The following is a 110326-nucleotide window of genomic DNA, read 5'->3' on the forward strand; positions in this document are numbered from 1 at the left end:
ACCTGGAACTCCTCCAGGGCGCGGGCGGCCCGCTGGAGGGCCTCCTTGCGGGTGCGGCCGGTCACGATCAGCTTCGCGAGCAGGGAGTCCCAGGCCGGGCCGATCACGGAGCCGGACTCGACGCCCGCGTCCAGACGCACACCCGGACCCGACGGGGCGTCGAACTTGGTGACGGTGCCGGGGGCGGGCAGGAAGCCGCGGCCCGGGTCCTCGCCGTTGATGCGGAACTCGAAGGAGTGGCCGCGCAGGACGGGGTCGCCGTAGCCGAGGGCCTCGCCGTCGGCGATGCGGAACATCTCGCGGACCAGGTCGATGCCGGCGACCTCCTCGGTCACCGGGTGCTCGACCTGCAGGCGGGTGTTGACCTCGAGGAAGGAGATCGTGCCGTCGGCGCCGACGAGGAACTCGACCGTTCCCGCGCCGACGTAGCCGGCCTCCTTCAAGATCGCCTTCGACGCGCTGTACAGCTCGTCGACCTGGGCGTCCGACAGGAACGGGGCGGGGGCCTCCTCGACCAGTTTCTGGTGGCGGCGCTGCAGCGAGCAGTCACGCGTGGAGACGACCACGACGTTGCCGTGGGAGTCGGCCAGGCACTGGGTCTCCACGTGGCGGGGCTTGTCGAGGTACCGCTCGACGAAGCACTCACCGCGGCCGAACGCGGCGACCGCCTCGCGCACCGCGGAGTCGTACAGCTCCGGGACTTCCTCCAGGGTGCGGGCGACCTTCAGGCCGCGACCGCCGCCACCGAACGCGGCCTTGATCGCGATCGGCAGCCCGTTCTCCTGGGCGAAGGCCACGACCTCGTCGGCCCCGGAGACCGGGTCGGGGGTGCCCGCGACGAGCGGGGCACCGGCACGCTGCGCGATGTGACGGGCGGCGACCTTGTCGCCCAGGTCCCGGATCGCGTGCGGCGGCGGACCGATCCAGATCAGCCCGGCGTCCAGGACGGCCTGGGCGAACTCGGCGTTCTCCGACAGGAATCCGTAACCGGGGTGGATCGCGTCCGCGCCGGAGTCCTTGGCGGCCTGCAGCACCTTGGCCATGTCGAGATAGCTGGTGGCCGGGGTGTCACCACCCAGCGCGAAGGCCTCGTCGGCCGCGCGGACGTGCAGAGCGTCCCGGTCCGGATCGGCGTAGACAGCAACGCTCGCGATCCCGGCGTCCCGGCACGCCCGGGCAACGCGGACAGCAATTTCGCCACGGTTGGCGATCAGGACCTTGGTCAGCATGCCTGCTCCAGTACGTCGTGTGCGTGCGGCGCGGGCGTGCCGGCCGTACCCGGCATCGGGTGATGCGGGGGGTTCATGTGATGCGCTCCAGTGAGGAAAAAAGTCGGGTGGGTCTCAGCGCGGCCAGGACGACGTGTGCCACGCGGTCGGCCCCGGCTGGGGCAGACCGTGCGCGGCGGTGCGGCGCGTCGCGCGGACCCATTCGTTCACGGCCGGCGGCCCGTCGGGCACCACCGCGGCGGACGCGGCGGCGCGGGCGCGGACGACGGCGAGGGCGGCGGCGAGTTCTTCGGGGGTCGGGTTGCCCCGTACGACCTTGATCACCATGCTGCGGCTCCTGACGGACGGTCTCGGTAAAAGCGGGCTTCGGACGGCGGTTTTAGAGGGGGATGTTGCCGTGCTTCTTCGGCGGCAGGGACTCCCGCTTGGTCCGCAGCTGCCGCAGCCCCTTCACCACATGCGCCCGCGTGTCCGACGGCATGATCACCGCATCCACGTAGCCCCGCTCGGCGGCCGTGTACGGGTTCAGCAGCGTGTCCTCGTACTCCGCCATCAACTGCGCCCGCGTCGCCTCCACATCGTCCGCCGCAGCCAGCGTCTTACGGTGCAGGATGTTCACCGCGCCCTGCGCACCCATCACCGCGATCTGCGCCGTCGGCCACGCCAGATTCAGATCCGCACCCAGATGCTTGGACCCCATCACGTCGTACGCGCCACCGAACGCCTTCCGCGTGATCACCGTGATCAACGGCACCGTCGCCTCCGCATACGCGTAGATCAGCTTCGCCCCCCGCCGGATGATCCCCGTGTGCTCCTGCTCCACCCCCGGCAGGAACCCCGGCACATCCACGAACGTCAGCACCGGCACATTGAACGCGTCGCAGGTCCGCACGAACCGCGCCGCCTTCTCCGACGCGTCGATGTCCAGACAGCCCGCGAACTGCATCGGCTGGTTCGCCACGATCCCCACCGGACGACCCTCCACCCGCCCGAAGCCCGTCAGGATGTTCGGCGCGAACAACGCCTGCGTCTCGAAGAACTCCGCGTCGTCCACCACATGCTCGATCACCGTGTGCATGTCGTACGGCTGATTCGCACTGTCCGGAATCAGCACATCCAGCTCACGGTCCTCCTCCGACACCTGAAGGTCCGCCTCCTCCGGGAAGGCGGGCGGCTCACTCAGATTGTTCGACGGCAGATACGAGAGCAGCGACTTCACGTACTCGATCGCGTCCTTCTCGTCACCCGCCATGTGATGCGCGACCCCGGAACGACTGTTGTGCGTCCGCGCACCACCCAGCTCCTCGAACCCCACATCCTCACCGGTGACGGTCTTGATGACGTCCGGGCCGGTGATGAACATGTGCGAGGTCTGATCCACCATCACCGTGAAGTCCGTGATCGCCGGGGAGTAGACGGCGCCGCCCGCGCACGGGCCCACCACCAGGCTGATCTGCGGGATCACACCCGAGGCATGGGTGTTGCGGCGGAAGATCTCCCCGTACATCCCGAGGGCCATCACGCCCTCCTGGATACGGGCACCACCCGAGTCGTTGATCCCCACGACCGGGCAGCCCGTCTTCAGCGCGAAGTCCATCACCTTCATGATCTTCTGCCCGAACACCTCGCCCAGCGCGCCGCCGAACACCGTGAAGTCCTGCGAGAACACCGCCACCGGCCGGCCGTCCACCGTCCCGTAACCGGTCACCACACCATCGCCGTACGGCTTGTTCGCCTCCAGACCGAAGTCCGTCGAACGGTGCCGCGCGAACTCGTCCAGCTCCACGAACGAGTCCTCGTCCAACAGCAGCCCGATCCGCTCACGCGCCGTCAGCTTCCCCTTCGCGTGCTGCTTCTCCACCGCACGCGCCGAACCCGCATGCGTCGCCTCGTCGATCCGCCGCCGCAGATCATCGAGCTTCCCGGCGGTGGTGTGGATGTCGATCTCGCTCATGTGTCCCTGCTGTCCCTGGAGTCCTGGCTGTCCCGGCTGTCCCGGCTGTTACCGCTGTACCTGTACCGACCGTGCCGACGCTGTCGACGCGTCGGTCATCCCTTGTCCGTCGTCGTCCCGTCGATCCGGCCCACCACGCGCCACGCCGCCGGGAGCAGCCCGGCCGCGAGGGCGGCCTTGAGCGCGTCACCGACGAGGAAGGGCACCACGCCGGCCGCGATCGCGGCGCTCGCCGACATGCCGGTGCTCAGCGCGAGCCAGCTCGTGCCCGCCGCGTAGACGGCCAGCGTCGCGAGGGCGTACAGCGGCAGCGCGCGCCACGGGGAGCGGTCGGCGCCCAGGCGGGCGCCCTGGCCGACGAGGGCGGCGGCGATCAGGAAGCCGATCAGGTAGCCGCCGGTCGCGCCGAAGACCACGTGAGCGCCGCTCGCGCCGTGCGCGAACACCGGCAGGCCGACGGCGCCGAGCACGAGAAGGAGCGCCTGGCTCGCGACCGCGCGGACCGGGCCGAGGGCGGCCGCGGTGAGCAGTACGGCGAAGGACTGGCCGGTGACCGGCACCGGGGAGCCGGGCACCGGGATCGCGAACTGGCCGGCGAGGGCCGTCAGGCCGGTGCCGAGCGCCACGAGGAGCGTGGTGCGGGCCGCCGCGGATCCGGGCAGCAGCCGGTCGGCGAGCACCGGGTGCCGGTGCGGCTGGGCGAGGGTGAGGGCCATGAGTCGTACTCCAGAGTCAGTGGGTGCCCGGCTCCTGTCGGGGGTGGGGCGGGCCCGGAGCTGAAGGTGTCGGCGGCAGCGCGCCCACCTCTTCGGTACTCGATATCGCCATGACGGTACTCAGTACCATTGTATTGAGCAAGTGGCCCCCACCTGCCGAGACAGGCAGCCCCGAGACAGGAGAGGATGAGCGATCATGAGCAAGCCATCCGCACGGTCCCGCCTCGCCGACGCCGCCTTCGCCCTCTTCGACGAGCGCGGCTACGAGCAGACGACCGTGGACGACATCGCGGAGCGGGCCGGGGTGGGGCGCACGACGTTCTTCCGGCACTACCGGTCCAAGGAAGAGGTCATCTTCCCGGACCACGACCGGCTGCTCGACCTGATCCGGGACCGGCTGAACACGTCGAACAGCGGCACCGCGCTGATCGCGGTCTCCGACGCGGTGCGCCTGGTCCTGCTGCACTATCTGGACGAGGGCGAGCTGGCGCGCCGCCGCTACGGCCTGACCAGCAAGGTGTCGGCGCTGCGCGACCGGGAGATCGCGAGCGTGGCGCGCTATCAGCGGCTGTTCCGCGAGTTCATCGCGGACTGGATGGGCGACCCGACCGAATCGGCCTCGCTGCGGGCCGAGTTGATGGCGGCGAACGTGGTGGCCGCGCACAACCACGTGCTGCGGCGCTGGCTGCGCGGCGAGTCCGCCGACCCCGTCACCGAGATGGACGAGGCGATGCGCGAGGTCCTGGCGCTGTTCCCGGCACCGGTCCCCGGCGCCGGGCCCGGCACGGGCACCACCGTCATCGCCTTCCGGACCGGCCAGGACCTGGACGCACTGCTGCCGGAGCTGCGCCGCCTGGTGGAGGGCGGCAGGCCCTGAGCCGGGCCGCCGCCCTTCTCGGTGCCGCTCAGTCGAAGTCGGTGGGCCGCCCCAGGGGCTCGGCCGCGTCGAGCTCCCGAAGCCGCTCGCCGAACCGCTCCCTGATCCGGTCCACGGCGTTCGCCCCGAGCGGCAGCCGCAGCGGCGGGTCGTCCATGCGCGTGGCGGCGATGACGGCGCGGGCCGCCTTGACCGGGTCGCCGGGCTGGCTTCCGTGGCGGGCGAGGAACGCCTCGCGGGCCGGGTCGAGCACGGGCCGGTAGTCGTCGATCGGCGTGGCGAAGCGCACGGAGCGGCCGGTGAAGTCGGTGCGGAACGGGCCGGGTTCGACGATGAGCACGCGGATCCCGAGATGCGCGACCTCGGCGGCCAGCCCCTCCGAGAGTCCTTCGAGGGCGAACTTGGTCCCCGCGTAGGCGCCGCCGCCGAGGGTGCCGGACACGCCCGCGACGGACGAGATCTGCACGATGTGTCCGCTGCGCCGGGCGCGCATCGACGGCAGGACGGCCCGGGTCACGTCGACCGCGCCGAAGACGTTCGTGTCGAACTGCCGGCGCAGTTCGGCGTCGGAGAGCTCCTCCAGGGCGCCGCGCAGGGCGTATCCGGCGTTGTTCACGAGGACGTCGACGCGGCCGAACTCCTTCAGCGCGGAGTCGACGGCCTGCCGTACCTGCCCGGGGTCGGTCACGTCGAGCGGGAGCGCCCGTACGCGGTCGGGGGCGAGGGCCACCAGGCCCTCGAGGGCGCGCGGGTCGCGGGCGGTGGCGACGAGCCGGTCCCCGTCGGCGACGACCTCCTCGGCCAGGGCCCGGCCGAGCCCGGTACTCGTACCGGTGACGAACCACACGCGGCCGTCTGGGCGTTCGGACTCGACGGACGACATCGGCACTCCTCGCTTCGATTCTCACGGCGCTCTGCCGGTGCCGCAGTCAACAGGAGCGCGGGGCGCCGCTCAAGACGCCCGGGAGGCGCGTGCCGCAGCGGCGCGCACCCCTTCGGCCAACCTCATCCGTCACACCCGTATCAAACGCGGCGATTCGGCCAACTGCCTATGAACCGGGGCTGTTCGGGCGTCGAGGGCGTCGGTGCGGCGGCCCGGGATTGCGCGGTCGCGCGACGTCCGGAATCGAGCGCGTTCGAATCCGCTGCGGGCTCGTTGTCCCGGTCACCGCCGCACCACCCGGGTGCGGCGTGCCTCAGCAGGAGGACCTGGATGACCATGACCCGTACCGCGCCGCCCGAGCCGGACACCCCTCCTCCCCCGCCGCCCGCGACGATCACCTTCGAGGGCAAGTACGGGGAGAACCCGCTGGCCGGGGCCGGTTTCGGCGCGATGTGCCGGCGGCTGCCCGCGGTGCTCACGCACACCGCGCGGATGGCCTGGGCCGTCGACAGGACCGGCGTCGTCCTGCTGCTCCTGTGCCAGCTCCTCACCGGTGGCGCGGCCGCGCTGGTGCTCGCGTCGACGGCCGAGGCGATGCGCCACCTCCTCGGCGCGGGCCTGGTGACCGAACGCCTGCACGCCTCGCTGCCGGCGCTCCTCGCGGTCACGGCGGGCGCCGCCGCGGGCCGGGTCAGCGGCGCGCTCGCCTCGTACGCCGACGGCCGGATCACGCCCCTGCTGATCACCGAGGCCGATGTCGCGCTCGTGGGCGCCGTGTGCCGGGTGGAGTCGGCCGCGTACGGGGAGGACGGGTTCAGCGACCGGCAGGAGGCCGCCGAGGTCGGGGCCACCCGGACCCGGACGATGGTGCAGGACGCGCAGCGCTTCCTCGCGGCGCTGATCCGGATGGCGGCCGCCGCCGGAGTCGTCACCGCCCTGCACTCCGCGATGCTGCCGCTGCTCCTGCTGGCCGTGCTCCCGGCCGGTGTCGGCGCGGTCCTGTCCGCGCGGGTCGACTACGAGACGCACTACCTGAACGTCGGCGACCGCAACGTCCGCTCGATGATGCGCTGGTGGGCCACCTACTCCCGCTACGGCGACGAGGTGCGGGCCAACGGGATGACCGGCTATCTCCTGTACTGGTACCGGGCGCTGTCCGACCGGATCGACCGGCGCACGCTGACGGCCGCGCCCCGCATGCTGCGGATCACCCTGTCCACGGCCGCGCTCGGCGGACTGTTCCTGTGCGTCACCTGGGCCGTCCTCGCCTGGCTCGCGGTGACGGGCCGGGTGGCGCTGCCCGTCGCGGCGACCGCCGTGGTGGCGGTGCAGACGGCGCTCGCCGCGCTGTCGCAGTTCGTGCAGAACGGCGCCGCGATGTTCCACACCTCGCTGTACCTCGCCGACATGCGGTCCTTCCTGGGCCTGGCCGCCGAGCGGGCGCCCCGGCGCGGCACCGCGGCCGTGCCGGAGCGGGTCGACGAGATCCGGCTCGACGAGGCCGTCTACCGCTACCCCGACAAGGACCGGCCGGCCGTCGACGGTGTCTCGCTGACCCTGCGCCGCGGCGAGATCCTCGCGGTCGTCGGGGAGAACGGCTCGGGCAAGAGCACACTGACCCGGCTGCTCACCGGGATCCTGCTGCCCGACAAGGGGCGGGTCCTGTGGGACGGCACGGATCTGGCCTGCGCGGACCCCGACGCCGTGTGGCGGCGCACCGCGCTGGTGCCGCAGAACTTCGCGTGCTGGCCGCTGCGGGTGCGCGAGAACGTGACGCTGGGACAGCCGAGGACATACGACGACGCGGCGGTGTGGGAGGCGGTCGACGCGGTCGGGATGCGCGAGCCCGTCGAGCGGCTGCCGCAGGGGCTCGACACGCTGCTCGCCAAGGAGCTGTGGGGCGGCGCCGAGCTGTCCGGCGGCCAGTGGCAGCGCCTGGCGTGCGCCCGCGCCCTGTACCGCGACACGCCGCTCGTGATCCTCGACGAGCCGACCTCGCAGATGGACCCGCGCGGCGAGCACCAGATCTTCGAGCGGATCCGGCGCGGGGCCGCCGGGCGCATGACGATCGTGGTGACGCACCAGCTGGAGAACACCCGGTGCGCCGACCGCGTCGTGGTGATGGAGCACGGGCGGATCGTCGAGCAGGGCACCTACGAGGAACTCGCTCACGCGGGCGGCCTGTTCGCCGACCTCGTCCGGCTCGCCGGGGACCGGTGACACGCCCCGCCGGGTGATCGTCACCCCCGCCCCGTCCGGCCGCTGCGCGTAGCATCGCAGGGGCCGGACGAGGGTGGACGGGGAGCTCAGATGGGTGATCGCGGGGCGACGGGCGCGACGCCGCCGGCCGAGCTGGTGGCGTGGGCCGGGCGGCAGCTGCCCGGGCTGACCGACGACGTGTGCGCGCGGGTGCGCGAGCGGATCGACCTGTACCGCAGGGACGACGTCGTCCCGGCCGCCGATCTGCACCGCTCCGTCGACGTGAACCTGCGCTTCGTCGTGCGCGGACTCGCCGACCCGGACCACACGCCCGACCTGACGGCGCCCTCGGAGACGGGCCGGCGCCGGGCGCACCAGCGGGCCCCGCTGCCGGAGGTGCTGCGCTGCTACCGGATCGCGTGCGCGATGCTCTGGGACCTGATGCTGGAGCACGTGCGCGCCGAGGGCGACGCGGAGGCGCTGAACGCGCTGGTGGACGCGTCGAGCACGCTGTGGCGGCTGTCCGACGAGCACGCGCTCGCGCTCACGGAGGCGTACCGGGCGGCGACGGCGGAGCTGCTCACCGCGCAGCAGCGGCGCCGTTCGGCGCTGGTGGAGGCGCTGTTCACGGGTCAGCTGGTGCTCGACTCGGGGGCCTGGGAGGTGGGCAAGCTGCTCGGTCTGCCGCTCGACACGGATCTGGTCGTGGTGGCGGCGGAGAACTCGGGGCTCGCCGAGGAGAGCCTGATCGGGGTGGAGCGCCGGCTCGCCGAGATCGGTGTCGTGTCGGCGTGGCAGCTGACGCCGACCCTGCAGACCGGGGTGGTGGCGTTGCGCGCGGAGCAGCACGCGGCGGCCCTGAAGACGCTGCGGGACGCGGCGACGGCCCGCACCGGGGTCAGCCCGGCGTACCGGTCGCTGTCCGACACGCCGCGGGCGCTGCATCTGGCCCGTTCGGCGCTGGCCGGCGTCCCGGTCGGTACCGCGGAGGTGCGCAGTTTCAGCGGCAGTCCGCTGGCCGCGCTGATCGCGTACGACCCGGACGAGGGGCGGCGCCTGGCCCAGGAGGTCCTCGGGCCGGTCCTCGACCTTCCGGCGGAGGACCGCGACCCGTTGCTGCGGACGCTGGAGGTGTTCGTGGAGCAGTCGGGCTCGGCGGACGAGGCGGCGCGGCTGCTGCACTGCCATCCGAACACGGTCCGCTACCGCCTGGGCCGGGTCCGGGAGCTCACGGGCCGCTCGCTGGGCGACCCGCGGGCTCTCGCGGAACTGGTGGCGGCGGTGGACGCGGTGCGGCTCAGCCGGCCCGTTCGACGGTCACCTTGACGTGCTTCATGATCGGCTGGTCGCTCTGGGTGCTGTAGTCGTCCAGGGCGCACAGCACGTTCATCTCGGGCATGTACCCGGCGGCGCAGCCGCGCGGCATGTCGTAGGGGATCGCGAGATAGCCGTTGAGGCTGCGGGTGCTGCCGTCGCGGGCGGTGCTGGTGATGTCGACCGGGTCCATCTCGGCGATGCCGCGTTCGCGCATGTCGTCCTTGTTCATGAAGACGAGGGTGCGCAGGTTCTTGATGCCCCGGTAGCGGTCGTTGTCGGAGTAGATCGTGGTGTTCCACTGGTCGTGGGAGCGCATGGTGCCGAGCGCGAGGGTGCCGGCGGCGGGGACGACGTCGGGCAGCGGGGCGGTGGAGAACTCGGCCTTGCCCGACTCCGTGAGGAAGACCAGCTCGCGCGCGGGCTGCTTGATCCGGAAGCCGAGCGGCAGACGCACCCGCCGGTTGCAGTCCTCGAACCCGTCCAGGACCTGGGCCATGGTGTCCCTGACCCGGTCGTAGTCCTCGATGTACCACTCCCACGGGGTGTCGCTCTCGGGCAGTGAGGCGCGGGCCATGCCGGCGATGATCGCGGGCTCGGAGAGCAGGTGCTTGGACGCGGGGCGCTTCATGCCGACGGACAGGTGCACCATGCTCATCGAGTCCTCGACGGAGGTGCTCTGGACGCCGGCCTTCTGCTGGTCCTTCTCGGTGCGGCCCAGGCAGGGCAGGATGAGCGCCTTGCGGCCGTGGACGACGTGGCTGCGGTTGAGCTTGGTGCTGACCTGCACGGTGAGCTCGCAGGTGCGCAGGGCCGCGTACGTGTACGGGGTGTCGGGCGCGGCGAGCGCGAAGTTGCCGCCCATGCCGACGAAGACCTTCACGTCGCCGGCGCGCATCGCCTTGATGGTGTGCACGGTGTCGAGGCCGTGGGCGCGCGGCGGGTCGATCTTGCAGGCGTCGGCGAGCCGCTGGAGGAACTCCTCGGCGGGCCGGTGGTCGATGCCGCAGGTGCGGTTGCCCTGCACGTTGCTGTGGCCGCGCACGGGGGACGGTCCGGCGCCCTCGCGGCCCAGGTTGCCGCGCAGCAGCAGGACGTTGACGATCTCGCGGACCGTGTCGACGCCGTGCTCGTGCTGGGTGACGCCCAGGCACCAGCTGATGATGCTGCGGTCGGCCTCGCCGTAGACGCGGGCCGCCTTGAGGATCGCCTTCCGCGTCAGGCCCGACTGGCGCTCGATCTCGTCCCACGAGGTGGCCTCGCACAGGGCGCGGTACTCCTCGAAGCCGGTGGTGTGCCGGTCGATGAACTCCTGGTCGAGGGCCTTGGGGTCGGTCCCGGACTGTTCGAGGACGGCCTTGGCGAGGCCGCGCAGGAAGGCCATGTCGCCGCCGATGCGCACCTGGAGGTTCAGGGTGCTGGTCCGCGTCGACTTGTTGAGAGCCATGTCGGTGAAGTCGTGCGGGATGATCGTGCGGGTGGCGGCCGCTTCGACGAGCGGGTTGACGTGCACGATCTGGGCGCCGCGGTCGTGGGCCTCGGCGAGGGCGGTGAGCATGCGCGGCGCGTTCGACGCGGCGTTGACGCCCATGATGAACAGGGCGTCGGTGCTCTCCCAGTCCTTGAGGTCGCAGGTGCCCTTGCCGGTGCCGAGCGCGGCCTGGAGGGCGCGGCCGCTCGCCTCGTGGCACATGTTGGAGCAGTCGGGCAGGTTGTTGGTGCCGAGCTCGCGGGCCCAGAGCTGGTACAGGAACGTGGCCTCGTTGCCGAGCCGGCCGGAGGTGTAGAACGAGGCCTGGTTCGGGTCGTCGAGCTCGCGCAGGGTGCTTCCGACCAGCTCGAAGGCGTCGCGCCAGCTGATGGGCACGTAGTGGTCGGTGTCCGGGTCGTAGACCATCGGCTCGGTCAGCCGGCCCTGGTCCTCGAGCGCGTAGTCGGTCCACTCGGACAGCTCGGTCACGGAGTGCGCGGCGAAGAAGTCGCGCCCGACCCGCTTGGGGGTCATCTCCCAGGTGACGTGCTTGATGCCGTTCTCGCAGATGTCGAGCTTGAGGCCCTTGAGGTCGTCGGGCCAGGCGCAGCCGGGGCAGTCGAAGCCGCCGTTCTCGTGGTTCATCTTGAGGATGGCGCGGGGTCCGTCGACCGCGCGTTCCCGGGCCATGAACCGGGTGACGCTCTTGGCGGCCCCCCAGCCCGCGGCCGGGTGGTGGTACGGGTGGAACTCCGGCTCCCCTTCGGGGACGGGGCCCACGCGGGGCTCCGTCCCCTCCTGGCCGGCCTGGGAGGCGTTCACGACGGTGTTCCTCTCCGCCCCACAGGGGCTTTCTCTTCTGCTGGGCGTTCGGTCGGGTGGGTCAGCGGTCGTAGCGGGACGGCGGGTAGGCGTCGCGCTCCGCGCGCCGGGCGTCGCCCGTGGGCAGCTGCCCGCTCGCCGCCTGGCGGTCGATCTCGGCGTGCGCCTCCTCGTACTGCACGGCGGCCGGCTCGGGCGCGCCGTCGGGCAGGCCGACGGCGCGGCGGTCCCGCTCGGTGCGGCGGTCCAGGCGTTCGCTGTCGGGGCGGCGCGGCAGGCCGCGGCCGTGGTCGCTGTCGCGGTCCGGGTCGCCCCCGACCTCGCGGTTCGGCTTGTGGTGGTGCCCCATCGCTCCTCCTCGGGTGCCTACGCTGCGGGGGAACACGCAGGTCAGGACGTGGTTTCGGAGTCGGCGGCCGCCGTCTCCGGCCCGTCCTCGGGCTGCGGGTCCCCCTTACGAACAGTGCAGTGCAGCGTGTCGTTCCGCACGTCGGCGACGATGGTGTCGCCCGGTTCCGCGTCGCCGCTCAGGAGCAGCGAGGCGATGCGGTTGTCCAGTTCGGCCTGGACGGTGCGGCGCAGCGGCCGGGCGCCGAACTCGGGCTGGTGACCGTGCGCGATCAGGAGCTTGCGGGCCGCTTCGGTGACCTCGAGCTTCAGGCCCTGGGCGTGGACCCGGTGCTCGCTGCTGTCGAGGAGGTGGCCGAGGATCTCGCCGAGGTCGTCCTCGGTGAGGCTGTGGAAGACGATGATGTCGTCGATGCGGTTGAGGAACTCGGGCAGGAAGCGGGTGCGCAGCTCGACCATGAGCTCGTCCTTGAGCTCGGCGGCGTCGCCCTCGTGCGCGAGGATGCGGTGGGCCCCGATGTTGGACGTCATGATCACGACGCAGTGCCGGAAGTCGACGGTGCGGCCCTGGGAGTCGGTGAGCCGGCCGTCGTCGAGGATCTGGAGCAGCGTGTTGAAGACGTCGGGGTGCGCCTTCTCGATCTCGTCGAAGAGGACGACGCTGTAGGGGCGGCGGCGGACCTTCTCGGTGAGCTGGCCGGCCTCGTCGTATCCGATGTATCCGGGCGGGGCGCCGACCAGGCGGGCGACGGTGTGCTTCTCCTGGAACTCGCTCATGTCGAAGCGGACCATGCTGGACTCGTCGCCGAACAGCAACGCGGCGAGCGTCTTGGCGAGTTCGGTCTTGCCGACGCCGGTCGGGCCGAGGAAGAGGAAGGAGCCGACGGGCCGGTTCGGGTCGCCCATGCCCGCGCGGTTGCGGCGGACGGCCTCGGAGACGGCGGTGACGGCCTCGTCCTGGCCGACGACACGGGCGTGCATCTCCTCCTCCAGCTTGAGGAGCTTCTCCTTGTCCGAGGCGGTGAGCTGGGACACGGGGATGCCGGTGCGCCGGGAGACGATGTCCGCGATGTCGGAGGCCGTGACGGAGACGACGCCCTCGCGGCGCTCCTCGATCCCGGCGAGTTCGCCCTCGACCTCGGCGATCTCGCGCTTCAGCTCGGAGGCCCGCTCGAAGTCCTCGGCGGCGATCGCCTGGTCCTTCTCGCGGGTCAGCTTGGCGATCCTGTCCTCGCGGCCGACGATCTCGGTGGAACGGCCGGCGCTGCGCAGCCGGACCCGGGCTCCGGCCTGGTCCATGAGGTCGATGGCCTTGTCGGGCAGGAACCGGTCGCCGATGTAGCGGTCGGAGAGCTCGGCGGCGGCGGCCAGCGCCCCGTCGGCGAAGCGGACCTGGTGGTGGGCCTCGTACGCGTCGCGCAGGCCCTCCAGGATCTGGACGGTCTGCTCCACGGTCGGCTCGGGGATCAGCACGGGCTGGAAGCGGCGCTCGAGCGCGGCGTCCTTCTCGATGTGCTTGCGGTACTCGTCGATCGTGGTGGCGCCGACGACGTGCAGTTCGCCGCGGGCGAGGGCGGGCTTGAGCATGTTGCCCGCGTCCATCGCGCCCTCGCCGCTCGCTCCGGCGCCGACGACGGTGTGGAGTTCGTCGATGAACAGGATGATGTCGCCGCCGGCGTTCTGGACGTCCTCGATGACCTTCTTGAGGCGCTCCTCGAACTGGCCGCGGTACTGCGCGCCGGCCACCATGCCGGACAGGTCGAGCGCGACGACCCGCTTGCCCTTCAGGGTCTCGGGCACCTCGTTCGCGACGATCCGCTGGGCCAGGCCCTCCACGATCGCGGTCTTGCCGACGCCCGGCTCACCGATCAGCACCGGGTTGTTCTTGGAGCGCCGCGACAGGATCTCGACGGTCTGCTCGATCTCCTCGGCCCGGCCCACTACGGGGTCGAGCTTCCCGGCCTTCGCCTCCTCGGTCAGGTCCCGGCCGTACTCGTCCAGGGTCGTGGCCGGCTGACCGGTCCCGGCCGCCGCGCTCTCCCCACGCGGGGGCGCCTGCTCCGTGAGCCCGGAGAGCTTGCCCGGGTCGAGGCCGTCGGCGCGCACCATCTTGGCCGCTCCGGTGTCCGGATCGCCGAGGAGCGCGGCCAGGATGTGCTCGGGCCCGATGTAGGACACACCGGCCTGCTGGGAGCGGGCGTAGGCGTCGGCGAGGGTCCGCTTGGCCGCCGGGGTGAGCCCGGGGTCGGCGGAGGGTTCGCCGGACTCCCCCGGCAGGACCTTGGCGATCTCGGCGGCGAGGGTGTCGGGGTCGACTCCGGCGCGGGCGAGCAGCCGCCGGGACGGGTCGACCTTGGTCGCCGCCCACAGGAGGTGCTCGGTGTCCAGATCGGAGCTGCCGTCCTCGACGGCCTTGCGTGCCGCCAGATTGACGAGCTCCGTGGACGATTCCGTCAGCAGCCGCCCGATGGGGACACGCTGCACGGCGGGTGGGGACGACGCGGGGGACATTCCGAAGAAGCGGTTCAGCATCTCGCTGAACGGATCCGAGGAACCGAAGGGGTCGGAGGAACCGAACGGGTCGGAACCGAATCCGAAGGACGACATCGACATGGCAACTCCCGATGGGCAGTGCGACGTGCCTCTCCAGACAAGCCCGGCCGGTGCCCCGCCGCAACCGGATCGGCTCCCCGTGATCACTCTCCCGGGCCCCCACCGCCCGGTTCTGGCACGGCGCACCACCGGCGTTGTGAAGCCCCACAAAGGACGAGGACGCGCAGGTCCCCGGGCCGCACACGGCGCCGTTCCGTGTCAGGCTCGAAGCATGCTTCCCGCACAGACGACCGGCAGCGGCGGCACGACCCTGTACTACGGCGACACGGGTAACGCGCACCGGCTCCAGGTCTTTCTCGAACTGCGCGACCGGGCCAGCGCGCACCTGGCCGCGAGTCTGCTCGACACGTTCCGCGACGGCGCCGACGCGGGCGATTTCGTCATCGAGTTCCATTTCGCGGCGCTCATGGACGACACGGTCGGCGGAAGCGGCTCCCGGCGGGCGCTCGCGGCGCTGGGCGCGGCCGCGGACGTGGGCGCGGGTCCGTTCATGGACTATCTCGGCGCCCTGTTCGCGGCCCAGCCCTTCCCTCCCGGCGACGACGGGTTCGGCGTACCGGCGAAGCTGCTGTCGGTGGCCGGCACGGTCGAGGGCCTGCGGTCGCCGGACTTCGACGCCAAGGTCGCCCAGGACGTCTACAACACATGGGCCGCCGAGGTGACCGGGGCCTTCGAGTCGTTCGGCCTCCTGGGCACGCCGGCCGTCCGGTACGACGACACCGTGCTCCCGGTCGTGAACGTGGACGGCACCTCGGTCATGACGCCGCGGCAGTTCGCCGAGACGCTCGGGTCCGCCTGAGCGACCGCTCGCGGCCGTCTAGAGTCCGGATCCGTTTCTGGCAAGGAGAACAAGGTCACACTCTGTGTACCTGCTGCTCCCGCGAGGATCTGACCTAGCATCCGAGCATGACGGTCCTGCCTGACGACGGGCTCTCCCTGGCGGCCGAGTTCCCTGACGCGACACATGAACAGTGGCAGCACCTGGTCGCGGGTGTTCTGCGCAAGTCGGGTAAGGAAGTCTCGGCCGCGGAAGCGGAAGAAGCCCTGTCCACCGCGCTGGAGGACGGGTTGCGTGCCCGCCCCCTCTACACCGCGCACGACGACACCCCCGCCTCCGGGCTGCCCGGCTTCGCACCGTTCGTGCGCGGCGGCCGCCCCGAGGGGAACACGCTGAGCGGCTGGGACGTGCGCCAGCCGCACTCCCGCCCCGACTCCGCGGCGGTCCTCGCCGACCTGGAGAACGGGGTCACGTCGCTGTGGCTCACCGTGGGCGGCGAGGCCGGCATCCCGGTCGACGCGCTCCCGGCCACGCTGGAAGGCGTGTACCTGGACCTGGCGCCGGTGGTGCTCGACGCGGGCGCCGAGGTCGAGGCCGCGGCCCGCAAGCTGTTCGACATCTACGCGGCCCGGGGCGTCGCCGCCGACGCGGTGCGCGGCAACCTGGGCGCCGACCCGCTGGGCCACGAGGCCCGCACCGGCGCGTCGTTCGACTTCGCGCCGGTCGCGGCACTGGCGAAGCGCTGCGCCGAGGAGTACCCGGGGCTGCGCGCCCTGACGGTCGACGCGCTGTCGTACCACGAGGCGGGCGGCTCGGCCGCCCAGGAGCTGGCCTGCTCGCTGGCCACCGGTGTCGCCTACCTGCGGGAGCTGACGGCGGTCGGCCTGAGCGTCGAACAGGCCCTCGGCCAGCTGGAGTTCCGCTACGCGGCGAGCGCCGACCAGTTCCTGACGATCGCCAAGTTCCGTGCCGCGCGCCGCCTCTGGGCCCGTGTCGCCGAGGTGTGCGGGGCGCCCGAGGCGGGCGCGCAGGTGCAGCACGCGGTGACGTCGCCTGTGATGATGACGCGCCGCGACCCGTGGGTGAACATGCTGCGCACGACGATCGCGACGCTCGCGGCCGGGGTCGGCGGCGCGGACGCGGTGACGGTGCTCCCGTTCGACCACGCGCTGGGCCTGCCCGACGCGTTCGCGCGCCGTATCGCGCGCAACACGTCGACGATCCTCGTCGAGGAGTCGCACCTGGCCCGGGTCATCGACCCGGCGGGCGGTTCCTGGTACGTGGAGCGGCTGACCGACGAACTGGCGCACGCCGCCTGGGAGTTCTTCCAGGAGATCGAGCGCGGGGGCGGCCAGGCGGCGGCGCTCGGCTCGCGTCTGGTGCACGACCGGATCGCGGCGACGTGGGCGGCGCGCAGCGCGCGGATCGCCGAGCGCCGCGAACCGGTGACGGGTGTCAGCGAGTTCCCGCTCCTGGCCGAGCAGCCGGTGGTCCGCGAGCCGCTGCCCGCGCGGCCGTCCGGTGGTCTGCCCCGGGTGCGCCGCGACGAGGCGTTCGAGGAGCTGCGGGCCCGCTCGGACGCGTACCTCGCGAAGACGGGTGCCCGCCCGAAGGTGTACCTCGCGGCGCTCGGCCCGGCCGCGGCGCACTCGGCGCGGCTCACCTTCGCGGCGAACCTGTTCCAGGCGGGCGGCGTCGAGCCGGTCACCGAGGGCTCGTTCGAGGACAGCGGCACCACCGAGGTGTGCCTGTGCTCCAGCGACGCGCTGTACGCGGAGCAGGCGGACGAGACGGTGGTCGCGCTGCGCGCCGCCGGTGCCGCGCACGTGGCGCTGGCCGGCCGGCCGGGTCCGTACGCGGACGTCGACTCGTACGTCTACACAGGCTGTGACGCCGTGGCCGTGCTGTCCGCCACGCTCGACCGCATGGGAGTGTCCTGATGTCCGTACCCGACTTCTCCGGCGTCGAGCTGGGCACGCCCGGCTCCGGGCCGGGCGCCGACGTGTGGAACGCGGCGGTCAAGCAGGCCGCCGACGGCTCCGACCTCCTGTGGGAGACGCCCGAGGGCATCGGCGTCAAGCCGCTGTACACGGGGCAGGACCTGGAGGGCCTGGACTTCCTGGACACGTTCCCGGGCACGGCCCCGTATCTGCGCGGCCCGTACCCGACGATGTACGTGAACCAGCCGTGGACGATCCGTCAGTACGCGGGTTTCTCCACGGCCGAGGAGTCCAACGCGTTCTACCGGCGCAATCTGGCGGCCGGTCAGAAGGGTCTGTCCGTCGCGTTCGACCTGCCCACGCACCGCGGCTACGACAGCGACCACCCGCGGGTGACGGGTGACGTCGGCATGGCCGGTGTCGCGATCGACTCGATCTACGACATGCGGCAGCTGTTCGACGGCATCCCGCTGGACAAGATGACCGTGTCGATGACGATGAACGGCGCCGTGCTGCCCGTCCTCGCGCTGTACATCGTGGCGGCGGAGGAGCAGGGCGTTCCGCCGGAGAAGCTCGCGGGGACCATCCAGAACGACATCCTCAAGGAGTTCATGGTCCGCAACACGTACATCTATCCGCCGGGCCCGTCGATGCGGATCATCTCCGACATCTTCGCGTACACCTCCCAGCGGATGCCTCGCTACAACTCGATCTCGATCTCGGGCTACCACATCCAGGAAGCGGGTGCGACGGCCGATCTGGAGCTGGCGTACACGCTGGCGGACGGCGTGGAGTACATCCGGGCGGGCCGCGAGGCGGGGCTCGACGTGGACGCGTTCGCGCCGCGGCTCAGCTTCTTCTGGGCGATCGGCATGAACTTCTTCATGGAGGTCGCGAAGCTGCGGGCCGCCCGCCTGCTGTGGGCGAAGCTGGTCAAGCAGTTCGACCCGCAGAACGCCAAGTCGCTTTCGCTGCGCACCCATTCGCAGACCTCGGGCTGGTCGCTGACCGCGCAGGACGTGTTCAACAACGTGACGCGTACGTGCGTCGAGGCGATGGCGGCGACCCAGGGCCACACCCAGTCGCTGCACACGAACGCCCTGGACGAGGCGCTCGCGCTGCCGACGGACTTCTCGGCGCGCATCGCCCGCAACACGCAGCTGCTGATCCAGCAGGAGTCGGGCACGACGCGCACGATCGACCCGTGGGGCGGCAGCGCGTACGTGGAGAAGCTGACGTACGACCTGGCGCGGCGGGCCTGGCAGCACATCCAGGAGGTCGAGCAGGCCGGCGGCATGGCGAAGGCCATCGACGCGGGCATCCCGAAGCTGCGGGTCGAGGAGGCGGCGGCGCGCACGCAGGCGCGCATCGACTCCGGCCGGCAGCCGGTGATCGGCGTCAACAAGTACCGGGTGGACAGCGACGAGCAGATCGAGGTCCTCAAGGTCGACAACTCGTCGGTGCGCGCGCAGCAGATCGCGAAGCTGCGCCGGCTGCGCGAGGAGCGCGACGAGACGGCCTGCCAGGACGCGCTGGCCGCGCTGACCCGGGCCGCCGGTGGTGACGGCAACCTGCTGGAGCTGGCCGTGGTCGCGGCGCGCGCCAAGGCGACGGTCGGGGAGATCTCGGACGCCCTGGAGAAGGTGTACGGGCGGCACGCGGGCCAGATCCGTACGATCTCCGGCGTGTACCGCAACGAGGCAGGAGAGTCCCCGAACGTGGACCGGACCAGGGAACGGGTCGACGCGTTCGCCGAGGCAGAGGGGCGCCGGCCGCGCATCCTGGTCGCGAAGATGGGCCAGGACGGCCATGACCGCGGCCAGAAGGTGATCGCGACGGCCTTCGCCGACCTGGGCTTCGACGTGGACGTCGGCCCGCTGTTCCAGACGCCGGGCGAGGTGGCCCGGCAGGCGGTCGAGGCGGACGTGCACATCGTCGGTGTGTCGTCGCTGGCCGCCGGCCATCTGACGCTGGTGCCCGCGCTGCGCGAGGCCCTGGCCGAGGAGGGCCGCGAGGACATCATGATCGTGGTCGGCGGGGTGATCCCGCCCCAGGACGTGCCGACGCTCCTGGAGATGGGCGCGGCGGCGGTGTTCCCGCCCGGCACGGTCATCCCGGACGCGGCGCACGACCTGATCGATCGGCTCGCCGGCGAGCTCGGGCACGACGCGTAGTCCGATGGCGCCTCTCGATCTCGACACGTACGTCAAGGGTGTCCTCGACGGGAAGCGGGCGCTCGTCGCCCGCGCCGTCACGCTGGTGGAGTCGACGCGGCCGCAGCACCGGGCGCTGGCGCAGGAGTTGCTGACCCGGCTGCTCCCGCACAGCGGCCGCTCGCGGCGCATCGGGATCAGCGGGGTGCCGGGGGTGGGCAAGTCGACGTTCATCGACGCCTTCGGCACCATGCTGACCGGGTTCGGGCACCGGGTGGCGGTGCTCGCCGTCGACCCGTCCTCGACGCGGACCGGCGGTTCGATCCTGGGCGACAAGACGCGCATGGAGCGGCTCGCAGTCGACGAGAACGCCTTCGTGCGGCCCTCCCCCAGCGCGGGCACTCTCGGCGGCGTCGCCAAGGCCACGCGGGAGTCCATGGTGGTCATGGAGGCCGCGGGCTACGACGTGATCCTCGTGGAGACCGTCGGTGTCGGGCAGTCGGAGACCGCGGTCGCCGACATGGTCGACACGTTCCTGCTGCTGAGTCTGGCGCGGACCGGCGACGGTCTCCAGGGCATCAAGAAGGGCGTCCTGGAGCTGGCCGACGTGATCGCCGTGAACAAGGCGGACGGCCCGCACGAGCGGGACGCCCGCGCGGCGGCCCGTGAACTGGCGGGCGCGCTGCGGCTGATGCACGGCAAGGACGCGTTCTGGACGCCGCCCGTGCTGCACTGCAGTGCGCGCGAGTCGACGGGCCTGGACACGGTGTGGGAGCGGCTCGAGCAGCACCGGACCCTGCTCGACTCGACGGGCCGGCTCGCCGAGCGGCGCCGGGACCAGCAGGTCGGCTGGACCTGGGCGATGGTCCGCGACGAGCTCCTCGGCAGGCTCCACGCGGCGCCTGCCGTACGGGCGCTGTCGCCCGAGCTCGAACAGCGGGTCAGGGCGGGCGAGTTGACGGCGACGGTGGCGGCGGAGCGGCTGCTCACCGCGTTCCGCGACGGCGAACGCGCCGCGGACCGGCCGGAGTAGGTCCTAGAGGGCGTCGCGGACGCGGCGTGAGGGCTTGAACGCGTAGAGGTCGAGGATGTCCGGGCAGGGCGCGACGCCCGGCCCGCCGGCCCGCACCCACGCCAGGATGTCCTCGGTCGCCTCCGCATCGTTGACGAGCCCGAACCAGGCCGGGCGGCCTCCGGCGGCGCGGCCCTCCGTCGACGGCTGGACGACGATCACGTTGGCCTGGTCGCACACGTCGAGGCACTTGGAGATCTGCACGGGCGCCCCGTCCCGCAGCCGCGCCCGCTGGGCGGCGTGGTCACCGCTGACCTTGGGGCTGCCGCAGCAGCAGTCGCGGCACACGACGATCCGGCACGGCGCTGCGGACTTCTTCGGCTTTCCCATGCCGATCATGCTATTCGGCACTTCACCGGGCCCCTGAACCGGCCCCACCCACGGGGTGGGGCCGTTCACGAGTTGTTCGGCGCGGCACCCAGCAGGCAGAACGGATGCCCCGCGGGGTCGGCGAACACCCGCCAGCCCCGCGCCGGTTCGCCCGCGTCGAGCAGCTCCGCGCCCAGCTCCAGGACCTGGGCCTGGGCCCGGTCCAGGTCGGGGACGTCCACGTCGAGGTGGAACTGGGCGGGGTGCTCGGGGTCCGGCCAGCGGGGCGGTCGGTGGTCCGCGACCCGCTGGAAGGCGAGCACGAGGCCGCCCTCGGTGTGCAGGGTCGCCCAGTCGTCCCCGACGGCCCAGCGCCGGTCCGGCCGGTTCACCTCGCCGCCCAGCAGTTCCGCGTAGAAACGGGACAGCACCTCGACGTCGGCGCAGTCGAGGACCACGCACTGCAGCTCTCCGATCATGGCGGAAGGGTCTCACGGGATCCGTGCCCCGCAAGGGCCGCGCCCCACTCAGCCCACCCCTGAGGCAGGACGGGTCGCGGCGGCGGAGAATCGGCCTTCTGACGCCCCTGCCGAGGAGAGGGAGGCCATGAACCGCCACCACTACCTGTGCCAAGGCTGTGCCCGGCCGCTGTTCGTGGTGGCGACCACCCAGGCCGGCAAACCCGACCTCCGCTGGGAGATCGACCACCAGGACGAGGGCAACCGCGGCTGCTCGGTGCTGCCGCTGCTCCCCCTCCTCGGCGAGGCGACCCAGCCGGAGGCCCTCGAGTACGCGATGGACGTGCTCACCCCGCTGCGCCGCTGACCCGGCCGGCCCCGGCGGCGCCCGGCGTCCGGCCCGCCCCCGGCGCGCTCCCGGGCGCCGGAAGTCACCCGCCCGCACCCCCTCCCCGTGGCGGCGCGCCCGTGACACGATGCGCCGACACCGCGAGGACGGCCCACCGGGAGGCCCGTGATGTTCGGACGGACGGGCCTGGCGCTGACGGCAGGTGACGGCGGCATCGTGCTGCGCGCCGAGAGCCGGCCGGGCGACGAGGACGAGCGGCGGGTCACGGCGCGGACGGGCACGGGCATCGAGGTCGGCGAGATCCGCTTCCGGGTCTGCGACCGCTGCCGGACCGGGCGCGTGCGGTCCCTGTGGGTCGACGAGATGTGGCGGCGCGAGGGCATCGGGCTCGAACTGGTGCGGGCCGCCGTACGGTCCGGGACCGGCTTCCGCTGGACGACGACGGTGCAGTCGCGCCGGGGCCGGCGCTTCTTCGCCGCGGCCGGGCTCCGGCTGGGCGTGGCGCTGCCCGCCGCCGGACCGTTGTGCCCGCATCTGACGGGCCGGATCGAAGGCTTGTGGCGGCTCAGGCGACCGGTCTGCTGATCCGGTCGACGAGGTCGAGCCAGCCCGCTTCGAGCCGCTCCAGCGGCATCCCGCGCTCCTTCGTCAGGAAGTGGATGACGGCCGGGTCCAGGTAGCCGAGCAGGGCGTGGGCCTGCAGCTCGTGGTCGGCGCCGGGGTCGATCTCACGCAGCAGGATCGTCGCGTGCAGGGTCAGGACACGCTGCGAGGGATGGCCGACGCGGCGGGTGGGCTCGTCCTGTGCGGCGAGGAAGAGCTCCAGCTGCTCGGCGGAGCGACGCAGCACCTCCAGGCCGAAGGCGCGCAGCCGCTCGACGGGCGGGGCGCCGGGGCCGAGCGGCGGGGGGCCGCTCATCAGGTCCGCCTGGAGCCGGGTCGCCGTGTGGTCGAGCAGGGCGGTGAGCAGGCCGACGCGGTCGCCGAAACGGCGGAAGACCGTGCCCTTGCCGACGCAGGCCTCGGCGGCGACCGCCTCCATCGTGACGGCGGCGGCGCCACGCTCCGCGACCAGTCGTGCGGCGGCCTCCAGGAGCCGCGCCCGGTTCCGCGCGGCGTCCGCGCGAAGACAGGGATCTTCGGCGGGCGTGCCGATCTGGAGCGGAAGGCTGCTGGACATGAACTCAGCGTAAAGCATCCCCCAGAAAAGTGGACCCCGGTCCGCTTAGGGTGGTACAAATCTAAACGGACCCCGGTCCGCATTCTCGATCGCTCGGTGACCAGCCTCAGTACCTTGGAGCTCCCCATGTCTGTTCGTATCCTCGCGCTCGTCGGCAGCCTCCGCGCCGGTTCGCACAACCGCCAGCTCGCCGAGGCGGCCGTCAAGCTCGCTCCCCAGGGCTCCGAGGTCGTGCTCTTCGAGGGCCTGGCCGAGATCCCCTTCTACAACGAGGACATCGACGTCGAGGGCAGCGTCCCCGCCGCGGCCGCCGCGCTGCGCGCCGCCGCCGGTGGGGCCGACGGCTTCCTCCTCTTCTCGCCCGAGTACAACGGCACCATCCCGGCCGTCCTGAAGAACGCCATCGACTGGCTGTCCCGTCCCTTCGGTGCGGGCTCCTTCACCGGCAAGCCGGTCGCCGTGGTCGGCACCGCGTACGGCCAGTACGGCGGCGTGTGGGCGCAGGACGAGGCCCGCAAGGCCGTGGGCATCGCCGGCGGCACCGTGCTCGAGGACGTCAAGCTGTCGATCCCGGGCTCGGTGGAGCGCTTCGCCTCGACGCACCCGGTCGACGACGCCGAGGTCGCCGCGCAGCTGACCGAGGTCATCGCCCGCGTGCACGGCCACGCCGCTGAGGCCGTCGCCGCCTGATCGTCACCCTCCGAAAGAGCCCGGCCGCGCGGCCGGGCTCTTTCGTGTGTGCGAGGAGCGTGAGAGTCGAGAACGTACGGCTCAGGCGGCCCGTGCGGCCCCGGACCCGTCGGGGTGCTCGAGCCCCAGGTGGTGCCGGAGCGTCGGCCCCTCGTACTCCGTGCGGAAGACGCCCCGCTCCTGGAGCAGCGGCACGACCCGGTCGGCGAACTCGTCGAGTCCACCGGGCGTCAGGTGCGGTACGAGGATGAATCCGTCGGCGGCGTCGGCCTGGACGAGCGCGTCGATGCTCCGCGCGATCGTCTCCGGCGAGCCGACGAAGTTCTGCCGGTTGCCGGTGTTGATGACGAGGTCGCGGATCGACCAGCCGTGCGCGGCGGCCCGCTCGCGCCACTCGCGGGCGGTGGCCAACGGGTCCCGGTACATGCGGACCTGGGCCCGGCCCTCGGCAATGTGCCCGTCGCCGACCAGCGGGTCGATGTCGGGCAGCGGGCCGTCGGGGTCGTACCCGGACAGGTCCCGGTTCCAGACGAACTCCAGGTGGCGCAGGGCGGTGGCGCCGCTGACCTGCTGCCGGCGCACCTCGCGCGCCAGCTCCTCGGCCTCGGCGTCGGTGTCGCCGAGCACGAAGGTGGCGGCGGGCAGGATCTTGAGCTGCTCGGGGCGGCGGCCGTACCGGGCGAGCCGGCGCTTGACGTCGGCGTAGAAGGCCCGGCCCTCGTCCAGGGTCGCGTACCGGCTGAAGATCGCGTCGGCGTCGGAGGCGGCGAACTCGCGGCCCTCGTCGGAGTCCCCGGCCTGGAAGATCACCGGTCGGCCCTGGGGCGAGCGCGGGACGTCGAACCGGCCCTGGATGTCGAAGTGCTTGCCGGAGTGCACGAACGCGCCGGCCTTCGCGTCGCCCAGGAAGGTCCCGGTCGCCGGGTCGGCGAGGATCTCGTCGCCGCGCCAGGAGTCGAAGAGTTCGTGCGCGGTGGCGAGGAACTCGGCGGCGCGCGTGTACCGCTCCTCCTGCGGCAGGAAGCCGCCGCGCCGGAAGTTCTCGCCGGTGAAGGCGTCCCAGGAGGTGACGACGTTCCAGGCGGCGCGGCCGTCCGTCAGATGGTCGAGGCTGGCGAACTGGCGGGCCACCTCGTACGGCTCGTTGAAGGTGGAGTTGATCGTGCCGGTCAGGCCGAGGTGTTCGGTGACGGCGGCGAGCGCGGCCAGGACGGTGAAGGTGTCGGGGCGGCCGACGACGTCCAGGTCGTAGATCTCCCCCGCGTGTTCGCGCAGCCTCAGGCCCTCGGCGAGGAACAAAAAGTCGAACTTGGCGCGTTCGGCGGTGCGCGCGAAGTGGGTGAAGGAACGGAAGTCGATGTGACTGCCGGCCCGGGGGTCGCTCCACACCGTGGTGTTGTTGACGCCGGGGAAGTGGGCGGCCAGATGGATCTGCTTCTGCGGCTTGCTCATGGCGTGCGGTCTCCGTCCGGCTCAGGCGGCGGTCGTGGCGTAGCGGTTGGCGGGGCGGGCGAGCCCGAGCAGGCCGCGCAGGGTGTCGGCCTCGTAGGCGCGGCGGAAGACGCCGCGGTGCTGGAGCTCGGGCACGAGGCCGCGGGAGATCGCGGGCAGGTCGTGGCCGAGCACGGCGGGCCGCAGCCGGAACCCGGACAGGCCGGCCACCCGCAACTCCTCCAGCCTGTCGGCCAGTTGGGCGGGCGTGCCGGTGAAGACGGGGGCGTCGCTGGTGTACGGGGCTCCGGCGGCGGCGTCCAGCCGGGCCAGCCGGTCGCGGGCCGCGCGCTCCGTCTCGTCCAGGAGCACGACGATGTCGCCGAAGACGTGCAGGGGTTCGCCCGCGCGGCCCGCCGCCTCCTGCTCGGCGCGGATCTCGGCGACGATCGCCCGTGCCTGCCCGGCGTCGTGTGCGGTGACGTAGCCGATGTCGGCCTGGCGGGCGATGAGCCGGTAGGGGACGGTCTGGTGGCCGAGGGCGGTGACGACGGGCTGGCCCTGGGGCGGACGCGGCGTGATGGAGGGGCCGCGCACGCTGAAGCGGCGGCCCTCGAAGTCGATGGGGTGCAGCCGGTCCCGGTCGATGAAGCGGCCGGTGGCGGCGTCCCTGATCTCGGCGCCGTCCTCCCAGCTGTCCCAGAGCCGGCGCAGCACCTCGGTGTAGTCGGCGGCCTCGTCGAAGAGGTCGGTGACGAGGTCCTGGGCGGCCGGGCTGTCGTAGGCGTCGATGGGCTCGATCGTGCGGCGGCCGAAGTGCGCGGCCTCGTGGGGGCGGGCGGTGATCTGCACGCGGACGCCGGCCCGGCCGGAGCTGACGTGGTCGAGGGTGGCGATGGCCTTGGAGAGGTGGAACGGCTCGGTGTGGGTGACCACCGCCGTCGGCACGAGGCCGATGTGCCGGGTGAGCGGGGCGACGCGCGCGGCGGTCAGGACCGCGTCGAGCCGGCCGCGGACCTGGTCGGTGCGGTCGTCGGGCTCCAGGAAGTGGCTGGACTGGAGGCCGAGTCCGTCCTCGATGGTGACGAGGTCGAGCAGCCCGTGCTCGGCCTCGGTGACGAGGTCGGCCCAGTAGCGGGCGGTGAACAGCTCGCGGGGCCGGGCGGCCGGCTCGTGCCAGGACGCGGGGTGCCAGCCGGTGCCGTCGAGCGCGACGGCGAGGTGCAGCGGTGCGGAGGGTGTTGAGGACACGGGTGTGCCTTCCTGAGGTCCGGGAGTTCGGGTTCCGGGTGCGGCTCAGGAAGGACAGAGCGCGGCGGCCACGCGCTGGAGGTCGATGTACGGGCGGGTGTACAGGAGGACGCGCCGGCCGGGATTCACCGTGCGAGGCGCGGGCGCGCTGTCGACGTCGTGTCGCACGCGTCTCCCCCCTCCGCCCCGAACCGGCCTGCCCGTCATGTCTAACAGGACTCGGGGGCGTGGTGCGTTGCGGCAGCGTGAAATCGTTCGGGGCGGCAGCATGAAAAGTCGTTCAGGCCCGCAGCGTCAATTCGTTCAGGCCCGGGCGGCGCCGCCGCTCTCCACCCGTGCGACGAGCCGCTCGTGCAGCGCCGCGAGGCCGTCCGGCGGTACGGGAACCGGGCTGCCGGTCAGCGTGTACCACTCGTCGGCGTCCGTGTACTGGATCTCTACGCGGGCCGTACCGTCCGCCGCCGGGACGGTGGCCAGCGTGACGTCACCGGTGATGACGCCGACCTCGTCCGTCATCGCGCCACCGGGCCCCGCCGCGAGAGTGCTGACGATCCGTCCGTCGTCCGCGGCACCGGCCGTCATGAGCAGGTGTCCAGCATCTCGGTGAGGGTGTTCTTCTCGGCCTCGGTGACGGTGAGCGCGTAGGTCGCCTTCACCGCGGTCCACGAGCGGGCGTACGCGCACCAGTAGGACTTGGCCGGCGGCTGCCACTCGTCGGGGCCCTGGTCGCCCTTGGAGCGGTTCGACGCGGCGGACACCGACAGGAGCTGCGGGTGCGTCAGGTCGTTGGCGAAGGTCCTGCGCTCGTCCTGCGTCCACTTCGAGGCGCCCGAACGCCAGGCGTTGGCGAGCGGCACGGTGTGGTCGATGTCGAGGCCGGACGCCTCCGTGAAGGTCTTGTCGTCGTAGACGCTGACCCAGGTGCCGGACACGGCACGGCACTCGGCGTCCTTCTTGACGTCCTTGCCGTCGCGGGCGAGCACGGTCTCCCGGGTGTTGCAGTCCTCGCCCTGCTCGGCCCAGTGCGGGAACTTGGACCGGCTGTAGCCCGACATCGAGCCGTGCGGGCCGACCTTCAGGGTCGTGAGCAGCTGCCGGGCCCGCTGGGCCGTCGGCATGCCCGGGAGGGTGCCGGTGGCCTCGGGCGCGCCCGCGGCGCCGCTCTCCTGCGGGGCGCTCGCCCCGGCCGCCGGGGTCGCCGACCCGTCCGCGTCGTCCTGCTGCGCCGCGCAGCCGCCCGCCGCGAGCACGGCCAGCAGACCCAATCCGGCACTCCACCACCGCGTCTGACGCCCCATGACCCGCCCTTTTCCTTTTCGCCGCACTCCGTACTCCGCGCACTCTAGGCGGAGAAACGTCTCGGCAGGGGCGTCTCGACGGCAGCTTCACGCGCGGACGGGCGATGTTCACCACCGTTCCGTACGGGCCGAACGCGCGCGCGAGGCGCGGGACGGCCCGTCGTCGGAGCGAAGGTCAGGCGCCGGGCACGAGGTGCTCCGCCACGATGCGGGCGGCGTCGGCGACAAGCTGGTTCTGCGAGGGGCCCTCGGGGGCGTACGTCGTGGACAGGACGGACAGGACGATCGGCGCGCGGCCGGGCGGCCGGACGACGCCCACGTCGTTGGCGACGCCGTAGTCCGAGCCGCCGCCGGTCTTGTCCGCGAGCACCCAGTCGGCGGGCAGACCCGCGCGGAAGCGTGCCTTGTTGGTCGAGTTGGCGACGAGCCAGCCGGTGAGGAGGTCGCGGTCGTCCGGTGCGAGGGCCTTGCCGACGACGAGTCGCGCGTACGTGAGGCCGGCGGCGTGCGGGGTCGTGATGTCGGTACGGCGCCAGGGCTCGGCGGAGTTGAGCTGGGGCTCCCAGCGGTCGAGGCGGGTGATGTCGTCGCCGATCGAACGGCAGAAGCGGGTGACGGCGGTCGGGCCGCCGAGCTCGCGGAGCAGCACGTTGGCGGCGGCGTTGTCGCTCTCGCTGACGGCGGCGGCGCACAGCTCGGCGACGGTGAGGCCGCCCGCGACGTTCTCGGGCCGGCCGGTGACGGGTGCGTAGCCCGCCTTGTCTACGTCGTCCTGCGTGTAGTGCAGGCGCCGGGCGAGGTACGTGCCGTCGTGGTCGAGGTCGCGCAGGACGGCGGCCGCGGCGATGCCCTTGAACACGGAGCAGACGGGAAAGCGTTCGCCGGCGCGGTGACGGACGGTGCGGCCCGTGCCGAGGTCGTGGGCGTAGACGCCGAGCCGGGCCGCGTACCGGCGCTCCAGCGCGCGCAGCCGGCCGGTGACAGAGGCGCCGGGCGGGGTCGTCACCGTCTTCGCGCCCGTCTTCGTGCCCGTCTTCGTGCCCGTCTTCGTGCCCGTCTTCGTGCCGGGGACGGTGGCCGAGGCGGCGCCGCTCGCGCTGAGGGTGGCCGCCAGGGCCGTGCCCGCGCCGAGGGCGAGGATCGCGCGGCGGGAGGGGGACGTGACGGTGGGCTCCAAGGTCGGTCTCCTCTGGGTCGTGCGGTGCGGGGCCGGACCCCCTGGAGTCAACCCGGCGCCGGACGCCCATGTCGAATACGCTGTCACCCTCGTACCGATTCACAACTCATATCGCCGCACGCCACAGGAGTGGAATGCTGACGGAACGGCATCTGGAGATCTTCGTCGCGCTGGCCGAGGAGGAGCATTTCGGTGCCGCCGCGCAGCGGGTGGGGATCACGCAGCCGCCGCTGTCGCAGGGGCTGCGCCGGCTCGAGGCGCTGCTCGGGGTGCGGCTGTTCGACCGCGACCGGGGTGTCGCGCTGACCGACGAGGGCGCGCTGCTGCTGCCGCACGCCCGGCGGGCGCTCGCGGCGCTGGCGCGGCTGCGGGAGATCGGCGCCCGTGAGCAGGCCGACGGGCGGCGGCTGCGGCTCGGTTTCGCGCCCGAGGTGCCGGCCGCGCTCGCGGCGGCGGTGGCTGCGGCGCCCGGGCGGGGCGGGGAACGGCCCCGGCTCGCCGTGTCGACCGCGCCCACGACGACGCTCCTGTCCGAACTCTCCGCAGGCCGGCTCGACGTGGCGGTGGTCCGGCATCCGGCGGTGCTCGACGGTCTGGCGGCCGGCGAGGTGGTGCTGGCACCGACCTGGGTGCTCTCCCCCGAGGAGCCGCGGGGCGGCGGGTCGGCGCTGCGGCTGCCCGTCGCGGTGCGGCCGCGCGAGGACGCGCCCGCGGCGCACGACCTGTTCGTCGACACGCTGGCCAGCCGGGGCCGTGCGGTGGAGACGGTCGTGATCTCCGACGAGCGGGCGGGGCTCGCCCTCGTCGCGGCCGGTCAGGCCGTCCTGGTCACCGCCGACCGGACGCTCGCCGCGGCGGGTGTGGCGCGGCGTCCGGCGGACGATCCGGCGCTGCCGTTGCGGTTGCGGGTGGTGTGGGATCCGCGGGGGCCGGCCGCCGCGGAGACGGCGGCCACGGCGCGGCTGCTCGTGGACGCGCTGGCGCGGGAGGCGGCGCTGTGAGCGCGGGGCGCCGGCACGGCGATGTGACGCGCACGCTGCGGGAGTTGTTCGCGGACGCGGGGGTGCGGGGCTGGCTGCACGTGGCGGACCTGCGCCGGCCCGAGGCGGCCGTGACGCTCGACCCGGACGAGCGGCTGCCGATCGCCTCCGTCTACAAGGTGCCGCTGATGGTGGCGTTCTGCCGGCTCGCCGACGCGGGCACGCTCGATCCGACGGAACGGGTGACGCTGGACCCGGCGCGGCGCGTGGCGGGGCCGACGGGGCTCTCCCTCCTGCGCGACCCGGTGTCCATGTCGCTGCGGGACCTCGTCGTGATGATGATGACGGTGTCCGACAACACGGCGGCCGACGCGGTGCTCCGCGCGGTGGGCCCGGCCGTCGTCGACGAGATCTGCGGCGAACTGGGGCTGCCCGACACCCAGGTGCGCGGCGGCGTCACCAACACCTGGGCCCGGCTGGTGGAGGAGACCGGCGCCGGGTCGCTGAGCGCGGCGATGCGGCGCCTGTCCAGCAACGACGCGACGGTCCCCGAGGACGTCTACGACCCGGCCCGCAAGTCCTCCTCCACACCCGCCGACATCGCGCGCCTCCTCCACGCGATCTGGACGGACCGCGCGGCGTCGCCGGAACGCTGCGCGTTCATGCGCGAGGTGATGGGCCGCCAGGCCTGGCACCACCGGCTCGCCTCCGGATTCCCGTACGACGGTGTACGGGTGGCGGGCAAGACCGGCACGCTCGGCTCCCTGCGCCACGAGGCCGGGGTCGTCGAACTCGACGACGGCACCGCGTACACGGCCGTGATCTTCACGCAGGCAGCACGAGCCGACAGCGTCCTGCCCCGGGCGGACGCGGTGATCGGCGCGGCGGCACGCTTGGCGGTAGAGGCGCTCCGCTCCGCGGAGGGCGTCTGAGGAGCCGGGCGGTGCCGCCACATCTCACCTGGTGCCGCCTACCTGTGCGGGATGCGGGGCTGTACCCGATCAGCGACTCCGTCGCGGGGCGCGACCAACCGGGCCCCTGGGGCGCACGAAGTGTGCCTTCCAGGGGCGCGGGGCTGTACCCGATCAGCGACTCCGCCGCGGGGCGCGACCAACCGGACCCCTGGGGCGCACGAAGTGTGCCTTCCAGGGGCGCGGGGAACTGCGCGAGAAGCCCCACCGGGCGGCACCCGGCGACGATCCCCATCCCCTACGGCGGGGGCCGAACGCGTCACGCCCCCGGAGGGGGCGGCGCTAAATCCCGTCACCCCGCACCACCCGCCCACCCCCCACCGAATCGAGCCGCCCCACCGCCACCCGCCACGCCGCGATCACCGCCTCCCGGGCCCGCTCCGTGCGGGTCACCCGGTCACCGCCGGCCAGGCGAAGCGCGGGCCCCGCGTGGACATGGAGGGCGGGGCGGCGGAGCGGCGCCGTGGCGAGGCCCGCGAGTTGCTTGGCGGCCCCGCCCGAGACGAGGCGCCGCGATCCGGCCTGGCCCAGCGGGACGACCGGCGCACCGGTGCGTTCGGCGAGACGGGACAGGCCACTGCGGAACGCACCCGGTTCCGCCTCCCCCGCGTCGCGGCGCCGCGGCAGCCCGCCCTCGGCGTAGATGAGGACGGAGCGCCCGCTGTCGAGGGCCGCGGCGGCGAGATCGAGGGAGCGGCCCGCGCGGGCGTCTGCGCGGTGCACCGGAATGTGTCCCTCGCGGGTGAGGGCGCCCCCGAGCACCGGTATCCGCCACAGCCCGGCGGCCGCCATCACGGCGGGCTCCGCGCCGAGCCGGTGCAGGGCGGCGAGGACGACGGCAGGGTCGGCGGTCGAGGTGTGGTTGGCGACGAAGATGCTGCCGGGGGCGAACTCGGCGCCGTCGTCGGCGCTCACGGTCAACCGTCCGGCGGCGGGCACCAGGACGTCGGCGAGGCGGCTGAGCATGAGGTCTCCACAGGTCATCGGGCTGGTCGACCCCCATCGTCCGACCCCGAACCCCCCGCCGCCTGAGCCCCCGTACTCAACCCCGCTACTCACCCCGCCGGCCACCTACCAGGCGCTGCCGCCCAGGCGCTTCCGCCCGGGTCACATGCGCCGGACGACCACCATCGCGACGAGCAGCACGGTCGCCCCCGCGCTCATCCCGTGCGCGACGACCGCGGCGAGCGGAAAGTGCCGCTCGGCCGTGCCCGCCTGGGAGTGCCGCCCGGAACTGGGCAGCCAGCGCAGCAGCATCGTGAACCCGAGCGCGGCGACGACCAGGACGACGGCGCAGGCGGCCCAGGCCGAACTGCGCGCGTCGCCTATCAGGAACACCCCCCACGCGACGAGCCCGCCGACGGCGAGCACGACGTGCCCGAGCACGAGCCAGAGCGGCAGCCGGGTCACCCCCGGCGTGCGCTGGCGCAGCCCCCCGTTGCGCACCCACACGGTGGCGAGATAGCTCCCGAGCGCCGCCGTCACCAGCCATGCGCACAGCACGAAGACCCGCATACGCTCCCCCTGGATTTCCCCGGGCGCCCCGATACCGTCCCGAGCGCTCTCGGTCCAGCACAGCGCAGTCCAGGGGGAGCTGACGGACATCCATTCACCAATTCACTCGTTGGCGTGAATGTGCGGGCTTCCCTCGCGCGTCAGCCGCGCACGGGTTCGAACTCCCGCTCCTCCGTGGCGGGTTCGGCCGCGGCCAGGTCCCGGTGCAGCTTCTCGCCCTCGACGTCGACGTTCGGCAGCAGCCGGTCGAGCCACTTGGGGAGCCACCACGCGGACCGGCCGAGCAGCGCCATGACCGCGGGCACGATCGCCATGCGGACCACGAACGCGTCGAAGAGGACGGCCACGGCCAGGCCGAAGCCCATCATCTTGATCATGTCGTCGTTCTCCAGGATGAAGCCGGAGAAGACGCTGATCATGATGATCGCGGCGGCGCCGACGACCCGCCCGCCGTGCCGGAAGCCGGTCACGACCGCCTGCCCGGGCCGCGCCCCGTGGACGTACGCCTCCCGCATCCGGGTCACGAGGAACACCTCGTAGTCCATGGCGAGACCGAAGACCACGCCGATCATGAAGATGGGCATCATCGACATGATCGGGCCGGGCTGGTCGACGCCCACGATGTCCGCGAGCCAGCCCCACTGGAAGACCGCGACGACCGCGCCGAGCGCCGCCGCCACCGAGAGCAGGAAGCCGAGCGCCGCCTTCAGCGGGACCAGGACCGAGCGGAACACGAGCATCAGGAGCAGGAACGCCAGGCCGACGACGAGCAGCAGGTACGGGACGAGGGCGTCGTCGAGGGTCTGCGAGAAGTCGATCGTCATGGCGGTCTGGCCGGTGACGAGCACCTCGGAGGAGGTGTCCGCCGACCAGTCGCCCGCGTCAGCGCGGATCGTCCTGACGAGTTCCTCGGTGGCGTGGTCGCTGGGGCCCGTGGTCGGGACGACGGTGAGGATGGCGGTGTCGCCCGCCTCGTTGACCTGGGCCGGGGTGACGGCGGCGACGCCCTCGACCTTGCCGAGCGAGGTGCTGACGGTCTTCGCCGCGGCGGCCGCGTCGCTGCCGTCGACGGTCACCATCAGCGGGCCGTTGAACCCGGCGCCGAAGGACTCGGACAGCATGTCGTACGCCTTGCGCTGGGTGCTGTCCGGCGCCGAGGAGCCCTCGTCGGGCAGGCCGAGTTCGAGGCTCGCGGCCGGGACGGCGACCGCGCCGAGGCCGAGGACGGCGACGAGGAGCACGGCGAGCGGCCGGCGCAGCACGAACCGGGACCAGCGGGTGCCGAGGTTCGGCCTGCCCTCGCCCGGAACCTGCGCGGGTGCCTTGCGGTCCTTGCGGCGCAGCACCTTGCGGCCGGCGAAGCCGAGCAGCGCGGGGATCATGGTGAGGGCGATGAGGACGGCGATCGCGACGGTGGCGGCCGCGGCCAGGCCCATCTTGGTGAGGATCGGGATGTTGACGACGGACAGGCCCGCGAGGGCGACGATGACGGTGAGTCCGGCGAACACGACGGCGGAGCCGGCCGTGCCGACCGCGCGGCCCGCGGCCTCCTCGCCCTTGCGGCCCTCGGCGAGTTCCGCTCGGTACCGGGAGACGATGAACAGGGCGTAGTCGATACCGACCGCGAGGCCGATCATCATCGCGAGGGTGGACGTCGTGCCGGAGAGGTTGAGGACGCTGCCGAGCGCGGCGATGCCGGAGACGCCGATGCCGACCCCGATGATCGCGGTGAGCAGCGGCATGCCGGCGGCGACGAGCGAGCCGAAGGTGATCAGGAGGACGACGGCGGAGACGGCGATGCCGATCATCTCGGCGCTGCCGCCCATCTCCTGCTCGGCCTGCACGGCGTCACCGCCGGACTCGACCGTGAAGCCGTCGGCGCGGGCCTCGTCGGTGGCCTTGGTCAGGGCGTCGTGCGCGGCGTCGGTCAGCTCGGTCCCGGGGACCTTGTAGGAGACGGACGCGTAGGCGGTCGTGCCGTCCTTGCTGACGGCGTTCGCCTTGAACGGGTCGGCGACGGAGGCGACCTGCGGGCCGGCGCCGAGCGCCTTGACCAGCTGCTGGACCTCGGTCTTCTGCGCGGGGTCGGTGAGCTTCTCGCCCTGCGGGGCGCGGATCACGACGCGGGCCGTCGCACCCTCCGCGGTCGCGGCCGGGAACTTCTCCTCGAGCAGGTCGAAGGCCTTCTGCGACTCGGTCCCCGGCATGGAGAAGGTGTCGGCGGGCGGGGCGGGCGCGGCCGACGAGGCGAAGCCGATCCCGCCGAGCAGCAGCACCCACAGGAGGGCGACGTAACGGCGGCGTCGGAAGGACAGCCGCCCTAGTTTGTACAGGAAGGTAGCCACGGCGAAAGGGACTCCCGTCGGGGATGGAAGAGGCAGGATCGACCGTCCGACGGTGCGTCGTCGCACGTCAGAGTGGTCGGCAGGATCGTGCTTCCATCGTCACCGCTGCCGGGGCCCGATCCGTCAGCCTGCGGGGCGGAGTCCGAGCCCGCGCTCGGCGTAGACACCGGTGGGGTGTGTCATCCCCGGGGAGGAGTCGTGGTGGATACGTGTAGACCCCCCGAATCTGGTACGGGCCCCTCGCCCGCTCCCGTGGGTGTAGCCCTCTTGGCCCGGGCCGGGTCGTCCTGGCAGATTGGGCCCGCCGTGCCCGTACTCGGATCCGACGTCAACTTCAGAGCCCACCGACTTCGCGACCCTTCCGGTCTCGCGCCCCTCCCGACCTCACAGACGTGCCGACTTCACAAAGGTGGACCATGAGCCCGCAGTTCGGTGACTACCAGTTCGAGATCTATCTGAACGGGCTGCGCGGGGTGACGCCCACGCTGCCCATGGACTGGGCCTCCTTGGAGCAGCGGGCGCAGGCCGCGATGCCGGCCTCGATCTGGTCCTACGTGGCTGGTGGCGCCGGCGACGAGCACACCCAGCGGGCCAACGTCCGGGCCTTCGAGCGGTACGGGCTGATGCCCCGGATGCTGGTGGGCGCCGCGCGGCGCGACCTGTCGGTGGACCTGTTCGGGCTGCGCCTGGAGTCGCCGCTGTTCATGGCGCCGGTCGGGGTGATCGGCCTGTGCGCCCAGGACGGGCACGGGGACCTGGCGACGGCGCGGGCGGCGGCCCGTACGGGGGTGCCGATGGTGGCGTCCACGCTGTCGGTCGACCCGATGGAGGACGTGGCCGCGGAGTTCGGCGACACCCCGGGCTTCTTCCAGCTCTACACGCCCACCGACCGGGAGCTCGCCGAGAGCCTCGTGAAGCGGGCCGAGGCCGCCGGGTTCAAGGGCATCGTCGTCACCCTCGACACCTGGGTCACCGGCTGGCGCCCTCGCGACCTGTCGACCTCCAACTTCCCGCAGCTGCGCGGCCATTGCCTGGCCAACTACACGTCCGACCCGCGCTTCAGGGAGCTTCAGCCGTCGACGGCTACGGACGACGTCGTCGGCACCTGGGCCGGCGTCTTCGGCAACCCCCTCACCTGGGACGACCTGCCGTGGCTGCGCTCCCTCACCGATCTGCCGCTGATCCTCAAGGGCCTGTGTCACCCCGAGGACGTGCGCCGGGCCCGGGACGGTGGCGTCGACGGCATCTACTGCTCCAACCACGGCGGCCGCCAGGCCAACGGCGGGCTGCCCGCGCTCGACGCGCTGCCCGGAGTCGTCGAGGCCGCCGACGGGCTGCCGGTGCTCTTCGACTCCGGGGTGCGCTCGGGCGCGGACGTGGTCAAGGCGCTGGCGCTGGGCGCGACCGCGGTGGGCGTCGGCCGCCCGTACGCGTACGGGCTGGCGGTCGGCGGTGAGGACGGGCTCGTGCACGTCCTGCGGTCGCTGCTCGCGGAGGCCGATCTGACGATGGCCGTGGACGGCTACCCGTCGCTCGCCGACCTCACCCCGGAGTCCCTCGTCACCGTCCCACGCGTCTGACCGGGAGCCGTGCGAGGGCGGCGCGGGCCGCGTCCCAGCCGAAGTCGCCCTCGGCGAACCGCACGCCCATGTCGCGCAGCCGCCGCACGCTCGCCTCGTACGCGGGGTGCTTCGCCAGCGGTCCGTTCACGCTGGGCAGGGCGAGGACGGGGACGCCCGCGCCGTACGCCTCGCAGAGCGTCGCCACGGCGAGGGTGTCCGCGATGCCGCCCGCCCACTTGTTGAGGGTGTTGAAGGTCGCGGGGACGACGACCATCGCGTCGGCGGGCGGGAACGGACGCGGGTCGGCCGGGGTGCGCCACTCCGAGCGGACCGGGCGCCCGGTGCGGGCCACGACGTCGTCCACGTCGAAGAACTGGCTGCCGAGGGCGGTGGGCGTCGCGATGACGCCGACCTCCCAGCCGAGGTCCTGCGCGGCGCCGATGAGTCCGCCGACCCCGTCGGCGGCCCCGGCCGCGCACACGACCACGTAGAGAAAGGGCGCGTCCGCCTCAGCCACGCCCCTCCCCCTCCGTCATCTCTGTTGCCATCCCTGTTGCCTCTGCGACGAAGGCGGCGAGCGCGGCGGCGGCCAGGTCCAGGCCGTCGTGCGGGGTGACGGGCTCGTCGAGATAGGTGTCCCGGCGCAACTCCAGCATCAGGGCGCTCACTCTCGGGTCGGTGCGGAAGTGGCGCAGGGGGACGTAGACGCCGGCGAACGGGGTGTCGAGCGCGCTCTCGCCCAGCGGGGCGAAGGCCTTGCGGGCGAGGTCGGTCAGGGCGGCGGGCGTGTGGAAGGGGTCCGTGCCGAGGCACACGGGTGGGCGCGGGTCCGTGCCGTGGAGTTCGTAGGGCAGGGCGCGGCTCGGGTAGGAGTGGACGTCGACGATCACGGCGCGGCCGGTCGCGGCGAGCCGGTCGTCCACGGCGCGGGTCATCGCCTCGGCGTAGGGGGTGAAGTACGTGTCGAGGAGCGCGGCCTCGTCGGCGGGCGGTTCGGGGCGCAGCGGTGCGCGGTGTGTTGTGCGGGTGTAGACGGCGCCCATGCCGACGGCGCGCATCTCCTCGCGTTCGTCGGGGAACCGTTCGGGGTCGACGACGAGGCGCGAGCGTTCGTTGACGAGCATCCACGGGGCCGGGGCCCGGGTCGCTGCCACCGCCCGCTCGGCGAGGGTCGCCGTGTGCGCGTCCGTGATGAGGTCCAACTCCCGTTCCAGCTGCGCGTCATCGAGCAGCAGGCCCCTCCTGACCTGGGGCGGGACGGCGCGGGAGCCGTGCGGGACGTGCAGGATGACCGGCGACTGCGGGCTGCCCGGGACCAGCCGGAACGCGGGCCCGCAGCCGTCGGGCACTGAGGTGTCCATGATTGCCATGCCGGGGAATATGCCCGGCCGGGGCCTGGTTGAGGCGGTCAGGCAAGGAGGAAACAGTGGAGCAGAAGTACTACGAGCACGGATCGGCCGCGGAGCGGTGGGAGCGTGCGCAGATGTTCTTCGACGCGAAGGAGTACACGACCGCGGCGAAGATCCTCGAGGGGCTCGTCGAGGAGGTCCCGGAGCAGTCCGGACCGCGTCTCCTGCTGGCCCGTTCCTACTACCACTCGGCCCAGCTGCGCCGCGCCGAGACGGAGCTGCGCGAGATCGTCGAGCGCGACCCGGTCGAGCACTACGCCCGCCTGATGCTGGGCCGCACGCTCGAGCGCCAGGGCCGCGACGCCGAGGCGGCCCCCCACCTGAAGATGGCGTCGGCCCTCGCGGGCGACTTCCCGGAATCCTGACCCGGCGCCTCCCTCGCCGGCGGGACGCGATCAACATGCCCCCTGGGCAGCACGAAGTGCACCCCAGGGGGCATGTAGCTATGTCCACATCAGCGCTTCCGTCGCGGGGGCGCGGGGCTGTACCCAATCAGCGACTCCATCGCGGGGCGCGACCAGCGGGGCCCCTGGGGCGCACGAAGTGTGCCTTCCAGGGGCGCGGGGAACTGCGCGAGCAACCACGACGACGCGGCACCCGAAGCCGACCCTCGACCCCTACGGCGGCGGCGCCGTAGCCGAGGCCGACCGAATCGCGCACCCGGCACCGCACCGCACCGGCCCACGGCGAATGCCCCCGACGGAGCCGAAGCAGCCCCGCCCCATCAGGCCCGCCCAAGCCAGCGCAGCGCCTCCGTTAGCCTTGCCGGACGATGAACCGCACCGATCAGCCCACCCCCGCCCCCACCCCCGCACTGCCCACCCCCTGGGGCGACCTGGACCTCACCCGCTACCCCGCGGACCCCCGCGACCGCCTCCGCGCCTGGGACGCCGCCGACGCCTATCTGCTCCGGCACCTCGCCGCCGCGGGCACCGACCTGTCGGGCTCCGTGGCCGTCCTCGGCGACCGCTGGGGCGCCCTCGGTACGGCCCTGGCCGGCGCCCCCGACTGCGCACCGGCACTGATCACGGACTCGTACCTGGGCGAGCGCGCCGCGCAGGAGAACCTGCACCGGCACGCCCGGACAGGCGCCCGCCCCCTCACGACCCAGGACGCCCCGCCGGAGCGGATCGACGTGCTGATCGTCCGGGTCCCCAAGAGCCTCGCGCTCCTGGAGGACCAGCTGCACCGGCTGCGTCCCGCCCTGCACGCGGGGAGCGTCGTGGTCGGCACGGGCATGGTCAAGGAGATCCACACCTCGACCCTCCAACTGTTCGAGCGGATCATCGGCCCGACCCGCACCTCGCTCGCCGAGCAGAAGGCCCGGCTGATCTTCACGACGCCCGACCCGACCCTGGAGCCCGGCCCGAACCCGTGGCCGTACCGCTACGCACTACCGGGCGACCTCGGGATCCTCGCGGGCCGCACGGTGGAGAACCACGCCGGGGTGTTCTGCGCGGACCGCCTCGACATCGGCACCCGGTTCTTCCTGAAGCACCTCCCCGAGGGCACGGCCGCGCGCCGCATCGTCGACCTGGGCTGCGGCAACGGCGTGGTGGGCACGGCGGCCGCGCTCACGCACCCGGACGCGGAGGTGCTGTTCACGGACGAGTCGCACCAGGCCCGCGCCTCCGCGGAGGCGACGTACGCGCTGAACGCCGCGGACCGGCCGGGTCCGGCCGAGTTCCGGGTGGGCGACGGGCTCGCCGGTGTGCCCGAGGGCAGCGTGGACCTCGTCCTGAACAATCCGCCGTTCCACTCGCACCAGGCGACGACCGACGCGACGGCGCTGCGCATGTTCGCGCAGGCGCGCGACGCGCTCGCCCCCGGCGGCGAGCTGTGGGTGGTCGGCAACCGCCACCTCGGCTACCACGTGAAGCTGCGCCGCCTGTTCGGCGGCAGCGAACTCGTGGCGAGCGACCCGAAGTTCGTGATCCTCAAGGCGACGAAGCGCGCCCCGCGCAAGGGCCGCGCCTGACCCCAAGGACGCCACGAGGCCGGGCGCGAGGTCAGCCGGCCGGCTCGTCGGTGGGCGCGTAGGCGAAGCGCACGACCATCGAGCGGAACAAGTCCCGCTCCTCGGGCGTGAAGCACGCGGTCACCCGCTCCTCCGTGCGCGTGACCGCCGCCGCGACCTGGTCGTACATCGCCCGGCCCGCGTCCGTCACCACGATGGCGTGGGCCCTGCGGTCCGTCGGGTGCGCTTCGCGGCGCACCAGGCCGCGCGCCTCGAGCGCGTCGAGCGTGCGGACCATCATGGACTTGTCCACCCCCATGCTGTCCACGAGTTGGCGCTGCGTCTGCATCCCGAGCAGGCAGATGTGCAGCAGGATCCCGGCGTGGTGGTTCTCCAGCTCCAACGGCGCCAGCTCCTTTGAGAAGAGGCGCGCCGCCCGGAGGTGGGCGTGACGAAGGGCCAGGCCCAGGGACGGCTGCTGCGAGGCGGGGGTCTCGTTCATCGAATCCAGTATAGGGGTGCGCAAGACAGTCTCATATGAGACTGTCTCTCCTGACACGACATTCGCTCTGGGGGTACGCCATGTCGCTCCAACCTGCCCGCCCGCGTTGGCCGTTGGTCACGCTGCGGGTCACCGCCGCGCTCGTCGCCCTGCTCGCGCTGGCGCAGCCGTTCCTGGCCGGGGGGCTCCTGCAGGGGTTCTACACACTGCTCGACGCGCACGAGATGGCCGCGATGATCCTCGGGACGGTCGTCCTGCTCGCCGTCGCGGCCGCGTTGCTCGTCTGGCGCCTCGGCGGTGGGCCCGGCACGTTCGCCGTCCGCTACACGATCCTGCTCGTCCTGTGCGTGGCGCAGATCGGCCTCGGGTACAGCCGCGTGCTGATCCTGCACGTCCCGCTCGGTGTCGGCATCTTCGTGATGGCCGAGAAGTTCGTCGCCGACGTCTTCCGCCACAAGCCCGGGGCCGAGCCCACCCCCGCGCCCGGCGCCGACGCGGCCCCCTCCACCGAACCGGCCGGAGCCCAGGCATGAGCGGAGCCAACGTCTGGAGCCGGCGCCGGTTCCTCGGCGTGGGCACGGCGGGCCTCCTGGGCGCCGGAGGCGTCGCGGTCGGCCTGCCCGCGCTCGGTGCGCTGATCCCCACCGGACAGCCCGGCCTGCTGCTGCGCAGCCAGGTCCCGCTGCCCGAGCGGTACGCGGCGCGGCTGCCGCTCCCGCCCGTGCTCCGGCCGACCCGCACCGACGGCACCACCGACCACTACGAGATCACCGCCCGTCCGGGGCTGGCCCGGCTGGCGCCGGGCCACGACACCGCGGTCTGGGGCTACGAGGGCCTGTTCCCCGGCCCGACGATCGAGTCGCGCTCGGGACGCCGGACGGTGGTCACCCACCGCAACGAACTGCCGCGCCCGACCGTCGTGCACCTGCACGGCGGCCACACGCCGCAGGCCTCCGACGGCTACCCGACGGACCAGATCGCCCCGCTCGGCGGCGGCGCGGCAGGGCACCACGCGGGCGGGACGCACGGGATGCCGGGCATGGGCCGGCCGAGGCTCCGGCCCGAGCGCGTCTACGACTACCCGATGAACCAGCGGGCCGCGACGCTCTGGTACCACGACCACACGATGGGCTTCACCGGTCCGAACGTGTACCGGGGGCTGGCCGGCTTCCATCTGGTCCGCGACGACGAGGAGGAGGCGCTCGGCCTGCCGCACGGCCCGCGGGAGCTGCCGCTGATGATCGCGGACCGCTCGTTCGCCGCCGACGGCTCCTTCGCCTACCCCGCACCGGGCTCGCACGGGGCCGAACCCGGTGTCGAGGACGCCTGCATGAACGGCGTGCTGGGCGACGTCGTCCTCGTGAACGGCGCACCGTGGCCGGTCGCCCAGGTGGACCGCGCCCGCCACCGGCTGCGCATCCTCAACGCCTCCAACGCGCGCCGCTACCGGCTGGAGCTGGACCCTCAACCTCCCGGCGGCGGGGGGCTGTTGCAGATCGGCTCCGACGGCGGACTGCTGGAGCGCCCGGTCGCGCACGACGCCGTCGAACTGGCCCCGGCCGAACGCTTCGACGTGGTGGTCGACTTCGCCCGCTACCCGGCCGGCAGCAGGGTGCGGCTGGTCAACCGGCTGGGCAGCGGGGGCACGGCCGAGGTCATGCGCTTCGACATCGGCACGGCCCGGGTGCGGGACGACTCCCGGGCGCCCCGCGGCAGGCTGGCCGAGGTGGAGAGGCTGGACCCGACCAAGGCCGTGGCCACCCGGACCTTCGTCTTCCAGAAGTCGGAGAAGAACTGGACGATCAACGGCCAGGACTACCGGCCCGGCCGTTCGCTGGCCGCGCCGAAGCTCGGGAAGGTGGAGATCTGGCGGTTCGTCACCGACTTCCACCACCCGGTCCACCTGCATCTGGACCCGTTCCAGGTGATCAGCCGCGACGGGGCCGCTCCCGGGACGTTCGACGCGGGCTGGAAGGACACCGTCGACGTGCTGCCCGCCCAGGGCGTCGAGGTGGCGGTCCGCTTCACCGACTACGCGGGCCGGTTCCTGCTGCACTGCCACAACCTCGAGCACGAGGACATGGCGATGATGGCGGAGTTCGTCACCGAGCGGTGAGCGGTGAGCAGGGCGAGGCCGGTCGCCGTCATCAATACGTGACGGCGACCGGCCCTGGCGAAAAGGGAAAACCGCGCTAACTCACTGAACTCACCGTGCTCGCATACCGCACCAGATGTCGGTGCAGCCCGAGTTGTACGCCTTGATCAGCGTCTCCGTGAGGGAGGCGCCGGTCTCGTCGGTGACGGTGGTGCGCAGGGACACCTTGGCCGTTCCGGCGGCGGGCACGGTGACCTTCCACCGGTCGCCGTCGCGCCGGGCGTCCGCCGCCCGCCAGGTGGCTCCGTCGTCGGTCGACCAGGAGACCTTGAGCGAGGTCACGTTCCCGGGACGGGTGCCGGCCTGGCTGCCGACGGTGACCGCGTAGCCGAACTCCTCGTCCGGTTCAGCGGTGTTGAGCCGGTCGAGCGGAGTGTCGTAGGCGAGGTCGAGGAGGGGCAGCGGGGACGCATCCCGCTCATGGTGCGAGCGGACACGCCATTCCTCGGTGACGCGGTTGCCGAGGGTCCAGGTGACCTCGTCCCGCGCCTGACGGCGGGCGTCGACGGTGAGCCGGTACCAGCGGTCGTCGCGCGGCAGGTCGAACACCGCGCTGCCCGGCCGGTCGTTGCTGTCGAGGACCTTGCCCCGGTCGTCCGCGAGAACGGTCGAGCCGGTGTCGGCCTCGGGGGTGTACTCCGAGTGGTGCCCGGCCGCGTCGGAGAAGACCGGCAGGTCGACCCGCAGCTTGTCACCGTCCCGGACGACGTTCCGCCCGCTGCCCAGTTCGGCGTTGAACGGCGCGGCCATCCAACTCTCCTTGTAGGTACGGCCCTTGGTGTACGTGGTCGGGTCGGTGACCTGGGTGCCGAGCGGGTACGGGAACTCGCCGACGTCGAACTGGTAGTGGAAGGTGGCCATGGTCCAGGGCACGCCGGGCGACACGTAGACCTGCTGGTCGGCGGGGGCGAGGAAGCGGGTGGTCTGCTGGATCAGGCGGACGCCGCGCCAGGTCGTCCACGCGTACAGGTTCTTGGGGTCGTACGCGTAGCCGTGGGTGTTCTCCCGGGTGTCGACGCGGGCCAGGTCGGCGCGCCGGTCGTACCAGTCGGCGCCCGCGGGCAGCGTGTCGTCCTGGTGGTGGAAGAGGAAGTAGGCGGTCGGTGAGGTGTCGACGCCTTCGACGGTGAGGGTGAGCGGTCCCTCGGCGAGCCGGTCCTCCAGGAGCGGGACGGACTCCTCGTTCAGTTGCGCCAGCGGGGTCGGCTCGTAGACCGACACGCCGTACCCGCGGATCATGATGAGGGCGACACCCGCGTCGGTGAGTCTGCGGTAGATGGCGTTGTTCGTCTCCCAGCTGCCGCTCGACCGCCACAGGACGATCTTGCCGTCGAGGTCCTTGCCCGCGAGGTCCGCGTCGCTCCCGGTGCCGATGTCGACGACCTCGGCGGTGATCTTCCCGGTCCAGCGGTAGATGCTGTACTGGGAGAGCTGGAGGCCCAACTCCTGGGGTGTGCCGCCGGGTTCACGGGCGTCGATCTCGCGCTGCTGCCAGCTGGTACCGGCGAAGAAGCGCATCCCGTCGAAGGTCTCGCCGGTCTTCGTGGGGACGACCTCGACCTTGTACGGGCCGGCGGCGCTGGGGGCGATCAGGCCGGTGGAGGCGCCGTCGGGGGTGGAGGTGCCGATGCCGGTGGCGCCGGTGGTCGTGGTGCGGACCCCGTCGTCGTCGACCCCGATCCGGACGGGCTTCGCGCCGTCGGTGCGGACGGTGGCGGAGGCGTCGTCGTCGAGGGTGACGCGCTGCGCGTAGTGGATCGCGGTGCTCGCGACGGTGGTGCGGCCGACGCGGTCGAACTCCCAGACGCTGCCGAAGAGCCGGTAGGTGCCGCGCGGCAGGCTGACCTTGCGCGCGGTGGTGCCGTTGAGGCTCGTCATGGTGGTGGCGCCGGTCTTCTCGTTCTGCAGGACGACGCCGGTCGAGGTGGCGTCGGTGCCCGGGCGCGGGGCGGGGCCGGTCAGGGTGAGGGTGCGGGCGTCGTCCGGCGCGGTGATCGACACCGGGACGCGGACCGTGCCGCGGCCGGGCGCCTCGGCGGTGACGGCGCCGCCGTAGGAGCGGCCGGCCTCGGCGCGGGCCAGGTCGAGCGTGACGTCGGTGGTGGCGTCCGCGCGGGCCGGGACGGTCACCTTCGCGTCGGGGACGCCGATCAGGTCGCCGTGCGCGCCGACGGTCAGCGTGACGGGCTTGTCGCTCGCGTTGTGCCAGGTGACGGTGCGGGTCACGGCGCTGTCCGTGGCGCGGGCGGCCAGGGTGGCGGGCTCGGCGGTGACCTGGGCGGCGGACGCGGCCGGTACGTCGACGAGGCCGGCGCCGGTCTCGTCGACGGTGGTCCCGGACACGGGTGCGGCGGAGCCGACGAGGGCCGCCTTCAGCCGCTGTCCGCTCAAGTCGGGGTGCTGCTGGCGCAGCAGGGCGGCGGCGCCCGCGACGTGCGGGGTCGCCATCGACGTACCGGACAGGGACGCGTACCGGTCGCTGACCGCGCTGTCCTCGAGGGTTCCGGCGGCGCGGGCGGCGACGATGGCGCTGCCGGGCGCGGATATCTCGGGCTTGACGGCCCAGCGGCCCTGGCGCGGGCCGCGCGAGGAGAACGCGGACAGGCCGCCCTGCTTGGTGACGGAGCCGACGGTGAGGGCGGAGTCGGCGGCGCCGGGCGCGCCGATCGTCCGGTCGCCCGTGTTGCCCGCGGCGATCACGAACAGCGGGCCGTCTCCGGCGGAGAGCCGGTCGACGGCGCTGGACAGGGCGTCGGTGCCGTCGGACGCGCCGGACTTGCCGAGGCTCATGGAGACGATGTCGGCGTCCTGGGCGGCGGCCCATTCCATGCCGGCGAGGATCCACGAGTCGTAGCCGTAGCCGCTGTCATCGAGGACCTTCCCCTCCAGAAGGTCGGCACCGGGGGCGACGCCGGCGTAGCGGCCGCCGGACGCGACGCCGGTGCCGGCGACCGTCGAGGAGACGTGAGTGCCGTGGCCCTGGCGGTCCTGGATGCCGTCGCCGGTGAAGTCGGCCTCGGCGGCGACGCGGCCTTTCAGGTCGGGGTGCCCGGTGTCGTAGCCGGTGTCGAGGACGGCGACCTTGACGCCCTTGCCGTCGACGCCTCGGCGGTGCGCCTCGTCGGCGCCTATCTGCGGCACGGACTCGTCGAGGGTCGCCTTGACGCGTCCGTCGAGCCAGACCTTGCCGATGCCCGCCTCTTCGGCGGCGGACGCGGTGGCGAGCTCCCGCCAGACGTCGCCGGCCCTCTTCTTCGGCACCTTGAGGACGGCCGTCCTGGTCTTCTTGAACTCCTTGGCCAGGGTGGCGTGTTCGGGAGCTTCGGGTCCGCCCGCGACGCGGGACGCGTCGCCGACGACCAGGCGGAGGGTGCCGGAGTCGTCGTCCGCGTATCCGTCCGCGACGAGGGTCGTGACGTCGAACAGGCGGCGGTCGACGCGGCCGTCGGCGATCTGTCCGGCGGCGTCGATCGGCACGGCGTACTCGTGGCCGTCGAGGTGGTAGCGGGTGAAGCCCATGCCGGAGCGGCCGGGGCCCGGCACGATGCGTTCGATGCGCGGCCCGCCGCCCGCCCGATCGCTCGCGTAGTGGACGACGTCTCCCGTGACGAGGGTGACGCGGCGGGTGGCCGCTCCGGACTGCGCGGTGGCCGCGGGATCGCTGAACGTCACTTCCTGGCCCGCGCCTCGGGCGGTTCCGGGCAGGACTCCCCCGAGCACGGCCGCGACGAGCACGGCGGCGCCGGCCGCTCTGCGCCGCACCCCGTTCCCGCCCGCCGCTCTCACTGCCCTGATCGGTCTGATGGGCCTGATGGGTCCGATGGGTCTACTGGGTCTGCTGGGTCTGCTGGGTCTGCTGTTGGGCACGCGGATTCCTCCCCGGTCCGACGCTGAAGACCCAGCGAACGATGACAGGAGGCGGGGCCGAGGGGTCCGCCGAGGACGCGGCGGGAAGGCGCCGTGGCGTCAACCCGCCACGCACCGTGGCTACTTGACGCAGGCGAGGGCCGCCGCGAGCAGGCACACGCCGCCGCAGCCGGCCAGGAACACACCGGCGCCCCAGGCCTCGGAGACCAGCCCTGCGAGGGGGAACAGGAGGGGGCCGAGTCCGAGCGTGCACAGTGACGTGACGGAGGCGACGCGGCCGAGGTAGTCGGGGTCGGTGCCCTGCTGGAGCAGGGCGTGCCCGAGGACCATCGGAATCCCGCTCGCGGCACCGAGCGCGGCGCACAGGGCGACGGCGGCGCCGGGGGCCGGCGCGGTCAGGCCGAGGCTCGTGACGAGCGCGGCGGTGAGCAGGAGGGAGCCGGTGAGTACGACGCGGGGTGCGGGCATTTCTCGTACGGCACTCAGCGCGATGCCCACCGCGGCGCCGGCCGCGCTGAACGCGCCCAGCAACAGGGAGAGTATGCCGGGGCTCCAGCCGCGCTCGCCGGCGAGCAGGACGAGGGCGGTGCCGACGGGACCACTGAAGCACATCTCGCCGAGGCCGATGACGGCGACGAGGCGCAGGAGCGCAGGGCGGCCGCGCAAGTACCGTAGGCCGTCGACGAGTTGGGCCCGCATCGGTGTCCGCTCCGGTGCGGGCCTGCTCGGCCCGCGCACCCGCAGCGCGAGCAGGAGGACGAGCGAGACGGCGAACAGGATGCCGACGGCGGCGAACGCTCCGGGTGCGCCGCCCGCCGCGAGCGCGGCGGCGGCGCCGAGCGGGCCGACGGTGTTCGCCAGGCGCACGGCGAGCGAGCGCAGTCCCTGGACCCGGGTGAGCCGGTCGCGGGTGGTCAGCCGGGCGGGCAGGGCTCCGACGGCGGGCAGGAACAGCGCGTCGGCGATGCCGAAGCAGACGGCGAGCACGCACAGGGGGACGAGTTCGGGACCCCGGACGTAGGTCAGGGCCGCGGCGGCCAGGACGGTCAGGCAGCGCACCAGGTCGCTGCCGACGAGGACGCCGCGGGGCCCGAACCGGTCGGCGAGCACCCCGCCGCCGAGCATCAGGACGGCCCGCGGCACGGCGCCGGCCGCAAGCACGAGCCCGGCGCGGGCCGGTCCGGCGGCTTCGGCGACCGCCCAGGTCAGGGCCGTGAAGTAGACGACATCACCGGTGACCGAGCTGGTGTACGCGCCGAGCCAGCGCAGGACGTCGCGGTCCCGGTGGACGGCCGTGCCGTGCGCGGTGGCGGTCACCTCCCCGCGTCCGGATGCGCGGGGAACGCCTGGAACTGGACGACGGCGGACTCCGCGCCGGGGCTCGGCTCCCGCCGCCGGTACCGGTCGACGACGGCGTACAACTCGTCCTTGAGCGCGGCGAGTTCGTCCGGCGTGACCTGGACCGAGAAATCGCTGAAGGCGGAGACGGCGAACCAGGTGTCGGGCATGGCCGGCACCGTCTGCGCGGCCGCACGGCGCAGCGTCTCGGCGGCGGCCAGCGCCACCGCCTGCGTGTAGGCGCGCCCGTCGGGTCCGCCGCGCCGCGCCGGGTCGTGCTGCGAGGCGGGGTGCAGGGCACGCCACCAGCGGTCGCGCCGGGTGCCGCGCTCGGTGTCCTCCTCGATGAGCCCGCCGGCGGCGAGGCGCCGGAGGTGGTAGCTGGCGGCGCCCGGGTCCAGCTCGAAGTGGCGGGCCAACTGCCGTGCGGTGGACGGGCCTTCGCGACGCAGCCGGTTGAGGAGGGCGAGCCGCATCGGGTGGGCGAGGACGCGCAGGGCCTGGGTGTCGAGCGTGACGTCGTCTTCGGTCATGACGCCCGAGCGTAGAAACAGAAGACTTCTTCCGGAAGACTTGTTCTGAAAGAAGGCTTGTTCGCAAAGAACTCTTCGCGATGCGGCCGCTCCCGCACCCGCGCCACGGAACGCTCACGACAGTGAGCGTTTACTACGACGCGCGGCGGTCACACCCCAGCCCAGCCATAGTAAAAAGCAGTAACTCCCCGCCCCCTCTTGCCAGTTGGCAGCAACCGCTTACATCCTGCCGCTCATGAGACCTCCCACCCCACGCACACGCCGGGTGCTCGTCACCCTCGGCGCCGCCGCACTTCTCACCCTGGGCTCCGCCGGTCAGAGCTGGGCCTCGACCCCCACCGTCCGCTGGTCGTCCGGCGCGCCGACGCCCGTCACCGAGCTGCGCCTGCCGATGTCCGTCGACGCCGCGCCGGACGCCTCCGGCCTCTACTTCGCGTACTACACGACGCTGGAGAGCGGCACGCGCCCGTACGCCGGGTTCCAGCCCAAGCCCGTGGACAGCGGCGGGCGGTCCCAACTCCAGGCGATCTTCAGCTCGTTCAACGCGAACGCCACGACGACCGACAGCCACTGCCAGTACGGGGCCGACGGGGGCGCGGGCGTCAGCTGCGCGGTCCGCTTCCCGTACACCAAGGGCACGATGTACACCCTCGTCCTGAAGCGGGCCGGGGACGACGGGAGCACGCAGCTGATGACCGGCGACGTGGTGAACACGTCCACCGGGGCGCAGGTCGCGCACATCGGCAGCTTCCGGCTGCCCGTGGCCTCGGGGCGCTTCAGGACCTCGGACGGCGGCTTCATCGAGCCGTATCTGACGGCGGGTTGCGCGCAGAAGGTGACCGTGACGTACGGCAAGCCGCAGGGCGTCGAGGGCGGTGTCACCTCCACCGGCGGCCTGCCGACGGTCACCGATCCGTCCTCCGGCAGCTGTCTGAGCAGCACGTCGACGGACACCGGGGCGGGCCGGCGCGTCACGGTCACCGGGAATCAGTACACGGGCGGTTGACCTTCCTCACCCCGTACCGGGACGAGGCTTGTCGGAAGGAATCCCTCCGGGCGACGATGCCCCTATGAAGGGTGATCTTTTCGCGAGTGAGTTCATGGTGCAGCCCGCTGTCGCGCCGGGCATGACCGTCGAGAACGCCAAGTCGATCCGGTACGTGGTCGACGGCGAGATGCTGGCGCGGCAGGGGGCGATGATCGCCTATCGGGGGAACCTGCAGTTCGAGCGCAAGGGCCAGGGCGTCGGCGGCATGCTCAAGCGGGCCGTCACGGGCGAGGGCCTGGCGCTGATGAAGGTGCGCGGCCAGGGCGAGGCCTGGTTCGCGCAGGAGGCGCAGAACGTCTTCGTGGTCGACATCGAGCCCGGCGACGTCTTCACGGTCAACGGGCGCAACGTCCTGTGCTTCGACTCCACCCTCTCCTACGAGATCAAGACGGTGAAGGGCGCGGGCGTCACCGGCGGCGGCCTGTTCAACAGCGTGTTCACCGGCCAGGGCCGGCTCGGCCTGGCCTGCGAGGGCAACCCGCTCGTCCTGCCGGTCTCGCCGCAGCAGCCGGTGTTCGTCGACACGGACGCGGTCGTCGGCTGGACCGCACAGTTGCGCACGTCGCTGCACCGTTCGCAGTCGATCGGCTCGATGATCCGGGGCGGCTCCGGCGAGGCCGTCCAGCTGAAGCTGGAGGGTGAGGGCTTCGTCGTGGTCCGCCCGAGCGAGGCGACACCGCAGAAGCCGCAGCAGCACTAGGGTCTTTCGTCCGGATCAGGCCGGGGTCCGGTGCCGGTGTTCCCGGACCGCGATCTCGGCCAGTTTGGTGAGCATCATGCCGTTGCGCACCTTGACCAGGTAGTCCACCAGGAGGCCGTGCATACGGGTGCCGGGGCCGCGCAGCGGATGCCAGTCGAGCTCGAACAGGGTGTGCTCGCCCCAGGGGGTCAGCCGCATGGCGATCCGTGCCGCGCCGAACGGGTCGGCCTTCGCCTCCAGCTCGAGCCGGCGCTGCGGTTCGCAGATGCGGACCGTGCTGGTGTCGTCGAGCGTCAGCGGTCCCATCCCGACCCGCACCTTCAGTGCGGCGCCCACCTCGGGCCAGTCCGGATCGGCGCCGAGCACCCGCTGCGTCCCGGTCACCCATTCCCCGTACCGGTAGCCGTCGCTCAACAGACCCCAGACCTCTGCGGGCGAACTGAGGATCAGCCGACGATTACGGGCCACGGCCCTCACGCTCCTTCCGGTACTCCAGATCCAGCCTCCGGCCCGCGGCCGGGTCCTGCAACCGACACCGGGGCACTGGGCCGCCGCCCGCGGGGTACCCGCTACTCCCGCAGAGCAAGACCCGCAAGGGAAGACCATCGAGGGGACACGTCATGAACGGCGACGGCCTGCGCATCGCGGTCACGGGGGCGACCGGGAATCTCGGAACCAGCGTGGTGCGGCAGCTGGGCGAGGACCCACGCGTCGACTCGACCCTCGCGATCGCCCGTCGCGTTCTCCAGCGGCCGCCGGCGAAGACGGACTGGGCCGCCGTGGATCTCGCCGAGGTCGAGGGCGACGAGGTGGACCGCCTGTTCCAGGGCGTCGATGCCGTGGTGCACCTGGCGTGGCGCATGCAGCCCTCCAGGGACCCGGTCCTCACCTGGCGGACGAACGTGCTCGGGAGCGTGCGCGTGCTGCACGCCGTCGCGGCGGCCCGTGTCCCCGCCCTGGTCCACGCTTCTTCCGTGGGCGCCTACTCCCCCGGGCCCGAGGACCGGGCCGTCGACGAATCGTGGCCCACACACGGCTGGCCCGAAGCCGCGTACTGCCGGGAGAAGGCCTATCTCGAGCGGGCGCTGGACGCCTTCGAACAGGCCCACCGGGAGGTCCGGGTGGTGCGGATGCGGCCGGCGTTCATGTTCAAGGAGGGGTCGGCGAGCGAGCAGCGGCGGCTGTTCGCGGGGCGGTTCGTTCCGGGGGTCCTGGGCCGCCCCGATCTGCTGCCCTTCCTGCCGGACATCCCGGGTTTCCGCGTCCAGACGCTGCACACCGAGGACGCGGCCCGCGCCTTCGTCACCGCGGCGCTGGGCACCGCTCGGGGTCCCTTCAACCTGGCGGCCCATCCGGTGCTGGACGCGCACGTACTGGGCGTCAAGTTCGACGCCCGTCCGGTACGGCTCCCCCGGCCGCTCGCGCGCTCCGCGACGGCCGCCGCGTACGGGCTGCGCCTGATGCCGTCGTCACCGCAGCTCTTCGACGCGGTCCTGCGCCTGCCCCTCATGGACTGCTCGCGGGCCCACGCCGTACTGGGCTGGCAGCCGCGGAAGACGGCGCTCGCGGCGGTCGACGAGCTGCTGCACGGCATGCGCACCGGCGCGGGCGAACCGACGGCCCCGCTGAGGGGAAGCGTCTTCGGCACCTGAGGACCGGGCGGCACGGCGTGCGCATCGGGTTTTCGCCGGGCCAGGTTCCCGAATCCGAACTGCTGTCTCTACTCAGTGCCTGCCGTGGGCGGTGTCGGACGCGCCGCCGAAGAGGCGGGCGACGACACGGAAGGGCAGGGTGACGACGGTGGCGATGGCGCCGCCGATCGCCCGGAAGACGTCGGCGATGGCCTTCAGCATGACGAACTCCTCTGCCTCGTTCGGCTTCGAGGCCCTCCGGTCGACGGACCGAGGGGCCTCGCGTTGAGATGGGTCTCTCCTACCGACTCACGTGATCACCTATCGGTGCCCTGCATGCTGTGGGGGGTGGCTGCGAAGAACCGGGCGCTCGGGCTAGTCCTCGCCCCGGACGATGTTCGGCTCCTGTCCGCGCTTCGGCGGCCCCTCGACGATCGCCGTCGCCTGGACGCACGTGCGGATCGCGCTCTTGCGAAGCCGCCGCGCCTTCGCCCAACCCGTCTCCGGTCGCTCGGTGATCGTGGCATCTCTGACGTGCGCAGCCACGGCTTTCCATCCCCTTCCTGATCCTGCGTCCCGCCCTCGGAACGGGTGCCGGCGGCTTCGTACCACCGCTTGTCTGCAGCGGGTCCCCTCCGTCCCCGCGGTCAAACGCGGCGCGCCGACCCGCCGGTCGGCGACCTTTCGCTCCGCATCCCAAGGGCACTCCGAGCGGCACGGGAAAGATCGGCGGATGGCGCGCCCCACCCCCTACGAGCGCGAGGTCTCTCATGAGCGACCAGGACGACCGCAACGACCCGGACGGCCAGGGCAGGGCGGACGACACCTACCAGCCCGCGGACGGCAACGAGGAGCAGGAGGACGCGGCGCCGCTCGATCTGCAGAACGCGGTGGACGAACGCCTCCGGCAGGAGCGCCGCGAACCGGAGCCGCCCCCGGGCGACGGCATCGGTGATCGTGGACCCGGAGGCCGGGGACCGCAGGTCCGGCCGGCTGGTGGCACCCGACGAAGGTGCTCACCCGGATGCCACGAAGGAGTCCGTCGCGACGGACCGGGGCATCGACGCGGGCGCGGCAGGTGCCGAGGAGGCGGCGGTGCACGAGATCCAGGACGTAAACCTGCCGCCGCTTCCGGACCACCGTGAGGAACGAACGGAGCCGACATGACTCCGGACGCGGAGGGGTTCGGCGGTGTTTCGCCGGGCGGTGCGGCAGCGAGTTCGGTGAGCCGCTGACTGCGCGGTCTCACGCATCTATCCGTTCCTCCCTGAGCCGATCCGCTCCCGTCCGCCCACTGTCGCGACGTTTACGCGTCCCGCATCGGGTCACTCGGGTGGCAGGCCGGAAGGGACGGCCGTGAAGGTGTGTGGGGACACATGTGGAGGCGCCGCGGCTGCGGCGCCTCCATCATGATGCGCGCGTTCTAGCGGCCGGACCGCCTCGCCCGGTCGGCCACCTTCGTCGCGGCCTCCTGCATCTGGCCCTGGGCCTGCTCGGCGCGTCCTTCCGCCCGCATGCCCTGGTCGTTCATGGCCTTGCCGGCGGCCTCCTTCATCTTGCCCTTGACCTGCTTCGCCTTGCCCTTTGACTTACTCATGGTGAGCACTCCTTTACGTTGAGTGGCGGAAGTCCCTCCACCTTGCGCCGCCCGGACAGGGCCCGCAACCGAGGCGGACACGCAGGGTCAGCACCCGGGTCGGGGTGGAGGCCCGGCCGTCACGGAGGAGCCCCCGGCACAACGAGAGGGGCCCGGATCGACCGGGCCCCTCACCACTTCAACTCACCACTGCTGACGACTACTTGACCCCGAGGAGCTGCTCGATCGGATCGATGGCGAAGTAGACGAGGAAGAGGACCGAGGTCCCCCACAGCAGCCAGTGCACCTCGCGCGCCTTGCCGAGCGCCGTCTTGATGATGACGTAGGCGAGGAAGCCGGCGCCGATGCCGTTGGTGATGGAGTACGTGAACGGCATGACGGCGATGGTGAGGAACGCCGGGATGGCGATGTCGTAGCGGTCCCAGTCGATGTGCTTGACCTGCGTCATCATCAGGAATCCCACGGCCACGAGGGCGGGGGCGGCCGCCTGGAGCGGCACGATGGTGAGCACGGGGGTCAGGAACAGCGCGAGGGCGAACAGGCCGCCGGTGAAGAGGTTGGCGAAGCCCGTACGGGCACCTTCGCCGACGCCCGCCGCCGACTCGATGTAGGTCGTCGCGGAGGAGGCCGAGGCGGCGCCGCCGGCCACGGCCGCGGCACCGTCGATGAGGAGCACCCGGCCGAGGTTGGGGACCTGGCCGCGCTCGTCGAGGAGTCCGGCCTCCGCGGTCACACCGACGACCGTGCCCATCGTGTCGAAGAAGTCCGACAGGATGAGCGTGAAGACGAGCAGCAGCACGGTGATGACGCTGACCTGGCCGAACGCGCCGAACACGTCGAAGTGGCCGAGCAGTCCGAAGTCCGGGGACGCGACGACGGAGTCCGGGATCGCCGGCGTGGTCAGGCCCCAGGTCTTGATGTCGGCGAGCTGGTCGAGAATGACGGCGAGGACCGTCATCGCGACGATGCTGATCAGGATCGCGCCCTTGACCTTGCGCGCGAGCAGCACGATGGTCAGCACGACGCCGAGGGCGAAGACGAGCATCGGCCAGCCGGTGAGGCTGCCGGTGCCGAGCTGCACCGGCACGGTGCTGTGGGCGGCGTCGGGGACGCGGGTGACGAAGCCGGCGTCGACGAAGCCGATGAACGCGATGAACAGGCCGATGCCGACGCTGATGGCCTGTTTGAGCGGCTGCGGGATGGCGTGCATGACGGCTTCGCGCAGGCCGGTGAGGACCAGCACGCAGATGATGAGCCCCTCGAGCACGATCAGACCCATCGCGTCGTCCCACGTCATGAGCGGGGCGAGCTGGAAGGCGACGACGGCGTTGAGGCCGAGGCCCGCCGCGAGGGCGAGCGGGAGGTTGCCGCCGACGCCCATGATGACGGTCATGACGGCGGCGACGAGCGCGGTCGCGGTGACGAGCTGGGCCGGGTCGAGCTGGGCGCCGGTCTTGTCCTCGGCGCTGCTCAGGATGATCGGGTTGAGCACGAGGATGTACGCCATCGTGAAGAAGGTGGCGACACCACCACGTATCTCACGGCCGTACGTCGAACCGCGTTCGGTGATGCGGAAGTAGCGGTCGAGCGGCCCACCGGGGGTGCGGGAAGGGCTGCCGGCCGGAGGATGCGCGTCGTACGGTGCGCCGGTCGCGCTGGGGGAACTCATCGACTCTCCTGCATCTGCACGTGTCGCGGGCACGACACATGGGCGGGCATGGGGAATGCATCCGGAACCAAGGACAGTTGGGAGGATCCTCTGACATCGCGACAGGCGTCACGATGCACGAACGCACATGCGAAGCGCTGAGGATCATACGGACAACCGCGGCGGCGGGCGGGACGGAAGCTGTTCCATCGGTCAGTAGTTGCAAGGATGTTATGGAGATCCCACGACCCCGCCCCCACCCGGGCCGTTCGCTGCCGGGCGCAGGCGGGTCACAGTTGTCGACCCTCACAAAATGCACTGTTGACTGAACACACAGTAGCCAAAACACATTTGCCCCTCTATCATCCCGGCTGTGCCTGGTCCCCCCTCCCCCCATGCCCCGCCCCCACCCTTCGACGCGGTGGCGGCCCGCCGTATCCGCGAGTCGCTCGGCATGGCTCCGGGCCACGTCGCGCACGGCCTGAGCGCCTCGTTCGGCCTGACGCACATCACCCCCGGGACGGTCACCGCCTGGGAGCGCGGCCTCGCGTCGCCCAGCCCCGGTGAACTCACGGCCCTGGCCAGCGTGCTGTGGTGCGATCCGACCCAACTCATCGGTACGCCGCGCGCGCTGCGGGAGCATCGCCTGATCCGCGGCTACGCGGTCACGGACGTGGCGCGCGCGGTCGGCATGGACCTCGGCGTGTACGAGGAGGCCGAGCGCACCGGCGTCTGGACCGGCGACGACCGGCAGACGAAGGCGCTGGCCTCCGTCCTCGGTCTGTCGCAGCGCGACCGTATGACCGTCACCGGGGACAACGGCCGCCTCGCCGAGCTCCTCGGCGAGGCGGTGAGCACCCGCTGGCAGGCCCACGCCCGCGCGATCGCCAAGCTCACGGGGCTCGACCGCCGCGCCCTCGCCGAGCCGTTGCGCACGATGCACCAGGAGTACCAGCACCTGATGACGGCCACCCTCAGCCGCGCCACGACCGCGGCGGCCTCCGGGGAGCAGGGCCGCGCCTATCTGGAGCGGGTCACCGACCGCTTCTGGGACCTGCTGGAGGCGCAGGGCTGAGGAGTCAGGTCCTTCGGTCCTCCAACGGCTTCGCGCCGCCGCGATGAGTTCGGCCTTCTCTGCCAGTCTGTAGGTGTGTCGTGCGGTCCGGTGGCCTCACGACAACCAGCACCTGCCGCTACGGAGAGAAGCTGATGTCCGACACCACCTGCCACATGTCCATCTCGCTCGACGGCTTCGTCGCCGGACCCGAGCAGAGCCGGGACGATCCGCTGGGCAAGCGCGGCCAGGAGCTGCACGGCTGGCACATCGGCGACCCGCGCGCGACCGAGGCCGACCGGACGGCGAACGGCTGGCTGATGCGCCCGCGTGGCGCCTACGTCATGGGCCGCAACATGTTCGGGCCGATCCGCGGCGAGTGGAACGAGGCGTGGGACGGATGGTGGGGCCCCGAACCTCCCTACCACGCCCCGGTCTTCGTGCTCACCCGCTACGCCCACGAACCGATCAAGATGGAGGGCGGGACCACCTTCCACTTCGTCACCGAAGGATTCGACGCCGCCTACGCGCAGGCACTCGAAGCCGCCCACGGCGAGGGTGTGGACATCGCCGGCGGCGCTTCGACGGTCCGACAGGCACTCAACGCCGGCGTGATCGATGAACTCACCCTCGACATCGCCCCCGTCCTGCTCGGCAGCGGCGAGCGCCTGTTCGACGGCGTCGAGAGCTTCGACTTCGAGCCCGTCGAGGTGCTCCACTCACCGCTGACCACCCACATCCGCTACGGGAAACGCGCCGCAGGCTGATCAGCGACGGGGCCTTCGCTCACCGCGTGCCGGGAGGCGCCGGCATGAGCGGGGGCCCGTCCGCCTCCGCCGCCACGGTGATCTTCCGCAGCAGCACCACGAGTTGCTCCCGCTCGGCGGCGGACAGCGGTGCGAGGAGTTCGTGCTCGGTGGCCATCTGGTCGCCGATCGTGGAGGACCACGCGTCCTGACCCTTGCGCGTCAGCTTCACCAGCAGGCTCCGCCGGTCCTCCGGAGTGTGCTCCCGCGTCACATGGCCGGACTTCGCCAGGCGGTCGAGCCGGTTCGTCAGCGTCGCCGGGTGGAGGTCGAGCCCCTCCGCGAGGCGGGTCGGGCTCATCCGGTACGGCGGGCCGACGGAGCGCAGCTGCCACAGGATCTCGTACTCCCACATCTTCAGCTCGCGCCGCGCGAGGCCCGCCTCCTTGCGCCGCTGCAGGTGGCGCACCAGGCGCTGCATCCGCGTGACGGCGCCCTCGACCAGGGGGTCCAGGCCGGCGACCTCGTGCCGCCAGTGGGCGATGTGCCGGTCGATCGAGTCCGTGCCCGGGGGCGGGTCCTGCGTCGTGTCCATGGCGGCAGCGTACCGGTGGCAATTACCCGTTCATATATTTTGAATTCGTAGTACCTTGAGCCCCCTCGTCTCCCGAGGAGGACTCATGTCCCCATGGCCCACCGCACTCGCCGGTCGTATCGACGAACACCACATCGACAGCGCCCTGTTGCGTGACAACCCGCTCAAGGACCCGTCCCGGCGGCCGTTGTGGGTGTACACGCCGCCCGGCTACGACGCCGAGCCGGAGCGGCGCTACCCGGTCACCTATCTGCTGCTCGGCTACACCGGGACGCTCGCCAACTGGCGCAACCACATCGCCTACCGCCGTCCGGTGCCCGAGCTCGTCGACGAGATCTTCGCCCGGGGCGAGGCGCCGCCGATGATCCTGGTGTTCGTCGACGCCTGGACCACGTACGGCGGCAGCCAGTTCGTCGACTCGGCCGGGACCGGTCGCTACCACTCCTATCTCTGCGAGGAGATCGTGCCGTGGGTCGACGCGCACTACCGGTCGCTCGCCGGCCGCGACCACCGGGCCCTGGCCGGGAAGTCCAGCGGCGGTTTCGGCGCCGCGGTCACCGCGATGTTCCGTCCCGACCTGTTCGGAGCGTTCGCCACGCACTCGGGCGACTCACTCTCGGAGGCCCAGTACATTCCCCATTTCCTCATGGCCGCACGGCACTTGAGGGCCTACGACGGGGACATCCTCCGCTGGTGGGACGACTTCCGCTCACGCGTGGCCTTCACCCAGGAGGAGGACCTGCGCCTGCTCGAACTGCTCGGCGTCTCCGCCTGCTTCTCCCCCGCCCCGGACGGCACCCCCCAACTCCCCTTCGATCCGCGCACCGGCGCGCTCCGCCCCGACATCTGGCAGCGCTGGCTGGACCGGGACCCGGTGCGGATGGTGCCGCGGTACGCGGACGCGCTGCGCGCTCAGCGGGCGATCTGGATCGACGCCGGCACCCGCGACGAATGGTTCCTCGACCTGGGCGCGCAGGCCTTCCGCGACGCCCTCGCCGAGGCGGGCGTGGACGACAGCGTGATCCATTTCGAGCTCTTCGACGGCGGACACCACGCCGTCGAGTACCGGATGCCACCCGCACTCGCCTGGCTCGCCCAGCGGATCGCCCCCGCGTAGGTCCCGGCCCGGATCGGGGGTGGTGCCGGCACCACCCCCGATCCGGGGCCTGGGCCGACTGCCGCACGGGCGACCGAGGAGGAGGGTTGCTCCCGTCGCCACCAGTGCGGCCGACGGAACCGGCATCGATCGACCACGGGACGGGGAAACATGATGGCCAGTCACACACGGCGGGGACTCCTCAAGGGGGCCGCGGTCGCCGCGGCGGGCGGCGCGGTCGGGAGCGGGCTCGGGACCGGCCTCTTCACGGCTGCCGCGCGCAGCGGCGGCAGGGCGGGAAAGAGGGGCGCGAGGCCGTTTCTGGAAGGGGCCTTCACGCCGGCCACCGAGGAGTTGACCGCCTTCGACCTCGAGGTGACCGGCCGCATCCCGCGGGACCTGGACGGCCGCTACCTGCGCAACGGCCCGAACGCCCTGGGTCTGGAGGACGTCCGCGCCCACCACTGGATGCTCGGCGACGGGATGGTGCACGGGGTGCGGCTGCGCGACGGGCGCGCGGAGTGGTACCGCAACCGCTGGGTCCGTTCCTCCCAGGTGACGGCGAAACTGGGCGAGCGGTACCCGGGCCAGGTGCCGCCGGACGACTTCGCGTGCAACACCCACGTCATCCCGTACAAGGGCCGGATCCTGGCGCTGCAGGAAGGCGGTCCGCTCCCGTACGAGCTGGACGGCGAGCTGCGCACGGTGCGCCCGTACGACTTCCGCTCCACGCTCGAGGGCGCGTTCACCGCGCACACCAAGTACGACGCGGCGGCCGACGAACTGCACGCGATCACGTACTACCCCACCTGGGACCACGTCCGGCACATCATGATCGACCGGACCGGCCGGGTGGCGCGGACCACGCGGGTTCCCGTCGCGGACGCGCCGATGATGCACGACTTCGCGCTCACCGGGAAGTACGTGGTGATCGTGGACGTGCCGATCACCTTCGACGCCGCCGCGGCGGAGGCGGGCGCGATCGTGCCGTACGTGTGGAACGACGAACACCCCATGCGGATCGGGCTGTTGCCGCGCACCGGCGGCGCCGCACGCTGGTTCGAGATCGACCCCGTGTACTACTCGCACACGCTCAACGCCTACGACCAGGGCGACACCGTCGTGCTGGAGTACATCGGGTTCCCCGCGCCGTTCTACGCCGCAGGCCGGGGCATGGGCGGGCCGTGCGCGACCGGGTCCCCGACGCTGGACCGCTGGACGATCGACACACGCGCGGGCCGGGTCCGCAGCAGCCGCCTCGACGACCGTCCGCAGGAGTTCCCCCGGATCAACGAATCCCTGGTCTCACGCCGGCACCGCTACGCCTACACCGCGAGCGCGGCCGAGATGTGGCGTGCGTACGAGACGGTCGACGGCGTGCCGCCGGACGAGAAGTTCAGCAATCACCTGATCAAGCACGACATGCTGCGGGGCAGCAGTCAGCTGGTCCGTTTCCCCGAGGGCGCGGCGGTGAGCGAGCCGGTGTTCGTCCCGCGGCGCGGGGCGCGGGACGAGGACGACGGCTACGTCCTGGCGTACGTGAACGACCCCGACCGGGGCGCGACCGACCTGGTGATCCTCTCGGCCCAGGACTTCACCGGCCGGCCGCAGGCCCGGATCCACCTGCCGGGCCGGGTTCCGCTCGGATTCCACGGCAGCTGGGTCGCGGACGCGTAGCCCCGGCTCAGGCGCCGCGCCAGATGTTGTCGAACGCGGCGTTCTCGACGGACCTGCGCTGCCGCTCCGCCTCCAGTTCCAGCTCCGCGCCGCCGACCGCCGCCAGCACCGTCACCACCGGGTCCGGCAGGCCCGAGGCGTCGACCGCCGACTCGTCTCCGCGCCGGAGGGCGGCGGCCAGGGCCTGGAGCACCGGCTCGCCCTCCTCCCAGCGGGCGACCGCGGCCCGGCGCGCCGCCGACGCGAGGGTTTCGGGGCGGCCCGGCATCAGGCGGGCGGGCATCGAGCGGTGCGGCTTCCGGGCGACCAGGCCCTCGGCGCGGAGCCTGGTCACGTACTCCGCCGCCAGCCCCCTCCCCCGACGCCACAGCCAGTCGTCCACCAGCTCGTACGGTTGCTCGCGCACCAGCGACGACACGGCCTGGCTCAGCATGTCGTCGTCCTGCGAGGGCGCGAGTCCCGGCACGACGCGCTCGCCGGGCACGGCGACGGCCTCCACGCTCATGAGGTCGATGAGCTCCCCGCCGGCGAGCGCGAGCGACAGGGCTCCCTGGTCCGCGGGAGCTCCGTGCTCCGGGTCCAGGGTGATGAGCAGCAGGTCACGTGCCGTGTTCATGAGCGCTCCCTCTGACGGTGTCGGCCAGCGTACGAGGCTTTGCCCCGAAGCGCCGCGCTCAAGGGTCGCCGCGGGCGGCCGGATACAGTGCGCGTCGGCAGCCCCGTCGCCCGGCTGCCCGAGGAGGGGAAGCGTGACCGACACCCACGAGCAGCGATCCGCCGACGACACGACGCGCGAGGCACAGCAGAGACGCCTGCGTCGCGTGCTGCGCCTGCTCCCGCTGATCGCCCCCGTTCTGCTGTGGACCGTCCCCTGCTGGCTCCTGCTGTACGCCGGTCAGGACTGGCCGCTCGCCGCCACGCTGGCCGGCACCGCCCTGTTCGCCCTCGGCCTGATCGGTATGCCGTTCGCGATGATGCGCGGCCACGGCAAGCGGCAGCAGGACCGGGCGGCGATCGTCGGGGACACGCTGCTGGGCACCAGTTGGGTGCTGTTCACCTGGTCCGTGCTGCTCGGCGTCCTGCTGCGCCTCGCCCTGACGCTGGCCGGTGTCGGGGACGGCCAGGACCGGGCCCGGATCGTCGCCTGGGTGACCCTCGGCACGGCCGCCGTGCTGCTCGCCTGGGGATACGCCGAGGCCCGCCGCGTACCGCGCGTACGCCGGCTCGACGTCGAACTCCCGCGCCTGGGCGCCGGCTTGGACGGCACGCGCGTCGCCCTCATCACGGACACCCACTACGGGCCCCTCGACCGCGCCCGCTGGTCGGCCCGGGTCTGCGACACGGTGAACACCCTGGAGGCCGACCTGGTCTGCCACACCGGGGACATCGCGGACGGCACCGCCGAACGCCGCCGCGCCCAGGCCGCCCCGCTCGGCACGGTCCGGGCCACCCGGGCCCGGGTCTACGTCACCGGCAACCACGAGTACTACAGCGAGGCCCAGGGCTGGGTCGACCTCATGGACGAGCTGGGCTGGGAGCCGCTGCGCAACCGCCACCTGCTCCTCGAACGCGGCGGCGACACCCTCGTCGTCGCCGGCGTGGACGACGTCACCGCCGAGTCCTCCGGTCTGGCGGGCCACCGCGCCCACCTCGCCGGAGCCCTGGACGGCGCCGACCCCGAGCACCCCGTCCTGCTCCTGGCGCACCAGCCCAAGTTCGTCGACGAGGCCGCGGCCGGCGGCGTCGACCTCCAGCTCTCCGGCCACACCCACGGCGGCCAGATCTGGCCCTTCCACCACCTGGTCCGCATCGACCAGCCCGCCCTCGCCGGCCTCAGCCGCCACGGCGCCCGCACCCTCCTCTACACCAGCCGCGGCACCGGCTTCTGGGGCCCACCGTTCCGCGTCTTCGCCCCCAGCGAGATCACCCTCCTCGTCCTGCGCTCCCCGGCCTCGGACAGGGCCTAGCCCCGGTACGCCTCCAGCAGCCGCAGCCAGACCTCGCTGACCGTCGGGTAGGCCGGGACCGCGTGCCACAGGCGGTTGACCGGGACCTCGGCCGCGATCGCGATCGTCGCGGAGTGGATCAGTTCGCCTACGCCGGGGCCGACGAAGGTGACGCCGAGGAGGATCTCGCGGTCCAGGTCGACGATCATGCGGGCCTTGCCCGTGTAGCCGTCGGCGTAGAGGCCCGCGCCGGCGACGTTCTCGATGGCCTGGTCGACGGCGCGGACCCGGTGGCCGGCCGCCTCCGCCTCGGCGAGGGTGAGGCCCGCGCTCGCCGCCTCCGGGTCGGTGAAGACGACCTGCGGGACGGCGTCGTGGTCGGCGGTGGCGCTGTGGGCGCCCCAGCGGTCGGTCTCCAGGAGGGGGACGCCCTGGGCGCGGGCGGTGATCGCGGCGCCGGCGATGCGGGCCTGGTACTTGCCCTGGTGGGTGAGGAGCGCGCGGTGGTTGGAGTCGCCGACCGCGTAGAGCCAGTCGTGGCCGTCGACGCGGAGCGAGTCGTCGACGGACAGCCACGAGCCCGGTTCGAGGCCGACGGTCTCCAGGCCGATGTCGTCCGTGCGCGGCGCGCGGCCGGTCGCGAAGAGGATCTCGTCGGCCTCCAGGGTCGAGCCGTCGTCGAGCGTGGCCGTGACGGTGCCGCCCGAGCGCTCGACGCCCTTCACGGAGACGCCCGTACGGATGTCCGCGCCCGCCTCGCGCAGCGCGTCGGCGACCAGCTCCCCGGCGAACGGCTCCATGCGGCCCAGCAGACCGTCGCCGCGCACCAGCACCGTGACCTGCGAACCGAGTGCCTGCCAAGCCGTCGCCATCTCGGTGGCGACGACGCCGCCGCCGACCACGATCAGGCGGTCCGGGACCGTGCTCGAGCTGGTCGCGTCGCGGCTGGTCCACGGCTTGACCTCGGCGAGTCCCGGCAGGTCGGGAAGGGCGGCGCGGGTGCCGGTGCAGACCGTCACGGCGTGCCGCGCGGTGAGCGTCGTGACCGTGCCGTCGTCGGCGGTGACGGTGACCGTGCGGGGTCCGGCGAGGCGGCCGTGGCCGCGGTACAGGTCGGCGCCGATGGACTCCACCCAGCGGACCTGGCCGTCGTCCTTCCAGTGGGAGGTGTAGGCGTCCCGGTGGTCCAGGACCGCCCGGGCGTCGAGGGGGCCCTGCACGGCCTGGCGCAGGCCCGGCACGCGGCGGGCGTCGGCGCGGGCGATCACCGGGCGCAGCAGTGCCTTGCTGGGCATGCACGCCCAGTACGAGCACTCGCCTCCGACCAGTTCGCTCTCCACGACCGCCACGCTCAGGCCCCCGGCCCGCGCACGGTCGGCGACGTTCTCCCCGACCGGTCCCGCTCCCAGCACTACAACGTCGTACGCGATGGCTTCCGTCATGGACCCCAGTGTGGTGGTAGGTGTGCGCGCGGGCCACATGGGTACGAGCGCGGAATACGTCCGCGACGCGGACCGTTGTGCACAGCGGCATTGCCCCCACGGCTTCGCCCTCCGACCCAGGAAGCAGGAAGAGGGAAACACCATGAGCAGCACCACCATGGAGCTGACCAAGGAGAACTTCGATCAGACCGTCACGGAGAACGGATTCGTGCTGATCGACTTCTGGGCGTCCTGGTGCGGGCCCTGCAAGCAGTTCGCCCCCGTCTACGAGAAGGCCGCCGAGGCCAACCCCGACCTGGTCTTCGGCAAGGTCGACACGGAGGCGCAGCCGGAGCTGGCCGCCGCGTTCGGCATCCAGTCGATCCCGACGCTGATGATCGTCCGGGACCAGGTGGCGGTGTTCGCCCAGCCCGGCGCGCTGCCGCAGGAGGCTCTGGACGACGTGATCGGCCAGGCGCGCAACCTGGACATGGACGAGGTCCGCAAGTCCATCGCCGCGCAGCAGGGGCAGCCGGGGCAGTCCCCCTCCGACGAGGGCTGAGCCGCAGCACGGCCGAAGGGCCGGACCCCGTCGGGGTCCGGCCCTTCGGCCTGTCTCAGGTGGACTCGCGGACGACGGCCGTCGCGCCGAGGACGTCCCGTGCGAGGGGCTCGGCGGCCGGGTCGCGGACCAGCCGGTCGACGAGCTCGGCGATCTCGCGGCCCGAGGGCAGGTCGATGCGGACGGTGCTCAGACGCGGTCGCAGCAGCCGCCCCAGCATGAGGTCGTCCGCCCCCATCACGGCGACGTCGCCCGGCACGTCGGCGCCCGTGTCCTGGAGGGCGCGCATCAGCAGCATCGCGTACTCGTCGTTGTACGCGAAGACGGCGCCGGGCCCGCCGTCGCGGAGCTCGCGGGCGAGCCGGGCCGCGTCCTCCTCCTCGTAGGAAAGAGGGAGGGGGACCGCCTCGGCTCCGGTGGCGCGGACGCCTTCGAGGCGGGGCTCCGCGTAGGTGTCGAGACCGTGCTCGCGCGGCATGACGACGCCGATCCGGTCGTGGCCGCGCGAGCGCAGGTGCTCGGCGGCGGCGCGGCCGACCGCCCGGTGGTCCATGAGCAGGGCGTGGGCGCCCTCGACGGGTTCGGGGCCGAGGGTGATGACGGCCTTGGTGCCGGAGCGGCGGAGCACGGCGGTGCCGTCGGGGCCGATGCCGGTCGGCGCGAGGACGGCGACGGGACGCAGCTCGGCCCAGGCGCGGGCGGCGTCCTCGCCGGTCCGGCCGACGCTGCCGTACTGGACGACGGTGTGGTCGAGGCGGCTCAGCGCCCACTGGAGTTCGTTGAGGAACGCGCTGTGGAGCGGGCCCGCGGGCATCTCCGGGGTGGGCAGCAGGACGATGCGGGTGTGCCCCGCGCGCAGGCTGCGGGCGGCGGCGTGCGGGACGTAGCCGAGTTCTCTGGCGGCCTCGCGGACGCGGTGCCGGGTGGGTTCGCTGATGCGGACGGCGCCGGTGTTGTTGAGGACGTAGCTGACGGTGGCGCGCGAGACCCCGGCCAGGCGCGCCACGTCGGCGCTGGTCGGCACGGAGGACGCGGAGGACTCTCCGGACGCGGAGGAGGACGAGGGCGGGCGCGGGTCGGGCTGCTGGTTCGGTATCTGCACCATGACCCCCGGCATCCTTCCAGACCGCCCCGCGGCGAGGGCCCCCGGGCGTGCCGATGCGCGCCCGGACCGCTAACGTGCGGGCACCACAGGGGAATTGGAGGTGCCGTCGATGGCCACGGACACGCTGCCGGGTCTGGGGGACGCCGCGCGGGCCCTCGCCGAGGGGACGACGTCCTCGCGCGCGCTGGTGGAACGGTCGCTGGAGCGGATCGCGGCCACGCAGCCGGTGCTGAACGCGTTCCGGCTGGTGCGGGCCGAGGCCGCGCTCGCCGAGGCGGACGCGGCGGACAAGCGGCTCGCGGCCGGGGAGCGGCTGCCGCTGCTCGGGGTGCCGGTGGCCGTCAAGGACGACATGGACGTGGCCGGGGAGCCGACCGCGTTCGGCTGCGCCGGCGACTTCCCGCCGCAGGTACGGGACGCGGAGGCGGTGCGGCGGCTGCGCGCGGCGGGCGCGGTGATCGTCGGCAAGACCAACACGTGCGAGCTGGGCCAGTGGCCGTTCACGGAAGGGTCCGCGTTCGGCGAGACCCGTAATCCGTGGGCGCCCGGGCACACGCCGGGCGGCTCGTCCGGTGGTTCGGCCGCGGCCGTCGCGGCGGGTCTGGTACCGGCGGCGCTGGGCTCGGACGGCGCGGGCAGTGTGCGGATCCCGGCGGCGTGGACGCATCTGGTGGGCATCAAGCCGCAGCGGGGCCGGATATCGACGTGGCCGTGGGCGGAGGCGTTCCAGGGGATCACGGTGAACGGGACGCTGGGCCGCACGGTCGGTGACGCGGCGCTGCTGCTCGACGCGGCGAGCGGCGGGCACGACGGCGATCTGCACCGGCCGCCCGCCGTGGAGGCGGCCGAGGCGGCGCGCCGCGAGCCGGGGCGGCTGCGGATCGCGCTGTCGCTGCGGATGCCGTTCACGGCGACGCCGAAGCGGCTCGATCCGCAGGTCAGGTCGCGGGTCGTGGCGCTGGCGGAGCGGCTTGCGGCGCTCGGGCACGACGTGGAGGAGGCGGATCCGCGCTACGGGCAGATCGGCCTCGCGTTCGTGCCGCGGGCGACGGCCGGGATCGCCGAGTGGGTGGAGCGGGTGCCCGATCCCGCGCTCCTGGATCCGCGGACCCGGGAGGCGGCCCGGATGGGGCGGACGCTCGGCAGGGGGCCGTTGCGGCTCGCCCGGCGCGCCGAGGCGGCCCTGCACCGGCGGGTCGGGGCGGTGTTCGACACGTACGACGTGGTGCTCGCGCCGACGACGGCGACGCCCGCGCCACGGATCGGTGCGATGGCGGGGCTCAGCGGCTGGCGCACGGACCGGGCGATGATCGCCGCCTGTCCGTACGCGTGGCCGTGGAACGTGCTGGGCTGGCCCGGGGTGAACGTGCCCGCGGGGCTGGCCGGGGGCGGTCTCCCGGTGGGTGCGCAGCTGCTCGGGCCCGCCCACAGCGAGCCGCTGCTGATCTCGCTGGCGGCTCAACTGGAGGCGGACCAGCGCTGGTTCGAGCAGCGGCCGCCCGGTTCCTTCTAGGGGGTCTCCAGGGTGCGCCACAGTTCGGGCTCCTCGAAGCCGAGGGCCCACAGGACGGTGTCGCGCACTCCGTACTTGCGCAGCACCGGCAGGTGTTCCGCGACGCCGCGCGCGTCCTGGTACCAGACGTCGTGCTCCTCGCCGTCCTCGGTGTACGTGAAGTGCGGGGTGCGGGAGTCGGGGTCCAGGGCATAGGCGGCACCGACCTCGCGGCGCAGGGCCTCGGCCTCCCGTGAGGTGACGTGCCCGGCACGGCCGAGTTTGCCGCGCGTCCAGTCCCAGCCGTAGGCGGGCAGGCCCATCTCCAGTTTGTCCAGGGGGACTTCGGCGGTGGCGCGAGTGAGGATCTCGTCGTACCACCGCGGGCTGGAGAGGGGGCCGGGTGTGCCGCCGGCGTCGTGGAGGTTGTAGGCCATGACGCGCAGCCGGTCGGCGGCGGCGCCGAGGCGCTTGTAGTCCCAGATGCGGCCGGTGGTACGGGTCTTGGGGCTGACGGTGACGACGCACTGCTTGTCCGCGGCGTGCAGACGGGCGCAGAGCTCGGTGACGAAGTCGGCGAAGCCGTCGCGCACCGCCGGGTACGTGGGCTCGGGGGTCGGCGCGATGGACTCGTAGTCGATGTCGAGCCCGTCGTAGGCGCGGCTGCGGACGACGGCGAGCAGGGTGTCGATGTGGGCGGCGCGCTGCTCGGCGCTGGTCATGACGGCGGCGAGGGCGCCGGGCGGGAGTTGTTCCATGACGGTCGGGACGACCTGGACGCCCTTGGCGCGCAGTCCGTCGATGATCGTGCGGTCACCGGCCCCCGGGAAGCCGCTGATCTCGCCGGCGGACCGGGTCTCGTACCAGAAGGGGCTGACGGTGCGCAGTTGCGCGGCGTGGGCGAGGGCCGAGCGGTAGGCGTTGTCCTGGTCCCAGTACGGGAGCCAGGCGGAGACGGTGCGGGTCTTCTCGGGTGCCGGAGCCGAGGGCGCCGGAGCTGACGGTGCCGGAGCTGACGGTGCCGGGTCCGAAGGTGTCGGGTCCGAAGGTGCCGTGCGGGCGGCCGCGGGCGCGGGCAGGAGTGCCAGAACGGCCAGGGCGGCCAGGACCTTTGGGACCCAGCGGGATATCCGGCCCGCCCGGGCGGCGCGTCGCGGGCGTGGGGCCGGGGTGTGTCGTCGTGCCATGGTCCGAGCCTGTCGGCCCGGGGGTGGACCCGCCGCGCGGATTGCGCCGTCCAGCCTCTAACGTGACCCGCGTGACTGCCTTCAGGGATGACCCCGCGACCGACACAGACGCCTTCGCCCAGCACCCGGGACGGGGCGGCGCGACCGCCACCGTCGAGGCCGAGCCGCGCGGGATCGGCCGGGTGCGCACCGAGTACGCGCCCGCGCACGACGGAGATCCCGACCCCGGGGAGATCGTGTGGACCTGGGTGCCGTACGAGGAGAACGACGGGCGGGGCAAGGACCGGCCCGTGCTCGTCGTGGCCCGTGAGGCGGCCGGCACGCTGCTCGCGGTGCAGCTGTCGAGCAAGCGGCACGACGCCGACCGCGAGTGGGTGGCGATCGGCTCGGGGCCCTGGGACCGCGAGGGGCGGCCTTCGTGGGTGGACCTGGACCGGGTGCTGCGGGTGCACGAGCGCGGGATGCGGCGCGAGGCCTGCGCCCTGGACCGCGGCCGGTTCAACCTGGTGGTGCTGCGGCTGCGGGAGCGCTACGGCTGGCGCTGACCCGCGTCGCCCGCACCGCCCGTATCGCCCGCGTCCCGTGCGGGCGTCAGGACCCGCTCGAACGCGGAGCGGGTCGTGGCGCCCCGGGTCCGGTCGAGGACGCCGAACACGATCTCGTCGAAGGCTCCGGCGAACCGGCCGGTGAGCAGGGCGCGGAACGCCTCGGCCACCTGCGCCGGATCGTTCTGGAACACGCCGCAGCCCCAGGCGCCGAGGACGAGTCTGCGGTATCCGTGCGCGGCGGCGACCTCGAGGACCCGCTCGGCGCGGGAGGCGAGCGCGGCCGGGATCCGGGCCACCCGATCGGGCGTGCGGGCCGCGATCACGCCCGCGTTCGGCGCGGGTGAGGTGAGGAAGCCGACCTCGTACGGCGTCTCCAGGAGGCGTCCGGTGTCGTCGCGGAAGACGGGCACGCCCGGCGCGTGGATCACCCGGTCCGTGTAGAAGACGTCCCGGTCGGCGCGGTGGTGGGCGTAGAACTCGGGCACCTCGATCAGGCAGGTGTACAGCGCGGAGGCGCGGCAGACGGCCTCTTCCTGGGCCTGCGCGCCGTTCAGGTAGCCGCCGCCCGCGTTGCGGGCCGAGGCGAAGTTCAGGACCGCGACCGGCTCCGGGCGGGCGGCCGTCATGCGGCGCGCCGCGTCCGTGCTGCTCTCGCCGGTGACCGTGATCTCGCCGCGGCCGTCCCCGGGCAGGGCGGCGGGCACGGGCTCGGGTCCGTACAGGCGCGTGCCCGCTCGGGCCCGGGCCACCGCGTCCGCGATGCGGACGACGCGTCCGGTCCCCGTCGTGTACTATCCCGCGCCGACGATCTTCTCCGTGTCCTGCGCGATCCCGCGCAGCCGGGCGCTCATGCCCGCTCCCCCGTCGTGCTCATGAACCGATCGTGAGCTTCCGGTGGCCGCCCGTGCAACAGGTTTTCCCGACCTCACAGACTCTCGAGGCGCACCCTTGTGCGATCCGCCGCGACCGTCTTGGGTGGGACGGGCGCCGCCGCACCGGTCGCGCCGGCACGGGCCCGAATCGACGGCGCGGTCCCCACCGGGGACCATGGAAGCGAACGGACCAGGAGGATCCCCGCATGACCGAGGGAGACTGTAGGACGCTCGGTGACCTGGTCACCGAGGCCGAGGCGGAGGCCCTGGTGCAGGGCATCTGCTTCAAGACCGGCCCGCCCCGCGCGGTGGGTGTGGAGCTGGAGTGGATCGTCCAGGAGACGCACCGCCCCCGCCTCCCGTTACCGCCCGAACGGCTCGACGCGGCCTATGCCGCGCTGCGCGCCCTGCCGCTGAGCTCGGCGCTCACGGTGGAGCCCGGCGGCCAGCTGGAGCTCAGTTCGCTCCCTGCCGCCACCCTGACGGAATGCGTCTCGGCCGTACAGGCCGATCTGACCGCCGTCCGCACCGCACTCCGCGCCCACGGCCTGGTCCTGGCCGGGCACGGCACGGACCCGTGGCGCCCGCCCCGCCGGCTGCTGCGGCGCCCCCGCTACGACGCCCTGGAGGCCTCCCTCGACCGGGCGGGACCGGCCGGCCGCGCCATGATGTGCTCCTCCGCGTCGGTGCAGGTGTGCCTGGACGCCGGGTACGAGGAGCCGGGTCCGCTGGGGTACGCGCGGCGCTGGGTGCTCGGTCATCTGCTGGGCGCGGTGCTCGTCGCGGCGTTCGCCAACTCGCCCATGCTGGCGGGCCGTCCGACGGGCTGGCGGTCGACCCGGCAGTTGTTGTGGGAGCGGATCGACGCGGGCCGTTCGGCGGCGCCGTCCCCGGACGGGGAGCCGCGCGCGGCCTGGGCCCGGCGGGTGCTCGACGCGCCCGTGATGTGTGTGCGCAGCGCCGACGGGCCCTGGCAGGTGCCGGACGGGCTGACGTTCCGGGACTGGGCGCGCACGGGGGAACCGCGCCGGCCGACCCAGGACGATCTCGACTACCACCTGACCACGCTGTTCCCTCCGGTGCGTCCGCGCGGCCACCTCGAACTGCGCATGATCGACGCGCAGCCGGGCGAGGACGGCTGGCTGGTGCCGCTCGCGGTGACGACGGCGCTGTTCGACGATCCGCAGGCCGCGGAGACCGCGTACCGGGCGGTGAAGCCGCTGGCCGAGCGGGCCGGGGAGCGTCCCGCGCCGCACAATCCGCTGTGGCGTGACGCGGCCCGTCTCGCGCTGACCGATCCCGAGCTGCGGGAGGCGGCGACGGCCTGTTTCGCGGCGGCGCTGGAGGCGCTGCCCCGGCTCGGCGCGGGCGCGGACGTGCGGCGGGCGGTCGAGGACTTCCACCGCCGTCATGTGCTGCGCGGCCGCTGCCCGGCCGACGACGTGCTCGATCCGCTCACGCCATCGCCTGTCCAGGGGAGGACCGTCCGCTCATGACCACCGAGGAGAACCGCACCGATTTCCTCACAGATCCTGAGGCGCTGCGCGTCCGCGCGGTGGACGCCCTGGAGGCGGCGCGCCGCCGCACCACGCTCCTGACGAGCTGCGTGGAGGATCCCGAACTGACCGCGCAGCACTCGCCGTTGATGTCGCCGCTGGTCTGGGACCTGGCGCACATCGGCAACCAGGAGGAGCAGTGGCTGCTGCGGGCGGTCGCGGGCCAGGAGGCGTTGCGTCCCGAGATCGACCCGCTGTACGACGCCTTCGAGCATCCGCGTTCCGAGCGGCCCAAGCTGCCGCTGCTGGCGCCCGAGGAGGCGCGCGGGTATGCGGCGGACGTGCGCGGGCGGGCGCTGGACGTGCTGGAGAAGGCGACGTTCGACGTGGACGGTCCGGCCCGGCTGACCCGGGCGGGGTTCGCGTTCGGCATGATCGCCCAGCACGAGCAGCAGCACGACGAGACGATGCTCATCACCCACCAGCTGAGGTCGGGTGCCGCGGCGCTGACGGCGCCGGACCCGGAGCCGCTCGCCGCCCCGTTCACCGGTCCGGCCGAAGTCCTGGTCCCGGGCGGGCCGTTCACGATGGGCACGTCGGCGGAGCCGTGGGCGCTGGACAACGAGCGGCCCGCGCACACGCGTGAGGTGGCCGCGTTCCACATCGACACGACGCCGGTCACGAACGCCGCGTACCTGGAGTTCATCGCCGACGGCGGCTACGAGGATCCGCGCTGGTGGGATCCGGCGGGCTGGGCGGCGGTCCGTGAACACGGCCTGCGCGCCCCGCTGTTCTGGCGGCGTGAGGCGGGCGACTGGGTGCGCCGCCGGTTCGGGGTGACGGAGCTGGTGCCGCCGGACGAGCCGGTGCTGCACGTGAGCTGGTACGAGGCCGATGCCTACGCCCGCTGGGCCGGGCGGCGGCTGCCGACCGAGGAGGAGTGGGAGAAGGCCGCCCGGCACGATCCGGTGACGGGCCGCTCGCGGCGCTATCCGTGGGGCGACTCCGACCCGACGCCGGAGCGGGCCAATCTCGGCCAGCGGCATCTGCGCCCGGCCCCGGCCGGCAGCTACCCGGAGGGTGAATCACCGCTGGGTGTACGGCAGTTGATCGGGGACGTGTGGGAGTGGACGTCCAGTGACTTCGCGCCGTACCCGGGGTTCGTGGCGTATCCGTACCGGGAGTACTCGGAGGTGTTCTTCGGGCCGGAGCACAAGGTGCTGCGGGGCGGTTCGTTCGCGGTGGCCGACGTGGTCTGCCGGGGCACGTTCCGCAACTGGGACTATCCGGTGCGGCGGCAGATCTTCTCCGGATTCCGCACCGCTCGTGACGCCGGACCGGCCGTCCGGGAGGTGCGCTGATGTGCCGCCATCTGGCCTATCTGGGGCCGCCGGTGGCGCTGGGCGAGGTGCTCGACGCGCCGCCGCACAGCCTGTTCCGGCAGTCGTGGGAGCCGCGCCGGCAGCGGCACGGCACCGTCAACGCGGACGGGTTCGGCGTCGGCTGGTACGCGGAGGGCGACCCGGTGCCGGGCCGCTACCGGCGGGCCGCGCCGATCTGGGGCGACCAGTCCTATGCCGATCTGGCCCGGGTGGTCCGCTCGGGCGCGCTGCTCGCCGCGGTCCGGGACGCGACCCTGGGCGGCGCCGACGGAGAGGCCGCGGCCGCCCCGTACGCGGCCGGGCCCTGGCTGTTCAGCCACAACGGCGCGGTACCCGGCTGGCCGCGCTCGCTGACCTCGCTCGTGCACACCCTGCCGGCCGCCGACCTGCTGTCCCTGGAGGCCCGCTGCGACGCCGCGTTCCTGTGGGCGCTCGTGCTGCTGCGGCTGCGCGCCGGCGATCCGGCGCCGCAGGCACTCGCCGACACCGTCGTCGAGGTCGCCGAGGCGGCGCCCGGTGCCCGGCTCAACTTCCTGCTGACCGACGGCGAGACGATCGCCGCCACCGCCTGGGGCGACACCCTGTGGTACCTGGCCGAGCCCGGGCACCGCACCGTCGTCGCCTCCGAGCCCTACGACGACGATCCGCACTGGACCGAGGTGCCCGATCGCACGCTGCTCGCGGCGAGCCGCACCGACGTCCTGCTGACCCCGCTCAAGGAGCCTTCCGCGTGAGCCTGTTCCAGCTGACCCGCACCCTGCCCGAGCACGCCACGGAGGCCGCGCTGCGCTCCGACGTGCTGCACGGGCTGACCCGTACGCCCAAGACGCTGCCGCCGAAGTGGTTCTACGACGCGCGCGGCAGCGACCTGTTCGACCGGATCACCGAACTGCCCGAGTACTACCCGACCCGGGCCGAGCGGGAGATCCTGCTCGCACGGGCCGGTGAGATCGCCGCCGCGACCGGGGCCCGCACCCTGGTCGAGCTGGGGTCCGGCTCGTCGGACAAGACCCGGCACCTGCTGGAGGAGTTCAGCGGACTGGAGGCGTACGTCCCGGTGGACGTGAGCGAGAGCGCGCTCCAGGGGGCGGGGAAGACGCTGCTCGCCGAGCATCCGGGGCTGACCATCCACGCGCTGCTCGCGGACTTCACGGCGGGGCTCACGCTGCCGGACACGCCGGGGCCGCGTCTGGTGGCGTTCCTCGGCGGCACGATCGGGAACCTGCTGCCCGACGAGCGCGCCGCGTTCCTGGCCTCCGTACGGGACATGCTCGCGCCCGGCGACTTCTTCCTGCTGGGCACGGACCTCGTGAAGGAGCCGTCGGTGCTGGTGGCGGCCTACGACGACGCGGCGGGTGTGACGGCCGCGTTCGACAAGAACGTGCTGTCGGTCGTGAACCGGGAGCTCGGCGCCGACTTCGACCTCGACGCGTTCGCGCACGTCGCGGTGTGGGACGCGGAGCACGAGTGGATCGAGATGCGGCTGCGGTCCGCCGGCGCGCAGACCGTGAAGATCCCCGCCCTGGATCTGGCGGTGGACTTCGCGGCCGGCGAGGAGATGCGCACGGAGGTGTCGGCGAAGTTCCGGCGCACCGGGGTCGAGCGGGAGCTCGGGGCCGCCGGTCTGGAGACGGTGCGCTGGTGGACGGACGCGCAGGACCGCTTCGCGCTGTCCCTGAGCACGCCCGCCCTCTGACGCGTCAGGGGCCCCGTTCGTCGAGGCGGCGGGTGATCTCACGGGACGCCTGCCGCGCGGCGGGGCCGGGGGCGGCGCCCCGCAGGACGTCGGACATGTACGTCTTGATGGGATTGTCCGCCTCGACGGTCGCCCAGCGCGGGGACGCCGGGGTCGCCCGGCCGTGGGCGGCGCCGACGGCCATGGCGGCGACGCCCGGTTCGCCGGCCACGGCCGGGGCCAGGGTCGTCTTGTTCGGCACGTAGTCCATGGTCCTGGCCAGGTCGGTGTTCCACTTCTCCCCGGCCAGGGCCTTGATCACTTCGAGGGCGCCGGAGCGGTCGTCGGTGTTCGCGGGGACGACGAGGTCCGAGCCTCCGGTGAACACGGTGCCCGCTCTCGCGGCGGTCTTGCCGGGGATCGGGAAGTAGCCGAGCCTGCCCTTGAGTTCCGGGTTCTTCGCGAGGATCGCCTGGGTGGCGCCGGGCACGGAGATGATCTGTGCGATGTCGCCGCCGGCGAACTCCTCGGCCTGCGGCGGGTGTTCCTCGTCGGCGTCCTTCGGGCCCTCGCCGAGCGCCTGGAGCTGCTGGTAGAAGGCCATGCCGCGCAGGGCGGCGGGGCTGTCGAGGGCGCCGGTCCAGGTGCCGGCGGACTCGCGGGCCAGCTCGCCGCCCTCGTCCCAGATGAAGCCGGAGAGCGTGTACCAGTCCTGTCCGGCGAGGTAGATGCCCTGCTGTCCCGGGGTGTCGAGGCGCCGGGTCAGGGCGAGCCAGTCGTCGCGGGTCTTGGGCGGCGCCTTGACGCCGGCGCGGGCGAAGAGGTCCTTGTTGTAGATCACGACGCGGTTGGCGGCGTACCAGGGGACGCCGTACTGGCGGGCGCGGTCGACGCCGGGTTCGGCGAGGCCGGGGAGCCAGTCGTCCATGCCGAGGTCGCGGGCCGCCTCCAGGGACAGGTCGAGCAGGCCGTCGGTCTCGATGTACGTGGGCAGTTGGGTGTTGCCGACCTCGACGACGTCGGGGCCGCCGTCGCCTTCGGCCTTCAGCGCGGTGGTGACCTTCTGCCCGATGTTCGTCCACTCCTGGACACGCACGTCGAGGCGCAGGTCGTCGTGCTCGGCCTCGAACCGCCGGGTGAAGCGGTCGAGGAACGCGTCGGACGCGCTGCCCTTCATCAGCCAGACGGTGACCGTGCGCCGCTCCGCCGTACCGCCCGGCAGGGCCCCGCACGCCGTGAGGAGCGTGCCGGTCACGACGGCGAGGGAACACAGGGACAGGAGGGCTCGACGGGATCTCACGCGGGGTCGCTTTCTGCCTGTGGACAGGGGTGGTTCGCCCGACGTGGGGGACGAGCGCGCGGCTCGAACGGGTGTGACCGGGATTTTGGTATGGACCAATGGCCCGGTCAAGGGTTACGGAGAAGTAGCCGGAGCGGCCGGCGCGCACACACCGTGACCGTCACCGTCTCCCCGTGGCGGACCCGGCCGCCCTGGGGCACGGTGGAAGCATGTCGAACCACACGTACCGCGTCACCGAGATCGTCGGCACCTCGCACGAAGGCGTCGACCAGGCGATCCGCAACGGCATCGCACGGGCCTCCCAGACCCTGCGCAACCTCGACTGGTTCGAGGTCACGCAGGTGCGGGGCCAGATCGTGGACGGCCAACCGGAGCACTACCAGGTCGGACTCAAGGTCGGGTTCCGCCTCGACGGGGAGGAGTGACCCCGGGGCCGCGTCTCAGGTGCGGCCCTCACGCTCCTGCGCGTCCTTCAGCGCCGCCGACGGGCTCGCCCAGCGGGCCCGTACGACGGTGAACCCGGCGCGCTCCGCCTCCAGGCACACCAGCTCATCGTCGTCCACGAGCATGCGCACCGTCCGGCCGCGCGCCAGGCGGCGCAGCGTCGCGAGCTTGGTGATCCGGGCGGGCCTGCGGTCGTCGTTGCGCCGCATGTGCAGCCGCCCCTCGGGCAGCCCGTGCTCCGCGAGCCAGGCCAGCGTGTCCGCGCGGCACCGCTCCGGACGCCCGGTGAGATACACGACCTCGCACTCCTCCGCGCTCTTGCGGGCCAGCGCCACGCCTTCGGCGAGCGGCGGATCGAGCGGCGCGGCACCGAAGAACCCGGCCCAGTCCCGCGGCGTGCGCTCCAGGAACCCCTGCCGGTGCGCGGTGTCCGCGAGCGTCCCGTCGAGGTCGAACACGGCCAGGTCACGGCGTACGTCGGAAGTCACCGGGCCACTCTAGATCGCGCGGCGGACTCCGGGGGACGTACGGGAATCATCTCCGCGCCCGCGCGTTGAACCAGGACGTGACCACCGTGCCCGACACCGTTCGCTTCTCCGTCCTCGACCGTTCCCGCACCCGCGAGGGCTCGACCGCCGCGCAGGCGCTGCGGGACACCGTCACGCTCGCGCAGGATCTGGAGCGGCTCGGGTACCACCGCGTCTGGGTGTCGGAGCATCACGGGGTGCCGGGCGTCGCCGGCTCCGCGCCGACCGTGCTCGCCGCCGCCGTGGCCGCCGCCACCCGCACGATCCGGGTCGGCACGGGCGGTGTGATGCTGCCCAACCATCAGCCGCTGGTGGTCGCCGAGCAGTTCGGGGTGCTGGAGTCCCTGTTCCCGGGGCGCATCGACATGGGGCTCGGCCGGTCCGTGGGGTTCACCGACGGGGTGCGCCGGGCGCTCGGCCGGGACAAGGACGACGCGGACGACTTCGCGGCGCAGCTCGACGAGCTCCTCGCGTTCTTCACCGGCACCTCGGCGACCCGGGTGCACGCCCGGCCCTCGGAGGGGCTCACCGTGCCGCCGTTCGTGCTCGCGATGGGCGAGGGCGCGACGATCGCCGCCCGGGCGGGCCTGCCGATGGTCATCGGCGACTTCCGCAACCGGTCGAAGATGCTGCGCGGCATCGACCGCTACCGCGCGGAGTTCCGCCCCTCCCCCTGGGCGGCCGAGCCGTACGTCGTGATCTCCGGGACGGTCGCCGTGGCCGGCAGCGAACCGGAGGCGCGCCGGCTGATCGTCCCCGAGGCCTGGTCGGCGGCGCACTCCCGCACGCACGGCACGTTTCCGCCGCTGCCGCCCGCGGAGCGGATCACCGCGCTCGACATGACGCCCAAGGAGCGCGAGCTGTACGACTCCGGACTGCACGGCCACATCGTCGGCACGGAGCAGCAGGTCGCCGACGAGCTGGCGGCCGTGATCAAGGACAGCGGCGCGCAGGAGGTGCTGGTCACGACGAGCACGTACGACCGTGAGGGGCTGCTCGAGTCGTACCGCAGGCTCGCCCGGGTCGCCCGGCTCGCCCCGGCCTAGGATTCTGGGGTTTGTCCCGCCCCCTCGGGACGCACCCGTCCCACCCGCACCAGCACGTACGACCGGAGTCCCGCCCATGCCGCACGCCGCCCCGCCCGATCCCCGCCACGACGGATTCGTCCGGGTGCGGGGCGCCCGCGAGCACAATCTGCGCGGGGTCGACGTGGACATCCCGCGCGACGTCCTCGCCGTGTTCACCGGGGTGTCCGGCTCGGGCAAGTCCTCGCTGGCGTTCGGCACGGTGTACGCGGAGGCGCAGCGCCGCTACTTCGAGTCCGTCGCCCCGTACGCGCGGCGGCTGATCCACCAGGTGGGGGCGCCGCGGGTCGGTTCGATCACGGGGCTGCCGCCCGCGGTGTCGCTCCAGCAGAGCCGCTCCGCGCCCACCTCCCGGTCCTCCGTCGGCACGGTCACCACGCTGTCGAACTCGCTGCGGATGCTGTTCTCGCGGGCCGGCGACTATCCGGAGGGCGCCGAGCGGCTGGACTCCGACGCGTTCTCCTCGAACACGGCGGCGGGCGCCTGCCCGGAGTGTCACGGCCTCGGCCTGATCCACCGGACGACCGAGGAGCTGCTCGTCCCCGATCCGTCCCTCTCCGTCCGCGAGGGCGCCGTCGCGGCCTGGCCGGGCGCCTGGCAGGGCAAGAACCTGCGGGACATCCTCCACACGCTCGGCCACGACGTGGACCGGCCCTGGCGGGAGCTGCCGCAGGCGGACCGGGACTGGATCCTGTTCACGGACGAGCAGCCGGTGGTGACGGTGCATCCGGTGCGGGACGCGGACCGGATCCAGCGCCCGTACCAGGGCACGTACATGAGCGCCGACCGGTACGTGATGAAGACGTTCGCGGACTCCAAGAGCGCGACCCTGCGGGCGAAGGCGGAGAAGTTCCTGAAGAGCGAGCCGTGCCCGGTGTGCGGCGGGGCGCGGCTGCGCAAGGAGGCGCTGGCGGTCACGTTCGCGGGCCGCACCATCGCGGAGCTGGCCCGGATGCCGCTGGCGGAACTGTCCGCGCTGCTCGACCTCCCGGAGGGGATGTCGGAGACGGCGCGGGTGCTGACCGAGGACCTGCGGGCCCGGATCGCCACGGTGACCGAGCTGGGCCTCGGCTATCTGGGCCTGGACCGGCCGACGCCCACCCTGTCGGCGGGCGAGCTGCAACGCCTCCGCCTGGCCACGCAGTTGAGGTCGGGACTCTTCGGCGTCGTCTACGTGCTCGACGAGCCGTCGGCCGGGCTCCACCCCGCCGACACCGAGTCCCTGCTGACGGTCCTCGACCGGCTGAAGGACGCGGGGAACTCGGTGTTCGTGGTCGAGCACCATCTGGACGTGATGCGCCGCGCGGACTGGCTGGTGGACGTCGGCCCGCTGGCGGGCGAGCACGGCGGGCAGGTGCTGCACAGCGGCCCGGTGGAGGCGCTGCGGGAGGTCGAGGGGTCGGCGACGGCCCGCTTCCTCTTCGACGAGTCACCGGTGACGCCACGTCAGGCCCGCACACCCACCGGCTGGTTGAAGATCGGGCCGGTGACACGGCACAACCTGCGGGACATCACGGCCGAGCTCCCGCTCGGGGCGTTCACGGCGGTGACGGGCGTCTCCGGGTCCGGGAAGTCGACGCTCATCGGCGAGATCACCGAGGAGCTGGAGGGCGTGGGGCGGCTCGTGGTCGTCGACCAGAAGCCGATCGGGCGCACCCCGCGCTCCAATCTGGCCACGTACACCGGCCTGTTCGACGTCGTGCGCAAGGTGTTCGCCGCCACGGACGAGGCGAAGGCCCGCCGGTACGGCGTCGGCCGGTTCTCGTTCAACGTGGCCGGCGGGCGCTGCGAGACCTGCCAGGGCGAGGGCTTCGTCAGCGTCGAGCTGCTGTTCCTGCCGAGCACGTACGCGCCGTGCCCGGACTGCGCGGGCGCCCGCTACAACCCGCCGACCCTCGAAGTCACCTACCGGGGGCGGAACATCGCGGAGGTGCTCGACCTGACGGTGGACGCGGCGGCGGAGTTCTTCGCGGACGACACGGCGGCGACGGCGGTCCTGCGCAGTCTGCGGACCCTGCGGGAGGTCGGCCTCGGCTATCTGCGGCTCGGCCAGCCCGCGACGGAGCTGTCCGGCGGCGAGGCCCAGCGCATCAAGCTGGCCGGTGAGTTGCAGCGGGTGCGGCGCGGTCACACCCTGTACCTCCTGGACGAGCCGACGACGGGACTGCACCCGGCGGACGTCGAGGTGCTGCTGCGCCAGCTGCACGGACTCGTCGACGCGGGGAACTCGGTGGTGGTCGTCGAGCACGACATGAGCGTGGTTGCCGGGGCCGACTGGGTCGTGGACCTGGGGCCCGGCGGCGGTGACGCGGGCGGGCGGATCGTCGTGGCGGGCCCGCCCGCGACGGTGGCGGCCGCGCCGGACAGCCGCACCGCGCCCTATCTGGCGCGGGCGCTGGGCGGCTGACCGGCCGCGTCCACGACCGCTCGCCGCAGCACCCCCTTGGCGAGTTTGCCGGTCGCGGTGCGCGGCAGCTCGGGTACGAACGCGACCTGGCGCGGCACCTTGTAGTGCGCGATCCGGTCCCGCAGGTACGCGACGAGGTCGCGCCCCAACTCCGGTCCGGCAGCGGCGTCCTCGGCGGCCTGGACGAAGGCGTGGACCGATTCCCCCATCTCCTCGTCGGGCACGCCGATGACCGCGACGTCGGCGACCGCCGGATGCAGCACCAGGCAGTCCTCGATCTCCTGCGGGTAGATGTTGACCCCGCCGGAGATGATCGTGAAGGCCCTGCGGTCGGTGAGGTAGAGGTAGCCGTCCTCGTCGACGTGGCCGATGTCGCCGGTCGTGGTCCAGTTCGGGTGCTCGGGGTGCTGGGCCTCGCGGGTGCGGCCGTCGTCGTGGTGGTAGCGGAAGGGCAGCTCCTCGCGCTCGAAGTAGACCGTGCCGGTCTCCCCCGGCGGCAGCACCTTCCCCGCCTCGTCGCAGATCCGCAGCTCCCCCATGAGCCCGCCGCGCCCGACCGAGCCGGGCCGCGCCAGCCACTCCTCGGGGCTGATGAAGGTGATCCCGTTGGCCTCCGTCGACGCGTAGTACTCGTGCAGGACGGGCCCCCACCAGTCCATCATCCGCCGCTTGACCTCGACGGGGCAGGGCGCGGCCGCGTGGATCGCGACCTTCATCGACGACACGTCGTACGCGGCGCGTTCCTCGTCGGGCAGCTTGAGCATGCGGACGAACATGGTCGGCACCCACTGGCTGTGGGTGACGCGGTGCCGTGCGATCGCGGCCAGCGCGTCCCGCGCGTCGAAGGCCTTCATCAGGACGACCGTGCCGCCGGTCGCGGTGACGGTGTAGCAGAACCGCAGCGGCGCCGCGTGGTAGAGCGGCGCCGGGCACAGATAGACGGTGTCCTCGTCGAACCCGTACATGGGCTGGAAGAGCAGTTGGTACGTGGACGGGTCGGTCCGGATGTCGCCCTCGGGCAGGTCGGGCTCGATGCCCTTGGGGCGTCCCGTTGTGCCGGAGGAGTAGAGCATGTCGGCGCCGCGCGGCTGCACGGCGGGCGGCCGCGCGGACGCGGCGGCCAGGGCGCGGTCGTAGCTGCCGTCGTCGAAGCCGAGCCGGTGCCGCACCTCGGGCACCAGCTCCTCGACGCGGTCGCCCGTCGGGTCGAGCGCCCCGGAGACGATCAGGGCGCTCGCCCCGCAGTCGCGCACGATGTACGCGGCTTCCTCGGCGGTGAGGTGGTGGTTGACGACGGTCAGGTAGAGGCCGGACCGCAGTGCGGCCCAGTAGACCTCCAGGACGCGCGGGTCGTTGTCGGACAGCAGGGCCAGATGGTCGCCTCTGCGCAGGCCCGCGGTGCGCAGATGGTCGGCGAGGCGCAGCGAGTTCTCCTCGAGGCGCCCGTAGGTGAGGGTGACGGTGCCGTCGGCCGTGACGACGGCCGGCCTGGCTCGGTCGTACGCTCCCGGGTACATGCGGCGACGGTACCGGCAATGTGTGACGGTACGTCAGGGGCGTGTCATCGACGATCCGTTCGCCCCGGCGCACCCCGGCGTCACCCGAGCCCCTCCAGCACCCCCGTCCACAGGTGTGAGCGGTCGCGCCAGCCGCTCCAGCGCTCGTCGCCGTAGAGGACGAGGGCCAGTGCCTCGTCGAGGGTGACGGTGTCGCGGCCGAGGATCTCGCGCACGACCACGACGGCGGCCCGCGCCCCGGCCTTCCCCGCCCCGGCGAGCCGGCCCAGCGCGCGGGCGGGTTCGGCCGGGTCCGTGGCGCGGACCCGGTCCACGAGCGGGGTCAGCCAGCGCGCCCAGCGCTCGTACGGGGGCAGGTCCGCGTCCTGTTCGGCGCGAGCGATCACCGGTTCGAGGGCCGCGGCGAGCCGGGCGTAGTACTCGTCGACGGTGCCGGTGACCTGCGGGTACTCGCCCTGGAAGTGTTCCCAGCCGGTGTCCGTGCCGAAGTAGATCTCGTTGAGCCACCAGCGGCCGCCCGGCAGCACGGCCTCGTCGCCGGACAGGACGAAGGCGGCGCGCAGCACGTCGAAGTCGACGGGCCCCAGGTCGGCGAGGAGCACGGCGTCGTACAGGTCCTTGCCCTGCGGGTGGATGTCGCTCATCAGCCACATGATCTTCCAGGCGAGGGAGAGGCCCGGTGTGACGGTCAGAAGGGTGGTGGGCGGGCCGTCGCCGAGGGGGTTCAGGGCCGTGCGGACGGCGGGCTCGGCGAGCGGTTCGTCGTACACGACGTCGATCTGCACGGTGCCTCCGGCGGTGCCGGGCGCGGTCCAGGGCAGCAGGAGCCGGTGTCCCGGCACCCGGTCGTACGTCCAGATGTCCTCGGTGACCGCTCCGGCCGCGTCGACCCACACCAGGGAGCCGGGCCAGGCGGCGGCCTCTGCCTCGGCCGCGGCGGCGATCTGCGGGAACAGACCGGCGGCCTCGGGGCCCTCGAACGCCCATCCCTCGGGCGCGACGAAGTCCAGGTCGCCGGGCTCGCGGGCGTCCTCCCCGCACCAGGTCGCCATCAGGACGCTGCCGCGCAGGACGAGGCGGGCGCCGAGGGGTGTCCTGGCGACGGCGGCCAGCACAAGGTCCAGGGCGGTGCGTCTGGCTCGGAACCAGGCGGTTGCCTCTCCCGCGTCGGTGAAGCGGGGGTCGCCCGCGCGGTAGGCGTACGGGTACTGGGCCAGTGCCGGGTCGAAGACCGCGGGTTGGGTCAGGCCCTCGGGGGCGGGGAGCAGCGTGCGGGGCACTGCGTGGCCTGGGCGGGTGTGTTTGTCGGTCGGGGTGGTGTGGGGGATCGGGGCGCCCGGGGTGAGGGCGCGGGTCCAGGGGTCGGTCATGTGGGACGCCCTTCGCTTCGGCGGGTGGCGGTCGAGCTCGGGTTCGGTCGTTTCGTCGCGGGCTGCCGGCCGGTGGGGGCTGGTCGCGCAGTTCCCCGCGCCCCTGAAGGCATGCGCTGCGCGCAGCCTTCAGGGGCGCGGTCCAGCCAGCCCGCGTCCAGGGCCAGGTGGGTGTCGTGGACCACGTACTCGCGTTCTGTCTCCAGCACTTGGGCGGCGGGCAGCTCGGTCAGCAGTGCTTCCAGGCGGCGGTGAGCCGTTCTCGCGCCCACCGCGTGGCAGCGCTGGGTCACGAAGCGCTCCTGCATGCCATCGGGTCTGATGCGGCGGGCGTTGCGGGAGAGGTGGGCGCCGTGGGCGACGACCCGGGCGGTGAGAGCGGCCAGGTCATCGCCGGGCGGGAGCAGGAGCTTGACGTGGTGCTCGAAGTGGAGGTGTCGCGGGGCGAGTTGGGCCTCGGCGTCGGTCTGCGGGACACCGGACGCCCACGGGGTCGTCTCCACCTTGGTCCGCAGGACCGGGAAGCCGGCGTGCGCGAGGGCGGCCGCGGTCCCGGCGACCGTCGTGCGGATCCAGACGTCGGCGTGGCCGTGGCCGCGGAGGGTCACCATCGGCTGGGAGGGGTGGCGGCCGCGGGCGAGGAGGATGTGGGTGAAGCCGAGTTCGTGCACGGCGGCCCAGTCGGCGAGGCGTCCGACGGCGGACTCGTCCCCGGCGTCGACGGTGAGATGGGCCTCCAGGTCCCCTTCGTAGCGGGCCGGGCCGTGCTGCGTGATCATCCGCGCAGCGTACCGACGGGGCGGCGGCGCCGTCGCCGGGATTTCCGGGGGCAACGCGATGACGGGACCGGGGGTTGAGCACCACAACCGGTCCCGCCCACCCCGCGCTGTTCGCGGGACGTTCTGTGCGTTGCCGCGAGGGTCAGCGGCCGACCTTGCGGTTGGCGCGCAGCCACTCCTTGTTCATGCTGGTGATGGAGAAGAGCGGGATGCCCTTCGGGCAGGCGGTGGCGCACTCGCCGGTGAGCGTGCAGCCGCCGAAGCCCTCGTCGTCCATCTGCGCCACCATGTCCAGGACGCGGGTCTCGCGCTCGGGGGCGCCCTGCGGCAGGACGTTGAGGTGGTTGATCTTCGCCGAGGTGAAGAGCATCGCCGCGCCGTTCGGGCAGGCGGCGACGCAGGCGCCGCAGCCGATGCACTCGGCGTGCTCGAAGGCGAAGTCGGCGTCGGGCTTGGGCACCGGGGTGGCGTGCGCCTCGGGGGCGGCGCCGGTCGGGGCCGTGACGTAGCCGCCGGCCTGGATGATCCGGTCGAAGGCCGAGCGGTCGACGACCAGGTCCTTGACGACCGGGAAGGCGGAGGCGCGCCACGGCTCGATGTCGATCGTGTCGCCGTCCTGGAAGGACCGCATGTGCAGCTGGCAGGTGGTGGTGCGCTCGGGTCCGTGGGCGTCGCCGTTGATCACGAGGCTGCAGGCGCCGCAGATGCCCTCGCGGCAGTCGTGGTCGAAGGCGACGGGGTCGTCGCCCTTGACGATGAGTTCCTCGTTGAGGGTGTCGAGCATCTCCAGGAACGACATGTCCTGGGAGATCCCGTCGACCTCGTACGTGGACATGGCGCCTTCGGCGTCGGCGTTCTTCTGGCGCCAGACGCGCAGGGTGAGCTTCATGCGTAGCTCCGCTGGGTGGGGTGGACGTACTCGAAGACGAGGTCTTCCTTGTGGAGCACCGGCGCGGTGCCGGTGCCGGTGAACTCCCAGGCGGCGGCGTAGGAGAACTCCTCGTCGCGGCGGGCGGCCTCGCCGTCGGGCGTCTGGGACTCCTCGCGGAAGTGGCCGCCGCAGGACTCGGCGCGGTGCAGGGCGTCGAGGCACATGAGCTCGGCGAGCTCCAGGTAGTCGACGATGCGGTTCGCCTTCTCCAGGGACTGGTTGAACTCCTCGCCGCTGCCGGGCACCTTGATGCGGCGCCAGAACTCCTCCCGGATCTGCGGGATCCGGTCGAGGGCCTTGCGCAGGCCCTCCTCGGTGCGGGCCATGCCGCAGAACTCCCACATGAGTTCGCCGAGTTCGCGGTGGAAGGAGTCGGGGGTGCGGTCGCCGTCGACGGCGAGCAGCAGGTTGATGCGGTCCTCGGTCTCGGCGAGGACCTCCTGCGCCGCCGGGTGGTCGGCGTCGAGCTGCTCCTCGTGCGGGTGGCGGGCGAGGTAGTCGTTGATGGTGGCCGGCAGGACGAAGTAGCCGTCGGCGAGGCCCTGCATCAGCGCGGAGGCGCCGAGCCGGTTCGCGCCGTGGTCGGAGAAGTTGGCCTCGCCGATCGCGAACAGGCCGGGGACGGAGGTCTGGAGGTCGTAGTCGACCCACAGGCCGCCCATCGTGTAGTGCACGGCGGGGTAGATGCGCATGGGCACCTGGTACGGGTCCTCGTCGGTGATCCGCTGGTACATGTCGAAGAGGTTGCCGTACTTGGCCTCGACGGCCTTCCGGCCCATTCGGGCGATGGCGTCGGCGAAGTCGAGGTAGACGCCCTGGCCGCCGGGGCCCACTCCCCTGCCCTCGTCGCACACGTTCTTCGCGGCGCGGGAGGCGATGTCGCGCGGGACGAGGTTGCCGAAGGACGGGTAGATGCGCTCCAGGTAGTAGTCGCGCTCGTCCTCGGGGATCTGGTGCACGGGGCGGGTGTCGCCCTTGGCCTTCGGGACCCAGATGCGGCCGTCGTTGCGCAGCGACTCGCTCATCAGGGTCAGCTTGGACTGGTGGTCGCCGGTGCGCGGGATGCAGGTGGGGTGGATCTGGGTGAAGCAGGGGTTGGCGAAGTGGGCGCCGCGCCGGTGGGCCCGCCAGATCGCGGTGGCGTTGCTGTTCATCGCGTTCGTCGACAGGTAGAAGACGTTGCCGTAGCCGCCGGAGGCGAGGACGACGGCGTCCGCGAAGTACGTGTCGATCTTCCCGGTGACGAGGTCGCGGGCGACGATGCCGCGGGCCTTGCCGTCGACGACGATCAGGTCGAGCATCTCGGTGCGCGGGTGCAGTTCGATGTTCCCCGCGGCGACCTGCCGGCTGAGCGCCTGGTAGGCGCCGAGCAGGAGCTGCTGACCCGTCTGCCCGCGGGCGTAGAACGTACGCGACACCTGGACGCCGCCGAAGGAGCGGGTGTCGAGGAGGCCGCCGTACTCGCGGGCGAAGGGCACGCCCTGGGCGACGCACTGGTCGATGATCTCGACGGAGATCTGGGCGAGGCGCCGCACGTTCGACTCGCGGGCGCGGAAGTCGCCGCCCTTGACCGTGTCGTAGAAGAGCCGGTGGATGGAGTCGCCGTCGTTGCGGTAGTTCTTCGCGGCGTTGATGCCGCCCTGCGCGGCGATGGAGTGGGCGCGGCGCGGCGAGTCCTGGAAGCAGAACTGGACGACGTGGTAGCCCTGTTCGGCGAGTGTGGCGCCCGCGGAGCCGCCGGCGAGGCCGGTGCCGACGACGATGACGGTGTGCTTGCGGCGGTTGGCGGGGTTGACCAGCTTGGCCTCGAAGCGGCGCTTGTCCCAGCGCTCCTCGACGGGCCCGGCCGGCGCCTTGGTGTCGACGACCGGCGCGCCGGTCGCGTAGTCCGCGTAGGTGCTCATGTCTTCAGCTCACCAATCCGGTCATGACGCCCACGGGCACGGCGACGAAGCCGGCGGTGAGCAGTACGGCGAGGACGTTGCCCGTGGTCTTCAGGACGCGGTCGCGGGTACGGCTGCCGACGCCGAGGGTCTGCGCGGCGCTCCAGAACCCGTGCTGGACGTGGAAGCCGAGGGCGACCACGGCGACGATGTAGACGACGTTGCTCCACCAGGTCGAGAACGTGTCGATGATGTTCTGGTACGGGTGGAGGTGCTCGTAGCCGCCCGGGTGCACGGTGCCGGTCGTCAGGTCGAGGATGTGCCACACGATGAACAGGCCGAGGATGATGCCGCCCCAGCGCATGGTGCGGGTGGCGTAGCTCGCGCGGGCCTTCTTGTGGACGTACTTGCTCGGGCGCGCCTTGATGCCGCGGCGGCTGAGCTGGTAGGCGGAGGTCGCGTGGGCGACGACGGCGACGACCAGGACGACGCGCACGAGCCACAGGCCCCACTCGTGGTGGAGGACCGGGGCGCCCATGGTGCGCAGCCACACCGCGTAGTGGTTGATCTCCTCGGGGCCGAAGAAGATCTTGAGGTTCCCGATCATGTGGGCGACCAGGTACAGCAGCATGACGATGCCGCTGACCGCCATCACGGTCTTCTTGCCGACGGTGCTGTCCCAGAGCGTGCGCGTCGTCGACGGCCGTCGGTCCGTCCGTGTTGCCAGAGCCATGTCACTGACGGTAGGGGCCGAGGACCCGATCGGTCCAAGACATGGTCCGCCTCATTTCCATAGGCATTGCCTATCCAGGGAACTATCCTGGGATCCATGCAGCTCCAGCAGCTCCAGTACTTCGTCGCGGTCGCCGAGACCCGGCACTTCACCCGTGCCGCCGAGCACGTGCACGTGGCGCAGCCCTCGCTGTCCCAGCAGATCCGCGCCCTCGAGCGGGAGCTCGGCGTCGACCTGTTCCTGCGGGCGCGGGGGAACATCACGCTGACCGACGCCGGTGAGGCACTGCTGCCGCTGGCCCGGCGCATCCTCGCGGACGCGGACACGGCGCGGCACGAGGTGCAGGAGCTGGCGCAGCTCAAGCGGGGCCGGGTGCGGCTGGGGGCGACGCCCTCCCTGTGCACGGGCCTGCTGCCGGACGTGCTGCGCGCCTTCCACGACCGCTACCCCGGCATCCAGCTGCTCATCGAGGAGTCCGGCTCGCACGACCTCGTACGGGAACTGGCCCGCGGGGCGCTGGATCTGGCCCTGGTCGTCCTGCCGCTGCCGGCGCCGGCGCCCGCGCTGACGACGGTGGAGCTGCTGCGGGAGGAGCTCGTCGTGGTGTCCTCCCCGGACGCGGCGGCGCCGGGGCGGGGGCGGGCCTCGGTGCGGATCTCCGACCTGGAGGGTGAGCGGCTCGTCATGTTCCGGCACGGGTACGACCTGCGGGAGCTCACCGTCGCGGCGTGCCGGGCGGAGGGGTTCGAGCCGGATTTCGCGGTGGAAGGGGGCGAGATGGATGCCGTGCTGGGTTTCGTCCGGGCGGGGCTGGGGGTGGCCGTCGTGCCGCGGATGGTCGCGGCCCGGGCCGGGGCGGATCTCAGGGTGACGCCCTTGGCTCGGCCGGGGTTGCACCGGACCATCGCGCTCGCGCACCGGTCGGACGTGGCGCCGCCGCGGGCTGCGCGGGAACTTCAGCGCCTGCTCTTTGCGCGGGACCAGTGAGAGCTCGGGGCTCCCTGTTTCGTTGTCGGCCGCGCCCCGGTGGGGGCTGGTCGCGCAGTTCCCCGCGCCCCTGAAATGCAGACCCTTCGGGTCGCATTTCCCCGATAGAGGCTGAACGGCGAAGCCGTTCGCCTCTAGGGGCGCGGGGAACTGCGCGACCAGCCCCCACCGGGCCGCAGACGAAGTCCGCCGAACCGACGGAGTCAGCCCGTGGCGTCGGCCAGCGCCAAGTCGTGCAGCCGGTCCGGCGGACCGGGGCGCGCGTAGTACCAGCCCTGCGCCGTGTCGCAGCCGAGCTCCCGCAACTGCTCGGCCTGAGCCCCCGTCTCGACGCCCTCCACCGTGACCGCGAGGTCCAGGCTGTGGGCGAGCGAGACGATGCCCTCCACGATCTTCAGGTCGACCGGATCCGCCGGGAACTGCTGCATGCCCTGCGTGAAGGAACGGTCCAGCTTGAGCACGTTCACCGGCAGCCGCCGCAGGTTCGCCAGGTTCGAGTAACCCGTGCCGAAGTCGTCCAGGGCTATGTCGACCCCCATCTCGGAGAGCCTGCGCAGCGGCTTGAGGAGGTCGTCGTCCGCGCCGATGAGCGCCGACTCGGTCACCTCCAGGCACAGTGCGCCCGGTGCGAGCCCGGCCCGTTCCAGGATGTCGACGGTGTCGGAGACGAGCCCGGGGTGCGTGAGCTGCATCGGCGACAGGTTCACGTTGATGCGCAGCGGCCCCGCCTCCGCGTGCCGCTCCTGCCAGACGCGGGCCTGCCGTACGGACTCCTCCAGGACCCAGCGGCCGAGCGGCACGATGAGCCCGGTGTGCTCGGCGAGCGGGATGAACCGGTCGGGCCCGAGCACCCCGTGCTGCGGGTGCAGCCACCGTACGAGCGCCTCGGCGCCGCGCACACTGCCGTCGCCGAGGTGCACGAGCGGCTGGTACTCGATGAAGAACTCGCCGCGGTCCAGCGCGGCCGGCAGCGCGGTGGTGAGCCCGTGCCGGGTGATGGCGCGCGCGTCGGCCTCGGGGTCGGCGAGCTCGAAGCGGTTGCCGCCCGCGGACTTGGCCCGGTACATGGTGATGTCGGCGCTGCGCAGCACCTCGGCGGCGCTGCGCTCGGCGGCCGGGCCCTCGACGATGCCGATGGAGCCGCGCACCGAGAGTTCGCGGCCGTCGATGCGGATCGGGGTGGCGAGCGCGTGCATGATGCGGCCCGCGAGCTCGTCGACCTCGGTCCGGGTGTCCGGGCCCGTGGTGAGGGCGACGAACTCGTCGCCGCCGAGCCGGGCGACCATCTCGCCGGGCGCGGTGGCGCAGCCCTGGAGCCGGTCGGCGACCTCGACGAGGAGCCGGTCGCCGACGGCGTGGCCGAGGCTGTCGTTGACGGTCTTGAAGCCGTCGAGGTCGAGGTAGCACAGGCCGAAGCGGGCGCCCTCGCCGGCGCTGAGCACCTTCTCCAGGCGTTCGAAGAAGAGGGTGCGGTTGGGCAGTCCGGTGAGCGCGTCGTGGGTGGCCTCGTAGCGCAGGCGCAGGTTGAGCAGCCGGCGCTCGGTGGTGTCCTCCATCAGCGCGAGCTGGTACTGGGGGACGCCGTCGGCGTCGCGCAGCAGCGACACCGTCAGATTGGTCCACAGGGCGGTGCCGTCGGGCCGCTGGAAGGCCTTCTCGACGCGGTAGTGCTCGCGCTCGCCGCGCACCAGTTCGTGGTAGAGGTGCCAGACCTGCGGGGCGTCCTCGGGGTGCGTCCACTCGGTGGTGTTGCGCCCGCGCAGCATGCTCTCGCTGCCGCCGAACATGCGCACCAGCGCGTCGTTGACCTCGAGGACCGTGCCGTCGAGGGAGGCGATGCCGATGCCGATGGCGGCGCCGTGGAACACCGCGCGGAAGCGGGCCTCGCTCGCGTGCAGCGCTTCGGCGACGGCGCTGCGGGCGTCGAGCGCGGCCCGTGAGATGGCCTCCTGCTCGACGCGGGTCCGCTCGCGCAGCGCGGCCGCGAAGCCGGCGGCCATCTCGTGCTGGATGCGGGAGCAGCGGGCGCGCAGGTCGTCCTCGCGGCCCGGGGTGTCCGCCTCCTCGCCGCAGTAGAGGACCAGGTAGGCCTCGACCACGTCCAGGGTGCGGCTGAGCGCGTCCGGGTCCGTGCAGTGGGCCTCGACGAGGCCCGCGCCGACGGCCCTGGCGCGCGAGGCGTCCAGGGTGCGTGCGGCGAGCGCCTCGCGCAGGGCGTGCGCGAGCGGCGCGAGTTCGTCCTCGAACTCGGGCCGCGTCAGCGAGGTCGCCGTCACCGGGTAGATGGCCCGGCTCCAGATGGTGGCGAACCTGCGCAGTCTGTCCTCCGGTCCGCCCGGCTCTTCCCTCACGCCTTGCGCCCCACTCCCACATAGCCCGCGAACGTGTACGGGTCCTCGTCCTCCGGCGCCGTCTCGGGCCGCCAGACGGGCATCGGCACGATGCCGGGCTCGACGATCCGGAACCCGTCGAAGAAGCGGCCGATCTCGGCGGGGCTGCGCATGATCAGCGGATTGCGCACGGTGTCCCGGTAGACGCCGACGGTGCCGCCCGCCTGCTCCTGCGAGATGGGCATCCCCTCGTAGGAGGCGTGGGTCACCACGAGCATGCTGCCGGGGGCCAGCGCCTCGGCGAGCTCGGTGACCGCGCTGTACGGGTCGTCGGCGTCCTCGATGAAGTGCAGGACGGCGACGAGCAGCAGGGCGACGGGCCGGTCGAGGTCGAGCAGCCCGCGCACCTCGGCGCTCGCCAGGATGTCGCGCGGCTTGCGCAGGTCGGCGGAGAGGACGGCGGTGTCCGCGTTGCCCTCCAGGACCGCGCGGCTGTGCGCGACGGCGACCGGGTCGTGGTCGACGTAGACCACGCGGGCGCCGGGGCTCGCCTTCTGCGCCACCTCGTGGACGTTGCCGAACGTGGGGATGCCGGAGCCGATGTCGAGGAACTGGGTGATGCCCTCGTCGACGGCGTGGCGCACGGCCCGCCGCATGAACGCCCGGTTCGCCTGCATGATCTTGGGCAGGCCCGGCATGAACTCCATGGCCTTGCGCGCGGCTTCCCGGTCCACCTCGAAGTTGTGCGAACCGCCCAGGTAGTAGTCGTATATCCGGGACACACTGGGCACCGAGATGTCGATGCCCTGCGGGGCCCAGGCAGGACGCTCCATCAATCTCTCCAAGGCGTAGGCGAGCCGGTGTTCGAGCTGAGGCTACTGATCAGGTGCCAAAGGAGCGAGTCAAAACGGAAATTGACCGTCCGTTCTCGGTCACTGCCTGCGGCACGTGCCAATTGCACAGGGCCCGAAATCACCCTGAAACCATCGCTTTCCCAACCCAAAAGGAACCGGCCCGTTCCCCGCACATGACCTTCACTGGTCATGGAGGAACGGACCGGCGTTTCGTCAAATCCCCGCCGACTCTACTGTGCGCCGCTCGCGGAGCGCACGGGCCCTGCCCCGAAGGTCACTTCGGGGCGCCGACCGGCTTTCCGTCCGGGGCCGCCGCGTACCAAGTGCCGCCCACCCCCTGCCCGTTGGTGTCACCCGGCTTCTTGTCGCCGGAAAACGTGTAGACCGGCCAGCAGTTCAGGGTCTGCTGCTTCGTGCCGTCGGGTCGGTCGAAGGTCATGTATCCCTTGAGCGGAATGCCGTCGGTGTCGTTCTTGGCGACCGGTGTGACGGCGGGCCACTTCTCGGCGCAGGCCCCGGCGCAGTTCGACTTGATGGGCCAGGCCGAGTCCTTGAGGAAGCGGTAGACGGTCATGCCGTTCCGGTCGACGACGATCTCGCCGAGCTTCGGGTCCTTGCGGGTGGAAAGGCCCTTGAGGTCCGCGGGGCGTGCGGCCGCGGCGGGGCTCGCCTTCTTGCCGTCGGGCGCCGCCGCGTACCAGACGCCGCCCACACCCTGCCCCTTGGCGTCGCCCGGCTTGGCGTCCTTGGCGTAGCGGTACACGGGCCAGCCGTCGAGGGTGAGCTGCTTGGTGCCGTCGGCGGCGGTGACCTCGCCGAGCAGGGAGGCGTCGACGCCGGGCGCCGCCTTCGCGCCGTCCGCGGGTACGGCCGGCCAGGCCTTGAGGCACGCGGCGTCGCAGTTCGACTGCGGTGGCTGCGCGGTGTCCTTGTCGAAGCGGTACAGGGTGAATCCGGCGCTGTCGGTGACGACGCTGCCGAGCTTCTTGCTGTCCCAGACGGCGAGCTGCCCCGCGGACTCGGCCTTGGCGGCTGTGTCCCCCGACGAGCCGTATCCGTCGGAGCCGTATCCGTCCGAGCCTGCCCCGTAACCGCCCTGGGCGGGCGCCGCGTCGCCCACGTTCTGGCTGGTGCCGCTCGCGCCGGCCTGGTCCTGACCGCACGCCGTCGTCAGGGCCAGCAGAGCCGCGGCCATCGCCACGAACGAGGCGCTGCGCCAGGAGGTCTTCATCGTCAACTCCCGCTGATCTTCTGGGTGTTGCCCGGAACCGGTCGGGTCCGCGCATGACCGTGGGTACGGGCGGCGCCGGGGGGTGTGTTCAACGCGGCGCGAGATTTCTGACTCCTACGGGGGACGGCACGGCCCGTAAACCTCGTGCGCCCCCGCGCCCCACGATCGGAGTATTCGCGCCCGACCCGGGCGTGTCCGTGCCGGACGCTGCCCAGGATCACCGTCGTGCATCGAACGAAGCGGGCCGGATCGGCCCTGGTCACCCGCGCCCTGGCGGTCCTCGTGACGGCCTGGCTGTGCGGCGCGCCCGCGAGCGCGGTGGCGCTGGCCCCGGCCGACGCGTGCGCATGGGCGTCCGTCGACGGCGGCGCGGAAGGCGGCGCCGTCGCGGTCGCGGGCGACGGCGCGCAGTGCAGCCCGTCACCGACCCCGCCTCCACCGAAACCACCGCCGAAGCCCACGCCCAAACCCCCACCTCCCCCACCTCCCCCGCCGCCCCCTCCTCCGCCACCGCCACCGCCGCCACCACCACCGCCTCCCCCTCCGACGACCCATGCTCCCGAGCCCGCTCCCCCACCGCCGCCACCTCCGCCGCCACCTCCGCCGCCGAAGCCCGTACCCAAGCCCAAGCCCAAGCCACCCCCGCCCCGGTCGGCGCCGCCGAAGCCGAGCCCGACGCCCGTGCACTACCCGGCCTACCGCCCGAAGGCGCACCGCGCGCCGCCGAGCGGCGGTCCCTCGCTCGTGACGCTCACCCTGCTCATCACCGCGCCCGCCGTGCTCGCGGTCGCCGCGCTCCGCCCCCGCTGACCTCTGTGGAGACAAGAGATGTCGGAATGGCTTGTACTCGCCCTCGCGATGATCGCGGTGTGCGCCGTGGTCCTCGTCGTCCAGGTGCTGCAGCAGCGCCGGATCGGGGACGACGACGACCCGTCGGAGACCCCCGACGTCATCGAGTACATGACGATGATGATCGGCGTGGTGTACGCGATCGTCCTGGGTCTGGCCATCGCCGGGGTCTGGGAGGCGCGCAGCGCGGCCCAGGACCACGTGCGCAACGAGGCCCAGGCCCTGCACGAGGTCCACGAACGGGTCCGGGTGTACCCGGCGGACGTACGCGCCCGGATCCGCGCGGATGTCGACACGTATGTCAGCCATGTCGTGACGACCGAGTGGCACGCGATGCGGACCAAGGGTGAGCTGACCGACCGCGGCACCGAACTGCTCGACCGGGTGCGGCACGACGTCACCGACTACAAGCCGCGCGACGACTTCGAGGCGCAGGCCTATCAGCCGCTGCTCGACCAGGTGACGGCGGCCGACGACGCCCGTAACGCCCGGGCGGACGCGATCGGGGCGACGATGCCGGGGGTCGTCTGGTTCGGTCTGATCGTCGGCGGGCTCGTCACCATCGGCATGATCTTCGTGCTGCAGATCCGGCGCACTCCGCGCGAACTGATCCTCGCCGGGCTGTTCTCCGCGCTGTTCGCGTTCCTGCTGTTCCTCATCTGGGACTTCGACGCCCCCTACAGCCGGGGGGTCGCGGCGACGGCCGACCCGTTCCTGATGCTGTTCCCCGGCGCCGGTTGAGGCGGCTCCGGGCTGCGGCCCGGCGCCGGCTCCAGCACTCTGGGGGCATGACCGCATGGCAGACCCCCATCGTCGTCCACCCGCCCGCGCCGGAGGGCGGCCGGCACGTCACCGTGCGCGGGCGTCCGGTGGGGCTGGCCCACAGCGACCGGGATCTGACGGAGCTGCTGCGGCGGGCCGGGCTCGGCGAGGCGGACACGACGCTGGACGACCCGCACCTCGTGGAGTGGCGCGGCGCGGGTCCGCACGTGTGGCACGCGGAGGGGACCGACGGGCCGTCAGCCCGCGCCGACCTCCCCTGACCGGCCCACACGCGTTGCCCCGTTCGTACGACACCGATCGCGCGCCGCACGGCGTGTCCCTAGCGTTTCGGGCAGCGAGGTGCTTGTCCCCCGTAGTACGCGGAACCGGTCCGCGGCTGCCCCTCGCGGACCCGGAGGATCTCCCATGCGCGCGATACGTACCGCTTCGGCCGCCGCTCTCTGTCTGACCGCCCTGTCGCTGACGGCCGTACCGGCCGCGGCGGGCGACTCCGACACCTTCCGGGTCGGTGTCACGCCCACGACGGTCGCCGCCGGCGGGCAGATCACGCTCACCTCGCACGGCTGCGAGCGCCGCACCGAGGTCACCGCCGGGATCTTCGACACGGTCTCCATCGGCAAGGGCGGCGGCTCGGCCAGCGCGACGGTCGACTGGGACGCCAAGCCGGGCGCCGTCTATCCCGTCACGTTCTCGTGCAAGCGCGGCCCGACGCGCACCATTCATCTGACGGTCGCGGGCGGCAGACCCGTCGAGCCCACGCCCGAGCCGATCCACCACGGGCACGGCGTGCGGGCCGGTGTCGGCGGCAGCCTCGGCGGTCTCGACATGAAGGCGATCGGCCTCGGCTCGGTCCTGATCCTGGGGTCGCTGGCCACGGCGTACCACCTCGCCCGGCGCCGCACGGGCGACGACGGCGCCTGAGACACCCGCGCGAAAGGCCGGTGCCCCGCGGACCATGACGGTCCGCGGGGCACCGGCCTTTCGCGGCCTCACGCGGCGGGCCCCGTGAAGGGGCCGGGGCCCGCCGCGCCGGATCAGACGCGGTTCTCGGCGCGGCGGCGCATCCAGAAGACTCCGCCGCCGACCAGCGCGACGGCCACGAGGCCGCCGCCGATCGCCATGTCGGTGCGAGTGGCGCCGGTCTCGGTGGAACCGCCGAGACCACCGCGGACGCCACCGTTGATGACGGTGAACGCGGCCGGCTTGGTCACGGTCGAACCGCCGCAGGAGACGGTGATGTCGTGCGCGCCGGGCGTGGCGTCGTGCTTGATGCGCGCGGTGGCGGTCGCGGTGCTGCCCGTGGACCGGGTGAAGCTGGTGGTGTCGAACGCGTTCGACGAAGCGGTGCCGCCCTCCTGGCACTTGGTCGAGTCGACCGTGATGGTCAGCTCCCCGCCGCGCGGGATGACGCTCGGCGTGGCCGTGATGTTGGACGGCGTCGGGTCGGACCAGGCGGACGCGGCGGGGGCGGCGAGACCTACGGCGGCGACGGCGACGGCGGACACCGCCAGAGCACGGGTGGTACGCATGGAAATCCTCCGCGGAAGACGTCCCCGGGGAACGGTCCCCGGGAATTTCGGCGAGAACGCCTCCCAGACGAACCCTCAGATGCCGTGCGCGGCACCGCATTTCGGGGATCGGCCGTCCTGGTGAGGCGACACGCCGAAGGAAATCCGTACAAGCAGACAATCCCGCAGGTCACACACCGTCAGAAAAATCCTGTGCGGGAGAACTCGGATGGCGCACCGGGGCCGCCCCGTCCGGCGGGCCGCCACCCGTTCGCCCTCGCCCCGTCGCCCGTCGTGCGCACTCGACTTAGCGTTCTGGTACGCGCAACGGACACGGTCTCGCCGCCGGGTCCAGAGGGGATGAGCGAATGTTCAAGCCAGCCTTCGCCGAAGAGGAGCGACCCAGGAAGCGAGCCCCGTGGGGCGTGATAGCGCTGGTGCTGCTCACCGGTCTGGCGCTGATCCGCAACGGTTCGGGAGAGTTCGAGGTCGGACCGCCGCAGCCCGCGCCGGCCGCCGCGGCGGACACCCGGATCCCCGCGGCACTCAAGTCCGCGGGCGCCCCGCAGCCGCTGCCGTTCTCGATGGCGGACCGGGTGCGCATCCCGGCGATCCGGGTGGACGCGCCGGTCACCCCGGTCGGCCTGGACGCGGAGGGCTGGGTCGACGCGCCACCGCCGCAGGACCCGAACCTCGCGGGCCAGTTCACGGGCTCGGTCTCGCCCGGTGAGCAGGGCACGGCCATCGTGGTCGGCCATGTCGACAACCTGCAGGGCCCGGCCGTGTTCTACGGGCTCGGCTCCGTGAAGAAGGGCAACCACGTCGAGGTGCTGCGCCGGGACGGCAAGACCGCCGTCTTCGAGGTGTACGGGATCGAGGTGTTCGAGAAGGCGAACTTCCCGGGCGAGAAGGTCTACGGCCCGACCGGCACCCCTGAGCTGCGGGTCATCACCTGCGGCGGCGGTTTCTCGAAGCAGAACGGCTACGACGGGAACGTCGTGGTCTTCGCCCGCCTGGTGTCCGTGCGCTGAGCGCACACCGAGCACACGGACACCAGGTCGGCTCACAGGCCCCGGCGGCGCGGCACGGTCAGGCGGTAGCCGTCGTCGAGCAGCCGGGGCAGATACCTGTGCAGGGCGGCGACGCTCTGCGCGCGGTCGCCGCCGGCGTCGTGGTTGAGGACCACGACGCCGGGCGCGGCGCCGCCCAGCACCCGGGAGACGATCGTGCGGGTGCCCGGCGTGGTCCAGTCGAGGCTGTCCACGGTCCAGGCGAGCGGCTCCATGCCGAGCTCGGCGCCGAGGCGGAACGCGGAGCGGTTCCAGGCGCCGTAGGGGGCGCGGAACCAGGCGGGTGCCTCGCCGGTCGCGCCGTGGACGACCTCGCAGGTGCGCTCGATCTCGGGGCGCATGCGCGCGCGGGTCAGCTTCGTCAGCAGCGGATGCGTCCAGGTGTGGTTGCCGATGACGTGGCCGTCGTCGGCCATCTCGCGCAGCAGGTCCTTGTTCTCGACGGCCATCTCGCCGCACACGAAGAACATGGCCCGCACCTGGTGGCGGCGCAGGGTGCGCAGGATCTCGGGGGTGAACCGCGGGTCGGGGCCGTCGTCGAAGGTGAGCACCATGGCCCGTTCGTCCGGCCCGAAGTCCATGCTGAGCAGGGGCGCGCGACGGACCGCCAGGCGCTGCGGGGCCGCGCGCTGGGGCCCGTACCCGCTGAGCGGCCGCAGCCGGTAGGCGGAGGGCGCGAGGGGCCGGGCCGCGGGGGCACCGGCGGCCGGGGCCGCGCTCGGGCTCGCGCCCGCCGGGCCGCCCGCGCGGTCGGTCGCGGAGCAGCCGGTGAGGGCGGCCACGGCGACGGCGGTGAACCCGCGCAGGAAGGTGCGCCGGCCCGAGGACGGGTGCCGGGCCGGCGCTGCGGTGTCGTGATCTGTTTTCATGCTTAATGCCTCGCACGCGCCCCGCCGGGCGGGCCCCGCGACACCTGCGGGCCCGGGCGAAAGCACCCGTTCAGCCGGGGCCGTCCGACCGGTGCGCCCACCAGGGACTTTCGGCTAGCCTCTCGGCGTGAACGAACAGCAGCCCCCACAGTTCGAACGCGGCACGGACGGCCCGAAGGTGATCGTCGTCGGCATGGACGGCTCGGACTCCTCCTTCCGCGCCGCCGCCTACGCCGCCGGTCTGGCCCGCCGGCAGAACGCCCTGCTCGCCGTCGTGTACGTGCAGCCCGTGATGGCGGCCGGGACCGCCCTCGGGGTGCCGGTCGGCGAGGTGACCGACGAGGTCGCGGAGGGGCTCATCGCCGAGATCCGCGCGGGCGTGGAGCGGGCGAAGGGCATATACGACCTGCGCTGGGAGTTCCACACCTTCCGCGGCGATCCGTACAACGGCCTGGTCACCGCGGCCGACAAGCTGACGGCGGACGCGGTGGTCGTCGGGGCGTCCGAGCAGGCGGGGCACCGGATCATCGGCTCGGTGGCGGTGCGTCTGGTGAAGGCGGGGCGCTGGCCGGTGACCGTGGTCCCGTAGAACCAGGGGCGCGGGCCGGGGCGTGCCTTCTTCCGAACACGCCCCCGCAGGTGCATCATGAGCGGCCGTCAGCCGTCGCACCTGCGAAGAGGTGAACCCCATGGCCAAACTACGGATGGGACAGGGCGTACTGCGCCGCAAGCCCATCGAACAGATCGAGGACACGGAGTCCGGGGCGGGTGGCGAGTCGGCACAACTGACCCGCACGCTCGGTCTGACACAGCTCACCGCGATCGGCGTGGGCGGCATCATCGGCGCGGGCATCTTCACGCTCGCAGGCACGGTCGCGAACGAGAAGGCCGGTCCCGCCGTGCTGATCTCGTTCCTCATCGCGGGGGTGGCGAGCGCGGCGGCCGCCCTGTCGTACGCCGAGTTCGCCGGCCTGATCCCGAAGGCCGGGTCCGCGTACACGTACGGGTACGCGGTGCTCGGCGAGCTGGTGGGCTGGTTCATCGGCTGGGACCTGCTCCTGGAGTACACGGCGATCGTGGCGGTGGTCGCGATCGGCATCTCGGGGTACTTCAGCTTCCTGCTGGGCGAGATGGGGCTCGAGCTGCCCAAGTGGATGCTGGGCGCGCCCGGTACCGGTGACGGGCACAAGGTCGACCTGTTCGCGGCGCTGCTGTGTCTGCTGATCGCGTACCTGCTCACGCTCGGCATCAAGAACGCGGCCCGGTTCGAGACGGTCGTCGTGGTGCTGAAGGTGCTCGTGGTGGTCGTGGTGATCGCGGTGGGCTTCTTCCACATCGACACGGGGAACTACACGCCGTTCTTCCCGTTCGGGGTGAGCGGGGCGTTCACGGGAGCGGCGACGGTGTTCTTCGCCGTGTTCGGCTACGACGCGATGTCGACGGCGGCCGAGGAGTCGAAGGACGCGCAGCGGCACATGCCGAAGGCGATCCTGTACTCGCTGGCCATCTCAATGGTGCTGTACGTGCTCGCCTGTCTGGTGCTGACGGGCATGCAGGACTACAAGGACATCGACCCGGAGAGCGGCTTCTCGACGGCGTTCAAGTCGGTCGGTCTGAGCGGGCTCGCGGACGTGATCGCGGTCGGCGCGATCATCGGCATCCTCACCGTGATGTTCACGTTCATGCTGGGTGTGACGCGCGTGTGGTTCTCGATGTCGCGCGACGGGCTGCTGCCGAAGTGGTTCGCGAAGACGCACCCGACGCGGCACGTGCCGACGCGGGTGACGTGGATCGTCGGGTTCGCGTCGGCCGCCATCGCCGGGTTCCTGCCGATCGGCGAGGCGGCCGAGCTGACCAACATCGGCATCCTGCTGGCGTTCGTCGTGGTGTGCATCGCGGTGATCGTGCTGCGGTACCGGCAGCCGGAGCTGCCGCGCACCTTCCGCACGCCGGGCATGCCGTTCGTGCCCGCGATCGGGGTCGTCTTCTCGATCTGGCTGATCACGTTCCTGGAATGGCAGACGTGGGTGCGGTTCGCCGTCTGGTTCGTGATCGGGCTCGTCATCTACTTCGGGTACTCGTACAAGAGGTCCGAGCTGAACCGCACCGAGACCTAGTCAGCTCACGCCTCACCGGCCTCGAGGGACTTCTGGAACTCCTGCTTCATCTTGTCGAGTCCCTTGGGGCCCCACTCCGTCCAGAACGGCTTCCACTCGCTGATCTTCCGGCGCCCGGCGACGATGTCGTTGACCAGGTCGTTCGCCTCGGTCGACAGGCGTCCGTAGTGCTCGGTGTACGCGTCCGAGTAGTGGCCGATCGTCGCGTTCTGGACGGCCGTGCGCAGGAGTTCCTGCTCGACCCCGTACATGTCCTTGACGTCCTGGACGCCGTGGCTGCCGGGGAAGACGGACGGGGCGAGGGCGAAGGGGGCCGTGGTGGCGGTGGCCAGGCCGCTCCACAGGCCCTCGACCTCCTGCTTGCCCTTCTTGGTGCGCTGCGGGAAGCCCTTGTCGTCGTAGGTGAAGTCGCTGCCCTCGGCGCCGAACTCCAGGAACTCGCGCTCCTTGGTGCCGTAGGGCGCGGCGAGGTAGTTCAGGATCTCCAGCATCATCCGGACGCGCTTCTCGCTGCCCTTCTTGATCGCCGTGTATCCGATGGTGCCGAACGCGTGGTAGTGCGCGTTGGCCTTGGCGCCGTCGGCGTCGAAGGGGATGAGGACCTCGGCGGCGAGGGCCGGGTCGTTGGTCCGGGTGTCCTTGCGGGCGCCGGTCGGGTTGGCGTAGACGCAGGCGCCGATGCGGCCCTGGGCGAGCTTGAGGTAGGCGTCGGCCATCTTGGGGTCGCCGGGGTAGAAGACGCCCGCCTTCTTGAGCTTGACGACGAAGTTGAGCGCTTCGAGGTACTGCTCGGACTCCATCCAGAAAGTGACCTTGCCGCTCTTGTCGCGGCCCCACTTGTTGGGTGCGCCGTAGCACTGGCTGAGGACGCTCACCGCGTTGCCGTAGATCGGTTCGAGGGCCCAGGTGTTGCCGCCGGTGACCTCCTTGCACTTGTCCATGAACTCCTCGGTGCTCTTCGCCGAGAAGCCGTCGGCCTTCGCCCAGATCTTCGGGTTGCCGCCGTAGACCTGGCCGAGGGCCGGGTAGGGGCTGGGAGCGCCCCAGATCCTGCCGCCCACGACGGCGGTCTTCCAGTGCGCCGGGGTCATGTTGGCGAGGTTCGGGTAGTCCTTGACCGCGTCGCCGGACACGTACTCCGTGATGTCGGCCATCTTGGAATCCAGGAGCTGCGCGATGTGCTGCAGGCCCTGGTTGGGCGGGATCCACATGAGGTCGGGGAGGTCGCCGCCGGCGACGATCGCGGGGAACTTCTCCTCGTAGCCGGGGTCGGTGCCGAGGATCGCGGAGAGGTCGACGCCGAGCTTCGAACTCACCTGCCTCCAATGGGCGTTGGAGCCCTTGGGCAGCGGGGGCTGGACCCAGATCTCGGTGAGCATCGAGACCTTGGAGCCGTCGCCGGGGACCTTCGCGACGCTCTGGACGAGCTCCTTCGGGTAGGAGAGGAAGCCGGCGGACAGGCCCTTGGCGTTGGGCGGCAGGTCGGGCTTGACGCCGGTGAAGGGGACGTAGGTGGGCAGTTTGACCTTGGCGGAGGCGGCCTCGCCCTTGCCGGCGGTGGAGCTTCCGCAGCCGGTGAGGAAGGAGGAGGCGGCGCCCGCCGCGACGGCGGTGCTCAGGCCGAGGAAACGGCGTCGGGACACACCGGTGCTCATGATCGACTCCACACGGGTTCGGGGAACGGGAGGTACGGGCAGGGGGGCGGGGCCGGCCCTGGATCGCGGGCCGGGTCAGCCCTTGATCGCGCCGGTGAGCACGCCCTTGCTGAAGTACTTCTGCAGGAAGGGGAAGAGCAGCAGGATCGGCAGCAGCGCGAGCATGACGACGGCCATGGAGATGGACTGCGGCGGCGCCATGTGGGTCACGCCCAGCTGGTCGGAGGTGATGGCCTTGCCCTGGACCACGTAACTGCGGAGCACGACCTGGATGGGCCACTTGCCGGAGTCGTCGAGGTAGAGCATCGCGTTGAAGAAGGCGTTCCAGTACGTGACGGCGTAGAAGAGGCCGACGACGGCGATGACGCCCTTGGACAGCGGCATGACGATGCGGGTGAGGACGCGCCAGTCGCCGGCGCCGTCGATGCGGGCGGCCTGGTAGAGCTCCTCGGGGATGTTCATGAAGAAGGCCCGCATGACGACGAGGTTGAAGGCGTTGATCAGGCCGGGCAGGATCAGCGACCAGTACGAGTCCCGCAGTCCGAGTTCCTTGACCAGGACGTACATGGGGATCATGCCGGGCGCGAACAGCAGCGTGAACAGGACCATGAGCAGGACCGGCCTGCTGCCGGGGACGCCGCGCTTGGACAGGGCGTAGGCGAGGCCGACGGTCGTCAGGAGCGAGAGGGTCGTGCCGACGACGGTGATGCCGATGCTGACGAGGACGGCCCGGGTGACGAGGCCGCCGGACAGGATCGTGGAGTACGCCTCGAAGGTGGGGTCCGTCGGGAAGAGGACGAAGCCGCCGGACGCGGTGATCTCCTCGCGGGAGGCGAGGCTCGTGGACAGGACCGTGAGGAACGGCAGGATCATCACGGCGCAGATGACGGTGAGGACGACGGCCTTGGCGCTCTTGCCGAGCGGGCTCGGGGGCTCCTCCCAGGCGGGGCGCGCGTCCTCGGGCCGGGGCTTCAACAGGGGGAGGGAGAAGGTCACTTGCTGTACACCCCTTGCTCTCCGAAGGCGTGGGCGAGCTTGTTGGCGCCCCAGATCATGAGGGCGCCGACGACACCCTTGACGAGGCCCGCGGCGGCGCCGACGCCCCAGTCGCCGTAGACGACGCCGTGGTAGTAGACGTACGTGTCGAGGACCTCGGCGGCGCGGGCGCCGACCGCGTCGCGCTGGAGCAGGAACTGCTCGAAGCCGACGGACAGGACGTCGCCGAGCCGCAGCACGAGCAGCATGATCGTGACGCTGCGGACGGCGGGCAGCGTCACGTGCCACATGCGGCGCCAGCGGTTCGCGCCGTCGACGGCGGCGGACTCGTAGAGGCTCTGGTCGACGTTGGCGAGCGCCGCGAGGTAGATGATCATGCCCCAGCCGATGTCCTTCCAGATGACCTGGGAGGTGATCAGCAGCGGGAAGGCGTGCGGGTCGGTCATCACGTCGAGGGCCGAGAAGCCGTGGTCGCGCAGGAAGTTGGAGACGAGGCCCGCGCCGCCGAGGACCTGCTGGAACAGGGCGACGACCAGCACCCAGGAGATGAAGTGCGGCAGGTAGACGACGCTCTGCACGAACTTCTTCACGCGGCTGGAGACCAGGCTGTTGAGGAGCAGGGCGAGGGCCAGCGGGGCGGGGAAGAAGAAGACGAGCTGGAGGGCGGCGAAGGCGAGGGTGTTGCGGACGGACTCCCAGAAGGCCGGATCCGCGAAGAGTTCCTGGAAGTTGGCGAGGCCGACGAGGGCGCTGTCCTTGAAGCCGATGAAGGGCTGGTAGTCCTCGAAGGCGACGATGTTGCCGAGCATCGGGACGTAGAAGAAGACGACGAAGAACAGCAGGCCGGGCGCCATCAGGGCGAGCATCACCCAGTTGTCGCGGAGCCGGCGCGCGAGCGGCGGACGGCTCCTGAGGGTGCGGCCCCCGGGCCGGGCCGGGGCGGCCGCGGGCGGCGAGGCGGCACGGACGCGCCGTTCTGTTGCTGGGGAAGACACGCGTACTCCCACCGACGGGACGGGTGCGGCCGCCCGGCACGTCGAGACGCCGGGAGGAGCGGCCGCCAATAAAGAAGGCAACTTTCCGAATTGGAGAGTCATCATGGAAGCGGCCGGAGGGCACGTCAACCGCCTTCCGGCCCCGGGAAGTTGGACTCTTCTTCGGCGGCGCTTGGACTTTTCTGCGGGGAGAGCGCTACGCGGGCTGTTCGACGTGGTCCAGGGCGAGGCGGGCCGCCCCGATCGCGGTGGACTCCTCACCGAGCGTGGAGGTCCGCACTTCGGGCGGGCACGGGGTGAGTGTGGCGAGCCGCTCGGCGAACGGCTCGCTGAGCAGGGCCCCGGCCCGCGAGATCCCGCCACCGAGCACGACGGCCCGCGGGTCGAGCACCGCGACGTGCCGGGCGAGGCTGTCGGCGAGGGCGTGCGCGAAGGCCCGCAGGGTGTAGGCGGCGCCGCCGTCACCGGCCGCGGCGGCGCGCACGACGGCGCGGGCCGCGTTCTCCCGCGTGGGGCGCGCCTCTCCCCCGTGCCCGGCGAACCAGTCGAGGAGCCGCTGGTAGGGCACGGTCCAGCCGTCCCCCGCGACCATCTCGCCGGCGGCGCCGTGGTGACCCCGGTGCAGCTCGCCGCGCAGCCACAGGCCGATGCCGAGCCGGTTGCCGACGTACAGGTACAGGAAGTCGTCGGTGCCGGACGCGACGCCCGCGGTGCCTTCGGCGAGGGTGGCGAGCTGGATGTCGTTGCCGACGACGACCGGGCCCGGGGCGTGGCCCGCGAGTTCGGCCGTCAGGTCGACGCCGCTCCAGCCGGGCAGCGAGTCGCTGACGGTGACGACGCGGCCCGCGGGGTCGACCATGCCGCTGGTGCCGACGCCGGTGGCGAGCGGGCGCAGCCCGGCCGCGGCGGGTCCGGCGAGGCAGCGGGCGACGGCGGTGCGGACGGCGTCGAGCCTTTGGTCCGCGTCCAGTTCGGGCGTGACCGGCAGCCGGTGGGAGGCGACGGTGCGGCCGAGCAGGTCGGTGGCGAGGACCAGGATCTTGTGGGCGCCGACGTCGACGCCCAGCACGTGCCCCGCCTCGGCGCGGAAGCGGAAGCGGCGGGCCGGGCGGCCGACCCCGCCGGCGCCTGGCTCCAGCTCGACCAGGCGTCCCTCGCGCAGCAGTTGGGCGGTCAGGTCCTGGGCGGTGGGCCGGGACACGCCGATCAGCGCGGCGAGCTCGGGCACGGTGATCTCGGCGCGCTCGCGCAGCACGCGCAGGGCCGCGGCCGTGTTGAGCCGGCGCAGCAGCGACGGATCGCCACTCTTGTCCTGCTTGTCGCGCTTATCGCTCTTATCGCTCTTGTCGTCGTGGCTGGTTCTCATGGGCGCGGCTCCCCCCGATCCAAGGTGTCCCCCTTGACAGCATGATCGGTGACTCCCCAGGGTGACCCGGAGTGATTGAGCAACTTACCTAATAAACGCGCCCCTGGGGGACCACGCATGGGTGAGCAACACACGGTCGAGCACGGCACGCTCCGACGACTCGCGCTCCCGGCCGGAGACGGTCATCCCGAACTGGCCTGCGGCGTCGGCGACTGGGACACCGAGGCCTACGGCAACCACCGCATCCTCGTCCGCGCCGCGCAGGCCGGACCGGCCCTCGCGGCAGAACTGCCGTGGCGGCGCCGGGATCCGGACCCGCAGCTGGTCGACGTGGTGGTGCTCGCCCCGTCCGGGCGCCGGGTGCGCAACACGCTGGCGGTGGAGGTGACGGCCGAGCGCGGCCGCATCGCCTTCGAGCCCGTCGAGGGCCCGGGCACGTACGCCGTGCACTACCTGCCGTACGCGCACACCGGCCGCGCCTACTACCCGCAGGCCGTCTACCGGCAGCCCGTGCGCACCGCCGACCCCGCCTGGGTGCACGCGCACGGGCTCGACCGGACGGACGCGGGCTGGGAGCGGCTGCCGCGCGCCGAGCCGTTCCGCTACGAGGCGGCGAGCGCCGTCGACTCCTTCGCCCCGCTCGGCTTCGCCGCGACCGAGGACGAACGGCGGAAGCTCGAACTCGCCGATCCGGATGCCGACTTGCTGCTCTTCGGGGAGGACCGCGCGCACCCCCTGGGCCGGTACGGGCAGTTGCCCGCCCGCTGGGCGCGCGGGGTGCCCGGCGCCCCGTACGAGGGCACGGCGGACCGCGGGGAGTTCTTCGCGTTCCAGGTCGGCGTGTACGCGCGCACGGATCTGGCCGGTCTGACGGCGCGGGTGCGCGGACTGCCGTTCCCGGTGCGCTGCCCGAGCCTGGGCGGCACGGACGCGCGCGGCCGTCCTCTCACCCGGCGGGTGGACGTGCCGGCGGGCAGGGTCGACGCGCTGTGGTTCCTCGCGAAGGTCCCGGCGGACGCGGTGCCGGGCCCGTACGAGGGCCAGGTCGAGGTGAGCGCCCCTGGTGCGGCCCCGCAGGTGCTGCCGGTCCGGCTCACCGTCACCGAGCACCTGGTGACCGACGGCGGGACCGGGGAGCCGGAGCGGCTCGCCCGGCTGGCCTGGCTGGACAGCGCGGATGGGCACGACGACACGGTCGTGCCGCCGTTCACCCCGGTGACCTGCGCGGACGCGCCCGACGGCGGGCGCGAGCTGGGGCTGCTCGGGCGACGGGTCCATCTCGGCGCGGACGGGCTGCCGCACCGGCTGGTGTCGACGTTCACCCCGGCCGTCACCGCGGCCGACGGCCCGCCGCACGACCTGCTGGCGGGACCGGTCCGCTTCGACCTCGGCCGCGCGCTCGAACTCGGCCCGCTGACCTCGGAGCAGCCCGGCCCGGGCCGCGTCACCTGGAAGGTCAGAGCCTCCTCGGACGAGCTCCTGGTCGACACCGAGGGCGAGGTGGAGGCGGACGGCTTCCTCGTCCTGCGGATCGGCGTGGAGGCACGCGCCCGCCTCGAACTCCCCGACGTGACCCTCGATGTGCCCGTGCGCGAGCCGCTCGCCCGGTACGTGATGGGGCTCGGCCTGACCGGGCGCGACTGTCCGGAGACGTACGACTGGACCTGGGACACCCCGACCCGCAACCAGGACGCCCTGTGGCTCGGCTCCGCGCACGCCGGACTCCAGCTGTCCCTGCGCGACGAGCACTACGCCCGCCCCCTGAACACCAACTACTACCGGGAGAAGCCCCTGGTCACGCCCCGCTCCTGGGCGGGCGACGACGGGCGGGGCGGGGTACGGCTGCGCACGGCGGGCGGGGTGCGCACCGTCACCGCGCACAGCGGCCCGGTCCGGCTGGAGGCGGGCGAGCGGCGCCGCTTCGAACTACGGCTGCTGCTCACGCCGTTCAAACCGATCACCCCGCGCACCCAGCTCACCGACCGCTACTTCCACGCGTACGCCACGCCCGAGGAGGCCGCGGAGTACGGGGCGAACGTCGTCAATCTGCACCACGCCACTCCCCCGAACCCGTACATCAACGACCCGCTGCTCGCCGCCGACGTGCTGCGCTCCTACACCGACCGGGCGCACGCGCTGGGGGTGCGCGTGAAGGTGTACGACACGGTGCGCGAACTGACGCGTCACTCACCGGAGTTGAGGGTGCTGGCCTCGTTCGGGGACGAGGTGCTGGCGGCGGGGCCGGGTGGCGGGCACGCCTGGCTGCGGGAGCATCTGGGCGAGGCGCACGTGCCCGGCTGGGTGGCCTCCGACGTCCGGGACGTCGCGGCCGTCACGACGGGCGAGTCCCGCTGGCACAACTTCTACGCGGCGGGGGTGCGGCGGCTGCGCGAACGCCTCGGCGTCGACGGGCTGTACCTGGACGACGTGGCCTACGACCGGACCACGATGAAGCGGGTCCGCAAGGCGCTGACCTCGGCGGGCGGACCGCCGCCGGTCGTGGACCTGCACTCCTGCAACCAGTTCCGGGCCCCGGACGGCTTCGCCTCCAGCGTCAATCTGTACGCCGAACTGCTGCCGTACGTCGACCGGTTGTGGCTCGGCGAGCTCTTCGACTACGCGGCGACGGACCCGGCGTACTGGCTCGTGGAGATCTCCGGGATTCCGTTCGGGCTGATGGGCGAGATGCTGGAGGGCGGCGGCAATCCGTGGCGCGGGCTCGTGTTCGGGATGACGGCTCGGGCCCCGATGACGGATGTGCGGCCGCTGTGGCGGGCGTTCGACGAACTCGGGCTTCCCGAGGCGGAGATGACCGGCTGGTGGGCCGGTGACGCCACGGTGGGCACCGGCGACGACGCGGTGCTCGCGACGGTGTGGCGTGGGCCCGACGGGGCGACGACGGTGGCGCTCGCGTCCTGGGCGGACGGCCCGGTGGACTGCCGGCTGACGCTCGCGGGCGCGGAGGTGGCGGCGCAGGCGCCGGGGATCGAGGGCTTCCAGGAGGAGCGGGAGTACGCCGCGGGCGGCCCGGTCCGGGTCGAACCCGGACGGGGCCTGCTGCTGCGGCTGCGCCCCGCGGGCGCCGGGCCTCAGGTCACTTCGCCATGACGAGCCCGTCACGGTCCGCGCCACGGCTGAGGACGACCCGGCGGATGGCGTCACGGATGCCGCCGAGATCGGCGCCCTCGTCGACGGCGCGGCCCAGGTTCACGACGCGGCCCGTGGACACGTCGAACCACTGCGGCACGAACTCGGCCTTGGTCACCTGCCAGCGCTGCCCGTCCCGGGCGGGCGGCGCGAAGGTGAAGCGGCCGACCGAGCTCATGTTGCCGCGGGCGTCGCGCGCGCCGTCGTAGTTGAACATCTCGCCGGCGATCTGGTCGCCCATCCCGTACACGATCCAGGTCCCGTTGACCTTCTCGTAGGCCTGCGGGATGTGGGCGTGGGTGCCGAGGATCAGGTCGATGTCGGGTCGGCCGCCCGTGGTCGACGCGGTCAGTTCGCGGCCGAGGCTCAGCTGGCGCTCGTCGGGCTCGTCCTGCCACTCGGTGCCCCAGTGCAGCGAGACGACGACCACGTCGGCCCCGGCGCGACGGGCCGCACGGGCGTCCTCGACGATCCGCTCCCGCTCCATCAGGTTCACGGACCAGGGCTTGCCCTCGGGCATCGGGTGGTCGTTGGTGTCGTAGGTGTAGGCGAGCTGGGCGATACGGGCGCCGCCCGCCTTCAGCCAGGCGGGGGCCCGGCCCTCGGCGGCGGTGCGGCCGGAGCCCGCGTGCTTCACTCCCGCCTTGTCGAAGGCGTCCAGCGTGCGGGTGACGCCGTCGGCGCCGTCGTCGAGGGTGTGGTTGGAGGCGGCGGAGCAGGAGTCGTAGCCAGTCTCTTTGAGGCCGGCCGCGACCTCGGGCGGGGACTTGAAGTCGGGGTATCCGCTGTAGTCGCCCTGGGCTCCGTAGACCGTCTCCATGTGACAGATCGCCACGTCCGCGCGCGAGACCACGGGCTTCATGCCGGCCAGCATGGGGCGGAAGTCGTAGCCGGTGCCGCCCGCGTCCTCGTGCGCCTTCTCGATGATCGAGGAGTGCGGCAGGACGTCGCCGGACGCGGCGAGAGTGAACGGGCGGACGGCCGGTGCGGGGGCGGGGGCGGCCTTGTGGGGCTGCGTGGGCCCGGCGCCGGGGGCCGCGCAGCCGGCGCCCAGGCCGATCACGGCGGCGGCGAGGGCCAGCGCCTTGTGCCGGGTACTGCCGCGTGTGCTGCTCCGTGTGTGGGGCGTCATCGATCAGGCTCCCTGAACAGGTGAGATGAGGGGACGTGAGTGGATTGCCGTAGGTGAATTCCGGTGGGTGGATTGCCGTAAATATCCACATATGACAAAAGGGCGGAGTCAAGGCGCCGAACCGGGGCGCGGCCCCGCTCGACCCGTTCGCCGCACCGCTCGTCGAGCGCATCGACCGTCCGGCGCACACCGGCGCCCGGGATCTGGGCGCCGACGGCCCCCTGCGCTGCCATACGCGCATGACGACGGCGCTCAGGACACCCAGGACGACGGAGGCGGACCTCGCGCAGGTCCAGCAGCAGCACGGCAGGCCGCTCTACGCGTTCCTGCTGCGGCTGTGCGACGGCGACCGGCAGCGGGCGGAGGACCTCGTCCAGGAGACGTACGTACGGGCCTGGCAGCATCCGGAGGCGCTCCGCTCGGAGCACGAGTCGGTGCGGCCCTGGCTGTTCACCGTCGGGCGGCGCCTCGCCATCGACGCCCGGCGGGCCCGGCTCGCCCGCCCCGCCGAGGTCGGGGACGCGGTGCTCGAGAACGCGCGGGTCTGCGCGGACCACGCCGAGCGGTCGGCGGCGGCGCTCGACGTGCGGGAGGCGGTGGCCACGCTCAGCCCCGAGCACCGGGCCGTGCTCCTGGAGGTCTACTTCAAGGGCGCCAGTGTGGCGGAGGCCGCAGGCACCCTCGGCATTCCCCCGGGTACCGTGAAGTCCCGTGCGTACTATGCGTTGCGGGCGTTGCGCAGGGTCCTTCCGGGCTACGCGCCTGAGCTGCGATGAAACCGACGGCCGGGTCAAGCATCGGTAAAGCGCCTGCCCGGAGGGGAATTTCCTCGATTGAGTAATCCGCTGTCCTGCCCGGTGAGTCGACCGGGCGGGCCGGGACCGGCGCACGCACGGACCGGAGGAAGGCGGACAGGGACATGCGGTACGGGAGCCACGACGGCGCGGCGGGCGCCGAGGGCGGCGGCGCACAGGGGCCGGACGGTGAACTCGCCGTGCCCATGGCCTGGTTGTACGCGGAGTACATCGCGGACGAGCTGCTGCGCACCGGGGATCTGATGCCGCCCACGTCCTTCGAGTTCCGCGCGGGCAGAGACGCGCTCGCCCTCACCATCTACCTGTCGGACGTGAGCGACGAGCTGTCCGGGATCCGGGTCGTGTCCCAGCTGGAGACCTGGTCCTCGCTGACCGCCTACGACCGGCCCTGGCAGTCCTGGGTGCGGGCCTCGCTCGCCGAACGGGAGGCGAAGGTACGGCGGTCCGGGCTGCCGTCGCCGGATCTGCCGCTCGCCGCCGAGGCGTGGCGCTGGCTGGAGGAGACGGAGCTGCTGGCTCCGGATCTGGACGCGGTGCCGGTGCCGGACGAGGAGGACGGTCCGCAGGTGTGGACGCCCGCGTGGCGGCTCGGCTTACCTCTGGGGCATCTGGCGATCCATCTGTTCTGAGATCCTCTCCGCCATGAGACCCTCCCCGGCCGGTCTCAGGGGGCGTGGACGCCCGCGCGGTACTTCGGGATGCGGACCGTGATCTTCATTCCCGCGCCGGCGGCCGTCTCGATGACCAGGCCGTGATCGTCGCCGAAGACCTGGCGCAGCCGCTCGTCCACGTTCGACAGTCCGACCCCGTGGGAGGCGCCGCCCTCGCCGCGCAGGATCGCGCGGAGTTCGGCGGGGTCCATGCCGACACCGTCGTCCTCGATGACGACCTCGGCCTCGGCGCCCGCGTCCGTCGCCACGATCGTGATGCGGCTGCGGGTCACCGCGCCCTCCAGGCCGTGCTTGACCGCGTTCTCGACCAGGGGTTGCAGGCACAGGAACGGGAGCGTGACGGGGAGCACCTCGGGGGCGATCTGCAGCGTGACGGAGAGGCGGTCGCCGAACCGGGCGCGGACCAGGGCCAGGTACTGGTCGATGGAGTGCAGTTCGTCGGCGAGCGTGGTGAAGTCGCCGTGCCGGCGGAACGAGTAGCGGGTGAAGTCGGCGAACTCCAGAAGCAGTTCACGGGCGCGCTCCGGGTCCGTACGGACGAACGAGGCGATCGCGGCGAGCGAGTTGAAGATGAAGTGCGGAGAGATCTGGGCGCGCAGGGCCTTGATCTCGGCCTCGATCAGGCGGGTGCGGGAGCGGTCCAGTTCGGCAAGTTCCAGCTGGACGGATACCCAGCGGGCGACCTCGTCGGTGGCGCGGGCCAGTACCGCGGACTCGCGCGGGGCATAGGCGACGACGGCGCCCCGGACGCGGCCGTCGGCGACGACGGGGGCGGCGACCGCCCAGCGCAGCGGGCAGTCCACCCAGTCGCAGCCGCAGGCGAACGCCACGGAGCGGCCGCCTCCGGCGAG

At 72.6% G+C, this 110326-nt stretch carries 101 protein-coding genes and 2 pseudogenes (1 of these 103 cut by a window edge); 47 read left to right on the forward strand and 56 right to left on the reverse strand.

The window, feature by feature from the left end:
* The 4 genes from ACIBTU_RS17110 to ACIBTU_RS17125 all read right to left on the reverse strand — a co-directional run.
* Positions 1 to 1226 (reverse strand): acetyl/propionyl/methylcrotonyl-CoA carboxylase subunit alpha (locus ACIBTU_RS17110; RefSeq protein ID WP_399127027.1); only part of this gene is annotated, 1226 nt, incomplete at its 3' end.
* Positions 1227 to 1343: 117 nt separating this feature from the next.
* On the reverse strand, positions 1344 to 1556 hold the full coding sequence (locus tag ACIBTU_RS17115; RefSeq protein ID WP_188335571.1) for an acyl-CoA carboxylase epsilon subunit: 213 nt from the start codon (positions 1554 to 1556) through the stop codon (positions 1344 to 1346).
* A 52-nt stretch (positions 1557 to 1608) separates the two neighbouring features.
* The gene (locus ACIBTU_RS17120) at positions 1609 to 3183 is read right to left on the reverse strand and encodes an acyl-CoA carboxylase subunit beta (RefSeq protein ID WP_399127029.1); all 1575 of its coding nucleotides are present in this window, start codon (positions 3181 to 3183) and stop codon (positions 1609 to 1611) included.
* A gap of 95 nt (positions 3184 to 3278) precedes the next feature.
* On the reverse strand, positions 3279 to 3899 hold the full coding sequence (locus ACIBTU_RS17125; protein WP_399127031.1) for a biotin transporter BioY: 621 nt from the start codon (positions 3897 to 3899) through the stop codon (positions 3279 to 3281).
* Between the two features lie 196 nt (positions 3900 to 4095).
* Between ACIBTU_RS17125 and ACIBTU_RS17130 the strand changes: the two genes are divergently transcribed.
* A complete protein-coding gene (locus ACIBTU_RS17130; protein WP_399127032.1) occupies positions 4096 to 4776 on the forward strand; it encodes a TetR/AcrR family transcriptional regulator in 681 nt (226 codons plus the stop codon).
* A 28-nt stretch (positions 4777 to 4804) separates the two neighbouring features.
* Here ACIBTU_RS17130 and ACIBTU_RS17135 read toward each other — a convergent pair whose 3' ends face one another.
* On the reverse strand, positions 4805 to 5659 hold the full coding sequence (locus ACIBTU_RS17135; protein WP_399127033.1) for an oxidoreductase: 855 nt from the start codon (positions 5657 to 5659) through the stop codon (positions 4805 to 4807).
* Positions 5660 to 5989: 330 nt separating this feature from the next.
* Between ACIBTU_RS17135 and ACIBTU_RS17140 the strand changes: the two genes are divergently transcribed.
* Positions 5990 to 7879, forward strand: coding sequence for an ABC transporter ATP-binding protein (locus tag ACIBTU_RS17140; protein WP_399127034.1), 1890 nt, complete (start codon positions 5990 to 5992; stop codon positions 7877 to 7879).
* 90 nt (positions 7880 to 7969) lie between these two features.
* Entirely contained in the window at positions 7970 to 9184 is a 1215-nt protein-coding gene (locus tag ACIBTU_RS17145) for a PucR family transcriptional regulator (RefSeq protein WP_399127035.1), read from the forward strand.
* On the opposite strand, the gene ACIBTU_RS17150 is transcribed toward ACIBTU_RS17145, so the two are convergent.
* From ACIBTU_RS17150 to ACIBTU_RS17160, 3 genes are all read right to left on the reverse strand, one after another.
* Complete coding sequence (locus tag ACIBTU_RS17150) at positions 9156 to 11333, reverse strand: FdhF/YdeP family oxidoreductase (protein ID WP_399127370.1); 2178 nt, start codon at positions 11331 to 11333, stop codon at positions 9156 to 9158. The two genes, ACIBTU_RS17145 and ACIBTU_RS17150, sit on opposite strands and share 29 nt — an antisense overlap.
* 193 nt (positions 11334 to 11526) lie before the next feature.
* Positions 11527 to 11814, reverse strand: a complete 288-nt coding sequence (locus tag ACIBTU_RS17155; protein WP_399127036.1) for a hypothetical protein — start codon at positions 11812 to 11814, stop codon at positions 11527 to 11529.
* A 41-nt stretch (positions 11815 to 11855) separates the two neighbouring features.
* Positions 11856 to 14426 carry an ATP-dependent Clp protease ATP-binding subunit gene (locus ACIBTU_RS17160; RefSeq protein WP_399127038.1) on the reverse strand — a complete coding sequence of 857 codons (2571 nt, stop codon included), beginning with the start codon at positions 14424 to 14426 and terminating at the stop codon, positions 11856 to 11858.
* 211 nt (positions 14427 to 14637) lie between these two features.
* Between ACIBTU_RS17160 and ACIBTU_RS17165 the strand changes: the two genes are divergently transcribed.
* From ACIBTU_RS17165 to meaB, 4 genes are all read left to right on the forward strand, one after another.
* Complete coding sequence (locus tag ACIBTU_RS17165; RefSeq protein ID WP_399127039.1) at positions 14638 to 15225, forward strand: DsbA family protein; 588 nt, start codon at positions 14638 to 14640, stop codon at positions 15223 to 15225.
* A gap of 107 nt (positions 15226 to 15332) precedes the next feature.
* A complete protein-coding gene (locus ACIBTU_RS17170; RefSeq protein WP_399127041.1) occupies positions 15333 to 17144 on the forward strand; it encodes a methylmalonyl-CoA mutase family protein in 1812 nt (603 codons plus the stop codon).
* Positions 17144 to 19318, forward strand: a complete 2175-nt coding sequence (gene scpA, locus ACIBTU_RS17175) for a methylmalonyl-CoA mutase (protein ID WP_399127043.1) — start codon at positions 17144 to 17146, stop codon at positions 19316 to 19318. The genes ACIBTU_RS17170 and scpA overlap by 1 nt, the downstream gene beginning before the upstream one ends.
* A gap of 4 nt (positions 19319 to 19322) precedes the next feature.
* Complete coding sequence (gene meaB / locus ACIBTU_RS17180) at positions 19323 to 20330, forward strand: methylmalonyl Co-A mutase-associated GTPase MeaB (RefSeq protein ID WP_399127044.1); 1008 nt, start codon at positions 19323 to 19325, stop codon at positions 20328 to 20330.
* A 3-nt stretch (positions 20331 to 20333) separates the two neighbouring features.
* Here meaB and ACIBTU_RS17185 read toward each other — a convergent pair whose 3' ends face one another.
* Positions 20334 to 20699, reverse strand: a complete 366-nt coding sequence (locus ACIBTU_RS17185) for a (2Fe-2S) ferredoxin domain-containing protein (protein WP_399127045.1) — start codon at positions 20697 to 20699, stop codon at positions 20334 to 20336.
* Between the two features lie 65 nt (positions 20700 to 20764).
* Positions 20765 to 21157: a VOC family protein gene (locus tag ACIBTU_RS17190; RefSeq protein ID WP_399127046.1), complete on the reverse strand. Its 393-nt coding sequence runs from the start codon at positions 21155 to 21157 to the stop codon at positions 20765 to 20767.
* 127 nt (positions 21158 to 21284) lie between these two features.
* On the opposite strand from ACIBTU_RS17190, the gene ACIBTU_RS17195 reads away from it, so the two are divergent.
* Together ACIBTU_RS17195 and ACIBTU_RS17200 are read left to right on the forward strand one after the other, a co-directional pair.
* On the forward strand, positions 21285 to 21503 hold the full coding sequence (locus ACIBTU_RS17195) for a hypothetical protein (protein ID WP_399127047.1): 219 nt from the start codon (positions 21285 to 21287) through the stop codon (positions 21501 to 21503).
* Between the two features lie 150 nt (positions 21504 to 21653).
* Positions 21654 to 22070 carry a hypothetical protein gene (locus tag ACIBTU_RS17200; protein ID WP_399127048.1) on the forward strand — a complete coding sequence of 139 codons (417 nt, stop codon included), beginning with the start codon at positions 21654 to 21656 and terminating at the stop codon, positions 22068 to 22070.
* Here ACIBTU_RS17200 and ACIBTU_RS17205 read toward each other — a convergent pair.
* Positions 22051 to 22683: a TetR/AcrR family transcriptional regulator gene (locus ACIBTU_RS17205; RefSeq protein WP_399127049.1), complete on the reverse strand. Its 633-nt coding sequence runs from the start codon at positions 22681 to 22683 to the stop codon at positions 22051 to 22053. The genes ACIBTU_RS17200 and ACIBTU_RS17205 overlap by 20 nt on opposite strands.
* 108 nt (positions 22684 to 22791) lie before the next feature.
* Between ACIBTU_RS17205 and ACIBTU_RS17210 the strand changes: the two genes are divergently transcribed.
* On the forward strand, positions 22792 to 23355 hold the full coding sequence (locus ACIBTU_RS17210; RefSeq protein WP_399127050.1) for an NAD(P)H-dependent oxidoreductase: 564 nt from the start codon (positions 22792 to 22794) through the stop codon (positions 23353 to 23355).
* Between the two features lie 81 nt (positions 23356 to 23436).
* On the opposite strand, the gene ACIBTU_RS17215 is transcribed toward ACIBTU_RS17210, so the two are convergent.
* From ACIBTU_RS17215 to bla, 6 genes are all read right to left on the reverse strand, one after another.
* Entirely contained in the window at positions 23437 to 24807 is a 1371-nt protein-coding gene (locus tag ACIBTU_RS17215) for an NtaA/DmoA family FMN-dependent monooxygenase (RefSeq protein ID WP_399127051.1), read from the reverse strand.
* A 21-nt stretch (positions 24808 to 24828) separates the two neighbouring features.
* Complete coding sequence (locus tag ACIBTU_RS17220) at positions 24829 to 26037, reverse strand: LLM class flavin-dependent oxidoreductase (protein ID WP_399127052.1); 1209 nt, start codon at positions 26035 to 26037, stop codon at positions 24829 to 24831.
* Between the two features lie 45 nt (positions 26038 to 26082).
* A complete protein-coding gene (locus ACIBTU_RS17225; protein WP_399127053.1) occupies positions 26083 to 26307 on the reverse strand; it encodes a putative leader peptide in 225 nt (74 codons plus the stop codon).
* A 33-nt stretch (positions 26308 to 26340) separates the two neighbouring features.
* Positions 26341 to 26619, reverse strand: coding sequence for a hypothetical protein (locus ACIBTU_RS17230; RefSeq protein WP_399127054.1), 279 nt, complete (start codon positions 26617 to 26619; stop codon positions 26341 to 26343).
* Positions 26616 to 27335, reverse strand: coding sequence for an HNH endonuclease family protein (locus ACIBTU_RS17235; RefSeq protein WP_399127055.1), 720 nt, complete (start codon positions 27333 to 27335; stop codon positions 26616 to 26618). The genes ACIBTU_RS17230 and ACIBTU_RS17235 overlap by 4 nt, the downstream gene beginning before the upstream one ends.
* A 175-nt stretch (positions 27336 to 27510) precedes the next feature.
* Positions 27511 to 28512, reverse strand: a complete 1002-nt coding sequence (gene bla, locus ACIBTU_RS17240) for a class A beta-lactamase (RefSeq protein ID WP_399127056.1) — start codon at positions 28510 to 28512, stop codon at positions 27511 to 27513.
* 134 nt (positions 28513 to 28646) lie between these two features.
* On the opposite strand from bla, the gene ACIBTU_RS17245 reads away from it, so the two are divergent.
* Positions 28647 to 29513: a LysR family transcriptional regulator gene (locus ACIBTU_RS17245; protein ID WP_399127057.1), complete on the forward strand. Its 867-nt coding sequence runs from the start codon at positions 28647 to 28649 to the stop codon at positions 29511 to 29513.
* Complete coding sequence (locus ACIBTU_RS17250; RefSeq protein ID WP_399127058.1) at positions 29510 to 30424, forward strand: serine hydrolase; 915 nt, start codon at positions 29510 to 29512, stop codon at positions 30422 to 30424. Before ACIBTU_RS17245 ends, ACIBTU_RS17250 begins: the two co-directional genes overlap by 4 nt.
* A gap of 321 nt (positions 30425 to 30745) precedes the next feature.
* Here the strand turns inward: ACIBTU_RS17250 and ACIBTU_RS17255 are convergent, their stop codons facing one another.
* The 3 genes from ACIBTU_RS17255 to ACIBTU_RS17265 form a co-directional block, all read right to left on the reverse strand.
* Positions 30746 to 31429, reverse strand: a complete 684-nt coding sequence (locus tag ACIBTU_RS17255; protein ID WP_399127059.1) for a lysophospholipid acyltransferase family protein — start codon at positions 31427 to 31429, stop codon at positions 30746 to 30748.
* A 141-nt stretch (positions 31430 to 31570) separates the two neighbouring features.
* Positions 31571 to 31978: a hypothetical protein gene (locus ACIBTU_RS17260; RefSeq protein WP_399127060.1), complete on the reverse strand. Its 408-nt coding sequence runs from the start codon at positions 31976 to 31978 to the stop codon at positions 31571 to 31573.
* 140 nt (positions 31979 to 32118) lie between these two features.
* On the reverse strand, positions 32119 to 34323 hold the full coding sequence (locus ACIBTU_RS17265) for an MMPL family transporter (protein WP_399127061.1): 2205 nt from the start codon (positions 34321 to 34323) through the stop codon (positions 32119 to 32121).
* Between the two features lie 416 nt (positions 34324 to 34739).
* Between ACIBTU_RS17265 and ACIBTU_RS17270 the strand changes: the two genes are divergently transcribed.
* Positions 34740 to 35903, forward strand: coding sequence for an alpha-hydroxy-acid oxidizing protein (locus tag ACIBTU_RS17270; protein WP_399127062.1), 1164 nt, complete (start codon positions 34740 to 34742; stop codon positions 35901 to 35903).
* On the opposite strand, the gene ACIBTU_RS17275 is transcribed toward ACIBTU_RS17270, so the two are convergent.
* On the reverse strand, positions 35884 to 36402 hold the full coding sequence (locus tag ACIBTU_RS17275) for a flavoprotein (RefSeq protein ID WP_399127063.1): 519 nt from the start codon (positions 36400 to 36402) through the stop codon (positions 35884 to 35886). The two genes, ACIBTU_RS17270 and ACIBTU_RS17275, sit on opposite strands and share 20 nt — an antisense overlap.
* Positions 36395 to 37255, reverse strand: a complete 861-nt coding sequence (locus ACIBTU_RS17280; protein WP_399127064.1) for an N-formylglutamate amidohydrolase — start codon at positions 37253 to 37255, stop codon at positions 36395 to 36397. The genes ACIBTU_RS17275 and ACIBTU_RS17280 overlap by 8 nt, the downstream gene beginning before the upstream one ends.
* A gap of 113 nt (positions 37256 to 37368) precedes the next feature.
* Between ACIBTU_RS17280 and ACIBTU_RS17285 the strand changes: the two genes are divergently transcribed.
* Both ACIBTU_RS17285 and ACIBTU_RS17290 read left to right on the forward strand, forming a co-directional pair.
* Entirely contained in the window at positions 37369 to 37659 is a 291-nt protein-coding gene (locus ACIBTU_RS17285) for a tetratricopeptide repeat protein (protein WP_399127371.1), read from the forward strand.
* A gap of 449 nt (positions 37660 to 38108) precedes the next feature.
* Entirely contained in the window at positions 38109 to 39272 is a 1164-nt protein-coding gene (locus tag ACIBTU_RS17290; RefSeq protein WP_399127372.1) for a methyltransferase, read from the forward strand.
* A 31-nt stretch (positions 39273 to 39303) separates the two neighbouring features.
* On the opposite strand, the gene ACIBTU_RS17295 is transcribed toward ACIBTU_RS17290, so the two are convergent.
* On the reverse strand, positions 39304 to 39753 hold the full coding sequence (locus ACIBTU_RS17295) for a MarR family winged helix-turn-helix transcriptional regulator (RefSeq protein WP_399127065.1): 450 nt from the start codon (positions 39751 to 39753) through the stop codon (positions 39304 to 39306).
* An 80-nt stretch (positions 39754 to 39833) separates the two neighbouring features.
* Between ACIBTU_RS17295 and ACIBTU_RS17300 the strand changes: the two genes are divergently transcribed.
* Complete coding sequence (locus ACIBTU_RS17300) at positions 39834 to 40286, forward strand: hypothetical protein (RefSeq protein WP_399127066.1); 453 nt, start codon at positions 39834 to 39836, stop codon at positions 40284 to 40286.
* The gene (locus tag ACIBTU_RS17305) at positions 40283 to 41869 is read left to right on the forward strand and encodes a multicopper oxidase family protein (protein ID WP_399127067.1); all 1587 of its coding nucleotides are present in this window, start codon (positions 40283 to 40285) and stop codon (positions 41867 to 41869) included. Before ACIBTU_RS17300 ends, ACIBTU_RS17305 begins: the two co-directional genes overlap by 4 nt.
* A gap of 90 nt (positions 41870 to 41959) precedes the next feature.
* Here ACIBTU_RS17305 and ACIBTU_RS17310 read toward each other — a convergent pair whose 3' ends face one another.
* From ACIBTU_RS17310 to ACIBTU_RS17320, 3 genes are all read right to left on the reverse strand, one after another.
* On the reverse strand, positions 41960 to 45670 hold the full coding sequence (locus tag ACIBTU_RS17310) for a S8 family peptidase (RefSeq protein ID WP_399127068.1): 3711 nt from the start codon (positions 45668 to 45670) through the stop codon (positions 41960 to 41962).
* Positions 45671 to 45895: 225 nt separating this feature from the next.
* Positions 45896 to 47092 carry an MFS transporter gene (locus ACIBTU_RS17315; protein ID WP_399127069.1) on the reverse strand — a complete coding sequence of 399 codons (1197 nt, stop codon included), beginning with the start codon at positions 47090 to 47092 and terminating at the stop codon, positions 45896 to 45898.
* Complete coding sequence (locus ACIBTU_RS17320; protein ID WP_399127070.1) at positions 47089 to 47646, reverse strand: winged helix-turn-helix domain-containing protein; 558 nt, start codon at positions 47644 to 47646, stop codon at positions 47089 to 47091. The genes ACIBTU_RS17315 and ACIBTU_RS17320 overlap by 4 nt, the downstream gene beginning before the upstream one ends.
* 235 nt (positions 47647 to 47881) lie before the next feature.
* Between ACIBTU_RS17320 and ACIBTU_RS17325 the strand changes: the two genes are divergently transcribed.
* Entirely contained in the window at positions 47882 to 48652 is a 771-nt protein-coding gene (locus ACIBTU_RS17325) for a DUF3472 domain-containing protein (protein ID WP_399127071.1), read from the forward strand.
* 64 nt (positions 48653 to 48716) lie between these two features.
* Positions 48717 to 49394, forward strand: a complete 678-nt coding sequence (locus ACIBTU_RS17330; protein ID WP_399127072.1) for an AIM24 family protein — start codon at positions 48717 to 48719, stop codon at positions 49392 to 49394.
* A 15-nt stretch (positions 49395 to 49409) separates the two neighbouring features.
* Here the strand turns inward: ACIBTU_RS17330 and ACIBTU_RS17335 are convergent, their stop codons facing one another.
* Positions 49410 to 49862 carry an SRPBCC family protein gene (locus ACIBTU_RS17335; protein WP_399127074.1) on the reverse strand — a complete coding sequence of 151 codons (453 nt, stop codon included), beginning with the start codon at positions 49860 to 49862 and terminating at the stop codon, positions 49410 to 49412.
* Positions 49863 to 50014: 152 nt separating this feature from the next.
* On the opposite strand from ACIBTU_RS17335, the gene ACIBTU_RS17340 reads away from it, so the two are divergent.
* Complete coding sequence (locus ACIBTU_RS17340; RefSeq protein ID WP_399127075.1) at positions 50015 to 51046, forward strand: NAD-dependent epimerase/dehydratase family protein; 1032 nt, start codon at positions 50015 to 50017, stop codon at positions 51044 to 51046.
* A gap of 72 nt (positions 51047 to 51118) precedes the next feature.
* Here ACIBTU_RS17340 and ACIBTU_RS17345 read toward each other — a convergent pair whose 3' ends face one another.
* On the reverse strand, positions 51119 to 51247 hold the full coding sequence (locus tag ACIBTU_RS17345; protein ID WP_399127076.1) for an LPFR motif small protein: 129 nt from the start codon (positions 51245 to 51247) through the stop codon (positions 51119 to 51121).
* A gap of 153 nt (positions 51248 to 51400) precedes the next feature.
* The gene (locus ACIBTU_RS17350) at positions 51401 to 51571 is read right to left on the reverse strand and encodes a hypothetical protein (RefSeq protein WP_399127077.1); all 171 of its coding nucleotides are present in this window, start codon (positions 51569 to 51571) and stop codon (positions 51401 to 51403) included.
* Between the two features lie 224 nt (positions 51572 to 51795).
* Between ACIBTU_RS17350 and ACIBTU_RS17355 the strand changes: the two are divergent.
* A pseudogene (locus ACIBTU_RS17355) lies at positions 51796 to 52192 on the forward strand (DUF5709 domain-containing protein).
* Positions 52193 to 52448: 256 nt separating this feature from the next.
* On the opposite strand, the gene ACIBTU_RS17360 reads toward ACIBTU_RS17355, so the two are convergent.
* Positions 52449 to 52622, reverse strand: coding sequence for a CsbD family protein (locus tag ACIBTU_RS17360; protein WP_399127078.1), 174 nt, complete (start codon positions 52620 to 52622; stop codon positions 52449 to 52451).
* Positions 52623 to 52821: 199 nt separating this feature from the next.
* The gene (locus ACIBTU_RS17365) at positions 52822 to 54291 is read right to left on the reverse strand and encodes an NCS2 family permease (RefSeq protein ID WP_399127079.1); all 1470 of its coding nucleotides are present in this window, start codon (positions 54289 to 54291) and stop codon (positions 52822 to 52824) included.
* Between the two features lie 352 nt (positions 54292 to 54643).
* Here ACIBTU_RS17365 and ACIBTU_RS17370 point away from each other — a divergent pair, with 352 nt between their 5' ends.
* Positions 54644 to 55345 carry a helix-turn-helix domain-containing protein gene (locus ACIBTU_RS17370; RefSeq protein WP_399127080.1) on the forward strand — a complete coding sequence of 234 codons (702 nt, stop codon included), beginning with the start codon at positions 54644 to 54646 and terminating at the stop codon, positions 55343 to 55345.
* 134 nt (positions 55346 to 55479) lie between these two features.
* Positions 55480 to 56091, forward strand: a complete 612-nt coding sequence (locus ACIBTU_RS17375; RefSeq protein ID WP_399127081.1) for a dihydrofolate reductase family protein — start codon at positions 55480 to 55482, stop codon at positions 56089 to 56091.
* A 19-nt stretch (positions 56092 to 56110) separates the two neighbouring features.
* On the opposite strand, the gene ACIBTU_RS17380 is transcribed toward ACIBTU_RS17375, so the two are convergent.
* Positions 56111 to 56665: a MarR family winged helix-turn-helix transcriptional regulator gene (locus ACIBTU_RS17380; protein ID WP_399127082.1), complete on the reverse strand. Its 555-nt coding sequence runs from the start codon at positions 56663 to 56665 to the stop codon at positions 56111 to 56113.
* Positions 56666 to 56750: 85 nt separating this feature from the next.
* Between ACIBTU_RS17380 and ACIBTU_RS17385 the strand changes: the two genes are divergently transcribed.
* Both ACIBTU_RS17385 and ACIBTU_RS17390 read left to right on the forward strand, forming a co-directional pair.
* Positions 56751 to 57782, forward strand: coding sequence for an alpha/beta hydrolase (locus ACIBTU_RS17385; protein ID WP_399127083.1), 1032 nt, complete (start codon positions 56751 to 56753; stop codon positions 57780 to 57782).
* A 153-nt stretch (positions 57783 to 57935) separates the two neighbouring features.
* Entirely contained in the window at positions 57936 to 59438 is a 1503-nt protein-coding gene (locus ACIBTU_RS17390; RefSeq protein ID WP_399127084.1) for a carotenoid oxygenase family protein, read from the forward strand.
* A 7-nt stretch (positions 59439 to 59445) separates the two neighbouring features.
* On the opposite strand, the gene ACIBTU_RS17395 is transcribed toward ACIBTU_RS17390, so the two are convergent.
* Complete coding sequence (locus ACIBTU_RS17395; RefSeq protein WP_399127085.1) at positions 59446 to 60054, reverse strand: GPP34 family phosphoprotein; 609 nt, start codon at positions 60052 to 60054, stop codon at positions 59446 to 59448.
* 133 nt (positions 60055 to 60187) lie between these two features.
* Between ACIBTU_RS17395 and ACIBTU_RS17400 the strand changes: the two genes are divergently transcribed.
* Entirely contained in the window at positions 60188 to 61405 is a 1218-nt protein-coding gene (locus tag ACIBTU_RS17400; protein ID WP_399127086.1) for a metallophosphoesterase, read from the forward strand.
* Here ACIBTU_RS17400 and ACIBTU_RS17405 read toward each other — a convergent pair.
* Positions 61402 to 62826: a dihydrolipoyl dehydrogenase family protein gene (locus ACIBTU_RS17405; protein ID WP_399127087.1), complete on the reverse strand. Its 1425-nt coding sequence runs from the start codon at positions 62824 to 62826 to the stop codon at positions 61402 to 61404. The two genes, ACIBTU_RS17400 and ACIBTU_RS17405, sit on opposite strands and share 4 nt — an antisense overlap.
* Before the next feature lie 142 nt (positions 62827 to 62968).
* Here ACIBTU_RS17405 and trxA point away from each other — a divergent pair, with 142 nt between their 5' ends.
* Positions 62969 to 63367 carry a thioredoxin gene (gene trxA, locus ACIBTU_RS17410; RefSeq protein ID WP_399127088.1) on the forward strand — a complete coding sequence of 133 codons (399 nt, stop codon included), beginning with the start codon at positions 62969 to 62971 and terminating at the stop codon, positions 63365 to 63367.
* Between the two features lie 55 nt (positions 63368 to 63422).
* Here the strand turns inward: trxA and ACIBTU_RS17415 are convergent, their stop codons facing one another.
* On the reverse strand, positions 63423 to 64472 hold the full coding sequence (locus tag ACIBTU_RS17415; RefSeq protein ID WP_399127089.1) for a LacI family DNA-binding transcriptional regulator: 1050 nt from the start codon (positions 64470 to 64472) through the stop codon (positions 63423 to 63425).
* Positions 64473 to 64581: 109 nt separating this feature from the next.
* On the opposite strand from ACIBTU_RS17415, the gene ACIBTU_RS17420 reads away from it, so the two are divergent.
* A complete protein-coding gene (locus ACIBTU_RS17420; protein ID WP_399127090.1) occupies positions 64582 to 65985 on the forward strand; it encodes an amidase in 1404 nt (467 codons plus the stop codon).
* On the opposite strand, the gene ACIBTU_RS17425 is transcribed toward ACIBTU_RS17420, so the two are convergent.
* Positions 65982 to 67151: a glycosyl hydrolase family 18 protein gene (locus tag ACIBTU_RS17425; RefSeq protein ID WP_399127091.1), complete on the reverse strand. Its 1170-nt coding sequence runs from the start codon at positions 67149 to 67151 to the stop codon at positions 65982 to 65984. The genes ACIBTU_RS17420 and ACIBTU_RS17425 overlap by 4 nt on opposite strands.
* A 71-nt stretch (positions 67152 to 67222) precedes the next feature.
* On the opposite strand from ACIBTU_RS17425, the gene ACIBTU_RS17430 reads away from it, so the two are divergent.
* The gene (locus tag ACIBTU_RS17430; RefSeq protein ID WP_399127092.1) at positions 67223 to 67696 is read left to right on the forward strand and encodes a type II toxin-antitoxin system PemK/MazF family toxin; all 474 of its coding nucleotides are present in this window, start codon (positions 67223 to 67225) and stop codon (positions 67694 to 67696) included.
* Here ACIBTU_RS17430 and ACIBTU_RS17435 read toward each other — a convergent pair.
* A pseudogene (locus ACIBTU_RS17435) lies at positions 67681 to 68550 on the reverse strand (TIGR02452 family protein). The gene ACIBTU_RS17430 and the pseudogene ACIBTU_RS17435 overlap by 16 nt on opposite strands.
* Positions 68551 to 68777: 227 nt before the next feature.
* Here ACIBTU_RS17435 and egtA point away from each other — a divergent pair.
* The 4 genes from egtA to egtD are packed head-to-tail and all read left to right on the forward strand — an operon-like array spanning position 68778 to position 73145.
* Complete coding sequence (gene egtA, locus ACIBTU_RS17440) at positions 68778 to 70067, forward strand: ergothioneine biosynthesis glutamate--cysteine ligase EgtA (protein WP_399127093.1); 1290 nt, start codon at positions 68778 to 68780, stop codon at positions 70065 to 70067.
* Positions 70064 to 71428 (forward strand): ergothioneine biosynthesis protein EgtB, encoded by a 1365-nt coding sequence (gene egtB / locus ACIBTU_RS17445; protein WP_399127094.1) that lies wholly within the window; start codon positions 70064 to 70066, stop codon positions 71426 to 71428. Before egtA ends, egtB begins: the two co-directional genes overlap by 4 nt.
* Positions 71428 to 72183 carry an ergothioneine biosynthesis protein EgtC gene (egtC, locus tag ACIBTU_RS17450; protein WP_399127095.1) on the forward strand — a complete coding sequence of 252 codons (756 nt, stop codon included), beginning with the start codon at positions 71428 to 71430 and terminating at the stop codon, positions 72181 to 72183. The genes egtB and egtC overlap by 1 nt, the downstream gene beginning before the upstream one ends.
* The gene (egtD, locus tag ACIBTU_RS17455) at positions 72180 to 73145 is read left to right on the forward strand and encodes an L-histidine N(alpha)-methyltransferase (protein WP_399127096.1); all 966 of its coding nucleotides are present in this window, start codon (positions 72180 to 72182) and stop codon (positions 73143 to 73145) included. Before egtC ends, egtD begins: the two co-directional genes overlap by 4 nt.
* A gap of 4 nt (positions 73146 to 73149) precedes the next feature.
* On the opposite strand, the gene ACIBTU_RS17460 is transcribed toward egtD, so the two are convergent.
* Positions 73150 to 74379 carry an extracellular solute-binding protein gene (locus ACIBTU_RS17460; RefSeq protein ID WP_399127097.1) on the reverse strand — a complete coding sequence of 410 codons (1230 nt, stop codon included), beginning with the start codon at positions 74377 to 74379 and terminating at the stop codon, positions 73150 to 73152.
* Between the two features lie 254 nt (positions 74380 to 74633).
* Between ACIBTU_RS17460 and ACIBTU_RS17465 the strand changes: the two genes are divergently transcribed.
* The gene (locus ACIBTU_RS17465) at positions 74634 to 74849 is read left to right on the forward strand and encodes a dodecin (protein ID WP_399127098.1); all 216 of its coding nucleotides are present in this window, start codon (positions 74634 to 74636) and stop codon (positions 74847 to 74849) included.
* 15 nt (positions 74850 to 74864) lie between these two features.
* Here the strand turns inward: ACIBTU_RS17465 and ACIBTU_RS17470 are convergent, their stop codons facing one another.
* Positions 74865 to 75356, reverse strand: coding sequence for a hypothetical protein (locus ACIBTU_RS17470; protein ID WP_399127099.1), 492 nt, complete (start codon positions 75354 to 75356; stop codon positions 74865 to 74867).
* Between the two features lie 77 nt (positions 75357 to 75433).
* Here ACIBTU_RS17470 and ACIBTU_RS17475 point away from each other — a divergent pair, with 77 nt between their 5' ends.
* Both ACIBTU_RS17475 and ACIBTU_RS17480 read left to right on the forward strand, forming a co-directional pair.
* Complete coding sequence (locus tag ACIBTU_RS17475; protein WP_399127100.1) at positions 75434 to 76441, forward strand: MsnO8 family LLM class oxidoreductase; 1008 nt, start codon at positions 75434 to 75436, stop codon at positions 76439 to 76441.
* Positions 76442 to 76517: 76 nt separating this feature from the next.
* Positions 76518 to 78887: an ATP-binding cassette domain-containing protein gene (locus ACIBTU_RS17480; protein ID WP_399127101.1), complete on the forward strand. Its 2370-nt coding sequence runs from the start codon at positions 76518 to 76520 to the stop codon at positions 78885 to 78887.
* Here the strand turns inward: ACIBTU_RS17480 and ACIBTU_RS17485 are convergent.
* The 6 genes from ACIBTU_RS17485 to ACIBTU_RS17510 form a co-directional block, all read right to left on the reverse strand.
* Complete coding sequence (locus ACIBTU_RS17485) at positions 78860 to 80404, reverse strand: acyl-CoA synthetase (RefSeq protein ID WP_399127102.1); 1545 nt, start codon at positions 80402 to 80404, stop codon at positions 78860 to 78862. The two genes, ACIBTU_RS17480 and ACIBTU_RS17485, sit on opposite strands and share 28 nt — an antisense overlap.
* Before the next feature lie 80 nt (positions 80405 to 80484).
* Positions 80485 to 81774, reverse strand: a complete 1290-nt coding sequence (locus ACIBTU_RS17490) for a nucleotidyl transferase AbiEii/AbiGii toxin family protein (RefSeq protein WP_399127103.1) — start codon at positions 81772 to 81774, stop codon at positions 80485 to 80487.
* Positions 81771 to 82553, reverse strand: coding sequence for a hypothetical protein (locus tag ACIBTU_RS17495; RefSeq protein WP_399127104.1), 783 nt, complete (start codon positions 82551 to 82553; stop codon positions 81771 to 81773). Before ACIBTU_RS17495 ends, ACIBTU_RS17490 begins: the two co-directional genes overlap by 4 nt.
* 142 nt (positions 82554 to 82695) lie before the next feature.
* Positions 82696 to 83442 (reverse strand): succinate dehydrogenase/fumarate reductase iron-sulfur subunit, encoded by a 747-nt coding sequence (locus ACIBTU_RS17500; RefSeq protein ID WP_399127106.1) that lies wholly within the window; start codon positions 83440 to 83442, stop codon positions 82696 to 82698.
* Positions 83439 to 85388 (reverse strand): fumarate reductase/succinate dehydrogenase flavoprotein subunit, encoded by a 1950-nt coding sequence (locus ACIBTU_RS17505; RefSeq protein WP_399127108.1) that lies wholly within the window; start codon positions 85386 to 85388, stop codon positions 83439 to 83441. Before ACIBTU_RS17505 ends, ACIBTU_RS17500 begins: the two co-directional genes overlap by 4 nt.
* 4 nt (positions 85389 to 85392) lie before the next feature.
* Positions 85393 to 86100, reverse strand: coding sequence for a succinate dehydrogenase (locus ACIBTU_RS17510; protein ID WP_399127109.1), 708 nt, complete (start codon positions 86098 to 86100; stop codon positions 85393 to 85395).
* A 96-nt stretch (positions 86101 to 86196) separates the two neighbouring features.
* On the opposite strand from ACIBTU_RS17510, the gene ACIBTU_RS17515 reads away from it, so the two are divergent.
* Positions 86197 to 87087 carry a LysR family transcriptional regulator gene (locus ACIBTU_RS17515; protein WP_399127110.1) on the forward strand — a complete coding sequence of 297 codons (891 nt, stop codon included), beginning with the start codon at positions 86197 to 86199 and terminating at the stop codon, positions 87085 to 87087.
* 203 nt (positions 87088 to 87290) lie between these two features.
* Here the strand turns inward: ACIBTU_RS17515 and ACIBTU_RS17520 are convergent, their stop codons facing one another.
* From ACIBTU_RS17520 to ACIBTU_RS17530, 3 genes are all read right to left on the reverse strand, one after another.
* A complete protein-coding gene (locus tag ACIBTU_RS17520) occupies positions 87291 to 89438 on the reverse strand; it encodes a putative bifunctional diguanylate cyclase/phosphodiesterase (protein WP_399127111.1) in 2148 nt (715 codons plus the stop codon).
* Positions 89435 to 90250 carry an SAM-dependent methyltransferase gene (locus ACIBTU_RS17525; protein WP_399127113.1) on the reverse strand — a complete coding sequence of 272 codons (816 nt, stop codon included), beginning with the start codon at positions 90248 to 90250 and terminating at the stop codon, positions 89435 to 89437. The genes ACIBTU_RS17520 and ACIBTU_RS17525 overlap by 4 nt, the downstream gene beginning before the upstream one ends.
* 295 nt (positions 90251 to 90545) lie before the next feature.
* The gene (locus ACIBTU_RS17530; protein WP_399127114.1) at positions 90546 to 91502 is read right to left on the reverse strand and encodes an SCO0930 family lipoprotein; all 957 of its coding nucleotides are present in this window, start codon (positions 91500 to 91502) and stop codon (positions 90546 to 90548) included.
* A 681-nt stretch (positions 91503 to 92183) separates the two neighbouring features.
* On the opposite strand from ACIBTU_RS17530, the gene ACIBTU_RS17535 reads away from it, so the two are divergent.
* The 4 genes from ACIBTU_RS17535 (at position 92184) to ACIBTU_RS17550 (ending at position 94055) form a co-directional block, all read left to right on the forward strand.
* A complete protein-coding gene (locus ACIBTU_RS17535) occupies positions 92184 to 92312 on the forward strand; it encodes a hypothetical protein (RefSeq protein WP_399127115.1) in 129 nt (42 codons plus the stop codon).
* Between the two features lie 18 nt (positions 92313 to 92330).
* Positions 92331 to 93092: a hypothetical protein gene (locus tag ACIBTU_RS17540; protein WP_399127116.1), complete on the forward strand. Its 762-nt coding sequence runs from the start codon at positions 92331 to 92333 to the stop codon at positions 93090 to 93092.
* A gap of 47 nt (positions 93093 to 93139) precedes the next feature.
* Positions 93140 to 93394, forward strand: a complete 255-nt coding sequence (locus ACIBTU_RS17545; RefSeq protein ID WP_399127117.1) for a hypothetical protein — start codon at positions 93140 to 93142, stop codon at positions 93392 to 93394.
* Positions 93395 to 93539: 145 nt separating this feature from the next.
* A complete protein-coding gene (locus ACIBTU_RS17550) occupies positions 93540 to 94055 on the forward strand; it encodes a hypothetical protein (protein ID WP_399127118.1) in 516 nt (171 codons plus the stop codon).
* A gap of 113 nt (positions 94056 to 94168) precedes the next feature.
* On the opposite strand, the gene ACIBTU_RS17555 is transcribed toward ACIBTU_RS17550, so the two are convergent.
* Positions 94169 to 94663 (reverse strand): hypothetical protein, encoded by a 495-nt coding sequence (locus ACIBTU_RS17555; protein WP_399127120.1) that lies wholly within the window; start codon positions 94661 to 94663, stop codon positions 94169 to 94171.
* A gap of 347 nt (positions 94664 to 95010) precedes the next feature.
* Between ACIBTU_RS17555 and ACIBTU_RS17560 the strand changes: the two genes are divergently transcribed.
* On the forward strand, positions 95011 to 95673 hold the full coding sequence (locus ACIBTU_RS17560; RefSeq protein WP_399127121.1) for a class F sortase: 663 nt from the start codon (positions 95011 to 95013) through the stop codon (positions 95671 to 95673).
* 32 nt (positions 95674 to 95705) lie between these two features.
* On the opposite strand, the gene ACIBTU_RS17565 is transcribed toward ACIBTU_RS17560, so the two are convergent.
* A complete protein-coding gene (locus ACIBTU_RS17565; RefSeq protein WP_399127122.1) occupies positions 95706 to 96581 on the reverse strand; it encodes a polysaccharide deacetylase family protein in 876 nt (291 codons plus the stop codon).
* Positions 96582 to 96708: 127 nt separating this feature from the next.
* On the opposite strand from ACIBTU_RS17565, the gene ACIBTU_RS17570 reads away from it, so the two are divergent.
* Positions 96709 to 97170, forward strand: coding sequence for a universal stress protein (locus tag ACIBTU_RS17570; RefSeq protein WP_399127123.1), 462 nt, complete (start codon positions 96709 to 96711; stop codon positions 97168 to 97170).
* Positions 97171 to 97270: 100 nt separating this feature from the next.
* The gene (locus ACIBTU_RS17575) at positions 97271 to 98698 is read left to right on the forward strand and encodes an amino acid permease (RefSeq protein WP_399127124.1); all 1428 of its coding nucleotides are present in this window, start codon (positions 97271 to 97273) and stop codon (positions 98696 to 98698) included.
* Between the two features lie 5 nt (positions 98699 to 98703).
* Here the strand turns inward: ACIBTU_RS17575 and ACIBTU_RS17580 are convergent, their stop codons facing one another.
* The 4 genes from ACIBTU_RS17580 to ACIBTU_RS17595 all read right to left on the reverse strand — a co-directional run bounded on the left by ACIBTU_RS17580 (position 98704) and on the right by ACIBTU_RS17595 (position 103710).
* Entirely contained in the window at positions 98704 to 100353 is a 1650-nt protein-coding gene (locus tag ACIBTU_RS17580) for a hypothetical protein (protein WP_399127125.1), read from the reverse strand.
* A gap of 75 nt (positions 100354 to 100428) precedes the next feature.
* Complete coding sequence (locus ACIBTU_RS17585) at positions 100429 to 101349, reverse strand: carbohydrate ABC transporter permease (RefSeq protein ID WP_399127126.1); 921 nt, start codon at positions 101347 to 101349, stop codon at positions 100429 to 100431.
* On the reverse strand, positions 101346 to 102215 hold the full coding sequence (locus ACIBTU_RS17590) for a sugar ABC transporter permease (protein WP_188341175.1): 870 nt from the start codon (positions 102213 to 102215) through the stop codon (positions 101346 to 101348). The genes ACIBTU_RS17585 and ACIBTU_RS17590 overlap by 4 nt, the downstream gene beginning before the upstream one ends.
* A 325-nt stretch (positions 102216 to 102540) precedes the next feature.
* Entirely contained in the window at positions 102541 to 103710 is a 1170-nt protein-coding gene (locus ACIBTU_RS17595) for an ROK family protein (RefSeq protein WP_399127127.1), read from the reverse strand.
* Between the two features lie 117 nt (positions 103711 to 103827).
* On the opposite strand from ACIBTU_RS17595, the gene ACIBTU_RS17600 reads away from it, so the two are divergent.
* Positions 103828 to 106818, forward strand: a complete 2991-nt coding sequence (locus ACIBTU_RS17600; RefSeq protein WP_399127128.1) for a glycoside hydrolase domain-containing protein — start codon at positions 103828 to 103830, stop codon at positions 106816 to 106818.
* Here the strand turns inward: ACIBTU_RS17600 and ACIBTU_RS17605 are convergent.
* The gene (locus tag ACIBTU_RS17605) at positions 106805 to 107989 is read right to left on the reverse strand and encodes a CapA family protein (RefSeq protein WP_399127130.1); all 1185 of its coding nucleotides are present in this window, start codon (positions 107987 to 107989) and stop codon (positions 106805 to 106807) included. The genes ACIBTU_RS17600 and ACIBTU_RS17605 overlap by 14 nt on opposite strands.
* Before the next feature lie 239 nt (positions 107990 to 108228).
* Here ACIBTU_RS17605 and ACIBTU_RS17610 point away from each other — a divergent pair, with 239 nt between their 5' ends.
* Positions 108229 to 108765, forward strand: a complete 537-nt coding sequence (locus tag ACIBTU_RS17610; RefSeq protein ID WP_399127131.1) for a sigma-70 family RNA polymerase sigma factor — start codon at positions 108229 to 108231, stop codon at positions 108763 to 108765.
* Positions 108766 to 108908: 143 nt separating this feature from the next.
* Positions 108909 to 109433, forward strand: coding sequence for a hypothetical protein (locus ACIBTU_RS17615; RefSeq protein WP_399127132.1), 525 nt, complete (start codon positions 108909 to 108911; stop codon positions 109431 to 109433).
* 35 nt (positions 109434 to 109468) lie between these two features.
* Here the strand turns inward: ACIBTU_RS17615 and ACIBTU_RS17620 are convergent, their stop codons facing one another.
* Positions 109469 to 110326, reverse strand: the 3' portion of a protein-coding gene (locus tag ACIBTU_RS17620; protein WP_399127133.1) for a sensor histidine kinase. The gene runs 339 nt beyond the window's last position; only the last 858 of its 1197 coding nucleotides appear in the window; its start codon lies off the right edge, out of view; the stop codon is at positions 109469 to 109471.

This window comes from Streptomyces sp. NPDC050145, from assembly GCF_044460245.1.
Taxonomy (GTDB): domain Bacteria; phylum Actinomycetota; class Actinomycetes; order Streptomycetales; family Streptomycetaceae; genus Streptomyces.

Excerpts from the sequence above, each read along its gene's own strand:
- ACIBTU_RS17540 (WP_399127116.1), top strand. The coding sequence starts at position 92,331 with ATGTCGGAATGGCTTGTACTCGCCCTCGCGATGATCGCGGTGTGCGCC.
- ACIBTU_RS17210 (WP_399127050.1), top strand. The coding sequence starts at position 22,792 with ATGTCTGTTCGTATCCTCGCGCTCGTCGGCAGCCTCCGCGCCGGTTCG.
- ACIBTU_RS17420 (WP_399127090.1), top strand. The coding sequence starts at position 64,582 with ATGGCCACGGACACGCTGCCGGGTCTGGGGGACGCCGCGCGGGCCCTC.
- ACIBTU_RS17305 (WP_399127067.1), top strand. The coding sequence starts at position 40,283 with ATGAGCGGAGCCAACGTCTGGAGCCGGCGCCGGTTCCTCGGCGTGGGC.
- ACIBTU_RS17490 (WP_399127103.1), bottom strand. The coding sequence starts at position 81,774 with ATGACCGACCCCTGGACCCGCGCCCTCACCCCGGGCGCCCCGATCCCC.
- ACIBTU_RS17200 (WP_399127048.1), top strand. The coding sequence starts at position 21,654 with ATGTTCGGACGGACGGGCCTGGCGCTGACGGCAGGTGACGGCGGCATC.
- ACIBTU_RS17365 (WP_399127079.1), bottom strand. The coding sequence starts at position 54,291 with ATGAGTTCCCCCAGCGCGACCGGCGCACCGTACGACGCGCATCCTCCG.
- ACIBTU_RS17615 (WP_399127132.1), top strand. The coding sequence starts at position 108,909 with ATGCGGTACGGGAGCCACGACGGCGCGGCGGGCGCCGAGGGCGGCGGC.
- ACIBTU_RS17600 (WP_399127128.1), top strand. The coding sequence starts at position 103,828 with ATGGGTGAGCAACACACGGTCGAGCACGGCACGCTCCGACGACTCGCG.
- ACIBTU_RS17125 (WP_399127031.1), bottom strand. The coding sequence starts at position 3,899 with ATGGCCCTCACCCTCGCCCAGCCGCACCGGCACCCGGTGCTCGCCGAC.
- ACIBTU_RS17385 (WP_399127083.1), top strand. The coding sequence starts at position 56,751 with ATGTCCCCATGGCCCACCGCACTCGCCGGTCGTATCGACGAACACCAC.
- ACIBTU_RS17300 (WP_399127066.1), top strand. The coding sequence starts at position 39,834 with ATGTCGCTCCAACCTGCCCGCCCGCGTTGGCCGTTGGTCACGCTGCGG.
- ACIBTU_RS17140 (WP_399127034.1), top strand. The coding sequence starts at position 5,990 with ATGACCATGACCCGTACCGCGCCGCCCGAGCCGGACACCCCTCCTCCC.
- ACIBTU_RS17345 (WP_399127076.1), bottom strand. The coding sequence starts at position 51,247 with ATGCTGAAGGCCATCGCCGACGTCTTCCGGGCGATCGGCGGCGCCATC.
- ACIBTU_RS17245 (WP_399127057.1), top strand. The coding sequence starts at position 28,647 with ATGCTGACGGAACGGCATCTGGAGATCTTCGTCGCGCTGGCCGAGGAG.
- egtB (WP_399127094.1), top strand. The coding sequence starts at position 70,064 with ATGACCACCGAGGAGAACCGCACCGATTTCCTCACAGATCCTGAGGCG.
- ACIBTU_RS17215 (WP_399127051.1), bottom strand. The coding sequence starts at position 24,807 with ATGAGCAAGCCGCAGAAGCAGATCCATCTGGCCGCCCACTTCCCCGGC.
- ACIBTU_RS17555 (WP_399127120.1), bottom strand. The coding sequence starts at position 94,663 with ATGCGTACCACCCGTGCTCTGGCGGTGTCCGCCGTCGCCGTCGCCGCC.
- ACIBTU_RS17340 (WP_399127075.1), top strand. The coding sequence starts at position 50,015 with ATGAACGGCGACGGCCTGCGCATCGCGGTCACGGGGGCGACCGGGAAT.
- ACIBTU_RS17115 (WP_188335571.1), bottom strand. The coding sequence starts at position 1,556 with ATGGTGATCAAGGTCGTACGGGGCAACCCGACCCCCGAAGAACTCGCC.
- ACIBTU_RS17190 (WP_399127046.1), bottom strand. The coding sequence starts at position 21,157 with ATGATCGGAGAGCTGCAGTGCGTGGTCCTCGACTGCGCCGACGTCGAG.
- ACIBTU_RS17330 (WP_399127072.1), top strand. The coding sequence starts at position 48,717 with ATGAAGGGTGATCTTTTCGCGAGTGAGTTCATGGTGCAGCCCGCTGTC.
- ACIBTU_RS17205 (WP_399127049.1), bottom strand. The coding sequence starts at position 22,683 with ATGCTTTACGCTGAGTTCATGTCCAGCAGCCTTCCGCTCCAGATCGGC.
- ACIBTU_RS17165 (WP_399127039.1), top strand. The coding sequence starts at position 14,638 with ATGCTTCCCGCACAGACGACCGGCAGCGGCGGCACGACCCTGTACTAC.
- ACIBTU_RS17270 (WP_399127062.1), top strand. The coding sequence starts at position 34,740 with ATGAGCCCGCAGTTCGGTGACTACCAGTTCGAGATCTATCTGAACGGG.
- ACIBTU_RS17500 (WP_399127106.1), bottom strand. The coding sequence starts at position 83,442 with ATGAAGCTCACCCTGCGCGTCTGGCGCCAGAAGAACGCCGACGCCGAA.
- ACIBTU_RS17135 (WP_399127033.1), bottom strand. The coding sequence starts at position 5,659 with ATGTCGTCCGTCGAGTCCGAACGCCCAGACGGCCGCGTGTGGTTCGTC.
- ACIBTU_RS17255 (WP_399127059.1), bottom strand. The coding sequence starts at position 31,429 with ATGCTCAGCCGCCTCGCCGACGTCCTGGTGCCCGCCGCCGGACGGTTG.
- ACIBTU_RS17530 (WP_399127114.1), bottom strand. The coding sequence starts at position 91,502 with ATGAAGACCTCCTGGCGCAGCGCCTCGTTCGTGGCGATGGCCGCGGCT.
- ACIBTU_RS17575 (WP_399127124.1), top strand. The coding sequence starts at position 97,271 with ATGGCCAAACTACGGATGGGACAGGGCGTACTGCGCCGCAAGCCCATC.
- ACIBTU_RS17235 (WP_399127055.1), bottom strand. The coding sequence starts at position 27,335 with ATGGGGCGTCAGACGCGGTGGTGGAGTGCCGGATTGGGTCTGCTGGCC.
- ACIBTU_RS17545 (WP_399127117.1), top strand. The coding sequence starts at position 93,140 with ATGACCGCATGGCAGACCCCCATCGTCGTCCACCCGCCCGCGCCGGAG.
- ACIBTU_RS17130 (WP_399127032.1), top strand. The coding sequence starts at position 4,096 with ATGAGCAAGCCATCCGCACGGTCCCGCCTCGCCGACGCCGCCTTCGCC.
- egtC (WP_399127095.1), top strand. The coding sequence starts at position 71,428 with ATGTGCCGCCATCTGGCCTATCTGGGGCCGCCGGTGGCGCTGGGCGAG.
- ACIBTU_RS17155 (WP_399127036.1), bottom strand. The coding sequence starts at position 11,814 with ATGGGGCACCACCACAAGCCGAACCGCGAGGTCGGGGGCGACCCGGAC.
- ACIBTU_RS17375 (WP_399127081.1), top strand. The coding sequence starts at position 55,480 with ATGTCCGACACCACCTGCCACATGTCCATCTCGCTCGACGGCTTCGTC.
- scpA (WP_399127043.1), top strand. The coding sequence starts at position 17,144 with ATGTCCGTACCCGACTTCTCCGGCGTCGAGCTGGGCACGCCCGGCTCC.
- ACIBTU_RS17150 (WP_399127370.1), bottom strand. The coding sequence starts at position 11,333 with ATGGCCCGGGAACGCGCGGTCGACGGACCCCGCGCCATCCTCAAGATG.
- ACIBTU_RS17260 (WP_399127060.1), bottom strand. The coding sequence starts at position 31,978 with ATGCGGGTCTTCGTGCTGTGCGCATGGCTGGTGACGGCGGCGCTCGGG.
- ACIBTU_RS17580 (WP_399127125.1), bottom strand. The coding sequence starts at position 100,353 with ATGAGCACCGGTGTGTCCCGACGCCGTTTCCTCGGCCTGAGCACCGCC.
- ACIBTU_RS17415 (WP_399127089.1), bottom strand. The coding sequence starts at position 64,472 with ATGGTGCAGATACCGAACCAGCAGCCCGACCCGCGCCCGCCCTCGTCC.
- ACIBTU_RS17610 (WP_399127131.1), top strand. The coding sequence starts at position 108,229 with ATGACGACGGCGCTCAGGACACCCAGGACGACGGAGGCGGACCTCGCG.
- ACIBTU_RS17550 (WP_399127118.1), top strand. The coding sequence starts at position 93,540 with ATGCGCGCGATACGTACCGCTTCGGCCGCCGCTCTCTGTCTGACCGCC.
- ACIBTU_RS17380 (WP_399127082.1), bottom strand. The coding sequence starts at position 56,665 with ATGGACACGACGCAGGACCCGCCCCCGGGCACGGACTCGATCGACCGG.
- ACIBTU_RS17230 (WP_399127054.1), bottom strand. The coding sequence starts at position 26,619 with ATGACGGCCGGTGCCGCGGACGACGGACGGATCGTCAGCACTCTCGCG.
- ACIBTU_RS17560 (WP_399127121.1), top strand. The coding sequence starts at position 95,011 with ATGTTCAAGCCAGCCTTCGCCGAAGAGGAGCGACCCAGGAAGCGAGCC.
- trxA (WP_399127088.1), top strand. The coding sequence starts at position 62,969 with ATGAGCAGCACCACCATGGAGCTGACCAAGGAGAACTTCGATCAGACC.
- meaB (WP_399127044.1), top strand. The coding sequence starts at position 19,323 with ATGGCGCCTCTCGATCTCGACACGTACGTCAAGGGTGTCCTCGACGGG.
- ACIBTU_RS17225 (WP_399127053.1), bottom strand. The coding sequence starts at position 26,307 with ATGCTGCCGCCCCGAACGATTTCACGCTGCCGCAACGCACCACGCCCC.
- ACIBTU_RS17595 (WP_399127127.1), bottom strand. The coding sequence starts at position 103,710 with ATGAGAACCAGCCACGACGACAAGAGCGATAAGAGCGATAAGCGCGAC.
- ACIBTU_RS17170 (WP_399127041.1), top strand. The coding sequence starts at position 15,333 with ATGACGGTCCTGCCTGACGACGGGCTCTCCCTGGCGGCCGAGTTCCCT.
- ACIBTU_RS17285 (WP_399127371.1), top strand. The coding sequence starts at position 37,369 with ATGTTCTTCGACGCGAAGGAGTACACGACCGCGGCGAAGATCCTCGAG.
- ACIBTU_RS17120 (WP_399127029.1), bottom strand. The coding sequence starts at position 3,183 with ATGAGCGAGATCGACATCCACACCACCGCCGGGAAGCTCGATGATCTG.
- ACIBTU_RS17160 (WP_399127038.1), bottom strand. The coding sequence starts at position 14,426 with ATGTCGATGTCGTCCTTCGGATTCGGTTCCGACCCGTTCGGTTCCTCC.
- ACIBTU_RS17480 (WP_399127101.1), top strand. The coding sequence starts at position 76,518 with ATGCCGCACGCCGCCCCGCCCGATCCCCGCCACGACGGATTCGTCCGG.
- ACIBTU_RS17590 (WP_188341175.1), bottom strand. The coding sequence starts at position 102,215 with ATGCTCGCCCTGATGGCGCCCGGCCTGCTGTTCTTCGTCGTCTTCTTC.
- ACIBTU_RS17395 (WP_399127085.1), bottom strand. The coding sequence starts at position 60,054 with ATGAACACGGCACGTGACCTGCTGCTCATCACCCTGGACCCGGAGCAC.
- ACIBTU_RS17565 (WP_399127122.1), bottom strand. The coding sequence starts at position 96,581 with ATGAAAACAGATCACGACACCGCAGCGCCGGCCCGGCACCCGTCCTCG.
- ACIBTU_RS17505 (WP_399127108.1), bottom strand. The coding sequence starts at position 85,388 with ATGAGCACCTACGCGGACTACGCGACCGGCGCGCCGGTCGTCGACACC.
- ACIBTU_RS17390 (WP_399127084.1), top strand. The coding sequence starts at position 57,936 with ATGGCCAGTCACACACGGCGGGGACTCCTCAAGGGGGCCGCGGTCGCC.
- ACIBTU_RS17485 (WP_399127102.1), bottom strand. The coding sequence starts at position 80,404 with ATGTACCCGGGAGCGTACGACCGAGCCAGGCCGGCCGTCGTCACGGCC.
- ACIBTU_RS17465 (WP_399127098.1), top strand. The coding sequence starts at position 74,634 with ATGTCGAACCACACGTACCGCGTCACCGAGATCGTCGGCACCTCGCAC.
- ACIBTU_RS17605 (WP_399127130.1), bottom strand. The coding sequence starts at position 107,989 with ATGACGCCCCACACACGGAGCAGCACACGCGGCAGTACCCGGCACAAG.
- ACIBTU_RS17280 (WP_399127064.1), bottom strand. The coding sequence starts at position 37,255 with ATGGCAATCATGGACACCTCAGTGCCCGACGGCTGCGGGCCCGCGTTC.
- ACIBTU_RS17525 (WP_399127113.1), bottom strand. The coding sequence starts at position 90,250 with ATGGAGCGTCCTGCCTGGGCCCCGCAGGGCATCGACATCTCGGTGCCC.
- ACIBTU_RS17145 (WP_399127035.1), top strand. The coding sequence starts at position 7,970 with ATGGGTGATCGCGGGGCGACGGGCGCGACGCCGCCGGCCGAGCTGGTG.
- ACIBTU_RS17405 (WP_399127087.1), bottom strand. The coding sequence starts at position 62,826 with ATGACGGAAGCCATCGCGTACGACGTTGTAGTGCTGGGAGCGGGACCG.
- ACIBTU_RS17360 (WP_399127078.1), bottom strand. The coding sequence starts at position 52,622 with ATGAGTAAGTCAAAGGGCAAGGCGAAGCAGGTCAAGGGCAAGATGAAG.
- ACIBTU_RS17195 (WP_399127047.1), top strand. The coding sequence starts at position 21,285 with ATGAACCGCCACCACTACCTGTGCCAAGGCTGTGCCCGGCCGCTGTTC.
- ACIBTU_RS17425 (WP_399127091.1), bottom strand. The coding sequence starts at position 67,151 with ATGGCACGACGACACACCCCGGCCCCACGCCCGCGACGCGCCGCCCGG.
- ACIBTU_RS17510 (WP_399127109.1), bottom strand. The coding sequence starts at position 86,100 with ATGGCTCTGGCAACACGGACGGACCGACGGCCGTCGACGACGCGCACG.
- ACIBTU_RS17320 (WP_399127070.1), bottom strand. The coding sequence starts at position 47,646 with ATGACCGAAGACGACGTCACGCTCGACACCCAGGCCCTGCGCGTCCTC.
- ACIBTU_RS17325 (WP_399127071.1), top strand. The coding sequence starts at position 47,882 with ATGAGACCTCCCACCCCACGCACACGCCGGGTGCTCGTCACCCTCGGC.
- ACIBTU_RS17495 (WP_399127104.1), bottom strand. The coding sequence starts at position 82,553 with ATGATCACGCAGCACGGCCCGGCCCGCTACGAAGGGGACCTGGAGGCC.
- ACIBTU_RS17185 (WP_399127045.1), bottom strand. The coding sequence starts at position 20,699 with ATGGGAAAGCCGAAGAAGTCCGCAGCGCCGTGCCGGATCGTCGTGTGC.
- ACIBTU_RS17515 (WP_399127110.1), top strand. The coding sequence starts at position 86,197 with ATGCAGCTCCAGCAGCTCCAGTACTTCGTCGCGGTCGCCGAGACCCGG.
- egtA (WP_399127093.1), top strand. The coding sequence starts at position 68,778 with ATGACCGAGGGAGACTGTAGGACGCTCGGTGACCTGGTCACCGAGGCC.
- ACIBTU_RS17295 (WP_399127065.1), bottom strand. The coding sequence starts at position 39,753 with ATGAACGAGACCCCCGCCTCGCAGCAGCCGTCCCTGGGCCTGGCCCTT.